We start from the raw sequence: 115343 nt of genomic DNA, 5'->3' as shown, positions 1-115343 counted from the left end.
TGGGTTTGGGCGTCCAGCCAGGGCTCCAGCGGCTGGCTGGCGTCCAGTGTCGCGTCCAGCGCCTGGCACAGCGCATTCCAGTCGGCATTCAGCGCCTGCGCTTTCTGGGTAATGCCTGCCGCTTCGGCGTCCAGTTCCATCAACTGCTTTTGCAGCGAGTTTTGCTGGCCGCGCAACGTCGCACCCTGTTCGCCCAGCGCCGATTTTTCCTTCTCGAGCTGTTGGTAGCGCGCCTCGCTGTCGTTCGGCTGGATAGCGTTATACGCTTCGATGGCCGGATGATGGGTAGAGCCGCATAGCGGGCAGGGCGCTTCAGGCTGGAGCCGAGCCCGCTCCGCCATCAGACCCGCGATGGTTTTTTCCAGTTCCCACACCTGGAAAGCCTTCGCCGCTTCTTCCTGTTTCACTTTATACGCCGCGCGCTTCTCAACGAGCTGACGTTCCAGATCGGCTAACTGACGGGTAATGCCCTGGCGCTGCTGGTCGAGCTGCCCGGCGCGCTGGCGTTGGGCGGCAATATCCCGGTGCAGCACAGCCAGTTTCTGGCGCTGCCCGCGCTGGGCGGCGGCGCGTTGTAGCTGGCTGTTCAGTTCTTCAGGCGTCAGCGTCAGCGTGACGGGGGCTAACAGCGCCTGTTTTTTCTTTACCTGATCCAACGCGGCACGCAGTTCGCCGAGCCGGCTGTCGTCGCGGCGGCGCTCAGCGAAGGCGGATTTCCAGCCAGCCAGTTCGTTTTGCCACTGGCCCCAGCGGTGGTGGGTTTGCATCAGCGCGGTTATCAGCTCCAGTTCCGACCGTGAATCAGCGGCGCGTTGGGCGATGGCGGCGCGGATCTGCTGGCGGCGCTGCTTTTCGCTGAGTAAGTGAGCATTAACTTCTTCGCGCTGGGTTTGCGTCCGTTGCAGCGTCTGGCGCTGGTCGCGGCGCTGCTGCCACAGCGGGCGCAGTTTCTCGGCGGGCAGGGCTTGTTCCAGCCTGGCGATATCGGCCTGTGCCGCGAGTTGTGCCTGTTGCGCCTGCGCCAGATCGGTTTGCGCCTGCTGGCAATGGCGTTCGTGCTGCGCTTTGTGGCTTAACCACTGGTGATGCTGCTGGTTGCGCTGGTACTGCGCCTGCAACGCGTGCTCTTCTGAAGTAAGCGCCTGCAAACTTTCCGCAAGCTGCTGGCGCTGCTCATCATTGAGCAACATCACGCCCTGCGCCTGGGATTGCAGTTTTTCCAGATCGATACGCGCCTGCTTATGCTGCTCAAAGACCCGCGCGGAAATCACGCCGTAAATTTCGGTGCCGGTCAGTTCTTCGAGAAGCTCTGCGCGCTCCTGGGCTTTCGCGTTCAGGAATGCGGCAAACTGCCCCTGCGAGAGCATCATCGAGCGGGTAAATCGGTCATAATCCAGCCCGGTTAATGTGGCAACGGCATCGAGCTTGTCATTCACTTTATCCGCCAGAATTTTCCCGTCGGCGCTACGGGCCAGTTCCACGCGGGGCGGCTGGAGTTTGCCGTCCGGCAGATAGCGGGCGCGATACTGGCTCCAGAACGCGCGATAGGCCACGCCTTTCACTTCAAATTCCACTTCCGCCAGACACTCGGCGGTGTCGCGGGTCATCAAATCATTCTGCGACTGGGAGATGGTGTTGAGGCGCGGCGTCTTGTGATACAGCGCCAGGCAAACGGCATCAAGCAGGGTGGTTTTCCCCGCGCCGGTTGGCCCGGTTATAGCAAACAGTCCATTGCTGGAAAACGGCTCCTGGGTAAAGTCGATTTTCCATTCACCCTTCAGGGAGTTGAGGTTCTTAAGACGCAGGCTCAAAATCTTCATGCGTTTTCCTCCTGCTGCATCGTCTCCAGGGTTTGGGCGAACAGCGTCCTCAACCTGGCGGCTTCATCCTCTTCCAGCGCTTCGCTTTGCAGGCGGCGCTCAAACACTTCCTCTACGCTGAGTTCGCTCAGGGTTTCGGTTTCCAGCCGGGCGATAGCCTGTTCTCGCTGCTCGCGGTTACGGCGCAGTAAGATCACTTCCACCGGCAGATTTTCGGTCATGGCAACGATATGGCGCTGCATATCGTGCAGGAAATCATCGCTGACAATTTCGATATCCAGCCAGGTTTTCGGCTCGGCGGGCGCGTCGCGCCACTGCTCAAGCTGCTGCTCGATTTGGGCCAGCGTGCCTTTGATCATCGCCAGCGGCTGGGTAACCGGTACTGCCAGTGGGGTGATTTTCGCCAGCGATGCGCCGGAAAACTCCACCAGATTCACCACTTTTTCACTGCCGGTTTCATCAAAACTTAATGGGATCGGCGAGCCGCAATAGCGGATATGTTCGCTCTTTGCCACCGTCTGGGCGCGATGAATATGGCCCAGGGCGATGTAATCCGCCGCCGGGAAATGGCTGGCGGGGAACGCGTCGAGGGTGCCGATGTAAATATCGCGCACCGCATCGGTTTTGGTGACGCCCAGCGCGGTTAAATGGCCGGTTGCGATAACCGGCAGCGCGCGTTCGCCACGCAGCTGGCAGGCGGCTTCAAAGCACTCCTGGTAATGACGGGTAATGGCGTCCAGCAGTTGCAGTTGTTTATCGCTGCCCGATTCGCCGGCGCGGCTTTTAGTGATGTCGCGCGGGCGTAAAAACGGGACAGGGCACAGTACCGCGCCCGGCTCGCCATTCCGTTTATTGATAATCAATGCCTGGCCTTCAGGATCACGCTGCGCGCTGGCGACCACCCGGGTATTCAGGCAGGCCAGCAGTTCGCGGGATTCGTTGAGCGTCGCAACCGAATCATGATTGCCCGCCAGGACGATTAACTCACAGCCGGTCGGCTGGAGATCCACCACGAAGCGGTTATACAGTTCACGGGCGTAGCTCGGCGGCGAACCGGTATCAAAGATATCCCCGGCGACGATAATGGCATCCACCTGCTGCTCCGCCGCCGTCTGGCGCAGCCACGTCAGGAAGGCCTGGTGCTCCGCCGCGCGGCTTTTGGTATAAAAATTTTGACCGAGATGCCAGTCTGAGGTGTGGAGGATGCGCATCGTCATTCCCTGTGGCGTAAAAGCGAAAGGGGGATTATAACCCTCCTTATACTTCACTGTCCTGACGCCAGATTTATACAGCAAACTGATGGGTCATAAGACCGTCATCTTTTTCATAAATCTGTCATAAAACTGACGCATAATGGCGCCGCATTCAGAAAATTCGACTTAATTTGACAGGGCTAATCATGGCGAGACGTATCCTGGTCGTTGAAGATGAAGCGCCAATCCGTGAGATGGTGTGCTTCGTACTCGAACAAAATGGCTTCCAGCCGGTTGAAGCGGAAGATTATGACACCGCGGTGAATCAGCTTAACGAACCCTGGCCCGACCTTATCCTGCTGGACTGGATGTTGCCGGGCGGTTCCGGGCTTCAGTTTATTAAACATCTCAAACGTGAAGCGCTGACCCGCGATATCCCGGTCATGATGCTGACCGCGCGCGGTGAAGAAGAAGACCGGGTGCGCGGGCTGGAAACCGGCGCGGACGATTACATCACCAAGCCGTTCTCCCCGAAAGAGCTGGTGGCGCGGATCAAAGCCGTGATGCGCCGCATCTCCCCGATGGCGGTGGAGGAGGTGATCGAAATGCAGGGGCTGAGCCTCGACCCCAGCTCCCACCGCGTGATGACCGGCGAAAACCCTCTCGATATGGGCCCTACCGAATTCAAACTGTTACACTTCTTTATGACCCACCCGGAGCGGGTTTACAGCCGCGAGCAGTTGCTTAATCACGTCTGGGGCACCAACGTATATGTAGAAGACCGAACCGTGGACGTGCATATCCGCCGCCTGCGTAAAGCGCTGGAGCTGAGCGGGCACGATCGTATGGTGCAAACGGTTCGCGGAACCGGCTACCGCTTCTCAAGTCGTTTTTAATCACGATAACCGGAGAGTGACGCGTGCTGGAACGGCTGTCATGGAAAAGGCTGGCCCTTGAGCTGGTGCTGTGTTGTATCCCGGCCCTGATTTTGGGGGCCATTTTTGGTTACTGGGCGTGGTTTCTGCTGCTGGCGGTCACCAGCCTGCTGGTCTGGCATTTCTGGAATTTAATGCGCCTTTCCTGGTGGATTTGGGTCGATCGCAGTATGACGCCGCCGCCGGGGCGGGGGAGTTGGGACCCGCTGCTGTACGGCCTTCATCAAATGCAGTTGCGTAACAAAAAGCGCCGCCGCGAGCTGGGCAGCCTGATCAAACGCTTTCGCAGCGGCGCGGAATCCTTGCCGGATGCGGTGATCCTCACCACCGAAGAGGGCAATATCTTCTGGTGTAACGGCCTGGCTCAGCAACTGCTGGGGCTGCGCTGGCCGGACGATAACGGTCAAAACATCCTTAACCTGCTGCGCTACCCCGAATTCACCAACTGGCTAAAGGGGCGGCAGTTTACCCGCCCGCTGAATCTTGTGCTGAATAATGGCCGCCACCTGGAATTCCGCGTTATGCCTTACAGCGAAGAACAGCTATTAATGGTGGCGCGCGACGTGACGCAAATGCACCAGTTGGAAGGCGCACGGCGTAATTTCTTCGCTAACGTCAGTCACGAATTGCGTACACCGCTGACGGTGCTCCAGGGCTATCTGGAGATGATGGACGATAAACCGCTCGAAGGCCCGCTGCGCGAGAAAGCCATCCATACCATGCGCGAGCAAACCCACCGGATGGAAGGCCTGGTCAAGCAACTGCTGACCCTGTCGAAAATCGAGGCCGCGCCCGCGCTGGTGCTGAATGAGCAAATTGACGTGCCGATGATGTTGCGGGTGGTGGAGCGCGAGGCGCAAACCTTAAGCCATAAAAGACATACGCTTACATTTGACGTCGACAGTCATTTAAAAGTGCTGGGCAATGATGAACAACTGCGCAGTGCGATATCCAACCTGGTGTATAACGCGGTCAACCATACTCCGGAAGGCACGGCGATTACCGTAACCTGGCAACGCACACCGCAGGGAGCAAAGTTTTCGGTACAGGATAACGGACCGGGAATTTCAGCGGAGCATATTCCGCGTCTTACCGAGCGTTTTTACCGGGTGGATAAAGCCCGTTCCCGCCAGACTGGCGGCAGCGGACTGGGGCTGGCGATTGTTAAGCACGCCCTCAGCCACCACGATGCGCGGCTTGAAATCGAGAGCCAGCCAGGTAAAGGCACCACCTTTAGTTTTGTGCTGCCGGAACGGCTTATCGCAAATCCTGCCCCGGTGCGGCAAATCAGCTAAACCCGCTGTAAAACTTAGTTTCCATGGGCCAGTAAACTGGCCCTTTTGCCGTTTGGTTTCCTGAACAACTGTCTTATTTTTGACGGTTGTTTGTTTTTTGTTCGCATTAAAAGCCATAACATTTTTAAGATTCTGGTATGAATATCTAACTCATTTCGCGATTGTGGAATAATCTACTGGTTTTTAGATCCCTTATTGCCTTCAAACGTTATAAGCGTTTAAATTGCGCACCTGATGTTGCCAGACTCACTGTAATTTCGTGGTAATCCAAAAAACTATTCTCCGCCACGGCATCAGGTAAGTGTTTTTCGCTGATTTATAACGAAACGACGCTATTTCGCTCAGCGCTGGCAACCTAAACGTCATTCTTTTCAACACCACATCCACAGGCAGTTAGACTTTATGACCCATCAACTGAAATCGCGTGACATCATCGCACTGGGCTTTATGACCTTTGCGCTGTTTGTAGGCGCAGGCAATATCATCTTCCCCCCTATGGTTGGCCTGCAGGCAGGCGAACACGTCTGGACGGCGGCGATTGGTTTTCTGATCACGGCGGTCGGCCTGCCTGTACTGACCGTGGTCGCGCTGGCGAAAGTCGGCGGCGGCGTGGACAGCCTGAGCACGCCGATTGGCCGTGGCGCGGGCATCCTGCTGGCGACCGTGTGCTATCTGGCCGTGGGGCCGCTGTTCGCCACCCCGCGTACCGCCACCGTTTCGTTTGAAATGGGGATTGCGCCGCTGACGGGCGCAGGCCCGATGCCGCTGTTTATCTACAGCCTGATCTATTTCGCACTGGTGATCCTGGTTTCTCTGTATCCGGGCAAACTGCTCGACACCGTGGGCAACTTCCTTGCGCCGCTGAAAATTATTGCGCTGACCATCCTGGCGGTTGCCGCTCTGCTGTGGCCAGCAGGCGATATCAGCGTAGCCACTGACGCTTACCAGCATGCGGCGTTCTCGAACGGTTTCGTTAACGGCTATCTGACCATGGATACCCTGGGCGCAATGGTATTCGGTATTGTTATCGTCAATGCCGCGCGTTCACGCGGCGTCACCGAAGCACGTCTGTTGACCCGTTATACCGTCTGGGCTGGCCTGATGGCGGGCGTGGGCTTGACCCTGCTGTACCTGGCTCTGTTCCGCCTGGGTTCAGACAGCGCAACCCTGGTCGATCAGACGGCTAACGGCGCGGCAATCCTTCACGCTTACGTGCAGCACACCTTTGGCGGCGCAGGCAGCTTCCTGCTGGCCGCGTTGATTTTCATCGCCTGTATGGTGACGGCGGTTGGCCTGACCTGTGCCTGTGCCGAATTCTTCGCGCAGTATCTACCGCTCTCGTACCGTGCGCTGGTGTTTATCCTCGGCGGCTTCTCGATGGTGGTCTCGAATCTGGGCCTGAGCCACCTGATCCAGATTTCTATTCCGGTGCTGACGGCGATTTATCCGCCGTGCATCGTGCTGGTAGTGTTGAGCTTTACCCGCGGTTGGTGGCACAATTCCACCCGCGTTATCGCACCGGCAATGTTAATCAGCCTGCTGTTGGGCCTGATTGACGGCGTGAAGGCTTCAGCGTTGGGCGACATGTTGCCTGCCTGGACGCAGAAAATGCCGCTGGCCGATCAAGGGCTGGCCTGGCTGATGCCGACGGTAGCGATGGTGGTGATTGCCGCTATTTGGGATCGCGCTACGGGGCGTCAAGTGACCTCCACCGCGCACTAAATAAAGCCGGACAGATTTTAACCACGGAGCCCCCTCCGTGGTTTTTTTATTGTGTAACCAGGTACTTAACAACATGGATAACGGGACTACGCTCAAACGCGGTTTGAGTACACGACATATTCGCTTTATGGCGCTCGGCTCGGCGATTGGCACCGGGCTTTTTTACGGCTCAGCCGACGCCATTAAAATGGCCGGTCCGAGCGTGCTGCTGGCGTATATCATTGGCGGCGTGGCGGCATACATTATTATGCGCGCGCTGGGTGAAATGTCGGTACATAACCCTGCGGCCAGCTCATTCTCCCGTTATGCCCAGGAAAACTTAGGCCCGCTGGCGGGCTACATCACTGGCTGGACCTACTGCTTCGAAATCCTGATTGTCGCCATCGCCGACGTCACCGCCTTCGGCATTTACATGGGCGTCTGGTTCCCCACCGTGCCGCACTGGGTGTGGGTGCTGAGCGTGGTGCTGATTATCTGCGCCATCAACCTGATGAGCGTCAAAGTGTTCGGCGAGATGGAGTTCTGGTTCTCATTCTTTAAAGTCGCCACCATTATCATCATGATTGCCGCCGGTATCGGCATCATTATCTGGGGCATCGGCAACGGCGGCCAGCCTACCGGCATCAATAATCTGTGGAGCCACGGCGGTTTCTTCGCCAATGGCTGGATTGGCACCGTGATGGCGTTGCAGATGGTGATGTTCGCCTACGGCGGCATCGAAATTATTGGTATCACCGCAGGCGAAGCCAAAGATCCGGAGAAGTCGATTCCGCGCGCCATCAACTCGGTTCCGCTGCGTATTCTGGTGTTCTACGTGGGTACGCTGTTTGTGATTATGTCTATTTATCCGTGGAACCAGGTCGGCACCAACGGCAGCCCGTTCGTTCTGACCTTCCAGCATATGGGCATCACCTTTGCTGCCGGTATTCTTAACTTTGTGGTGATCACCGCTTCGCTGTCAGCGATTAACAGCGACGTGTTTGGCGTTGGCCGTATGCTGCACGGCATGGCGGATCAGGGCAGCGCGCCGAAAGTCTTCGCCAAAACCTCGCGCAACGGCGTGCCGTGGGTGACCGTGATGGTGATGACCGCCGCGCTGCTGCTGGCGGTGTATCTCAACTACATCATGCCGGAAAACGTGTTCCTGGTGATTGCCTCGCTGGCGACCTTCGCCACCGTGTGGGTGTGGATCATGATTCTGCTGTCGCAGATCGGGTTCCGCCGCCGCTTATCCCCGGAAGAGATCAAGGCGCTGAAATTTAAAGTGCCGGGCGGTGTCGCCACCACGATTGTTGGCCTGATTTTCCTGGTGTTTATTATCGGCCTGATTGGTTATCACCCGGATACCCGCATCTCGCTCTATGTCGGTTTCGCGTGGATTGTCCTGCTGCTGGTGGGTTGGGTGTTTAAACGCCGCCACGACGCGCGCACCCGTATTACCGCATAATGCCTTCCATCCCCGCCGCCTGGCGGGGATGCTGTTTTCGCTCTACGCTCAGTGTCTCCACCTGTTAACTCCTCCCCCAAATAAAAGCAAAATGAGGAAGGCGGCTTGCCGCTGATATGGCATGGTGGCGTCAAAAATTGACCGAGGGGAAATACGATGTTGCAAGCCTGGCACCTTCCGGTGGCACCTTTTATCAAGCAGAACGCGCAGCGGCTGACCATCACGCTGTGGCTTTCCGGGGACGATTTGCCGCAGCGGGTGACGCTGCGCGCGGAGCGCGATAACGAAGAGACTTCCATTCCCATGACGCGCGTGCGCAAAGCGCCGCAGGAAGGCGTGACCGCCTGGCGGGCGACTATTGCGCTGGATGAAGGGCAGCCGCGCCGCCGCTACAGTTTTAAACTGCTGTGGCCCAGCCGCCAGCGCTGGTTTACGCCGCAGGGGTTTAACGATTTTCCGCCCGCGCGCCTTGAGCAGTTCGCGGTGGATGCACCGGATCATGGGCCCAACTGGGTGGCGGACCAGATATTTTATCAAATCTTCCCTGACCGTTTCGCCCGTAGCCTGCCGCGTGAGGCCGGGCAGGATAATGTTTACTATCATCACGCCGCTCACCGCGACATCATTCTGCGCGACTGGGACGAACCGGTGACTGCCGAGGCGGGCGGCTCGACGTTTTACGGCGGGGATCTGGACGGCATCAGCGAAAAACTGCCGTGGTTGCAAAAGCTTGGCGTCACGGCACTGTATCTCAACCCGGTGTTTACCGCGCCCAGCGTCCATAAATATGACACCCAGGACTACCGCCACGTCGACCCGCAGTTCGGCGGCGACCACGCGTTACTGCGCCTGCGCGATAACACCCGCCGTGCCGGGATGCGGTTGGTGCTGGACGGCGTGTTTAACCACAGCGGCGACTCCCATCCGTGGTTTGACCGGCATAACGCCGCCACTGGCGGGGCATGCCATAACCCGGAATCAGCATACCGCGACTGGTACAGTTTTTCTGAAGATGGACAGGCGCTGGACTGGCTGGGCTACCCGAGCCTGCCGAAACTGGATTATCAGTCATCAACGCTTATCGACGAGATCTACCAGGGTGAAGACAGCGTGGTGCGCCACTGGCTGCGCGAGCCCTGGGGCATGGACGGCTGGCGGCTGGACGTGGTGCATATGCTGGGCGAAGCGGGCGGGGCGCAGAATAACCTCCAGCACGTGCGCGGCATTACCCAGGCGGCGAAAGAGGTCAACCCCGAGGCCTACATCGTGGGCGAACATTTTGGCGATGCCCGCCAGTGGTTGCAGGCCGATGCGGAAGACGCGGCGATGAATTACCGTGGCTTTACGATACCGCTGTGGGGTTTTTTAGCGAATACCGATATCTCTTACGATCCACAGCACATTGACGCCGAAATCTGCATTCGCTGGATGGAGCAGTACCGCGCCGGGCTTTCCCATCAGCAGCAGTTGCGGATGTTTAACCAGCTCGACAGCCACGATACCGCGCGTTTCAAAACGCTACTGGGTAAGGACGTTGCCCGCCTGCCGCTGGGCGTGGTGTGGCTGTTTTGCTGGCCCGGCGTTCCCTGCATCTATTACGGCGATGAAGTGGGGCTGGACGGCAATAACGATCCGTTTTGCCGTAAACCCTATCCGTGGGACGCCGAAAAGCAGGATCGCGACCTATTCGCGCTGTATCAGCGCCTGGCGCGGCTGCGTAAACAGCTTCGCGCATTACGCTACGGCGGCTGCAATGTGCTATACGCTAAAGGGGATGTGGTGGTGTTTATGCGCTTGTGGCAGCAGCAAAAAGTGCTGGTTGCCATTAACCGGGGCGATGACACGTGTGTCGAGTTACCCTGGTCGCCGTTACTGGCACAGACCGGGTGGCGGCAGGATGAAGGGAAGGCGCAATTTACCGATCAATCATTAATCATGCCAGCGGTTTCCTTCGGGATCTGGCGAAACGGTTAACGGTAATTTAAGAAACGCCAGTCTATCTCCTGAGCGCGCTTTTTGAAAAAATAGGCGGCAATCGCGTATGCCGATAACAAGGGAACGGGCATGGATGGACTGGTGTTTTGGGCTGGGCTGATACTTTTTCTGGTGCTGGTGGTCGCTCCGATTATGTCGGTGATGGCCTGGCGCAGAAGTAACGCCGCGATGGATGAACTCACGCGGCTGCGCCAGCGCGTGAACGAGCTTGAATCGAGGTTGACTGCTGCGCCGCCGACCGTTGCTGTGGTGGAAACGCCGCAAACTGCGACGGAACCTGAGCCGCAACGTACCTTAGAGGACGAGATCGTCGCCCGCGTCCAGCGTTATGGGCAGAAATCCGCCGCCGGGAATGCGCAGGCTACGGATACTTCTTCGCCCTGGCAACGCTCTGCGGCGTCGGTTGCTGACGCGCGCGCGGAGCCTGAACCTGTTCCGGTGGCCTCCGCACCCGTTCAGGATATTCCTCCCTCACAGTTCAGCGGCATGCTCAGTTCACTGGTGCGCTGGTTTATGCAGGGCAATCCGCTGGCGAAACTGGGCGTGCTGCTGCTGTTTCTCGGTCTGGCCTACCTGTTCCGCTATACCGTCGAGCGCGACATGTTCCCGCTGGAGCTGCGCCTGATGGCAGCGGCGGCAGGCTCAATGGGGCTGCTTTTCTTCGGCTTTAAACTGCGCCATAAACAACCGCTGTACGGCCTGATATTGCAGGGTGGGGCGACTGGCGCACTGTATCTCACCGTCTTCGGTGCTTTCCGGCTGTGGCAAATGCTGCCAATGACCCTGGCATTTGGTCTGCTACTGTTGATTTGCGCAGCCAGCGTTGGGCTGGCGGTGCTGCAAAAGGCGCTCAGCCTGGCGATGCTCGCCAGCATCGGCGGTTACCTCGCGCCAATCCTGCTTTCTACCGGTTCCGGCAATCACATCGCGCTGTTTTCGTTTTATCTGCTGCTCTCGGTGGGCATTCTGGCGATTAGCTGGTGGCAGCACTGGCGGGTGCTCAATCTGCTGGGTATGGCGTTTACCTTTGGTGTCGCCGGGCTGTGGGGGATGAACGGCTATCGACCGGAAATTTATCTCAGCAGCCAGCTATTCCTGATTGCCAATATTCTGCTGTTTGGCGTGCTGTGCGTCGGGCTGTCGCTGCGCGCGCAGCAGAGTAAGGAAAAAATCATCGACGGCGTGTTGCTGTTCGCGCCGCCGCTGATCGGTTTTGGCATGCAGTACGCCATCGCCCGCCATTTCGAATACGGCCCGGCGCTGTCGGCGCTGGGCTTTGGGCTGGTCTATCTGGTGCTGGGTTGGTTGGTGCTACGCCGTTATCCGGGGCAGGGGAAAATCCTGGTGCTGGCCGCGCTGGCGCTGGGCGGCGCGTTCACTACCCTGGCGATCCCGCTGGCGCTGTCGGCGCGCTGGACGGCAATGGCCTGGGCGCTGGAAGGGCTGGGTATTGTGTGGCTTGGCCTCCAGCAGCGCCAGTTGCGGATGAGCTATAGCGGCACGGGATTACTGGTGTTGGCGCTGGGTAGCGCGATTTACGCGCTTTCGCAGCACCTGACGCCGTTGTCGATAATAGTGATTTTCGGCGTACTCAGCGCCGCCTGGCTGATGGCGGCGTGGCTATGGCGCGCCCACCAGCGGTTTATCAGCCACGCCTTACTGGCGGGCGGGATTGCTTTCTGGATCGTAGCGCTGATCGGTCTGGCGGATGCCGTCAACCGTTCACTGGATCTCGCGGTTATGGTACTGGCGCTGCTCTGCGCGTCGGTATGGGCGTGGCGAGCCGCTAGCCAGCGTCTTAACTGGCGTGAAATGGGCTATGCCCAGTGGCTGCTGTGGCCGGGTATCCTGCTGGCGATCCTGTTCAGCCTCATGCACGGCGACCATTTGCTGAGTGCCGGATGGACGGGGATTATCTGGGTACTGGCGTTCGCCTGCGCGGGCTTGCTGCTGTACAAGGACGGCGAGCCGCTCATAGCGCGGCTGTCTCAGGCCGCGCATATTGCGCTGTTCTGGCTTCTGTTGCTGGTCGCCGGGCTGGAAATTTTCTGGTTTATTGATGGCTTGCCCTGGGGCTCTGACGAATGGCAGGCGGGCATCGTGATGGCGAGCGCGGGGATCGTTATCCTGCTGGTACACGGCGCGATCCGCCGCGATCTGTGGCCGGTGCGCGTCTGGTCTCAGTTATACGCCAGCATCGGCATCGCACCGCTGATCGCGCTGGAATTCGGCATGTTGGTTTTCAGTAACCTGCTGGATGGCGTGATGTTCAACTGGCAATGGCTGCCGCTGGTTAACCCGCTGGAAATCGGCGCGGGTTATGGGCTGCTGGCGCTGTACGTCGCTGCTCGCTACCTTGAGACGCATCATCTGCCCGGCTGGGACAAGGTTTCGCAGGGCGTACCGCGGGTTATCGCCGGGCTGGCATTCTGGTGGGCGAATGGCCTGTTGCTGCGCATTCTGGCCGCCTGGGGTGACGTAGCCTGGCAACCTGATGCGCTGTGGTCATCACGCCTGATCCAGACGACCTTCGCGCTATTCTGGATGCTGATCGCCCTGGTGGTGATGGTTAAAGCAACCCGTTCCGCCAGCCGCAACACCTGGATGGCGGGCGCGGCACTGCTTGGCGTGGTGATTATCAAACTGATGTTAGTCGACAGCGCAGGCGGCGGCGGGCTGGCGCGCGCCATCGCGTTTATTGGCGTGGCGGTGCTGGTATTGATTGTCGGATATTTTTCACCGCTGCCCCCGAAAGCAGCGGTTAACAAGGCGGAACCGGAATGAAGGGATTACTAAACGTTATCGTCATGGCTGCCCTGTGGCTGCCAATGGCGGGATTCGCAGAAGAAACGGCCGCCGATGCGCCGCAGGATTACGCATGGGGGATGCATCTGGAGAACGAAGGGGCGTCACCGTTCTGGCAAATCGCGCTACCGACCCAGGTCTATGAGCAAACTGTCTGGCCTGATTTGCGCGACGTGCGGGTGTTTAACAGTAAAGGCGAGGCCGTACCGTTCGCGCTGACGCCGCAACGCCAGCCGCAGAGTGCGCCGAAGCCGGTCGCGTTGAAAGTCTTCCCGCTGGATATCAAACACGTTAAACAGGAAGGGCAGAACAGCCTGACGGTAAAAATGCCCGGCGGTGCTGAAGTGCATCTGGCGGGCGACGATGTGACCCGCATTAGCCAAAGCTTCCTGATGACCCTGCCCGACGGGCTTAAAACGCCGTTGCCGGTGGCGCAACTGCGGCTCAACTGGCCGAAACCGGCGCAAAACTGGCAGGCAAAGGTCGATCTGTATTACAGCGAAGATTTGAAAAGCTGGTACAGGCTGGCCGAAGATTCGCCCTTAATGGATCTGACTTCCGGGAACGACCAGTTGAAACTCAACACGCTTTCGTCCAGCGTCACGCTCTCTGAAGAAAACTATCGTTATCTGCTGATGACTGTCTCGGATGCACCACAACCGCTGACGCTGCAAAGCGTGGAAGCTCTCGCGCCAGCGGATGATTTCAGTAATGCTTACGTTTATCTAACGGCCCATAAAGAAAGCGGTACGGCCAGCGAGGCGGTATTTAGCTGGGCCAACCCACAGCCGCTGGCGGGCCTGGTAATCACTGCCGGGAATGAAAGCCCGGTACTGCCGGTGGAAATTGACTATCGCCAGCGTGCAGATGGCGACTGGCAACCCCTGGCGAAAACTGTGCTGTACCGGATCAACGAGGCGCAGTCGGACCCCACTATGCTGAACGGCGAGCAGGTTCAGGCTATCCGGGTAAAAGGCATTAATGCCAGCTGGGGAGATACGCCGCCGGAAGTTCAGGGCCTACGCGCCAGCCAGGCGCTGGTGTTTATTCCGCAAGGAACGGGGCCGTTTATACTGGCGTGGGGCAACAAGGCCGCTAAACCGCGGGCGATGGCGCTGGATATGGTGATCCCTGAAAAACTGCGCGGGCAATACACGCTGGATACTCTGCCGGTTGCCACTGAAGCCGACACCGTCACGCTGGGCGGCGAGGCGCGGTTAACGGCAGTTGATCCGGCGGAGCGCCGTAGCCAGTGGATGACGCTACTGATCTGGGGTGTGCTGGTGATTGGCGTGTTAGCGCTGCTGGGCGTCGCGTACCGGCTATGGCGGGAAGTGAAAAACAAACCCTGATGCCATAAAAAAAGGCCCGCAAGCGGGCCTTTTCTTTGAAGTCGTTATTACAGCTTAGCGACGTTCTCGCTCAGGTATTTCGCCACGCCGTCCGGAGACGCGTTCATACCTTCTTTGCCTTTTTCCCACTGAGCCGGGCACACATCGCCGTGCTCTTCGTGGAACTGCAGCGCATCAACCATACGCAGCATTTCATCAATGTTACGGCCCAGTGGCAGATCGTTAACCACCTGGTGGCGAACCACGCCGTTTTTGTCGATCAGGAAGGAGCCACGCAGCGCAACGCCTGCATCCGGGTGCTCAATGCCGTAAGCCTGCTGGATTTCACGTTTGATATCGGCAACCATCGCGTACTGAACCGGGCCAATACCGCCTTTATCAACCGGCGTGTTACGCCATGCGTTGTGAACGAATTCAGAGTCGAAAGAAACGCCAACCACTTCTACGCCGCGCTTCTGGAATTCTGCGTAACGTTTGTCGAATGCGATCAGTTCAGACGGGCATACGAAGGTGAAGTCCATCGGCCAGAAGAACAGTACGGTTGCTTTACCGTCGATGTGTTTTTTAAAGTTGAAGTTTTCAACGATTTCGCCACTTCCCAGAACGGCTGCAGCGGTAAAATCCGGTGCCTGACGAGTTACCAGTACCATGAGGACTCCTTGGTGTTATTTAAGGTGAGTAGAACGCAACGCGGGCCAGTATAGAGAGTTCACGCAGGTTCACAAAGATGAATAAACCGATTATTCAGATAGGTTTTACCTATCAATAATTAAATTTACTGTGTGCAGCCCACAAGAATAGCCCTTTTTTGAAAAAGGGCAATATTTACCTTAAGAGGTTGTGAGGACTATAAGGTTTTCTGTTGCGCCATGCTCATCATGCGCGGATAGAACTGCCAGAACCGCTGTTCCAGTTCATCATAATTGGCGTCCAGGTCGACCCAGCTCAGTTGCAGCGCGGAAAGTTTTGGTCTACGGCTGGCCATGCCGTTCAGCACGTTGCCAATAAACGCCATATCGCTGTAGCGCTCAAGCCAGCGTTCAGACCACAGGTACTGGTTAAGGTTGATAAAACGCGGCGGCGTAAGCGGCAGATGCTGGCCGATTTCGCGCTGGGCCTGGGCGACAAAGCGCGGGAGTTCGAGCTCGGGGGAGAGCCTGTCCCAATGGCGTGAGACAAAATGATCCCACATCACATCCAGCGCAATGGGCGCGACGCGGCGGGTTTCCGGACGAAACCATGTTTTTGCTTCCAGCACTTCCGGCAGGCTATCCGTCAACACATCTACCCGGCGGTGCATATAAATCCCGGCCACCACGTCGGTGGCGTAGTCGCCCGAGGGATCGCCGCGCACAAAGTCGGCCAGCAAATTGCCCAGCAGCGAGCTATCAGAGAGCCGGGCGAGATGAAGATGGGCGAGAAAATTCATGTATTGTCCCAATAGAAGCGTTAACAAGGTGAACGGGTTGCAGCTAAAGCGCCCCGGCACTAGACTATAGCGCCTGTTTTTTCGAGCTGGATTAACAGACCATTTTACTTGCTGGTGAGCGAAAGCGCCTGTTAACGCGCAAAACTCGCCGAGCTTTGACAAAAACTCCTGTTAAGCAGGCTCTACGTTTTAGTGTGAATTGCCATGCGCGTTGCCGATTTTTCCTTTGAATTACCTGAATCCCTGATTGCTCATTATCCGCTGCCAGGCCGGAGTTCCTGCCGTTTGCTGTCGCTCGACGGTCCAAGCGGTGCGCTGACGCATGGCACTTTCACCGATCTGCTGGAAAAGCTCAACCCGGGCGACCTGCTGGTATTCAACAATACCCGGGTGATCCCGGCGCGGATGTTTGGCCGTAAAGCCAGTGGCGGCAAGATTGAAGTGCTGGTGGAGCGCATGCTGGATGACAAGCGCGTGCTGGCCCACGTGCGCGCCTCGAAAGCGCCGAAGCCGGGCGCGGAACTGCTGCTGGGCGAAGACGAAAACGTTAAAGCCACCATGACGGCGCGCCACGATGCGCTGTTCGAAATTGAATTTGATGATTCACGCGCTGTGCTGGATATCCTCAACGACATCGGCCATATGCCGCTGCCGCCGTATATCGACCGCCCGGATGAAGAATCCGACCGTGAACTGTACCAGACGGTCTACAGCGCCAAACCGGGCGCGGTGGCGGCACCTACCGCCGGGCTACATTTTGATGAGCCGTTACTGGAAAAACTGCGCCAGAAGGGCGTGGAGATGGCGTTTGTCACGCTGCACGTCGGCGCAGGGACGTTCCAGCCGGTGCGGGTCGACAGCATTGAAGACCACATCATGCACTCTGAATATGCCGAAGTGCCGGAGGATGTGGTAGACGCGGTACTGGCCTGTAAAGCGCGCGGCAACCGGGTGATCGCGGTAGGCACCACCTCGGTGCGTTCGCTGGAAAGCGCAGCCCAGGCAGCGAAAAACGATCTGATCGAACCGTTCTTTGATGATACCCAAATCTTTATCTATCCGGGCTACCAGTACAAAGTCATCGACGCGCTGGTGACCAATTTCCACCTGCCAGAATCGACGCTGATTATGCTGGTGTCGGCCTTTGCCGGGTATCGCCACACCATGAATGCCTACCAGCAGGCGGTAAATGCGCAATATCGCTTTTTTAGTTACGGGGATGCGATGTTTATCACGTACAATCCGTCGGCTATCACCGAGCAAATCGGGCAAGACCAATAATCTATTACCAAATAACGCCTTAACCGGGCGTTATTGATTTTCAGCGTGGGGCGAACTCCGCGCTGTTAGCACAATCATCAGACTGTCTCTCTGATGCAGGAGAAAACATGAACTTTGAATTACAGACCACCGATGGTCGCGCCCGTCGCGGTCGGCTGGTGTTTGAACGCGGCGTGGTTGAAACGCCCGCGTTTATGCCCGTCGGCACCTACGGCACCGTAAAAGGCATGACGCCGGAAGAAGTTGAAGCCACCGGCGCGCAGATTATCTTAGGCAACACCTTCCACCTGTGGCTGCGTCCCGGCCAGGAAATCATGAAGCTGCACGGCGATCTGCATGATTTTATGCAATGGAAAGGCCCCATCCTTACCGATTCCGGCGGATTCCAGGTCTTTAGCCTTGGCGATATTCGCAAAATTACCGAACAGGGCGTTCACTTCCGTAACCCGATTAACGGCGATCCGATTTTCCTCGACCCGGAAAAATCCATGGAAATTCAGTACGATCTCGGTTCCGACATCGTAATGATTTTCGATGAGTGCACGCCGTATCCTGCCGACTGGGATTACGCCAAACGCTCGATGGAAATGTCGCTGCGCTGGGCGAAGCGCAGCCGCGATCGCTTTGATTCTCTGGGCAATAAAAACGCGCTGTTCGGGATTATCCAGGGCAGCGTTTACGAAGATTTACGTGATATCTCCGTCAAAGGGCTAGTCGAGATTGGCTTTGATGGCTACGCTGTCGGCGGTTTGGCTGTGGGCGAACCGAAAGAGGACATGCATCGCATCCTCGAACACGTTTGCCCGCAGATCCCGGCAGATAAACCACGATACCTGATGGGCGTAGGTAAACCGGAAGATTTGGTGGAAGGGGTGCGTCGCGGTATCGATATGTTCGATTGCGTTATGCCAACGCGTAACGCCCGTAACGGTCACCTTTTCGTCACCAATGGCGTGGTGAAGATCCGTAATGCGAAGTACAAAAGCGACACATCGTCGCTGGATGAAGAGTGCGATTGCTACACCTGTCGCAATTATTCACGTGCTTACTTGCATCATCTCGATCGTTGCAACGAAATACTGGGTGCGCGTCTCAATACCATTCATAATCTTCGCTACTATCAGCGCTTAATGGCTGGTTTACGCAAGGCTATCGAAGAGGGTAAATTAGAGCACTTCGTTGCAGATTTTTACCAACGCCAGGATAGACCGGTTCCACCTTTGAATATTGATTAATTAAATAATGAGGGAATTTTAATGAGCTTTTTCATTTCTGATGCGGTAGCGGCAACAGGTGCTCCGGCGCAGGGCAGCCCGATGTCACTGATTCTGATGCTGGTGGTGTTTGGTCTGATTTTCTATTTCATGATCCTGCGCCCGCAGCAAAAGCGCACCAAAGAACATAAAAACCTGATGAACTCCATCGCAAAAGGCGATGAAGTGCTGACTAACGGCGGTCTGGTTGGTCGTGTGACCAAAGTAGCGGAAAGCGGCTATATCGCTATCGCTCTGAACGACACCACTGAAGTAGTTATTAAGCGTGACTTCGTCGCAGCCGTCCTGCCGAAAGGCACCATGAAGGCGCTGTAATCTTTCGTTTTCCCAAAGGGAACTGCCGTGTTAAACCGTTATCCTTTGTGGAAGTACATCATGCTGGTCGTCGTTATTGTCGTCGGCCTGCTTTATGCCCTTCCCAACCTGTATGGTGAGGATCCGGCTGTTCAGATCACTGGCGCGCGCGGCGTCGCCGCCAGTGAGCAAACGCTGAATCAGGTCCAGAACACCTTAAATCAACAAAAAATCACCGCGAAGTCTGTGGCGCTGGAGCAAGGCAGTATTCTTGCCCGCTTTGATTCCACCGATACCCAATTACGCGCGCGCGAAGCGCTGATGGACGTATTGGGCGATAACTACGTGGTGGCCCTTAACCTCGCGCCGGCAACGCCGCGCTGGTTAACGTCTATTAATGCTGAGCCGATGAAGCTGGGTCTCGACCTGCGCGGCGGCGTTCACTTCCTGATGGAAGTGGATATGGATACTGCGCTGGGCAAGCTCCAGGAGCAGAACATGGACAGCCTGCGTAGCGATCTGCGCGAAAAAGGCATCGCGTACACCAACGTACGTAAAGCCGATAACTACGGTTTGAATATCGTCTTTCGCGACAGCAATGCGCGTAACGAAGCGATTTCTTATCTCTCGCCGCGCCATCGCGATCTGGTGATTTCCAGCCAGGGTGATAATACGCTGCGTGCGGTGATGACCGACGAACGTCTGAAAGAAGCGCGTGAATATGCGGTACAGCAGAACATCAACATTCTGCGTAACCGTGTAAACCAACTGGGTGTGGCGGAACCGCTGGTTCAACGCCAGGGCGCTGACCGTATCGTGGTCGAGCTGCCGGGTATCCAGGACACCGCGCGCGCCAAAGAAATTCTGGGTGCGACGGCAACGCTGGAATTCCGTCTGGTTAATACCAACGTCGATCCCGCCGCTGTGTCGGCAGGCCGCGTTCCGGGTGATTCCGAAGTCAAACAGACCCGTGAAGGGCAGCCGGTTGTGCTGTTCAAACGCGTGATCTTAACCGGCGACCATATCACCGACTCGACGTCCAGTACCGATGAATACAACCAGCCTCAGGTGAATATTTCACTGGATAGCGCGGGCGGTAACATCATGTCGAATTTCACCAAGGACAACATCGGCAAGCCGATGGCGACCCTGTTTGTGGAATACAAAGACAGCGGTAAAAAAGACGCGAATGGCCGTGCGATTCTGGCTAAGCAGGAAGAAGTGATCAACGTGGCGAACATTCAGTCGCGTCTGGGCAATAGCTTCCGCATCACCGGTATCAACAACCCGAACGAAGCGCGCCAGCTTTCGCTGCTGCTGCGTGCCGGTGCGTTGATTGCGCCGATTCAGATTGTTGAAGAGCGCACCATCGGCCCGACGCTGGGTATGCAGAACATCACCCAGGGTCTGGAAGCGTGTCTGGCGGGCCTGGCGGTCTCCATCCTGTTCATGATCGTCTTCTATAAGAAGTTTGGCCTGATTGCCACCACGGCGCTGATTGCCAACCTGGTGCTGATCGTCGGGATTATGTCCCTGCTGCCAGGGGCGACGCTCACCATGCCGGGTATTGCGGGTATCGTGTTAACCCTTGCGGTCGCGGTGGACGCCAACGTACTGATCAACGAACGTATCAAGGAAGAGTTGAGCAACGGGCGTTCAGTCCAGCAGGCGATCGACGAAGGTTACAAAGGCGCGTTCAGTTCCATCTTCGATGCGAACGTGACCACGCTGATTAAAGTGTTGATCCTGTACGCAGTGGGTACCGGGGCGATTAAAGGCTTTGCAATTACCACCGGCATTGGCGTGGCGACTTCGATGTTTACCGCAATCGTCGGTACTCGTGCCATCGTGAACCTGCTGTACGGCGGCAAACGCATCAAGAAGCTGTCTATTTGAGGAGTGCGTTGTGGCACAGGATTATACTGTTGAACAATTGAACCACGGCCGTAGAGTCTATGACTTTATGCGCTGGGATTACTGGGCCTTCGGCATCTCTGGTCTGCTGCTTATCGCGTCGATTATTATCATTGGCGTGAAGGGCTTTAACTGGGGTCTCGATTTCACCGGCGGTACGGTCATTGAAATTTCGCTGGAAAAACCGGCGGATATGGATCTGATGCGTGAATCGCTGGTGAAAGCGGGCTTTGAGGATCCGCTGCTGCAAAACTTCGGCAGCAGCCGTGACATCATGGTGCGTATGCCGCCTGCGGAAGGCGCAACCGGCGGCCAGGTTCTGGGTAGCAAAGTGGTCAGCGTGATTAACGACGCTACCAGCCAGAACGCCGTGGTGAAGCGTATTGAGTTCGTCGGCCCGAGCGTGGGCGCGGAACTGGCGCAAACCGGCGCGATGGCGCTGCTGGTCGCGCTGCTCTCCATTCTCGTTTACGTCGGGTTCCGCTTTGAGTGGCGTCTCGCGGCGGGTGTGGTTATCGCGCTGGCGCACGACGTGGTAATCACCATGGGCGTGCTGTCGCTGTTCCATATTGAAGTGGACCTGACGATTGTTGCGTCGCTGATGTCGGTTATCGGCTACTCGCTGAACGACAGCATCGTGGTATCTGACCGTATTCGTGAAAACTTCCGCAAGATCCGTCGCGGTACGCCTTACGAAATCTTTAACGTGTCATTGACCCAGACGCTGCACCGTACCTTGATCACCTCCGGTACCACCCTGGTGGTGATCCTGATGCTGTACCTGTTTGGCGGCACCATGCTGCAGGGCTTCTCCCTGACCATGCTGATCGGTGTGTCTATCGGTACTGCGTCGTCTATCTACGTGGCGTCCGCGCTGGCGTTGAAACTGGGTATGAAGCGCGAGCATCTGATCCAGCAGAAAGTGGAGAAAGAGGGCGCTGACCAGCCTTCGATTCTGCCTTAATGTGTAAAGCGTGAATCAAATCCCGGCCAGCTGGCCGGGATTTTTTTTGCCTGTTTGCAGCGCTTTGTTTACTGTGGATCGGCCAGGATCATAAGACCTGATTACACGGAGCGCTTTGCAATGACCGAACCACGCCGCATCGTTGTCAAAAATATCCCCCAGCCGGACTGCTGGCAGGCCGTACCGTCCGTTACCCTGACGGATGCCACGCTGAAATTACGTAAAGCCAGGGTGCTTGAACGCATGGCGCAACTTTCGCTGGACACGCTAATCGTCTATGCCGATAAAGAGCACGGCGCGAATTTCGAATACCTGACCGGGTTTATCCCGCGCTTTGAAGAGGCGCTGCTGGTGTTGCATCAGGATGGCGAAGCGGTACTGGTTCTGGGCAATGAAAACCTCAAGCTGGCCGCCCACGCCAGGCTGGCAAACCGCGTGGTGCCTGCACCGTGGTTCTCGTTGCCCAACCAGCCGATGACCAACACGACGCCGCTGCCGGAAACCCTGCGTTTAACGGGCCTGGCAGAGAAAAAACGCATCGGCGTGGCGGGCTGGAAGCTGTTTACCAGCGATCACGATGACAATACTCAACTCTTTGATTTACCGTCGTTTATTGTTGATTCGCTGCGCGCAGCGGTAACGCCCGATTGCATTCTGACCAACGCCACCGGCGTGTTTATCTCCCCGGCCAACGGGGCGCGCATCGTGAACAACGCCAATGAACTCGCGCACTATGAATACGGCACAAACCTCGCCTCAACGGCAATTCTTAGCGCGCTTAATGCCATCGAGCCGGGTAAGACCGAAAAGCAGATCGGCGCGCTACTGGCGGCGGAAGGGCAGGCCAACAACGTAATTATGATTGCCGCTACCGGGGACCGCTTTGACAGCGCCAACCTTTACCCCAGTGACAAAGTGATTCAGCGTGGTGATAAATTTTCCCTAACCACCAGCTACAAAGGGGGGCTAAGCAGCCGCGCCGCCTATGTGGTCGCGAATCAAACCGAGCTGACACCTGCGGTTGCAGACTATCTCGACGTGGTGGCAATCCCTTATTATCGCGCGGTAGTAGGCTGGCTTGAGCGGATGCGCGTCGGGGTTACCGGTGGGGAAATCTACCAGCTGATCGAAACGCTACTGCCAAAAAACGAGTACCACTGGCACCTGAATCCCGGGCATTTAGTGGCGGATGAAGAGTGGATGTGTTCACCGATTACGCCTGATTCAACCATCGCGTTAGCCAGCGGTATGCTGTTGCAGATTGACATTATCCCGTCGCGGGCAGGGTACGCGGGAGCCAGCATTGAAGATACCGTGGCGCTTGCCGATGCGGCGCTGCGTGAAGAGTTAGCAAGGGATTACCCGGCGGTGTGGGCGCGCATTATCGCACGGCGCGATTACATTCAACGTTATCTGGGGATTCAGCTTTCTGAGGATGTTTTGCCGTTATCCAATACCGTCGGGTATTTGCGCCCGTGGCTGCTGGATAAAACCTTAGCGTTAAGCTGCGCAGAGTGAAGGAACGCCGGTCATCGTATGACCGGCGTAACAATTTAGAAGTTGTAACCCACAACCAGATAGCCACCCCAACCGGTGGATTTCACGTTGAACGGGCCGTTGCCGAAGTTCAGCTCCGCGTCATCCGCCCACTGGCCGCCGTTGTGCCAGTAACGCGCTACAACCGCATAGTGGAAGTGATCGTAGTTCAGCGACAGGATGTGGCTGGACGCAATCGAGTTGTTGGTACGGGCTTTGTTGCCGTTCAGGTCGCGGAAATCTTTGTCACCCAGTTCGGAACCCCAGTCAAAGTTGGTGAAGCCGATATAGTTCAGGTTGCCGCCCCACAGCGGGGTGATCGGCACAAAGTATTTCACTTTGAAACGGTAGCCGTCCCATTCGTTTTCGTTCGCTGCGCCGTAGTTCTGCCACTGGTATTTGGCATACACGTTCATGGACAGGCTCATCGGCAGGCCGGTTTCGATATCGGTGCCTAAACCCATATACCAGGTGCTCTGGCGACCAGACGCGTTGCGGCCCATGTCGTAGATATAGTTGTTAGCGAAATACCACTCTTTAAACGGACCAAACGCCAGGCTGGTGTCGGTCAGTTTGTCGATAGAGAAACGCGGTTCGATTTCCATAAACAGCGGAGAACCGTGGTTCCAGATACCACGTGCATTGCTGTCGCCACCGAAGAAACGCGGCGCATCCACATAGCCGTAGAAATCGAACCAGTCTTTTTTGGCGAACGCTTCGTATTCCAGATAGGTGTCGTTACGCAACTGCGGTCCGAAACGGGTGTGATAACTGCCCACCACGTTGACGCTCTGATGCCACCAGTCAGAGAGGTATTCAGGTTTATTGGTTTCTTCCGCGCTGGAAGAGAAAGAAGCGGAAAGCGCCAGTGCCGCACCGGCAGCTAAAACAATTTTTTTCATGGTTATTGCCACTTTTAGATGAAATCCCCAACGGGAGATAAGGTATGTCGAGCTCTCCCAACGGCCTGAAGGGGAGATGTTATTCTGGTCACTATTATAGAAATCATTGCTCACAAAAATATGTGTTGTTTCACATTCCTGTCTTATGCGTAAACGATTGCGTTCACGTTTATACACATTCAGCAATAGGATTCTATCCGAACATAGAAGCGGTGAATAATAAAAAGCGGTTTTAGATGTGAAAAAAGTAACAAGGCCGGGGCGATCCGGCCTGAGGGTTATTACATGGCGGGCGCTTGCAGCGGCTGGATGTCGTGAATACGGACAAAACCTAACTGGTCAGGTGTAATGCCGTTAAGTTTGACGGGAACGGAGACATCGCTGGGGGCCAGGATGCTGGCCGGCGCGCTGAACTGCTGATTCTGCACGTTCACTTCCTGGTAGCTTTCGGTGGTGCCCTGCAACTGGCCCCATTCGATAGTGCCGGTAAACGCCGGGAACGGGGTGCTGGATTCGCCCTGGATACGCAGCGTGGCAACCGTGCCGCTGGCATCCGCCGCGACATTCGCCAGCGACATTTTCATCATCCCCAACTGGCTGTTTAACCGTGCCGGGGTATTTGCGCCAGGCAGTAAGTAAACGCCGCTTTGCGAACGGGCGTTAAGGGCGTTTTGCTGGGTGATCTTAATGGTTTCCTGCTGCAGCTTGCCCATCTCTTTATTAAGCGTGCTGACGCTATTGTGCATCTGACGGACTTCACTTTGCGGTGCGCAGGCGGCGAGGAATAACGGCGTAACGAGGAACAAAGATTTGTAAGCGGTTCTCATAGTGACGATCCTGTGTGTTTTTAATGCATTAATGCTAGCGCGCACGCATAAAAATTCCTTCATCCCTTGTCTCAAAAGCGCTTCATCTTTGTTGTGGTGCCAGTTCAGGTTACACTAACCCTCAGTTAAATTATCTGTCAGGACGCGCTATGCATTGCCCATTCTGTTTCGCCGTGGATACCAAAGTCATTGACTCTCGCCTGGTTGGAGAAGGTTCGTCGGTGCGCCGTCGCCGTCAGTGCCTGGTGTGCCATGAACGCTTCACGACCTTTGAAGTGGCGGAACTGGTGATGCCCCGCGTGATCAAAAGCAATGACGTCCGCGAGCCGTTTAACGAAGACAAACTGAGAAGCGGCTTTCAAAAGGCGCTGGAGAAGCGTCCGGTTAGCGCCGATGACGTCGAAATGGCGGTTAACCATATCAAATCACAGTTGCGCGCCACCGGGGAGCGTGAAATCCCCAGCAAAATGATTGGCAACCTGGTAATGGAACAGCTGAAAAAGCTTGATAAGGTCGCCTACATTCGCTTCGCCTCTGTATACCGCAGTTTCGAAGATATCCGTGAATTCGGCGAAGAGATCGCCCGCTTGCAGGATTAAGCCCAATGCAGGATGAGATTTTCATGGCGCGGGCGCTGAAACTGGCGCAGCGCGGTCGTTTTACCACTTCTCCTAATCCCAACGTCGGCTGCGTGATTGTGCGCGACGGCGAAATCGTGGGTGAAGGTTTTCACTATCGCGCCGGAGAGCCGCACGCCGAAGTGCATGCGCTGCGGATGGCGGGCGAAAAAGCCCGTGGCGCGACCGCCTATGTCACCCTTGAGCCCTGTAGCCACCATGGTCGCACGCCGCCGTGCTGTGACGCGTTGATCGCCGCAGGCGTGGCCCGCGTGGTTGCCGCAATGCAGGACCCGAATCCGCAGGTTGCCGGGCGCGGGCTGTATCGCCTGCAGCAAGAGGGCATCGAGGTTAGCCACGGCCTGATGATGAACGAAGCCGAAGCCCTGAATAAAGGCTTCCTGAAGCGGATGCGCACCGGCTTCCCGTTTGTACAACTGAAGCTGGGCGCGTCGTTAGACGGACGCACCGCGATGGCGAGCGGCGAAAGCCAGTGGATCACCTCCGCCGAATCGCGGCGCGATGTGCAACGCTTCCGGGCGCAAAGTAGCGCTATCCTGACCAGTAGCGCCACGGTGCTGGCGGATAACCCGTCGCTGACCGTGCGCTGGAATGAGTTAGACGCGGATACCCAGGCGCTGTACCCCGAAGACCAACTGCGGATGCCGACCCGCATTGTCATCGACTCGCATAACCGGGTGACGCCTGAGCATAAAATTATTCACCAGCCGGGGGAAACCTGGCTGGCGCGTACTCAGCCCGATGATGTCCGGTGGCCGGGAGGCGTCACTCAACTGCCGGTGCCGGAGCACAACGGGCACCTCGATTTAGTGGTGCTGATGATGCTGTTGGGCAAACGGCAGGTAAATACGATTTGGGTGGAGGCGGGGGCCGAACTGTCTGGCGCGCTGCTACAGGCGGGCGTGGTGGACGAGATTGTGCTGTATATCGCGCCGAAGCTGTTAGGCAGCGATGCGCGCGGTTTATTCGCCCTTCCTGGCCTTGAAAAGCTGGCGGATGCGCCCGCATTGACATTCAGCGAGATACGTCCGGTTGGTCCGGATTTGTGTCTCCGGCTTACGCTGCAATAACGCCGAGTTTTAAAACGTAAGCAGCCCATAAAAAAACATGATAGAATCCGCCCCCCTGCGGGGCCACAAATGAACCCGTTAAGGAAGAGTATGAACGTTATCGAAGCTACTGTTGCTACCCCGGACGCTCGCGTCGCCATCACCATCGCGCGTTTTAACAACTTCATCAACGACAGCCTGCTGGATGGCGCTATCGACGCGCTTAAACGTATCGGCCAGGTTAAAGATGAAAACATCACCGTGGTTTGGGTTCCTGGCGCATATGAACTGCCGCTGGCAGCCGGCGCTCTGGCGAAAACCGGTAAATACGACGCGGTGATCGCGCTGGGTACCGTGATCCGTGGCGGCACTGCACACTTCGAATACGTTGCCGGCGGTGCCAGCAACGGCCTGGCGCATGTTGCCCAGGAGAGCGAAATCCCGGTAGCGTTCGGCGTACTCACCACTGAAAGTATTGAACAAGCCATCGAACGCGCTGGTACAAAAGCCGGTAACAAAGGTGCTGAAGCAGCCCTTACCGCGCTTGAAATGATTAATGTATTGAAAGCCATCAAGGCCTGATTTTAAGGGGAATTCCGTGAAACCTGCTGCTCGTCGCCGCGCCCGTGAATGTGCCGTCCAGGCACTTTACTCCTGGCAGTTGTCCAAAAACGACATCGCTGATGTTGAATACCAGTTCCTGGCGGAACAGGACGTTAAAGACGTGGACGTTCTGTACTTTCGTGAACTGCTGTCCGGAGTGGCGACCAACAGCGCGTATCTCGATGGCCTGATGCAACCTTACCTGTCCCGTCTGCTCGACGAGCTGGGCCAGGTAGAAAGAGCGGTTCTGCGCATCGCGCTGTACGAACTCGCTAAGCGTCAGGATGTGCCTTATAAAGTTGCCATCAACGAAGCGATTGAGCTGGCGAAAACCTTCGGTGCTGAAGACAGTCACAAGTTCGTCAACGGCGTGCTGGACAAAGCCGCTCCGCAAATCCGCCCCAATCGCAAGTAAGTCAATCCTCTGGCCGGACATGTCTCCGGCCATTCTCTTTTTCTGCGAGGCATAACGCATGGCATGCGGCGAGTTTTCCCTTATTGCCCGTTATTTTGATCGCGTGAGAAGCTCTCGACGTGATGTGGAAACCGGAATCGGTGACGATTGCGCACTGCTGACGGTTCCGGAAAAACAAACTCTGGCAATAAGCACCGACACGCTGGTTAGCGGCATCCATTTTCTGCCGGATATCGATCCGCGCGATTTGGGCTACAAAGCGCTGGCGGTTAACCTCAGTGATTTAGCCGCGATGGGCGCTGACCCCGCGTGGTTGACGCTGGCATTAACCCTGCCGGACGTCGACGAAGCGTGGCTGGAAGCCTTTAGCGATAGTCTGTTCGAGCTTTTGAATTATTACGATATGCAACTGGTTGGCGGCGACACCACCCGTGGTCCGCTCTCCATGACGCTGGGTATTCACGGCTTCGTGCCGAATGGCCGCGCGCTGAAGCGCTCTGGCGCGAAACCGGGCGACTGGATCTACGTTACCGGCACGCCAGGCGACAGCGCCGCAGGGCTGGCGATATTGCAAAACCGCTTAATGGTGGGCAACACCACCCAGGCGGATTATCTGTTACAGCGCCATTTACGCCCCACGCCGCGGATATTGCAGGGCCAGGCGCTGCGCGATATCGCCAGCAGCGCTATCGATCTCTCTGATGGGCTAATCTCCGATCTGGCGCATATCCTGAAGGCCAGCGACTGCGGCGCGAAAGTGGCGCTGGACGCTTTGCCGTTCTCGGATGCGCTGCGTGAAAATGTCAGCCCTGAACAGGCCGAGCTTTTCGCGCTGACCGGCGGCGAGGATTACGAACTGTGCTTTACCGTGCCGGAACTCAATCGCGGCGTGATTGACGTGGCGCTGGGCAGGCTGGGCGTACCTTTTACCTGCATTGGGCAGATCACCGCCGACGTTGAAGGGTTACACTTTATGCGTGACGGCGAGCCGGTAAACATCACCGGCAAAGGGCACGACCACTTTATTACCGGTTAAGCCGTTGATTCCCTCTCCTTAATGCAAGGAGAGGGGGTTTGTTACTTAAATCCCACCACCGGATGCGGCTTATAAGGCGTTTCCAGCTCGGCGATTTCCACATCGCTCAGCGTTAAATCCACTGCGCCCAGCAGATCATCCAGTTGTTCTTCACGGGATGCGCCAATAATCGGCGCGGCAATGGCGGGTTTACTCAGCACCCATGCCAGCGCCACCTGCGCCCGCGACACGCCTTTATCTTCGGCGATGGCGGCGACGCGCTCGGCGATTCTGGCGTCGTTCTCTTCGGTTTGCTGATACAGCGTTTTGCCGAATTCATCGGAAACCAGCCGCGCGGTAGTTTCGCCCCACGGACGCGTCAAACGGCCACGCGCCAGCGGGCTCCACGGGATCACCGCCACGCCTTCCTGCAGGCACAGCGGCAGCATGCCTTGCTCTTCTTCGCGGTTAATCAGGTTGTAGTGATCCTGCATGGTGACGAAACGCGCCCAGCCGTGTTGATCCTGGAGCGCCAGCGCCTGAGCGAACTGCTCGCTGTGCATTGAGGACGCGCCGATATAACGCGCTTTGCCGGATTTCACCACGTCATTTAGCGCGTCGAGGGTTTCTTCAATGGGCGTGTTGTAGTCCCAGCGGTGGATTTGCAGCAGGTCGACATACTCCATGCCCAGACGATGCAGGCTATCGTCAATAGAGCGCAGGATCTGCGCCCGCGACAGGCCCTCTGGCAAATCGCCGACCTGATGGAATACTTTGGTGGCGACGACCACCTCGTCACGACGGGCGAAGTCTTTCAGCGCGCGGCCGAGGATCTCTTCACTGCTGCCGTCGGAATAGCTATTGGCGGTGTCAAAAAAGTTGATGCCTTTCTCTACGGCGTGCTTGATGATCAGGCGGCTGCTCTCTTCCGGTAGCGTCCAGGCATGATTGCCCCGGTCCGGTTCGCCAAACGTCATACAGCCCAGGCAAAGACGGGATACCCTGAGATCGGTTTTTCCTAAATTATTGTATTGCATGCTTCCTCTCCTGCTTGCGGGTAACAAAGGTGATCCTTTAAGCATAGCAGGAGAGGAAAGGGGAGGATGTGGCGCTTATCCCAGCCAGGCGCGGATTTTCGCTTCCATGCCAGCGGCGTTGAGGCCGATTTCGCCACGGGCTTCATCCTGGGTGCCCTGAGGGATAAAGAAGTCCGGCAGGCCGAGATTAAGTACCGGCACCACGTTACGGTGCGCCATCAGCACTTCATTCACGCCGCTGCCTGCGCCGCCCATAATGGCGTTCTCTTCAACGGTGACCAGCGAGTCGTGGCCGGCGGCCAGTTCCAGGATTAGCGCTTCATCCAGCGGTTTCACAAAACGCATATCCACCAGCGTGGCGTTAAGGGATTCCGCCACGGCGGCGGCATCCGGCATGAGGGTGCCGAAGTTCAGAATAGCGATTTTTTCGCCCTGGCGTTTTACCATGCCTTTGCCAATCGGCAGCATCTCCAGCGGGGTTAATTCTACGCCCACCGCGTTGCCGCGCGGGTAACGCACTGCCGTCGGGCCATCATTGTAGTGATAGCCGGTGTACAGCATCTGGCGGCATTCGTTTTCATCGCTCGGCGTCATAATCACCATATCCGGGATGCAGCGCAGGAACGACAGATCGAACGCGCCCTGGTGAGTCTGCCCGTCTGCGCCCACAATGCCGGCACGGTCGATGGCGAACATCACCGGCAGTTTCTGGATGGCGACGTCGTGGATCACCTGGTCGTAAGCGCGTTGCAGGAAGGTCGAGTAAATCGCCACAATTGGCTTATAGCCGCCAATCGCCAGCCCCGCCGCCAGCGTCACCGCGTGCTGCTCGGCGATCGCCACGTCGAAATAGCGGTCCGGGAATTTACGCGAGAACTCCACCATGCCGGAGCCTTCGCGCATCGCCGGGGTGATCGCCATTAGTTTGCTGTCTTTGGCGGCGGTTTCGCACAGCCAGTCGCCAAAGATTTTGGAATAGCTCGGCAAACCGCCGCTGCTTTTCGGCAGGCAGCCGCTTTGCGGATCGAATTTCGGCACCGCGTGGAAGGTGATCGGATCTTTTTCCGCCGGTTCGTAACCCCTGCCTTTCTTAGTCATGATGTGCAGGAACTGCGGGCCTTTCAGGTCGCGCATGTTTTTCAGGGTGTGCACCAGGCCCAGCACATCGTGACCGTCCACCGGCCCGATATAGTTAAAGCCCAGCTCTTCAAACAGCGTTCCCGGCACCACCATGCCTTTAATGTGTTCTTCGGTGCGCTTGATCAGTTCTTTAATCGGCGGCACGCCGGACAGCACTTTTTTGCCGCCTTCGCGCAGCGTTGAATAGAGCTTCCCGGAAAGCAATTGCGCCAGATGGTTATTCAGCGCGCCGACGTTTTCCGAGATCGACATTTCGTTGTCGTTAAGGATCACCAGCATATCGGGTTTGATATCGCCCGCGTGGTTCATGGCTTCGAAAGACATCCCGGCGGTGATCGCGCCGTCGCCAATCACGCACACGGTGCGGCGGCCTTTGTTCTCTTTCGCCGCAGCCACGGCAACGCCGATCCCGGCGCTGATGGAGGTTGACGAGTGGCCAACGCTTAACACGTCATACTCGCTCTCGCCGCGCCACGGGAACGGGTGCAGCCCGCCTTTCTGGCGAATAGTGCCGATTTTGTCGCGCCGTCCGGTAAGGATCTTATGCGGATAAGCCTGATGGCCCACGTCCCAGATCAGTCTGTCGAATGGCGTGTTATAGACGTAATGCAGCGCGACCGTTAACTCAACGGCTCCCAGCCCCGAGGCAAAATGCCCGCTGGAGCGGCTCACGCTATCAAGCAGATAACGACGCAGTTCGTCGCACAGCTTCGGCAGATTCTCTTTCGGCAACAGGCGCAACTCTTGGGTCGAGTCCACCAGCGCCAGGGTTGGGTACTTTGAGATATCAAAACTCATCAGAGGCTCGTGGTAATTATGTTATTTGTCACGTTGGATGATGTAAGTCGCTAACGCTTCCAGTGTGCGGGTATCCATCTGTTTTGACGGCAGTTCCCGAAGTGCGGCAAGGGCATCGTCGCACAGCGCCTGCGCTTTTTCACGGGCTTGCTCAAGGCCCAGCAACGCAGGATAGGTGCTTTTCCCCAGGTGCTGATCGGCGCCCTGGCGTTTACCCAGCGTGGCAGTATCCCCCACCACATCCAGAATGTCATCCTGAACCTGGAACGCCAGGCCGATACTTTCTGCGTAGCGGTCGAGGATCGGCAGCACATCGCGCCCCGGTTCGCCGGCACACAGCGCGCCCATACGTACGGCGGCACGAATCAATGCGCCGGTTTTGTGGCGGTGAATGCGCTCCAGCGCCTCCAGCGATATCTGTTTACCTTCAGCTTCCAGATCCAGCGCTTGGCCACCGCACATCCCCGCTACGCCGCTGGCCATCGCCAGTTCAGACATCAGGCTGAGCCGGTCGGCTAAAGCCACGCCGGGCATGGGGGCATCACTCAGTATAGAGAACGCCAGCGTTTGCAGGGCGTCTCCGGCCAAAATAGCGCTCGCTTCGCCATATTTAATGTGGCAGGTCGGATGGCCGCGACGTAAATCGTCGTCATCCATCGCCGGGAGATCGTCATGCATCAGCGAATAGGCATGAATACATTCGATGGCCGCAGCGGGCGCGTCCAGGGCCTGCGAGGCGACGCCAAACATCTCGCCGGTGGCGTACACCAGAAACGGGCGTAACCGCTTACCGCCTAATAGTGTGCCGTAGTGCATGGTCTCAACCAGCGGAGTGTTCTGAAACGGCAGCGCGCTGATAAACTGGCGCAGCGCGTCGGTGGCCCGTTCCGCCTGGGCCTTCATGGTGGCGTGAAAATCCATTTATTCCGCATCCGGTTTGAAAGGAGAGAGCGGGGCGTCTTCGCTTTCAGACAGCAGGATCTGCACGCGCTGCTCTGCCTGTTGCAGCTTGACCTGCCCCTGGCGCGCCAGCTGCACGCCCCGTTCGAATTCGTTAAGCGCCTCTTCAAGCGGCAATGCGCCACTTTCCAGACGGCTGACAATCTGCTCAAGCTCCTGCAACGCCGTCTCAAAGCTGGCGGGGAGTTCGTTTTTCTTTGGCATAGTGAATGTCTGACTCTATCGTTATGGAATCATTTCCATGGTAGCGGACTCAAAATGATTAGCAAATAACGCTGAATGGGTTGGTTATGTGCGCAGTCTCACAGCGATGGTGATATACTCTCGCGCTCACGATGCAAGCGCGATTGTTGCCTTGCGGTACTTCTCTCAATGCCCTCGGGGCTTGCCAACGAACCATTGCCGCCATGAAGTTTATCATTAAATTGTTCCCGGAAATCACAATTAAAAGCCAATCTGTGCGTTTGCGCTTTATTAAAATCCTGACCGGAAACATCCGTAACGTACTCAAACATTACGACGAAAACCTCGCCGTTGTCCGCCACTGGGACCATATTGTGGTCCGCGCCAAAGATGAAAACCAGCGTATTGAAATCCGCGATGCGTTAACCCGCATCCCCGGTATCCACCATATTCTGGAAGTCGAAGACGTGCCGTTCACCAGTCTGCACGATATTTTCGAGCAAACTCTGGCGGCATGGCGCGACCAACTGGAAGGCAAAACGTTTTGCGTGCGCGTAAAACGTCGCGGCAAGCACGAGTTTAGCTCCATTGAAGTCGAGCGCTACGTCGGCGGCGGGCTGAACCAGCATGTCGAATCCGCGAAAGTGAAGCTCACCCACCCGGACATTACGGTGAACCTTGAAATCGAAGATGACCGTCTGCTGCTGGTCAAAGGCCGCTACGAAGGCCAGGGCGGTTTCCCGATTGGCACCCAGGAAGATGTGTTATCACTGATTTCCGGTGGCTTCGACTCCGGCGTCTCCAGCTATATGCTGATGCGTCGCGGCTGCCGCGTGCACTACTGCTTCTTTAACCTCGGCGGCGCGGCCCATGAAATCGGCGTCCGCCAGGTCGCGCATTACCTGTGGAACCGCTTCGGCAGCTCGCACCGCGTGCGTTTTGTGGCGATCAACTTCGAACCGGTCGTCGGCGAAATCCTTGAGAAAGTCGATGACGGGCAGATGGGTGTGGTGCTGAAGCGCATGATGATCCGCGCGGCCTCCCGCGTTGCAGAGCGTTACGGCGTTCAGGCGCTGGTGACCGGCGAAGCGCTGGGCCAGGTGTCCAGCCAGACCCTGACCAACCTGCGTTTGATCGACAACGTTTCCGATACCCTGGTGCTGCGCCCCCTGATTGCCCATGACAAAGAGCACATCATCGATCTGGCGCGTAAAATCGGCACCGAAGACTTCGCCCGCACCATGCCGGAATACTGCGGCGTGATCTCGAAAAGCCCGACTGTGAAAGCGGTGAAAGCAAAGATCGAAGCGGAAGAAGCTAACTTTGACTTTGCAATCCTCGACCAGGTAGTGGAAGCGGCGACCAACGTGGATATCCGAGATATTGCCACCCAAACCCAGCAGGAGGTGGTGGAAGTAGAAACCGTCACCGGGTTTGGCCCGAATGATGTGATTCTGGATATCCGTTCGGTTGATGAGCAGGACGACAAGCCGCTGAAGGTAGAAGGTGTTGATGTGGTGTCACTGCCGTTCTACAAACTGAGCACCAAATTCGGCGATTTAGACCAGAATAAAACCTGGCTGCTGTGGTGCGAACGCGGCGTGATGAGCCGCCTGCAGGCGCTGTATCTGCGCGAGCAGGGCTTCAACAACGTGAAAGTGTATCGCCCGTAATCCCGCCTCAATAAAAAATGCCGGTCATCAGGACCGGCATTTTTTTTATCTCTCGCGAAACGCCTCAGCGCGGGCGCGCAGAATCGGCTTCATCAGGTATTCAAGAATGGTTTTTTTGCCGGTGATGATATCCACTGACGCCACCATGCCCGGAATAATCAGCAGCGGTTTTTCATTGCTGCCCAGATGATTTTTGTCGGTGCGCAGGCGGATCACGTAGAAGCTGTTTCCCTCTTTATCGGTCACCGTATCCGGGCTGATTTGCTCCAGCTTGCCCTTCAGCCCGCCATAAATGGTGTAGTCATAGGCGGAAAACTTCACCACCGCTTCCTGGCCCGGATGTAAAAACGCAATGTCTTTGGGACGGATCTTCGCTTCTACCAGCAGGCTGTCATCCAGCGGGACGATTTCCACCAGGTCGTTGCCCGGTTGGATCACGCCGCCGATAGTGTTTACCAGCATCTGCTGCACGATGCCGCGCACCGGCGACGTCACCAGGGTACGGTTGACCCGGTCTTCAATCGCCTTGCCCGACGCTTCCAGTTTGCTGAGGTCGGTACGCGCTTCGTTTAGCTGTGCCAGCGCTTCGCTGCGGTAGCGCCCACGGGTTTCCGCGATCTTGCTTTCAATCTCGTTGATTGCCGCCTGGGCGCGCGGAATGGCTAACGCCACCGAATCCAGTTGACCACGGGTTTCGACTTCTGAACGCCGCAGCCGCAGCACTTCGACTTTAGAAATCGCCCCTTTGGCCACCAGCGGTTCGGACATATTGATTTCCTGCTGGAGCAGGCCAAGGCTGTTACGGTACTGCACTTTCTTGGCTTCGAAATCCAACAGCTCTTGTTTCTTCTGAATCAATTGCTCATCCAGACCGGCGATTTCGCTCTGGATGCGCTTTTTCATGCTGGCGAACAGTTCCAGTTCGCCCTGGGCGATATCCGGTGCGCCTTTCAGGATCTCGTCGGAAATCGTCAGGCTTTCAGCATCGTTAAGCTGGGCGGTCAGCCGCTGGATGCGGGCTTCCAGCGCCATGCGGTCGGCTTCAGTTTCGCCGGCGTTGGATTTAAAGCGCGTATCGTCCAGACGCAGCAGCGGCGCGCCCGCCTGCACCACTTCGCCTTCGCGGGCATACACTTCCGCCACAATCCCGCCTTCCAGGTTCTGGATTTTTTGCAGGCGGGACGAGGGAATGGCTTTGCCTTCGCCGCGCGTGACTTCATCGATATCCGCCAGCGACGCCCAGGTAATGGCGGCGATAAAAAACGCCAGGATCGCCCACAGCGTCAGGCGCACCACGCGCGGCGTGTCGTCCAGCAGCGCTTTGTTGACTTCACTGGTGGTGAACTGATTGCTGTTTTTATCGCCCAGCAGCCAGCGGTTCAGGCGGCGCAATCCCTCAGCGATTCGCATGGATCTGCCCCTTTTTCAACGCATTCATCACGGTCTCTTTCGGGCCATCGGCAATGATTTTGCCGTTATCGAGAATAATTAATCGGTCCACCAGCGTGAGCATCGAGGCGCGGTGGGTCACCAGCAGCACGGTTTTATCGCTGACGATGGGGGCAAGCGCCTTCTTAATCAGATCTTCGCTGGTGTTATCCATCGAGCTGGTGGGTTCGTCCAGCAGCAACACGGGCGGATCGAGCAGCAGCGAGCGGGCAAGGGTGATCGCCTGGCGCTGGCCACCGGAAAGATTCATCCCGCGTTCGCCCACCTGCATGTTGTAGCCGGAAGGGTGGCGGCGGGCGAACTCATGAACGCCGGTTGCTTCAGCAACCCGCAGCATGGTTTCATCATCCACATAGCTGGCGCCGCACAGCAGGTTGTCGCGCAGCGTCCCGTTGAACAAGTGGATGTCCTGCGGGGCATAGCCGATGTTATGGCGTAAATCGTGTACATCAATTTGGCGCGCGTCGATACCGTCGATCAACACGCTGCCTTCGTCCGGCTGATAAAAACCCACCAGCAGCTTCGCCAGTGAACTTTTGCCGGAGCCGCTGCGCCCGATAATGCCGATTTTTTCCCCTGGCGTGACGGTCAGTGAAATAGTGTTCAGCGACGTCTGTTGGCTGCCGGGGTAGCGGAACGTCACGTTGCGGAACTCAATCGCGCCGGTCAGGGTTTCGCGCTTGAGCGGCACGTCGTCCTGCTGCACTTCTTGTTCAAGATCCATCATGCCGTCGATGGTGTGTTTGGTCATTTTAGCGCGCTGGTAGCGGGTGATCAGGCTGCACAGCTGGCCAATAGGCAGCATCGCGCGGCGGTTAAGCAGGTAGCAGGCGATCAGCCCGCCCATGCTCAGATGGCCGTCAATAATCAGGTACACGCCGCCGACGATCATCATCACGCCGCAGGCCTGTTGCAGCCAGTGGGTGAAATTCACCGCCACATAGGAGAGGGATTTTACCCGCAACTCCAGCTTGCTGAGGCTGCCGATGATCTGTTCCCACTGGTACTGGCGCTCGCTCTGGGCATTGTTCAGCTTGATGGCGTCCAGCCCGCTCAGGGTTTCTACCAGCATCGCCTGGCGCTCGCTGGATAACTTAAACGTTTTCTGGATGGTGGCGATCAGCGGGCGCTGGATCAGCCAGTTCACCAGCATCGCGACCGGGTAAGCCAGCAGCGGGATAAACACCAGCGGCCCGCCGATAACCCCCACCACCGCCAGGATCAGCAGAGTGAACGGGAAGTCGATCAGCGCGGTCAGCGTCAGCGATGACAGAAAATCGCGCAGCGACTGGTAGTCCTGGAAATTCTGCGCGAAGCTGCCGACGCGCGGCGGACGCAGTTTCATCTTCATGCCCAGCAGCCGCTCAAACAGCGCCGCCGAGACAATCAGATCGGTTTTCTTGCCGGCGATATCCAGGCAGATGCTGCGCAATATTTTCAGGATCAGATCGAACACGTAGGCGATGGTGATGCCAATCGCCAGCACCCACAGCGTGGCGGTGGCCTGATTGGGCACCACGCGATCATAGACATTCATGACGAACAGCGGCGAGCACAGGGCGATCAGGTTGATCAGAAAACTCGCCACCACCGCGTCGAGATACAGGAATTTCGACAGCTTCAGCGTATCCTGGAACCAGGCTTTAGTGCGCGGGATCAGCGCCGTCGGCTGGCTGTCGTATTTGTGTATCGGCTGAATAAAAATGGCTTTGCCGACGTAGAGTTTTTCCAGCTCGGCAACGTCCAGTGTCATCGCGCCGCCTTCGGTTTCGCCGGGCATCAGCCGGGCCTTTTCACCGTCCAGCGCGGTCAGCACGGCCGCCTGGCCGTTATGCATCACCAGGATGGCGGGCAGCGACAGCGCCGTTATTTTCGTCACTGGTCGCTGGATCACCCGCGCTTTTAACCCGGCACGCTGTGCGGCGCGCGGCACAGTGCTGAGCGTCAGGCGGTTGGACTGCAACGGCAGACCGGCGGTCAGCACATTGCGGCTGGTGATAATACCGTGCAATTTGCAAACCACCATCAGGCAATCCAGCAGCGGATCGTCATGATTAAGTCTTGGGTCGTGGCGGATCGTCTCGTTGTACGAGAGATCCTGAATATCAGTGATGTCGTTGATCAGTGCCATAATCTGCCGTACCTGATGCCAGGCAAAGTAAGAAGCGTTATTTCACCCATAACAGATAAAATAACGCCTGGTTCAATGGGTTACCGGTTCGTCTTACTGAAGATCGGGTAAGTCCGTCTGGGTGGTTTGTTGGACGTCCAGCGGTTGTGCGGCAGTCGGCGGTTGAATCGACATGGCTTTCAACAGTTCGCCCATCCGCGCGTTGATGCGGTAGGTCGAAAACATTTCAACAAACTGCAATTCTACATATCGGCGCTGGGCGCTGAAAACTTCATTTTCACTGTCGAGCATATCCAGCAGCGAGCGATCGCCGAGGCTGAACTGTTCCTGGTAAGCGGTGCGCACCGTCATACTGCGATCGGCATACTCTTTGGCGATCGGCACCTGCTGTTCCGCATTGCGCAGGGCGTTCCACGACAGGCGCAGCTCTTCATTCAACTGGCGCAGCGCATTGCGCTTCACGTCCTGGGCTTCTTTGGTGCGGTAAGCATAAGAGGAGAGGGTGGCTTTATCGCTGCCGCCGTTGAACAGGTTGTAGCGCATCCGCATCATCGCCTGCCACTCCTGGTTATGGCCGCGCGTTCCGTCGATGTTGTTGTCCATGGTGCGGCCCACTTCCACATTCACTTCCGGATAGAAACGGGATTTGGCCGCTTCGTACTGCGCCCGGGTGGCTTCGATATCCGAATCAGCCAGTTTCAGCAGCGGGCTGTTTTCCAGCGCGATTTTACGGGCTTCTTCCAGCGACGCGGGCACCGCGAATTTCGCGGGCAGGGTTAGGTTTTCCGCTTCCATTCCGGTTACGCTCTGGTAATTGGCGCGGGCGTCCTCCAGATTGGTCTGTTCAGTCAGCAGGTTATTACGTGCCTGGGCCAGGCGCGCTTCCGCCTGTTCGTGGTCCGCCAGGCGGCCTACGCCCTGTTCGGTACGCAGCGTGATCTGATCGAAAATGCGTTCATGGTTGGTCAGGTTTTCCTGGGCCAGCGCCACCATTCTTTCACGCATCAGCACGTCGAGATAACTTTGCACCACCTGCAACGCGGTGGTTTCGCTGGTATCCATGACGTTATACGCCCGGGAGTTCACGGTGGCCTTTTGGCGCGCCACTTCGCTGGTGGTGGCGAACCCGTTAAAAATATTCTGGCGCAGATTAATGCTCGACTCGCTGCGATTAAGGTCGCGTTTGTGATCGCCTAACGCGCGGGTACTGGCGTTATCGGTTTGCTCCCAGCCGGTGCCCGCTTCGAGATTCAGCGTGGGCAGATAGCCGCCTTTTGCCGCCTGCAAATCGTGTTCGGCAGAATAACGGCTGTTGGCGGAAGCGCTAATTTCAGGATGGGAAGCCAGCGTTTGTTTAATCGCGTTTTCAAGCGTGGTGGCGTGAGCCAGGCTTAATGTCATCAGAGGCAGCGCGAGCCCTAACATTAAGTTCTTGCGGTAATTCATGTTTCTTCCTTTGTGGTACTTATTCCCTGTTGTTGGATAAGCAATAACAGAGCGTTTTTATCTAAAAAGCCCTCGGGCTAATTTGCCGATTAATCAACAAACCAGAGAGGACGTTTTAAATAACGTTAATTTCTTCTTTTACGGGGAAATATCCCTCGCAGCGTGCCGCGAGGGATGTCCATATTTACCTTTACGACACCGTATCCGGTTTGGCGATCAGACTGTCCATCAGCGACTCATCGCCGCCGTGGTAGCTATCCGCCGCCGGATCGGCCGGGGCGGTTTCGGCAACCGGCGTGGCATGGCCCTGCGCCGCATTATCCACGGTCTGGGTGCCATTACCCTGCTCGACGACCTTGATCAGCGAACTCACATCCTGGCTGTTATCGGTATCGCCCAGCACTTCGCTTAGCACGATAGGTTCCGCGCCGCTGCTGGTTTCAGGGGCGGTAGCAGTGCCTGCTTGCGCCGGGGCGGTATCCGCCGTCTCCACATGCGTTCCTTCCATCTCGCCCAGCAGATTGCTGAGCGACGTTTCAGATTGCGGTGCCAGCGTTGACGCGGTAGCCAGCGTACCGGCCTGGTCGCTGTCGAGGTGGTTGAGGCTGATGTCGTCTTCCGCGACCAGCAGTGTGGATGCGCCATGATCGTCGGCAGACGTTGGGGCATCCGGCTGCGCGTCATGTTCTGTTGTGCTATCGTGAGAGCCGTCGTGCGTATCGGTATCTGAACCGTCGTGATCCACCAGCATCATCCGGCTGGACATCATTTCAGGCTCTGGCGCGTTGGTCTGTTCGCCGGTTTCGCCATCAAAGGTGAAATGGGTGTCGTGGTGTTCACTGGCGGTAGAGGCCACTTCCATCTGGATCTCGCCCAGATGATCGACACCTTTTTCCAGTTCAACCGTAATGGTCCCTTTAAAGGTCGGGCTGTGCAGGTCGATGGTATAAGTGCCATCTTTATAGCTCACCGTACTGCCATCGGAGACCACGACTTTCGCGCCTTCCGGTATACCGGTGAGCTTGATTTGCGTCAGCTGTTCGGCGTTATGGTCGCTGGACAGGTTAAGGTCCACATCCAGTGAAACCTGCTGAACTTTGGTCTCCACAACGGTAGTGGTGGTGCCGGGATTGGTTTTGGAACCGCCATCACCGAAGATTACGCCTTCAATCTGGTTTGAGTTGCCGTACAGCCCTTTGCCGTGGCTGTCGGTGACCTTTAACCCATCGTAGGTGTTGTCCTGGCTATTGGCATTATTATTCGAAGACGACGTGACTTTATAGTCAGTGCTGTCGCCTTTAACGAAGATATAATCTTTGCCGACCTTACCCGCATCACCCCGATTACCGGTGATGCCGTTTAACGGTCTGAAATCCTCTTTCCCGCCGGTCCAGTCGCTTTGCTTGTAGAAGCCGCCGGTCTTATCGCCGACCACGAAGATATCCGAGTATTTACTCGAATCGGAGTTCGCGTTGCCGGACTGGTCATAATACTTAATCTGGTTGGCCGGATCGGCGCAGGTCGGCGGGGTATCGCCCACAATGCCGTTATACGGGCTGTTGGGCGTTAACCACACGCGAACGTTAGAACCGATAGCGACGATCTTGCCGTCCTGAATATCGAAGCCATCCGGATTACCGCTGCCACCGTTGACCTGAATAATTTTGCTGCCGGTAGTGACTTCGGTCTGGGATACCGTGACGGAGACGTCGAGTTTGATATTAGCGTCGGCATCGGCGTCTGAATCGGCATCGGCGTCTGAATCGGCATCTGCGTCGGCGTCTGCATCAGCGTCTGCATCAGCATCAGCATCCGCATCTGCGTCGGCATCCGCATCTGCGTCTGAATCGGCGTCGGCATCAGCGTCGGCATCCGCATCAGCATCTGCATCGGCGTCTGCGTCGGCATCAGCGTCTGAATCGGCGTCGGCATCAGAATCTGCATCTGCATCGGCATCTGCGTCTGCGTCGGCATCCGCGTCAGCGTCTGAATCGGCGTCCGCATCTGCATCCGCATCGGCGTCTGCATCAGCGTCCGCATCTGCGTCTGCATCGGCATCCGCATCAGCATCGGCATCTGAATCGGCGTCCGCGTCGGCATCCGCGTCAGCGTCTGAATCGGCATCCGCATCGGCGTCTGCATCAGCGTCCGCATCGGCGTCCGCATCGGCATCGGCGTCTGCATCAGCATCTGCATCAGCGTCCGCATCGGCATCGGCGTCTGCATCCGCATCCGCATCTGCATCTGCATCGGCATCGGCATCCGCATCTGCATCCGCATCTGCGTCGGCATCCGCATCCGCATCCGCATCCGCATCCGCATCGGCGTCGGCATCAGCATCTGAATCGGCGTCGGCGTCGGCGTCGGCGTCGGCATCAGCGTCTGAATCGGCGTCGGCATCAGAATCTGCATCGGCGTCGGCATCAGAATCTGCATCTGCATCGGCATCGGCATCTGAATCGGCGTCCGCATCTGCATCAGCATCTGCGTCGGCATCCGCATCGGCATCCGCATCGGCATCGGCGTCCGCATCGGCGTCCGCATCGGCGTCTGCATCAGCATCCGCATCGGCATCGGCATCCGCATCAGCATCCGCATCAGCATCAGCATCAGCATCTGCGTCGGCATCCGCGTCAGCGTCTGAATCGGCGTCGGCATCAGCGTCTGAATCGGCGTCCGCATCTGCATCCGCATCGGCGTCTGCATCAGCGTCCGCATCGGCGTCTGCATCAGCATCCGCATCGGCGTCCGCATCTGCATCCGCGTCTGCATCAGCATCCGCATCTGCGTCTGCATCGGCATCCGCATCAGCATCCGCATCTGCGTCTGCATCGGCATCCGCATCCGCATCGGCATCGGCATCTGAATCGGCGTCCGCATCTGCGTCGGCGTCCGCATCGGCATCGGCGTCTGCATCAGCATCCGCATCCGCATCTGCGTCTGCATCCGCATCGGCATCGGCATCTGAATCGGCGTCCGCATCTGCGTCGGCATCCGCATCGGCGTCTGCATCAGCATCGGCGTCTGAATCGGCGTCGGAATCGGCATCCGCATCAGCATCTGCGTCGGCATCCGCATCGGCGTCTGCATCTGCGTCGGCGTCTGAATCGGCGTCGGAATCGGCATCCGCATCAGCATCTGCGTCGGCGTCTGAATCGGCATCGGCATCCGCATCAGCGTCTGCGTCTGCGTCGGCATCCGCATCAGCGTCTGCGTCTGCGTCGGCATCCGCATCAGCGTCTGAATCGGCGTCCGCATCTGCATCCGCATCTGCGTCGGCGTCTGAATCGGTATCCGCATCCGAGTCGGCATCAGCATCAGCATCAGCATCCGCGTCCGCATCGGCATCGGCGTCTGCATCCGAATCGGCGTCGGCATCCGCATCGGCGTCTGCGTCGGCATCCGCGTCGGCATCTGAATCAGCATCAGCGTCCGCATCCGCATCAGCGTCTGCGTCTGCGTCGGCATCCGCATCAGCGTCGGCATCTGAATCCGCATCGGCATCGGCATCAGCATCTGCATCCGCATCCCCATCATCAACATCCAACAACGTGAGTTCTTCTACTGGGGTGTCGTCGGGAAAGTCGAGGCCGATAGTGGGATAACCCGCGTTGGGATCAACAATTTCGCCTGTAAGATCAAGCACAACATGCGTATGCGCGCCACCAGCGCCTGGCGTGCCGCCGCCGCTCGCGCCAGCTTGCGGGCCTGCTGCGGTCGGGTCGAGAGTTTGTGTTGGGTCCATACCGTCGGCAATCGCTTGTTGCAGCGCGGCGACATCGGATTGTTCACTGGCCGCAGGAAGGGTGATGCCATGTGCATCCCATACGGTATCGCGGCCAAGATCGAGGGTTTTACCATCAGCGAGAGACAGAGTTACCGCGCCTGCTGCGCCGGTTAGAACTTGCTCGCCTTCTAATATTCTGTCGCCTTCAATTAACAGGCGTTGGCTTCCATCGGGGGAAACAACAAAAACTTGTCCTATGACTGCCTTAACCAGGCCAACTACTCCACTCATATGAACTTCCTTCGCTATTTTTATTTTTGTTAGAGGGTCCCTTTATGCTGCGCACGTGATTGCTCTGAAGGGACATCAGTAAGCATTTCTAATGAAAATGACAATAATGATAAAAGATGAAATTACGCTGTTTTAACCGGGGTATTAAACCGCTTTTTGGGCGATATATTCAAGGGATAAATGATTTAGGAAAGGGAACAGGCTCTGGAAGAGCCCGGTGAATAAGGGCCTGATGTGAATATATTTTAACCACCCACCATAATTAGTAGCCGTGTGATGAATTATAAAAATTAATTAACAAATTTCCTACAAATACCTAAGTTAAATTAACTGTTCGTCATCATCATTAATTAAACCTTCCAGCCCGCTTAATTGACGACGCGCCTGGGCGCGGCTCATTAATTTTGTCTGCGCGGCGTGAGGCAGGTCGGTAATACTAATAACGCCTTTGCTCATTAACACCTCAATTAAGTCTTCCAGCACGCGAACCATTTCCAGGTCGCTGCGCTGGAGTTGCAGCAGCGTCGCGGTGCGCGCGTCCTGTTTTTTAAGCCATTCGCCGATCTCCGGCGTGGTGTGCTGCTGCTCTTCCGTCATCCCGGTGAAAGGCGCTGCCGCCACCCGGATGATCCGTCCCGTGGCATCCCGTTCGATGTAGTGCATATTCGCTCCTTTCTCGACTGTGTCGGGCAACGTTCGCTGCCCGTTATCGTGGTGGGTTACTGGCGTAGCGTGCTCGCATCGCCGAAGAAACGTCCCATCGCGCCGTAAAGCCCGATTTTTTCCAGTTCCGCCAGCTCGCCCATGGTTTCGACGCGCTCGGCAATCAGCGGCAGGTTGATTTGCCGCGTGGCCCAATATATAGCCTGGATGAATAGTTTCTTATCTTCTTCTTTATTCAGGTTGCGGATGTAACTACCGTCGACTTTGATCCACGCCAGCCCCCATTGCGGCAGGTTGCCGATTAGGTGGAAGCGGCCGCCAAAATGCTGGATCCCCAGATTACAGCCCGCGTCTTTCAGCCGGGTCATAATCGCGCTGACGCGCTCTGGATCGGGCAGTTCATTTTCATCCAGTTCCAACGTCAGGCGCGAAGCCAGCTGCGGCGCGCTTTTTAACGGGGCCAATAGCGCATCAAGGCTGGCGTCATCGGCCACGCTTTCTCCGCTGATGCTCAGGGCCACGTTGTCCTGCGACGTCGCCATTTCCCGCAGCGTCTGTTTCAGCATCACCTGGTCCATGCGTTTGCCGAGGCCGAGGCGGTGGATCCACGGCATAAAGCGTCCCGCCGGAATGATGTCGCCATTTTCCGCTTTGATGCGCGCCAGGATCTTATGATGCAGGACGACCTGCTGAGAATTGCACTGGTACACCGGCTGCGAGTACAGCTCGAATGATTCCGACTGCAATACCGCTGCCAGACGGTTATACCAGGTGTGATGATCGTCGCCGCTGATCACCGCCAGCGCCCGGGACTGGCTGGCGAAATAGCTCATCTCGGTTTCCGCCATCGCCAGCAAATTATCGGCGCGGATCAGGACGGTCTGCGGCGTGTCGCCATAGTAAAAATCCGCCTGGGCGAAATGCGCCACCGGGGTCACGTCGCTCAGGCCGGTCTCGTGCAGCGTTTTAAACTGCGACGCCAGGGTGCCCATCAGCGTTTCCATCTCCTGAGGGAGAATAGACGGTGCAACGAGCGCGAATTCGCCGCCGCGTACCCGGGCCAGCAGTCCGTCACCGTGGAAAAATCGCTGCTGGACGTTAAGTAAAATTTTAGCCACCGCCTTTAACAGCTCGTCGGTTTTAGCGCCGCCCATACGCTGGTTGAGGCCCATCAGATCCTGCAAGCGGATCAGGATCAAATGCCCGGAAGCGTTTTCTTCATCACTCAGGCGCGATTGCAGATGGATATCAAAAGCGCGGCGGTTGCTCAGGCCGGTCAGGCTGTCGTGATAGGCTTCCTGGCGCAGAGCTTCGGTGCGCTGAGCCTGTTCGTTAAACAGGGCTTTTAGCTGGGTAACCATCATATTGATGGTTTCAATGACCCGGCGGAACTCCGGCGTTTTCGGCAGGGCAGGGAGATTAAGAAACTCGCGACGGCTGATGGCGGTAGCTTGCTCAACGATATAGTTCAGCGGGCGCAACTGGCGGCGCAGTAGCAACATCGCGCCCAGCAGGCCAAGCACGCTACAGCTCATCAGCCAGATCAGGCTGCCGATCATGTTGTCCCACAATCGGGTCAGCGCGAACATCGGATGGCTGACCACTTCCACGCGCGCTACCTGCTCCCAGCCGCGTGAGACGATGGCGTCGCCCTGGCCGGGGTTGATACGTACCAGGTCGGCGAACCAGCCCGGCACATCGGCGCTTTGCGGCGCGTCGCTGCGCGCCTGAATCACCTTACCGGTTTTAATATCGATGACACGGATCCGGGAAAAATAGCCGCTGTCGAAAATCGAACTCACCATTAGTTCTACCATGGTGGGGTCGTCGATATTCGCCGTTAACGAGACGCCAAGCGCGGTGGCGGCATCCTGGGCATGGGCGCTTAACTGGTTTCGGTATTGTTCACGCGAGCTTTCCAGCGAGACAAAAAAATTCCCGCAAAAAATCACCAGCGTAAACACACAAATGCCGATCAGTAGCTGTTTATACAGGGACATGGCTACTTCCTATTCATTAATCACAAATCCTTCTGCACGCATTCGGGTCAGAAGATCTTGCCAACGGGAAAGACGCTTGCTGTCACCCACGCGTTTATTGCTGCCGGCCTGCGGTAGCCACATTCCCTCACCATTGAAGGAATAAACGGGCAGCAGATCGGGGCGCTGGGTGGCGGGTAAAATCGCGTCTTTTAAATTATCAAGCACTAACGGAATGGCATTCGGGGTCGGATACCAGGTCAGTACCATGTGCGCCTGATTTAATTGCAACGCTTTAACGTAGGTGATCCGCAGTTGGCTCGCCGGGACCCCCATTTCGCGCAGAGTGAGATATTTGGCGATGGCGTAATCTTCGCAATCGCCGGCTCCTTTACGCAAAAATTCAATCGGCGTCGCCCAGTAATCCTGCTGACGCCACACCACAATATCGTCCTTAAATTCCAGACGTTTATTAAAAAATTGATTTACCCGGCTGAGCTTTTCCCGCACGTCGCCTTCCGGCTGGTTTTTCAGCAGTGCTGCCCAGTCGTCGATGCGCCGCTGCGCCTGCGGCGTGGCGACGCCGTACAGCCGTTTGGTGCTGTTATCTATCGCGACAAAATTCCAGTCGGCTTCCAGCCCCGGCGACAGCATCAGCAGCAGGGCCAGCCAGCATGGCCAGCCGTTTCGCCGCCAGAGATCTACCTGAAGCGCTGAGAAAATAGCGGTCATCGCGTGGTTAGCCGTTAACTGGCGTCATGGGCTTATGGCGGTATTTGTAATACGCGACATAGCCGGAAAGATAATGCTCGACGTCGTCGATCCGCACCCGGTAGCTGTGATGGCGGATAAAAAAGCTGCCGACGATGCGCGCCGGGTTTTTAAAGAACATCGCCAGTTCAGGCCAGAAAAAACCGTTCGCCAGGTAGCGGGCGCGGGTTTCCAGCGCCAGATTAAATTTGTCGAGATCGAAACCCTCCAGCAGGTGGCGATGCTCTGATTCAGCGAGCCGGGCGATCATATGCGAGGCCGCCATCATCAGTTCCAGCAGCGTCGGGTAGGTGGTTACCCGGTTAATCACAAAATCGAGATGATCGCGCACGTTATCCAGCCCGAACTGGTAATAACGTTCCAGCGGGCGGTAGCGCGTAAGTTCATTAATGCAGTAGCTCAGCCAGTGATCGTGCGCCTGCCAGTGCTTTTGCCCGATAAAATAATCCACCGCCTTTTCGACGATGTTGAGCCACTGCGGGTCCAGAGTCAGTTCATAGAGCCGCATCAGGGCAAACGCGGCTTCGCCGTCGTAATAGATAATCCGCTGTTCAGCTTTAAGGGATAAATCCCCCGCATGCAGGACGTGAACAAACCCGCCGGGTTCCGGGCGCTGCATAAAGGCGATGCCGTGCGCCAGCCGGATCATTTGCTCAACGTAGCGTTTGTCGCCGGTCAGCTCGGTGTATTTCGCCATCGCCAGGATCGCCACCGCATTGCCGCCGAGTTTGATTTCTTCACCGGTATCCACCAGAAAGTCGGCCTCGCCGCCGTCCGGCAGGGACCGGGTTTTTATTAGCTCGCCCGAGAGATCTTCAAGCGCCCGTGTGATGGCATCGAAGTGCGCGGCGTCGCGGGTAATTTCCCAGCCTTCCAGCAGGGCGTAAGTCGAGCTGGCGTGGCGCAGGGTGTTGTAGGTGGGGATCGCGCGGTCGAAACAGGGAAACCAGCCGTAATAGTAGCGGCCCGATTTTTTCACCTGGCGGGCCAGATAATCGGTGGCGCTGTGGATCATCGGCGCCAGCGACTGTTGCCAGCGCAGCAATTGGCGATAGCCGGAGTGGCGGCCCTGAGGCGTCAGCGAATAGCAGTTATCGCCTTCGCAAAATACGCCCTGGGTAGTAAAACGCCACAGTATCTGTTCATCGCGTTGCGGCCAGTCGAGTTTGACGCCGTAACGGTAGCGGGAATAGTGTGCCAGATTGGCGGCGTTAGGCGTGGCGACGCCTTCGGTTCCCTGATACAGCAACGCATTGGCGTTAATTTCCTGTTCGAGAATGGCGTGGGTAAATTCAGCATCAAAACTCAGGCCGAAGCGGAAATAATTACGCTTGGTTTTGCTGAGCTTTTCTTTTAAATCCCCCCAGCGCAACGCGTCGGTTTTATTTACGGCATCAATACGTAGCCAGATAAACTGGGTATCGTTTTTTTGGCGCAGACGCTGTAAAGCCGTAGCACCGTCCAGCCAGGCATCAGCAAAGGTTGCGCCGCGCGCGATAATAATGTCCGCGCGTTCTTTCCCCGTAGAGGCGCTGAAAAACAGGACATAAGCGGGAAACGGCGCAGGCAGCGCGTTGGCGCAAGACTCAATCGCCGGACGAGCCTGTTCCAGTAAATCACTTAATGACACGGTTACTCCTTGTCGCGCCGAAGAAAGGGGGAAGCGCCGCTGCGTGGCGGCCTCTTTTTAATTATTGATGGAGGTTATAACACAACGGGGTTTCTGCAAATACATCGCTGCTATAAACGAAGCTGGCTTAACGCGCTTTTTAATTCCTGGGCGACCCGGCCAATCTCATCGTCATTATCGAAAAAACCCATGGTGACGCCAATAGCGACCAGATTTCCCTGGCTATCGCATATCGGGCAGGCAATAGACTGCGCGCCGGGAATGCCGTGGGTGGGTTTGTAGCGCACCGCATAGCCCTGCTGGCGCACCCGTTCAATCTGCGCGCGCTCTTCCGGGCTGGGCGAGGGATAAACGCCGTAGCTCATAAAGATAAGCCCTGCGGCGCTGGCGTCTAACGGGACCGGGGTGTTGTCGAGAAAGTCGATATCGACATTTTTAAAACTGCGGTGATAGTGGCGCAGCACCAGGCCTTCCGGAGTGGGGACCGCGACGCCGGTAGAGTAATTCATCCGATCGCGAAAATCGCACAGCACCGGGTTCACCAGCGTGATGACATCCTGATTACCGGGCACCGCATCGGCAAGCTTAATTAATGTTTCACCCAGGCAGTATTGGCCGTTTTCATCCTGGTTAAGCATGCCGGTACGTGACAGCGAAACCAGATATTTATGCAGGCGGCTCTTTGATAAACCGCATCCGCTGGCGATGGCGCTGGCGCGGGCGCGTCCTCGCTGGCTGGCGATGTAATTAAGAATGGCGACGGCGATATCAACGGAGTTCACACCCTGTACATTTTCTGTCATATAACGGCCTCTTAATTTTCGCACGGCAGTTTATCACCTTTCGTTTCCTTTCAGGCGATCACGATGAAACAGAGTGTACACCTACCCTAAAATGAGTATTCGTTGATAATCCTCAAGTACACTAATGGTGTACCGTGATTCACTAATGGTGAACCACTGGAGGATCCATCATGGAAGCATTGAGTCAATATCGTTTAAAACGAAGAACCCTTTTAAAAGGGCTTGGTGTGGTTGGGCTTGCCTCGCTCAGCCCCTGTTTCTTTACCTCAGGCACCGCGCAGGCAGAACCGCTGCGCCGCGTCCCCCTGAAGCTTTCTGACTACAAAACCTACCGCTCTACCTGCGCGATGGAGTGTTTGCACTGCAACCTGACGGCGTATGTCTGGCAAGATCGGCTGGTGAAGATCGAGGCAAGCAAAGACTTCAACGTAAAATGCTGCCTGCGCGGCATCAGCCGTACTAAATGGGTTTATCACCCGCAACGCCTGACCCAGCCGCTGCTGCGCACTGGCGAAAAGGGCGAAGGCAAATTCAAACCCATTAGCTGGGATGAAGCGCTGGACCGCATCCAAAAGGAAATTCGCACCGTGATTGCCGAGCAGGGCAATGAAGGCCTGCTGATCACCACCCATGCCGGGAATATGGACTCCATCAAGAACGACATGGGCAAAGCGTTTTTCGACTATCTCGGCGGCTCAACCAAACAGATAGGCTCGCTGTGCTGCGCGGCGGTCACCGCGTCGATGACGCCGATGCTCGGGCTGCGCTACGCCGATACCCGCGACACGATCCCCGACAGCCGCTTTATTCTCTGCTGGGGTAACAACCCGGCAGTCACCATGCACGCTTACTGGAAAAACTACGCCCAGGCGCAGAAGAACGGCGCGCGTATTGTGGTGATTGACCCGCGTTTTAACGAAACCGCCGCCAAAGCGGATGAGTGGATCCCGATTGTGCCGGGCACCGATATCGCGCTGGCGCTGGGGATGATCAAGATCATCGTTGAAGAGCAGCGCTACGACGCGCCGTTCTTACGGGCTCATACCGGCGCGGTGTATCTGGTCGACCAGGACCAGAAGCTGATGCGCCAGTCCCCGGAGGATGTCGACAGCTACCTGGTGTTCGATACCCTCAGCAAAACCCTGGTACGCCATGACGCCGCAGGTATTGTTCCGGCGCTGTTCAGCGAGGAACTGCCGCCGGACAGCCCGTTCACCACGGTGATGAGCGAGATTTACCAGCAGGCGAAGCCCTGGACGGTGGCGAAGGTCAGCGCGGAGACCGAGATCCCCGAGCACACCATTATTCGCCTGACCCGCGACTATGCCAGCACCACGCCATCGATGATTGTGCAGAACATGTCCGGCGCACAGCGTACCGAGTTTGGCACTTATGTCGCCGCCAGCCAGTTCTACCTGGCGCTGATCACCGGCAACATCGGCAAGCGCGGGGCAGGGGTATGCGATGCCGGCGGCGCACGCCAGATGGCGAAGTTCTCGCCGATTATTCCGCCCGCGCCGAACGCCAAAAAAATCCCGCCCATCCCGGTGTCGAAGATTGGCGAATGGATTGTCCAGGGCAAACCGAACCCCATCAAATTCTGGTGGAACATGACCATGGGGGCGATGACGCAACTGCCCAACACCAACATGGTGCGCGAAGCCTTTAAGAAAGTGCCGTTTGTGGTGGTGGCCGATAACCTGATGACCTCATCGGCGCTGTATGCCGATCTGGTCCTGCCGGTGACGACGATCTTTGAAGACGTCAGCCTGATGGCCGGGGTACGCAGCCACTACGTGCAGCTCATGGAAAAAGCCGTCGAACCGCCCGGAGAAGCCAAACCGGACTACTGGATCTTTGCCCGTCTGGCGGAGCGCTTCGGCTTTGGCGAGGTGTTCAACCAGCCGATTGAGCACTACATCGACGCCTGCCTGAAAGGCTCCGGCATCACCCGTGAAATGCTGGCGAAAGGCCCGGTGCGCCCGGTAGAAGGGGACTGGATACCGTTCAAGGATGGCGTGTTCCGCACCACCACTAAAAAAGCCAACCTGTTTATTGAGGAGTGGCAGCAGAAGAAATTCTCCCCGGTGGTGACGTGGATGCAGGTCAGCGAATCGGTTAAGGGCTCGCCGGAGCTGGCGGAAAAATATCCGCTGTTTGCCGTGCAGCGCAAGCTGGCGCGCAGCGTGCACTCCAGCCACGGCATGAACCCGTGGATACTCGAAGTCCAGCGCGATAAACCGAACGTAATGATCCACCCGGAAGACGCGCGACTCCGGGGTATTCAGCATGGCGAATGGGTAACGGTGTTTAACCATCGCGGCGAGCACCGCGCCATTGCCGACGTGACCACACATATCAAAAAAGGCGTGGTGTCGCTGGAGAATGGCTGGTGGGAGCAGCAGGGCGGCAGCAGCAGCCATGTAACCAACGATCAGGTGGATTTGCTCAGTAACGGGCACTGCTGTAACAGCACGCTGGTCGATGTGAAAAGGGAGGCCTAATCATGGCGAAGCAATACGGATTTCTCATCGATATTAAAAATTGCTACGGCTGCAAGACTTGCAGCATGGCGTGTAAGTCGGAACACGATAACCCGCCTGGCGTGCTGTGGCGGCGGGTGCGCGAGTTCACCAGCGACAATCCCAATACCCAGGGATTTATCACCATGTCCTGCAACCATTGTGACGATCCGCAGTGCATGAAAGTGTGCCCGGCAGGGACATACACCAAACGCCCGGATGGCATTGTGGTACAGGATCACGACCGCTGCATCGGCTGCCGCATGTGCATTATGGCCTGCCCGTACAACGCGCCGGTGTACGATCCGGCAGAGGGCAAAACCAGCAAATGCAACATGTGCGCCGAGTGTATCGATCAGGGAATGAAGCCGCGCTGCGTCGAATCCTGCCCTGCTGGCGTGCTGCGCTTTGGTGAGATCGAGCAGTTGCGCGCCGAGCATCAGACCGACTGGGCGCTGGTGGAGAAGCGTTATTACATGCCGGACCACAACATCAGCCACCCTAACGTGGTGATTATTCCGGCGGACGAGTAAGGAGGAATTATGGAACATTTCGAACTGCCGCTGGTGTTCTTTACGGTATTGACCCAGTGGGGTATTGGGGCTCTGCTTGCCGTGGTCATTGGGCAACAGCGCGCCGCGCCGGTGTTTGCGCCACCGGTGTTAAAGCGGGTGGCGCTGTTTGTCTGGCTGGTAACGGTCATCGGCTCGCTGGCATCCATCGCGCACCTCGGTGCGCCGATAGGGGCGCCGCGCGCGCTGTATGGCCTGGGGCACTCCTGGCTGAGCCGCGAAGTGGTGGCGTTTTTCCTGCTCAACGTGCTGGTGACGCTGTGGCTGTTAATGGTGTGGATTAATGTTAACGCCAGGGCCGTCACGCTGGTGGGGATAATTGCCGTGCTGGCCGGGATTGCCGCGATACTGGTGAGCTCGCAGGTGTATTACCAGATGGTGCTGCATCCGCTGTGGCATAGCCCGGCGACGCAACTGGCATTTATCGGCTGCGCGCTGCTGTTGGGGTTTGTCTCGATTGCGGTCTTCGCCAACCTGTGGGGCAGCGAAGTGGCGCGTCGGCTGCGGGCGGGCGTGATTGTCGGCGTGGCGGTAGTGGCCTGCGCGCTGGTGTGGCGCTATCGCATCGCTGGTGCAGATGCGGCAAGCCTGCTGCTGTGGTGGCAACTGCTGGCGAGCCTCGCCATCGGCGTGGCGGTGTTCGCTATGCTGCGCAACGGTAAGTTTGCCGCGTGGGCTGGCGTATTGGCGATTGCCCTGGTATTTACCGGCGAGATCGCGGGCAGAATGCTGTTTTATAGCAATGTGATGAGCGGTGCGCCCTGGTTTTAGGGCGCACGGTATTCAGTCGCGGTAGTTATAGATACCCGACGCCAGCACTAACTGAGCCGCCACGTCGGCGGCTTTTTCTTTGCCCACCAGCAGGTCGATAATCTTCAGGGCGAAATCCATTGAGGTGCCCGGTCCCTGGCTGGTCAGCAGTTTGACGCGGTCATCGTAATAGGCGCGTTTCTCCATCCATTTCTCTTCCGGGATGGTCTGCTTAAGGCCTGGAAAACCGGTCATATTGCCGAGCGGGAACAGATCGTGCGGGATCAGCACCGTGCCCGGCGAGGCGCACATCGCCGCTACCAGCCGCCCGGACTGATGGAACTGGCGCACGGTTTCTACCAACAGCGGGCTGTCGCGAAAGCACTCCGCGCCTTTCAGGCCGCCAGGCAGCACAATCACGTCATAATCGCCGTCGGCCACTTCCACCAGCGGTGCGTCTGCCAGCAGCTTCACGCCGCGCGAGCAGACAATCTTTAAATCGCCATCGCTGGCGACGCTGGCGGTCGTCACGGCAATACCGCCGCGCACCAGTAAATCGATGGTGGTGACCGCTTCGGTCTCTTCAGTGCCAGGGGCGAGGCAAATCAGTGCCGATGCGCTCATATTCACTCTCCTTTCGCTTAACGCGTTCATAAAGACGGCTATTAACGGGAAGTGCCAGCCCGTGCGAACGTGCGCGGCGCAGCAGGTATCCCGTGATGTAATCAATTTCAGTATGGCGCTGCATGCGGATGTCCTGCAGCATTGAGGAAATATTTTCAGCCGTGCTGTTGATCACCTGATCGGCGAAGTAGCGCAGGCTCTCCGGTGAGGTGTGGTAGCCCTCGCGCACCATCACTTGCGCCACTTCCTGGCAGATTTCGTCGATATCATCCGGGTGATGGCGCAGTTCGCCGTTCGGGCAGTCGAGCAGTGCGGTTAACGGGTTGATGACGCAGTTCACCGCCAGCTTCTTCCAGCATGAGGCGTTGATATCGTCATGCCACGCCACGTCCGGCAGCGCCTGGTGCAACTGCTCCGCCAGGTCGCTGTAATCGTTGCCCTGCGGATTGGCCGGCCCGATATGAGTAATGCCGTTGGCAACATGGGTGATGACGCTGCCGTCGCGCCGGGCGGCGTGTGTAGTGGCGCCCATTAATAGCGGTTGGGTAACCCGGGCGAGTTCTTCACGCGTTCCCATGCCGTTGTGCAGCAGCAAAATAGGGCTGGTAGCCGGGAGCATCTTCGCCAGCGGCAGCACTGCGTCTGATACCTGCCACGCTTTCAGCGTTACCAGCAGCAGATCGCTCTGCGCCAGGAAGTCGGGATCGTTGGCGATAATCGACTCGTTATAGATGGTTCCGTCAGTATCCTGGAGGTCTATACTGCAAAAAGGCTGGGGAATGCGCAGCCAGCCCTGAAGCTCATGGCCCTGCCGTAATAGCGCAATCAGCCAGAGTTGACCCAATGCACCACATCCCAGTACGGTAATTTTCATGATTTCTCCTCACCTGCCAGTAAGCCAGGTGGTTGTAGTATAGCGTCGTCGGCTATGCTTCTGTCCTGGGGGTTTGATACGAGTTGTTTTATGTAACGTTGCGGGTATTATGCAACGCACACAAAGAGAGGGAGAACAAAACATGCCATCTTTTGACATCGTATCTGAAGTCGATCTTCAGGAAGTTCGCAACGCAGTGGACAACGCGAGCCGCGAAGTTGAGTCACGTTTCGATTTTCGCGGCGTGACGGCGGAATTCGAACTGAACGATAAAAACCAGACCATCAAGGTGCTGAGCGAATCCGATTTCCAGGTCAACCAGTTGATTGATATTCTGCGTGCCAAACTGCTGAAGCGCGGCATTGAAGGCAGTTCTATCGAGGTGCCGGAAGAGTTTGTGCACAGCGGTAAAAACTGGAGCGTGGATGCCAAACTGAAACAGGGCATCGAAGCCACCATCGCTAAGAAAATCGTTAAGCTGATCAAAGACAGCAAGCTGAAGGTCCAGGCGCAGATCCAGGGTGAAGAGATTCGCATCACCGGGAAATCGCGCGACGACTTACAGTCCGTGATGGCGCTGGTGCGCGGCGGCGATTTAGGCCAGCCGTTCCAGTTTAAAAACTTTCGTGATTGATCAAAGGCCGGGTAACCGGCCTTTTTTTATGCCAGCTCTTTTACCACCTGTTCGATCTCAAACCGGTTGGTCACTTTGCTGTCGATTTTGACGTAAGCGCTGTGCTCCTGCGGCACAACCACCGCTTCGCTGACGCCCGCTTTGGCTAACAGTCGCGCCTTCAGCGCGTCATCGGCCTGCACATCTTCTGGCAGTTCAACGCGAATACTGCTGACGTAGGGCGGTTCGTCCATGGTAAAACCCACCATCAGCCACAGCGCGGCAAGCAGTGCGCCCGCTAAAAATACCGTTTGGGTATCGAAATACTGCGCCAGCCAGCCGCCGAGGGAGCCGCCAATCGCCACGCCGAGAAACTGGCTGGTGGAGTAAACGCCCATCGCCGTGCCTTTATAGCCCGCCGGGGATTCTTTGCTGATCAGCGACGGCAGCAGCGCTTCCATTAAGTTAAACGCCACAAAAAACAGTTGAATGCCGAGGATTTGCTGCCACAGCAGCGGGCCTGCGCCCCACAGCACCACCTCGGCGATGGCGATCACCATAATGCAGAACACGAATACCCGCTTCATGCGGCGTTTTACTTCGGCGTAAATAATGAATGGCACGACCGACACAAACGCCATCAACATGGTGACCAGATAGATTTTCCAGTGCTCCGCCGCCGGATAGCCTGCCGCTTCAAGCTGGTGGGGGAGGGCGACAAAGGTCGACATCAGCAGAATATGCAGGCACATGATGCCGATATTCAGCTTGAGCAATTTTTTGTTGGCCAGCACTTTGCTGAAGCAGCCTTTCACCATGCCCGATTCACGGTTAAGCACATGGTTCTCACTGTTGGGCACCACCCACAGGGTCAGCAAAATACCCAGCGTCGCGAGGATGGCGATCATCCAGAACAGCGCGTGCAGACCCAGCGCATGGGTGACGATGGGGCCTATCACCATAGCGATAGCAAAGGTCACGCCGAAACTCACACCAATAAACGCCATCGCTTTGGTGCGGTTTTGCTCGCGGGTTAAATCTGACAGCAGCGCCATCACCGCAGCGGCAATCGCGCCGGAACCCTGCAACGCACGGCCTAAAATCACGCCCCAGATGGAGTCGGTCATCGCCGCAATCACGCTGCCCAGCACAAAAATCGCCAGCCCACCGATGATTAACGGTTTACGGCCAATGCGGTCGGAAAGCAGGCCGAAAGGGATTTGAAATACCGCCTGCGCCAGGCCATAGATGCCAATCGCCAGGCCGATTAAGGCTTCGCTGGCACCCTGAAGTGCCATGCCGTACGTGGTGAGAACCGGTAACACCATAAACATGCCCAACATTCTGAGCGAAAAAACGGTTCCCAGGCCCCACGTTGCGCGTCGCTCAAGCGGGGTCATTTTATTGTCGTTCATTACCACCTCAAAAGAAAAACCGCCACCAAGTATATACGTGAGAGGGGAAGGGTAAATTACCGGTTGGTGAGCGAATATTACAGGGATTAAGCGAGGAAGGCGTTATTAAAAAAGGGTGCCGTAGCACCCTTTTTGGAGATTACCAGACGTAAGTCAAAAGATTTTGCGAGTCGGGCACCATAAAGTCGATGGACATCATAAAGCTCAAAGAGGTAATCGCGACGATGGAGAACACGAACAGCTTACGCGCCCACACTCTATCGTCTTCCACTTTGTAGCCCTTCAGCGCCATACCCAACCACCAGACGCTCACCGCCGCAGCCACCACCAGATATTTATATCCGGCATAGCCGCCCAGAGAGAGCATCAGCGTCGCGACGGCGAAAGCGATGATGTACAGCGTAATGTGGTTTTTCGCGACCGAAATCCCTTTTACTACCGGCAGAACCGGAATGTTCGCTGCCTGGTAATCTTTGAAACGGAAGATGGCAATCGCATACGAGTGCGGCATCTGCCAGAGACTAAAGATAGCCAGCAGGATAGCCGCGCCGGTATCAAACTCGTTGGTGACCGCGCAGTAGCCAATCACCGGCGGCGCAGCGCCGGAGAGGCTACCAATCAGCGTGCCGTAAACGGAGTTGCGCTTCATGTACAGGCTATAAACGCCGACATAAACCACAAAGCCCATTACGGCCAGCCACATGGCGAGCGGATTCGCGCCAAACCACAGCAGCATGAAGCCAGCAATACCCAACAAGGTGGCGTAAACCAGCGTTACGTTCGGCGAAATCAGGCCCTTAACCAGCACCCGGTTTTTCGTCCTTTCCATCTTGCGGTCGATATCACGGTCAATGACGTTGTTGTAAACACAACCTGAAGCCACTACCAGCGATACGCCTGACAGCGTGTAAATGAACAGGGGATAATCAATACTGCCCTTCGAGGCCAGCAAAAATCCCCCAATGACAGAAATTAAATTGCCGAAAATAATTCCTGGTTTCGTGACTTGCAGGTATTGCTTAATCATACGTGCCGCTCTTAGTGAACCATCATGTTCTCGTTAAGGCTCCACATGATCCAGATAGAACCTACCACTACGATTGCGATAATCAGCAAAGTAAAGACAAAGGCCACCAGGTTCCAGCGCTCCTCGGAGGAGGCGTTCATGTGCAGGAAGCACACCAGGTGAACCAGAATCTGTACCACAGCTGTTGCCACAACCACACCGAGAAGCGTGCCCTGTGAGGCGGTGCCGTTCATCACCATCCAGAACGGGATCACGGTCAGAATCACTGACAGGATGAACCCGATAAGGTAGGTTTTGACGCCGCCGTGATGAGCGCCAGCGTGATCGGTAGAATGACTCATTACATCGCCCCCATCAGATAGACTACAGAGAATACGCAAATCCAGACCACGTCCAGGAAGTGCCAGAACATGCTCAGGCACATCAGACGGGCGCGGTTGTTATGGGTCAGACCGCGGCGGGAAACATGAATCATCATGATTGCCATCCAGATCAGACCAGACGTCACGTGCAGACCGTGGGTGCCTACCAGCGCAAAGAAGCCTGACAGGAAGCCGCTGCGATCCGGCCCGAAGCCTTCCGCGATCAGGTGATGGAATTCATAGATTTCCATCCCCACAAAGCCCGCACCAAACAGGAAGGTCAGGGCAAGCCAGGACATTACCTGGCCCTGGTTGTTTTTATTCATGGCGATCATCGCCATGCCATACGTGATGGAGGAGAACAGCAGCAGGAAAGTTTCAACCAGCACAAACGGCAGTTCGAAAATGTCCTTACCGGTCGGTCCCCCGGCAGTGCCGTTCACCAGAACGGCATAGGTGGCAAAAAGACATGCAAAGAGAATGCAGTCGCTCATCAGGTAGATCCAGAAGCCAAATACCTTGTTGGCTCCTGCATCGTGGTGGTGCCCATGTTCATGGTTGCCATGGGCCAGCGCGTCATTAATCGTCTCAGTTGACATTTTTCAGCCCTGCTTTGGTAATTTCATCGAAGTGCTGGTTTTCCAGTTTTTCAACAGTGGCAACGGGTACGTAGTAATCCACGTCTTCATCAAAGCTCTTCGCAATCCAGGTGATCACGATACCGGCGAAGCCGACAATGGCCAGCCACCAGATATGCCAGATCATGGCGAAACCGAAGATGGTGCTGAACAGACCGATGTAGATACCCGCAGCGCTGTTTTTCGGCATATGAATTTCTTCATAGTGCGCAGGCTGTTTGTAGGCTTCACCTTTCTCTTTCATTTCCCAGAACGCGTCGCGCTCGTGAACTTCCGGCAGTACCGCGAAGTTATAGAACGGCGGCGGAGAAGAAATTGCCCACTCCAGGGTACGCGCGCCCCACGGGTCACCGGTCAGATCGCGGTTTTTGTTGCGGTCGCGGACGCTGACAAAAATCTGAATCACGATGCACAGAATACCGCAGGCAATCAGCAGCGCGCCGATTTCAGCCACAACCATCAGCGGCATAAACATCGGGTCGATATCCTGGCTGACGCGACGGGTCATACCCATGAAGCCCATAGCGTACAGCGGCATAAAGGTCACGAAGAAGCCGATGATCCAGAACCAGAAAGCGCGTTTACCCCAGGTTTCGTTCATGGTGTAGCCAAAGGCTTTCGGCCACCAGTAGGTCATACCGGCAAAGCAACCGAACACCACGCCGCCGATGATGACGTTATGGAAGTGCGCAATCAGGAACAGGCTATTGTGCAGAACGAAGTCCGCGCCCGGTACCGCCAGCAGTACCCCGGTCATCCCACCGATAGAGAAGGTGATGATAAAACCGATGGTCCACAGCATGGCTGAGTGGAACTGAATACGGCCCTGGTACATAGTGAACAACCAGTTGAAGATCTTCACCCCGGTCGGGATGGCGATAATCATCGTGGTGATACCAAAGAAGGCGTTAACGTTCGCGCCGCTGCCCATGGTGAAGAAGTGGTGCAGCCAAACGATGAACGACAGAACCGTAATCGCGATGGTTGCCCATACCAGCGAGGTGTAACCGAACAGACGTTTTCTGGAGAAAGTCGAGGTGACTTCAGAGAACACGCCGAACACCGGCAGCACCAGGATGTACACTTCCGGGTGGCCCCAGGCCCAAATCAGGTTCACGTACATCATCATGTTGCCGCCCATATCATTGGTAAAGAAATGGGTGCCCAGATAGCGATCCAGGGTTAGCAACGCAATGGTGACGGTTAAAATCGGGAACGAGACGATAATCAGTACGTTAGTACACAGTGCCGCCCAGGTGAAAACCGGCATTTTGAACATCGTCATACCCGGGGTACGCATCTTCAGAATGGTCACGAAGAAGTTAATACCGGTCAGCGTCGTACCAATACCGGATAGCTGGAGACTCCAGATCCAGTAGTCGACCCCTACGCCGGGACTGTATTCAATGCCCGATAGCGGCGGATACGCCACCCAGCCGGTCTGGGCGAATTCGCCGACCCCCAGGGAAACGTTCACCAGGATGACCCCAACCACCGTGAACCAGAAGCTCAGGTTGTTCAGGAACGGGTAGGCCACGTCGCGCGCGCCGATCTGCAAGGGAACAACAATGTTCATCAGACCGATAACGAACGGCATCGCCACGAAAAAGATCATGATAACGCCGTGGGCGGTAAAGATCTGATCGTAGTGATGCGGCGGCAGGAAGCCCGTTTCGCCCGCAGAAACCAGCAACTGCTGGGTACGCATCATGATGGCGTCCGCGAAACCACGGACCAGCATGACAATCGCCACCAGGATATACATGATACCCAGGCGTTTGTGGTCTACTGACGTAAGCCACTCATTCCATAAATATGACCACTTACCGAAGTAAGTGAGAGCTGCCAGTAACGCCGCGCCTCCGACGATAATCGCAGCCACCGTAACCATGATAATTGGCTCATGGTACGGAATTGCATCCAGTGTAAGTTTTCCGAACATCGTATTATTCCTCGGCCCCTTAGTGAGAGGTTTCCGCGTGATTCATGTCCATGCCTTCGTGAGCGTTGTGCTCCCCTTCCGACTGAGTCACGGCCAGGCTTTTCCCGTGTCCCATGAATTTGTTAATCACATCGACAAACAGATTCGGTTTAACACTGGAGAAGTATTCGACTTTGTTGAACTCGCTCGGGGCTGCCAGCTTCTCGTAAGTCGCCATATCGTTCATCACGGTCGGCGATTGCTTCGCTTTAGCCACCCACTGGTTGAAGGTTTCGTTGTCCGGCGTCGCGATAGCTTTGAACTTCATGCCGGAGAAACCTGCACCACTGTAGTTAGCGGAAATGCCGTCGTAGGTACCCGCTTCGTTGGCAATAAGATGCAGTTTGGTCTGCATGCCTGCCATCGCGTAAATCTGGCTGCCCAGGCGCGGAATAAAGAAGGAGTTCATCACCGAGTTAGAGGTGATTTTGAATTCCACCGGGGTATTGGCCGGGAAGGCGATTTCATTCACCGTTGCGATGCCTTGCTCCGGGTAAATGAAGAACCATTTCCAGTCCATCGCGATCACTTCAATGGTCACCGGCTTCGCGTCGTGCACCAGCGGTTTGCTGGGCTCAAGCGAGTGCGTGGTTTTCCAGGTCAGTACGGCGAGGAAGATAATGATAAGGATAGGGATGGTCCAGACTACAGCTTCCACCTTGTTAGAGTGTGACCAGTTGGGGCTGTATTTAGCATCCTTGTTGGTCGCCCGATATTTCCAGGCAAAGCCGATCGCCATCAAAATGGCGGGGATAACGACGATCAACATCAGCCCGAGGGCGGTCAGTATCAACGAACGTTGCTCGAGTCCAATCTGTCCTTTTGGGTTGAGAAGCGCAGAATCACAGCCACTGAGTAATACAGTACCCGCGATTAATGACAACAATCCCAAACTTTTATTGTATTTCCTGAGTCTCATTTAACGACCTCAATTCAGGGGGGATTCTGGTGGCGGTTAAAGTGTGCCGGCATTTTACGGGAAGGTTACAACACTGTAAACATTAATGGCATTGTGTCAGCGCGGTGTTACCGGGTTCTGCCATACCTATCACAGATGTTGCAACTTATTTCAAATATACAGCAAAAATGCGGCTTGCAGACCGTTATAACAAATCAGGATTGTTAAATTTTTTATGCCGGATAATTGGTATAACCAATTCAAATGATATACAAAAACTTAACAAAAATATATCAAATATAGGACAATTGATTCACGCAAAATTAATCTTGCCACGGCTGAATCGATAAAGGGAAATTATTGCGCTTTTTTTGGGTTATAAATTCCAGAACGTTAAGGGCACAAAAAAACAATTTTTTGGCGGAAATTTGCCGTCAGCCAACGTTATTTTCATTACTCCCCGTGATTACCACGGAAAATAATGAAAAATAGCGTTCATTATTTAAGCGGAATTAGCGCTGCGCTGTTTTTTTCAGCGCCAGAAAATCTAATGCTGCGCCCGCTAAAATCCCGCCCAGCGCCAGCGCGATCCCCAGCGCTAACAGTGGCGTCTCAACAGGCAACCGGGTGATATCTAACGCATTGGCAATCACAACCCCAAGCCATGCCAGCAGGATAACGCCACTGAACATCAACACCTTTAATGCCAGCCGGTACGCGCCGGTATAAACGGTGCGCGGCATAAAGGTTTCGGTTTGCTGGGTGAACTCCAGCGTCCTGCGGCAAACCAGCAGCAGCAGAATGCCCGGTACAGCGGCGAACACCGAGAACAGGTAAAACGTTGGCCAGCCGTGGGCTTCTACAAACCAACCGGCAACCGGGCCGACATAAACGCGTCCTACCGCCGACAGGGCAGACAGCAGCGCGAATTGGGTGGCTGAAAACGACTTATTGCACAGCGTCATCAACAGGGCGACAAACGCCGCCGTTCCCATGCCGCCGCACAGATTCTCGAAAAACACCGCGCTCGCCATAGTGACCATGTGCTTGTCGGTAATCGACAGCAGCCAGTAACCAGCGTTGGATGCGCCCTGGAGAATGCCGAAGATCAGCAGCGCCCGGAACAGCGTCAGGCGCTGCATTAAAACCCCGCCGTATAGCGCGCCGATAATCGTGGCGAAAAGCCCCAGCGATTTATTCACCACACCGACTTCACCGGCATCAAACCCGACGCCACGAATCAAAAATGTGGTGGTCAGGCTCATGGCGAAGGCGTCGCCCAGCTTATACAGCACGATCAGCAATAAAATTAGCCAGGCGTTATTGCGGCCAAAAAAGTCGTGCAGCGGTTCAATCACCGCTTGCTGGAGCGTTTTGGGAACCGGGATCGCATCGCTGGGTTCTGGAGCCAGCAGCGTCGCGATAATGCACGGGATCAGTAACGCGGCCATCAGCCAGTAGGTAGCTTGCCAGCCAAGCCAGCGGTCGGCCAGCCACAGCGCCAGCCCGCCTGACACCAGCATCGCCAGGCGATAGCCCAGCACGCTGATCGCCGCGCCCGTGCCACGCTCTTCCGCCGACAGGACGTCAGTTTTCCAGGCGTCGAATACGATATCCTGCGACGCGGAGCAAAATGCGATGATCACCGCCAGCGCCGCCATCCAGCGCAGCTGTGTGGACGGTTCGAGAAAGCCCATCGCGGCGATGGCGATCAGTAAAAGGATTTGGGTAATGACCAGCCAGCCGCGACGACGGCCCAGCAGCGGTGGGGTATAGCGATCCATCGCCGGCGACCACAGGAACTTGAAAACATACGCCTGGCCGACAAGGGAAAAGAAACCAATGGTTTTGAGATCGATATTTTCGACCGTCATCCACGCCTGAAGCGTACCGGAGGTTAAGGCAAGAGGCAGACCGGAAGCAAAGCCCAGCATCAGCAAGACGGCTGATTTAGGCTGCTGAAAAATTCGTAAATAATGATTGGGCATCGGGAAAATACAAAGGCCCGGCAAGCCGGGCCTCTCAGTCAATTAGCGGGCGTTCTGCTTGATAAAGTCATGGACGCTGGTGTCCTGCGCCATATCGGCGATGGTATCGGTCAGGACGGAGTTAACGGCGTTGGCGATGTTTTTGTTGGTCGCCTGGAATGCGCCTTCAACGTTATAGTTTGCGCGATAGTTTTTGGTCATCTTGTTGCCGTTATTGGCAACCGCGACGATAGAGATATCGGCTTTGGTGGCGATGTTGTAACGCACGTTGCCCTGAGACACGTCCGCGTACAGCTGGTTAACAATGATCTGCAGTTGCACCGCGCCGCTTGGACCAATCATATAACCGCGCGCGGTCATTTGTTTCTCCAGCACTTCCTGGAGCAGGAAACGCAGATCGCGGGAGGCGGTCAGGGTAACCACCTGGTTATCGCGGGTCACTTTTGACAGCGCCTGGTCCTGACGCTGGTCGGCGCCGTTGATGCTGATGGTCACGCCCATCAGGCTCGGGTCCTGCTGCGGCAGCGCGATATTCGGAGAGACGTCAATAGTCGTCGGCGGTGTAGCGCATCCAGCTAACATAAAAAGAGCCATCAGCGGGAGGAAGAGTTTTTTTAACATTTCAGGGTCTCAACGTACATATAGGCAAATAGAAGAAAATTCTCGCCATCATAGCATCGCCATCGGCAAGGGGAAGTGGCAACGCATGTAAATTCATCGCGTTGTGCTTTTTATGACCTTTCACCAGGTTTTGTTGGCGATACAACCTTCGTATGGCACTTGTGGCAGGCTAATTCACCCATTACGATGAGAAAATGAGATAAAAGCTAAATATTTGTTGGTAATCTGTTATGAAGCCAATAAAGGCGACTAACATTTAAAGTGATGGATAGCATCGCAGCGTTGTCGGAGGAGTGAAATCATGATGATACGTGAGCAAATAGAAACAAAACTCAGGGCAGCGTTTGATCCCTTATTCCTCGAAGTTGTGGATGAAAGCTATCGCCATAATGTTCCGGCCGGCTCGGAAAGTCATTTCAAAGTCGTTCTGGTCAGCGATCGTTTTGTAGGGGAACGTTTTCTGAATCGCCACCGCCTGATCTACGGCACGTTGACGGAGGAATTGTCGACCACTGTGCATGCTTTGGCCCTGCATACTTACAGCGCTAAAGAGTGGGAAAGCCTACAGGATACCATTTTCGCATCACCGCCGTGTCGAGGTGCGGGAACGATTGCCTGAACATTGATTTGCAACAGCAGGACTTTTTCCAGTATGTTGCGCCAGACAGAGTTTCTAAGAAACGGCCTGCGGGCCGTTTTGTTTTGCCTGAAAACCAGGCGAAACGGCAGGTTTCAGGCGAAGCTCCGCCGGGAATTGTGAAAAAAGCCACAGAGTCGTGTGGTTGCTTTTCTCGACTCACCATAGTGATGCCGCTATAATGCTGCGTCTAATTTTTCGGAATGTCTTCGGGATGATTCTGACGACAGGGAATGTGATTCTGATTCAGAAAGCATCCTGGTTCTGCGAAGCGAATAATCAACGGCTTCCAGAGTTGACCGAGCACTGTGATTTTTTGAGGTAACAAGATGCAAGCTTCAGTTGAAACCACCCAGGGCCTTGGGCGCCGTGTAACGATTACTATCGCTGCTGACAGCATCGAAAACGCTGTGAAAAGCGAGCTGGTCAACGTGGCGAAGAAAGTCCGCATTGACGGTTTTCGTAAGGGCAAAGTACCGATGAACGTTGTTGCTCAGCGTTATGGCGCTTCCGTGCGTCAGGATGTGCTGGGCGATCTGATGAGCCGTCATTTCGTTGACGCTATCATTAAAGAAAAAATCAACCCGGCTGGCGCACCGAACTATGTTCCGGGCGAATACAAACTGGGTGAAGACTTCACCTACGCGGTTGAATTTGAAGTTTACCCGGAAGTTGAACTGAAAGATCTGGAATCCATCGAAGTTGTTAAGCCGGTTGTTGAAGTCACCGACGAAGACGTAGACGGCATGCTGGACACCCTGCGCAAGCAGCAGGCGACCTGGACTGAAACCACTGAAGCCGCTGGCGAAGAAGATCGCGTGACCATCGATTTCACCGGTTCTGTTGACGGTGAAGAGTTCGAAGGCGGTAAAGCCTCTGACTTCGTACTGGCAATGGGCCAGGGCCGTATGATCCCGGGATTCGAAGAAGGTGTTAAAGGCCATAAAGCCGGTGACGAGTTCACCATCGACGTGACTTTCCCGGAAGAGTACCACGCTGAAAACCTGAAAGGTAAAGCGGCTAAGTTCGTAATCAACCTGAAAAAAGTTGAGCAGCGTGAACTGCCGGAACTGACCGAAGATTTCATCAAGCGTTTTGGCGTTGAAGACGGTTCCGTAGCCGGTCTGCGTACCGAAGTGCGTAAAAACATGGACCGCGAGCTGAAAGGCGCTGTGCGTAACCGCATTAAGTCTCAGGCGATCGAAGGCCTGGTGAAAGCGAACGACATCGACGTTCCTGCTGCGCTGATCGACGGCGAAATCGACGTACTGCGCCGCCAGGCTGCACAGCGTTTCGGTGGCAACGAGAAACAAGCCCTGGAACTGCCACGTGAACTGTTCGAAGAGCAGGCGAAACGCCGCGTTGTGGTTGGCCTGCTACTGGGCGAAGTGATTCGTACCAACGAGCTGAAAGCCGACGAAGATCGCGTTAAAGCGCTGATCGAAGAAATGGCTTCTGCCTATGAAGATCCGAGCGAAGTTATCGAGTTCTACAGCAAAAACAAAGAGCTGATGGACAACATGCGTAACGTGGCTCTGGAAGAGCAGGCGGTTGAAGCGGTGCTGGCGAAAGCTAAAGTGACCGACCAAGCAACCACCTTTAACGAGCTGATGAACCAGCAGGCGTAAACCGCGCCCGGCGTTGTTAAAGCCCGTCCTGTTGCGACGGGCTTTTTTTCGCCTGCAATTAAGGCAAGGACGGATAAACCGCAGTTTCAATATTCGCGTAACATGAAAAGGTTGTTATGCTTGAAACTGAGGGTGATAAACCCCATAAACAAAGATATATCCGCATCAACAAACAGAAAATTTGATCTATTGTGGGTAGGGACTCTGGCTGATAATCCGTCCTGAAGGGTGACAAGACCTGCTAGCGTGGTCATTCGTCACGGTCTCAAGTAAAATCAGTGCAACAGGTTACTTAATTTTTTCCAGGAGACGGAAATGTCATACAGCGGCGAACGAGAAGTAATGGCACCCCATATGGCCCTGGTGCCAATGGTTGTGGAGCAAACCTCACGTGGTGAGCGTTCTTACGATATTTTTTCCCGTCTGCTTAAGGAACGCGTTATCTTTTTGACCGGCCAGGTTGAAGATCACATGGCTAACCTGATTGTGGCGCAGATGCTGTTTCTGGAAGCAGAGAACCCGGAAAAAGATATTTACCTGTACATCAACTCGCCGGGCGGCGTGATTACTGCGGGGATGTCGATCTATGACACCATGCAGTTCATCAAACCAGACGTCAGCACCATTTGTATGGGCCAGGCGGCCTCAATGGGTGCCTTCCTGTTGACTGCCGGGGCGAAAGGCAAGCGTTTCTGCCTGCCGAATTCACGCGTGATGATCCACCAACCGCTGGGCGGCTACCAGGGTCAGGCAACGGACATTGAAATCCATGCGCGTGAAATTTTGAAAGTAAAAGCGCGTATGAATGAACTTATGGCGCAGCACACGGGTCAACCGCTGGAGCAGATTGAAAGAGATACCGAGCGCGACCGTTTCCTCTCAGCAGAACAGGCTGTAGAGTATGGATTGGTTGACTCCATTTTAACTCACCGCCAGTGATACCTGCGGCAATGGGCCGCTATACTATAGGGTGTCAGTAGGCGGCTCATTGTGCGCAAACTCCGGTTTGCGCCTGAGAATGGCATTGCGTCGTCGTGTGCGGCACAAAGAACAGAAAAGAGGTTTTGACTCATGACAGATAAGCGCAAAGACGGCTCAGGCAAACTGCTGTACTGCTCTTTTTGCGGCAAGAGCCAGCACGAAGTGCGTAAACTGATTGCTGGCCCGTCAGTGTATATCTGCGACGAGTGTGTCGATTTATGCAACGACATTATTCGCGAAGAGATTAAAGAAGTGGCGCCGCACCGCGAACGTAGCGCGCTGCCGACGCCACATGAAATTCGTAACCATCTGGACGATTATGTTATCGGCCAGGAACAGGCGAAAAAAGTCCTGGCGGTTGCGGTATACAACCACTACAAACGTCTGCGTAACGGCGACAGCTCTAACGGCATCGAGCTGGGTAAAAGTAACATTCTGCTGATCGGCCCGACCGGTAGCGGTAAAACCCTGTTGGCCGAAACGCTGGCGCGCCTGCTGGACGTTCCGTTCACCATGGCGGATGCCACCACCCTGACCGAAGCGGGTTACGTGGGTGAAGACGTAGAAAACATCATTCAGAAACTGCTGCAGAAATGCGATTATGACGTGCAGAAAGCCCAGCGCGGCATTGTGTATATCGATGAAATCGACAAGATTTCGCGCAAATCTGATAACCCGTCCATCACCCGCGATGTATCCGGTGAAGGCGTACAGCAGGCATTGCTGAAACTGATTGAAGGCACCGTGGCCGCCGTTCCGCCACAGGGTGGACGCAAGCATCCGCAGCAGGAATTCTTGCAGGTCGATACCTCAAAAATCCTGTTTATCTGCGGCGGCGCATTCGCGGGTCTGGATAAAGTGATCGCTAACCGTGTAGAAACAGGCTCCGGCATTGGTTTTGGCGCGACGGTGAAAGGTAAATCCCAGAAAGCGACGGAAGGCGAACTGCTGACTCAGGTTGAACCGGAAGATTTGATCAAATTCGGTCTGATCCCTGAATTCATCGGCCGTCTGCCGGTTGTGGCGACCCTGAGCGAACTGAGCGAAGAAGCGCTGATCCAGATCCTCAAAGAGCCGAAAAACGCCCTGACCAAACAGTATCAGGCGCTGTTTAATCTGGAAGGCGTTGAGCTGGAATTCCGTGACGAAGCGCTGGAAGCCATCGCGAAAAAAGCCATGTCCCGTAAAACCGGTGCGCGTGGCCTGCGTTCCATCGTGGAAGGCGCGTTGCTCGATACCATGTACGATCTCCCGTCCATGGAAGACGTCGAAAAAGTGGTGATTGACGAGTCGGTGATCGGCGGCCAGTCAGAACCGCTGTTAATTTACGGTAAGCCAGAAGCACAGCAGGCATCAGGCGAATAATTCGCCTGTCCTGACAATCAGTTATAAAATAAAAGGGGGATTTGGTCCCCCTTTTATTTTTCCTGCATTCCTGACATTGAATGTCCGGGAAACATCCCCATATACTGTTCTACTTGTTGGTGATGCCGTGAATTTCACGTGCGCCCCATCGCCTGGCGGAAACTAAACTAAGAGAGAGCTCTATGAATCCTGAGCGTTCTGAACGCATTGAAATCCCCGTGTTGCCGTTGCGCGACGTGGTGGTTTATCCGCACATGGTTATCCCTTTGTTCGTGGGACGGGAGAAATCTATCCGCTGCCTGGAAGCCGCAATGGATCATGACAAAAAAGTCATGCTGGTTGCACAGAAAGAAGCGTCGACGGATGAGCCGGGTGTGAATGATTTGTTTACCGTGGGAACCGTAGCGTCGATTTTACAGATGCTGAAACTGCCGGACGGCACGGTAAAAGTACTGGTTGAAGGTTTACAGCGCGCGCGCATTACCGCGCTCTCTGACGATGGCGAACACTTCTCTGCACGGGCTGAATATCTTGAATCGCCAGCCATCGACGAACGCGAGCAGGAAGTGCTGGTCCGTACGGCCATCAGCCAGTTTGAAGGCTACATCAAACTCAACAAAAAAATCCCGCCTGAAGTGCTGACGTCGCTGAACAGCATCGACGATCCTGCACGTCTGGCTGACACCATCGGCGCGCATATGCCGCTGAAACTGGCCGATAAACAATCGGTGCTGGAGATGTCCGACATCAACGAACGCCTCGAATATCTGATGGCGATGATGGAGTCGGAAATCGATCTGCTGCAGGTTGAGAAACGCATTCGCAACCGCGTTAAAAAGCAGATGGAAAAGAGCCAGCGTGAGTACTATCTGAATGAGCAAATGAAAGCCATCCAGAAAGAACTGGGCGAAATGGACGATGCGCCGGATGAAAACGAAGCGTTAAAACGCAAAATCGACGCGGCCAAAATGCCGAAAGAGGCGAAAGAGAAAGCTGACGCCGAATTGATGAAGCTGAAAATGATGTCACCGATGTCGGCAGAAGCCACCGTGGTGCGCAGCTACATCGAGTGGATGGTGCAGGTTCCGTGGAACGCGCGCAGTAAAGTGAAAAAAGACCTGCGCCAGGCCCAGGAAATCCTTGATACCGATCACTATGGCTTAGGCCGAGTGAAAGATCGCATCCTTGAATACCTTGCGGTGCAGAGCCGCGTTAACAAAATCAAAGGCCCGATCCTGTGCCTGGTGGGACCGCCGGGGGTGGGTAAAACCTCGCTGGGGCAGTCCATTGCGCGCGCGACCGGTCGTAAATACGTGCGTATGGCGCTGGGCGGGGTGCGCGATGAAGCGGAAATCCGCGGTCACCGCCGTACCTACATCGGTTCTATGCCGGGCAAACTGATCCAGAAGATGGCAAAAGTGGGCGTCAGAAACCCGCTGTTCCTGCTGGATGAGATCGACAAAATGTCGTCGGATATGCGTGGCGATCCGGCATCAGCGCTACTTGAGGTGTTGGATCCTGAACAGAACGTGGCGTTTAACGATCACTATCTGGAAGTGGACTACGATCTCAGCGACGTGATGTTCGTGGCGACCTCGAACTCCATGAATATTCCTGCGCCGCTGCTGGACCGTATGGAAGTGATTCGCCTGTCGGGTTATACCGAAGATGAAAAACTGAACATCGCCAAACGTCACCTGTTGCCGAAGCAGATTGAACGCAACGCCCTGAAAAAAGGCGAAATCACGGTGGATGACAGCGCGATTATCGGCATCATTCGTTACTACACCCGTGAGGCTGGCGTACGTGGACTGGAGCGTGAAATTTCGAAACTGTGCCGTAAAGCGGTTAAACAGTTACTGCTTGAGAAAGCGCTGAAGCACATCGAAATTAACGGCGATAATCTGAAAGATTTCCTCGGCGTTCAGCGCTTTGACTACGGCCGTGCGGACAACGAAAACCGCGTTGGTCAGGTGACCGGCCTGGCCTGGACCGAAGTGGGTGGCGATCTGCTGACCATCGAAACCGCCTGCGTACCGGGTAAAGGCAAACTGACCTATACCGGCTCGCTGGGTGAAGTGATGCAGGAATCCATTCAGGCAGCGCTGACCGTGGTGCGCGCGCGCGCGGAAAAATTGGGTATTAATTCTGATTTTTACGAAAAACGCGACATCCACGTTCACGTACCGGAAGGGGCGACCCCAAAAGACGGTCCGAGCGCAGGTATCGCAATGTGCACCGCGCTGGTTTCCTGCCTGACGGGCAACCCGGTGCGTGCCGATGTCGCCATGACCGGCGAAATCACGCTGCGCGGACAAGTTCTGCCGATCGGCGGCCTGAAGGAAAAATTGCTGGCCGCACACCGTGGCGGTATTAAAACGGTGTTAATTCCTTACGAAAATAAACGTGACCTGGAAGAGATCCCAGACAACGTTATCGCCGATCTGGATATCCACCCGGTGAAGCGTATCGAAGAGGTATTGACCCTGGCATTGCAGAATGAACCCTCAGGAATGCAGGTTGTCACGGCAAAATAGTGACCTAACGCATACTGCATAGATAAAATCAGAGCTGGTAAGCCATTTGGTGCTTGCCAGCTTTTTTTTGTATCGCTAATTTAGATGGCTGACTGATTGTGTCATCAACTAATGCTGTTGTAAGGGCATGACAGGCCTGATATAACTGCTGCGCGGTCGCCCCATGAAGGATTCAGGGGCGATATAAATAATAATGAGAGGAAGAGAAGCGTGAATAAATCTCAACTGATAGACAAAATTGCCGCCGGTGCTGATATTTCTAAAGCCGCGGCTGGACGTGCGTTAGATGCTCTGATTGGCTCTGTTACCGAATCTCTGCAATCCGGGGATGACGTGGCGTTAGTTGGCTTTGGTACTTTCTCTGTCCGCGAGCGCGCTGCCCGTACTGGCCGCAACCCGCAAACTGGCAAAGAGATCACCATTGCGGCAGCAAAAGTACCGGGTTTCCGTGCAGGCAAGGCACTGAAAGACGCGGTAAACTGATTTTTCCCTCTACGGTTTCGATGGTAAAGGGCAAAGGGCGCATCGCGAGATGTGCCTTTTTTATTATCTGGGGGGACTTTTTAGTCCTGTGGGCTGACAACCGCCCCGGTTTCTTGTCACAATACGCCTTTGCGCGAAGCGGCACCTTTGGGTGAGCGCCAGCGGCATTTACTGTCATCTACAGCGGAGCGTTGTTACACCATGATGGACAACTTACGTACGGCTGCTAACAGCGTCGTACTCAAGATTATTTTCGGTATCATTATCGTGTCGTTCATTTTGACCGGCGTGAGTGGTTACCTGATTGGCGGTAACAATAATTACGCCGCGAAAGTGAATGGCCAGGAAATTGGCCGCGCCCAGTTTGAAAATGCCGTTGCCAGCGAGCGTAATCGTCAGCAACAGCAGCTTGGCGAGCAGTTTTCAGAACTGGCTGCCAATGAAAACTATATGAAAGCTATGCGCCAGCAGGTGCTGTCGCGCATGATTGATGAAGCGTTGCTCGATCAATACGCTAAAAAGCTGGGCCTTGGCATCAGCGACGAACAAATCAAACAGGCGATCTTTAAAGAGCCGGCTTTCCAGAGCAACGGAAAGTTTGATAACGCCCGCTATACCGCGGTTATCAACAATATTGGCATGACGCCGGACCAGTATGCCCAGTCGTTGCGTAACCAGTTGATGACCCAGCAGCTGATCAATGCCATCGTCGGCACCGATTTTATGCTGGCGAATGAGACGGATGAGCTGGCAGCGCTGGTTGCCCAGCAGCGTGTAGTACGTGAAGCCACGATTGACGTCGCCGCGCTGGCCGCCAAACAAACGGTCACTGACGATGAAGTCACCGGCTTCTACGAGCAGAATAAAAACCGTTTTATCGCCCCGGAACAATTCCGCGTCAGCTACATCAAGCTGGATGCCGCCGCCATGAACGAAAGCGTCAGCGATGCGGAAATTCAGGCCTGGTATGACGAGCATCAGGATCAGTACGGTCAGCCGCAGCGTAACCGTTACAGCATCATTCAGACCAAAACGGAAGATGAAGCAAAAGCCGTTCTGGATGCCCTGAATGCCGATTCTGATTTTGCTACCCTCGCGAAAGAAAAGTCCTCCGACATTATTTCTGCCCGTAACGGCGGTGATATGGGCTGGCTGGAAGACGCGACGACGCCGGAAGAGCTGAAAAACGCAGCGCTGAAAGAGAAAGGCCAGACTTCTGGCGTAATTAAATCTTCGGTAGGTTTCCTGGTTGCGCGTCTGACTGATGTTCAACCGGCGCAGGTGAAGCCGCTGGCAGAAGTGCGTGATGCTATTGCTGAAAAAGTGAAACAGGAAAAAGGCGTCACGGCGTTCTTCGCCCTGCAGCAAAAAGTGAGCGACGCGGCAAGTAACGATAACGAATCCCTGGCGGGCGCAGAGCAGGTTGCTGGCGTGAAAGCGGTGGAAACCGGCTGGTTTAGCCGCGATTCCCTGCCGGAAGATCTCAACTTCAAACCGGTTGCTGACGCGATCTTCAACGGTGGACTGGTCGGCGAAAACGGCACGCCGGGCAGTAACTCCGACATCATCACCGTGGAAGGCGATCGTGCGTTTGTACTGCGTGTTACCGAGCACAAAGCGGAAGCGGTTAAACCGCTGGCAGACGTACGTAACCAGGTGGTTGCCGATATCAAAAATCAGAAAGCGGAACAGCAGGCGAAACTGGATGCCGATAAGCTGATTAACGAACTGAAAGCAGGTAAAGGCGACGAAGCGCTGAAAGCCGCGGGTTTGAGCTTTGGTGCGGAAAAAACCTTAAGCCGTACCGGCCAGGATCCAATTTCGCAAGCTGCGTTCGCGCTGCCGCTGCCGTCTAAGGACAAACCGTCTTATGGCGTCGCTAACGATATGCAGGGCAACGTCGTGCTGGTGTCCCTTGACGAAGTGCGTAGCGGCACCCTGCCGGAAGAGCAGAAGAAAGCGATGACCCAGGGCATTACCCAAAACAATGCACAAATTGCTTTCGACGCGCTGATGACTAATCTGCGCAAAGAAGCCAAAATCAAAATGGGCGATATCGTCGAGCAGCAGCAATAATCGAGACGTCTCGCACAAAATTGCAATTTTCTGCAAACATCAAAGGCCGCTTTCGCGGCCTTTTCCATTTCTGATATTCGCTGTTTGTGGTGTTTCTCCCGGCCCGATAAGGTGGCGTGGCTGTCAACAAACAAGGAGAAAACAGCATGAAACAAGGTGTTAAAGCATTCTGTCTGGCAATGGTTATCGCGTGCGGTATCACCAGCTATCCAGCACTGGCGGCGCAGTCAACGACGAAGGCTGAAGCAACGGCGGCAAAGACGGAGAACGCAACGTCAGCGCAGGTCAAAGAGAAAGCCGTCAAAACGGATGAAAGTGAAGAACGCACCGTGAGCATTAACAATGCCAGCGCGGACGAACTGGCCTCAGCGCTCAATGGCGTAGGAATGAAAAAAGCGCAGGCCATCGTTAATTACCGGGATGAGAATGGTCCTTTTAAAAGCGTCGAGGATCTTAAACAGGTGCCCGGCATGGGAAATGCGCTGGTGGAGCGTAACCTGGCGCGCATAAAGCTGTAATCGTCAGGGCAGGGACCTTGCAGAGTTGAAAATCTTTGCCAGGATAAGGAGGTCATACCAGTAGTGTGACCTCTTACTCTCATAAAATGAACCGCGGTATTTTTCGCTTCCGAATCGGAATGAACGCGGTGATAACAAGGGCCCTTGCGCTATGCAGACACACATTAAAGTTCGCGGTTACCACCTGGATGTCTATCAACACGTTAATAATGCGCGTTATCTTGAATTTCTTGAGGAAGCGCGCTGGGACGGGTTGGAGCAGGAGGAAGGCTTTCAGTGGATGACGGCTAACCGTATCGCTTTTGTGGTGGTGAATATCAACATCAACTATCGGCGACCGGCAGTACTGGGGGATTTACTTAACGTCACCAGTCAGGTGCAGCAGTTAAATGGCAAAAGCGGCATTTTGAGCCAGGTGATCACCCTTGAGCCGGAAGGGCAGGTGGTAGCGGACGCGCAAATCACCTTTGTCTGTATCGATTTGAATACCCAGAAGGCCTTGCCGCTGGAAGGGGAACTCCGGGCTCGCCTGGAGGCGATGGTTGGTAAAGCATAATCATAAAGGGCGGGGTCCCGCCCTTATTATCAGTTAAGACCGGTTTTACGTTTCATCTGGGCCATTACGCCCACCTTATCCGCAAAATACTGGTTCAGCCCATTAGCGCGTAAATGACAGGCCGCACACTCGCCGCACCCGTTACCTTTAATGCCGTTATAGCAGGTCAGGGTTTCGTGGCGCACCAGATCCAGCTTGCCCCAATGGTCCGCCAGCGCCCAGGTCTCGGCTTTATTCAGCCACATCAGCGGTGTTTCAAAACGGATATTGCTCGCCATACCTAAATTTACCGCCTGGTGAAGCGCTTTAACGAATTCATCGCGGCAATCGGGGTAGCCAGAAAAATCGGTTTCGCAGACGCCGATAATAATCGCTTCCGCCTGAACCTGATAGGCATAAATTGCCGTAAGGGTCAGAAACAGAATATTGCGACCGGGCACAAAGGTGCTGGGAATGCCGCTGGCTTGAGGATCGTAATCCGGCACCGGAATGCTGTCGCGGGTCAGGCTGCTTACCGCCAGTTCATTGAGCAGGCCGACGTCAAGGGTTTTATGCGCACGGGCACCCAGTTTAACGGCCAGTTGCTGCGCGATCTCGATTTCAGCGCGGTGGCGTTGTCCGTAGTCGAATGTGACGCAATGCACCTCATCATAGTGATGCAGCGCCTGAATCAGGCAGGTGGTGGAGTCTTGTCCACCGCTAAAAACCACAACGGCACGTTTCATCGTCAACCTTTTGTTCGCTTGTAAAGATGGCGCATAGGGTAGCGCCGTTGGCTCAGCACCACCAGCTTCTTCACAACGAGCCCGGCGGCGGTAGCCAGGCGCGGGTAAAATCGAACCAGCCCCGTGTATTAAGGTGAATGCCGTTGACGCCCGGCGGCGCGCTGACCTGATAGCGATAATTGAAAAGCGGCGTGATAACGGCATCCTCCATCAGCGTGGTATAAACCTCGCGCATCCCTTCCCGGCGCTGGGTTTCATCCGGTTGACGTTGCACCGCGTCAAGCGTCCCCTGCAAATGGGCAAACTGGCGCGCGGTAAGCACATGCGGCCAGAGTTTATCGCAGCGTAACCACTGCTCCAGCGTAAAGGCCGGAGATTCGCCAATTAACCGGTCGCCCATAATTAAATCGGCTTCACCCAGTAGCGGGCAGCCGTGCCAGGTTTTTGCCGGATGAAAATGCACCGTTAGCTCGCAGCCTTTGTCCGCCAGATAACGCTTAAGTTGTTCCGCCATGGCGTGTAGTTCTACCGGCAGGTGATACACCATGGTTAGCGAAGCGGGCAGCGCCATTTCATCAGAAGGCCATTCGGGAAGCCGCCAGCCGGGCAGCATCTCGCTGCTGGGGGTAATTAGCCCTTCATCCAGCGGCAGCGTATCCAGCATGCCGCTGCGATGGATAAGGTCAATGAGGTAACGGGACTGCGCCAGCGATAATTTCCCTTCCTGGCGCAACGCCAGATAGCAAAACCCGAGGCTGATGCTGTTGCTGACTGGCCTCAAATGTACCAGCTCATCCTGCTGGCCAATGGCGATCTGCACCGGGTGGCGGCAGCTATTGCCCATCTCCTGATCGAACAACTGCGGCGTGATCCAAAATTCTACCGCTTTCAGTAAAGGATGGCTGAGATGCCAGAATTCGTGGCTTTCCAGCCGAACCAGGTCCGCTTCAAAACGCACAAGGCGAAAAGGCCCGCAGCCGATATCCGGTTCATCGGGGTGGGCCAGACGGCTGCAATACAGCGCCAGGCGGTGTGCCAGCCAGTAATCCGGGCGATGTAGCGTAATGCGCAGGCACTGGGCATGAACCCGCTCGATTTGCGCTACGCTGGCGAACAGCCGGGCGATTTCACTATCTGCCAGCAACGATTGAAAAGCACGCTGCAACTGCTGCGTTTCCACTGGCTTGCCGCTGTGCCAGTGCAGCGTGGAACGCAGGTAGAAATCCCAGCACAACCCGTCCGGCGAAATGCGCCAGTGGTGCGCTAAGTCGCCAACCGGAAATTCACCGTCATCATCGAAACGCGTCAGGCCAGAATAGATTTGCCCCGCCAGATGTTGTTCGGCGCGGCCCGGTAAAAAACCGGGCGTTAACGGCTCCAGAGAGCGGTAGTAGGGAATACGCAGCGTTGGGGTGTCGTTTTGCCACTGGCCGCCCAGAAAAGGCTGCAGTAAATGACGTAACTGATCGGGGGCAAGTTGTGCCAGTTCGAGCGCATTTTTATGCTGGCCGCGATTGAGCACCTGTTCCATCATCCCGGCGCGCACCTGCTCAGGCGTTACCAGAAAGGTTAAATCACCGCGCTTTCCGCGTCCGGCCTGAGCCTGCCAGCGCAGCCAGCCTGCGGATGCCAACTGGCGTAGCAGGGTGCGAATATGCCGTTCGCTGCAAAAACAGCGTTCAGCCAGCTCCGCCACAGTCGCCTGTTGGGGTTCTCCCGCCGAAGGCTGCCAGAGACGTTGAAACTGATTCAGTCGATTAACGAGTCGCATAATAAACCCGGAACAAATTTTGGAAAGTATTCACTATTTGTTCCGCATATGCCAGGCGATACTTCAGGCTGTACTGGATTCTGTGAGAGCGAACAACCATGGCGCGACTGGCTGCATTTGATATGGACGGCACTCTGCTGATGCCGGACCATTTGCTGGGCGAACAAACCCTGCATACCCTGAATCGCCTGCGTGAGCGCAACATTACCCTGGCTTTTGCCACCGGGCGCCATGCCCTGGAAATGCGCCACCTGCTCACCGATCTTTCCCTCGATGCGTTTTTGATCACCGGCAATGGCACCCGAATTCACACCTATGAAGGGGAGTTATTGCATCACGCCGATCTCGCACCGGAAGTGGCGGAAATCGTGATCCATAGCCACTGGGATACTGAATCCTCAATGCACGTGTTTAACGATGACGGCTGGTTTACGCAAAACGATTTACCCGAGTTACTCAATGCCCACCTGTTTACCGGTTTTCGCTATCAGGTGTGCGATGTAAAACGCATCCCGGCGCATCGGGTCACCAAGATTTGTTTTTGCGGTGAGCATGACGATTTATGCCGTCTGCGTATTCAGCTCAATGAAGCTCTGGGCGACAAGGCGCATCTCTGTTTTTCAGCACATCACTGCCTGGAAGTTCTGCCGGTGGGGTGCAACAAAGGCGCGGCGCTGGCGGTGTTAAGCCAGCACCTCGGCTACGGTTTACAGGATTGCATGGCATTTGGCGATGCCATGAACGATCGCGAAATGCTCGAAGCCGTGGGTTACGGCTTTATCATGGGTAACGCCATGGCGCAGTTAAAAGCCGCGCTGCCGCATTTGCCGGTTATCGGCCATTGCAACAGCCAGGCTGTTTCACACTATTTGACTCATTGGCTGGACTTTCCAAACCTGACTTATTCCCCCGAATGACGAAGCCTTTCCAGCAAGCCGGGTATCCCCCGGCTTTTTTTATGCCATCAGACGGTTAATCTCCGCCTGCCAGGGCGATAAATCGCCAATATTCTGCTCGACCCACTGCGGGTTATAGTAAGTCTCCAGATAGCGCTCGCCGCTGTCGCACAGCAGAGTGACAATTGACCCTTTACGCCCTTCATCACGCATTCTGGCCGCCAGCCGCAGCGCGCCCCAGACGTTAGTACCCGTGGATGCGCCGACTTTGCGGCCCAGAATGGTTTCCAGCCAGTGGATGGTCGCCACGCTTGCCGCGTCAGGAACCCGCAGCATCTCGTCAATCACCGCCGGAATAAAAGAAGGCTCGACGCGCGGGCGGCCAATCCCCTCAATTTTGCTGCCAACGTGGCTTTTCAGCGTGGCGTCGCGGCTCTGCCAGTAATCAAAAAACACCGAGTTTTGCGGATCGACCACCATCAGTTGCGTGGCATGGCCCTGATAACGCAGGTAGCGGCCAATGGTCGCGGAGGTGCCGCCGGTCCCGGCGCTCATCACAACGTAATCGGGCACTGGATAAGGCTCGCTCGCCATCTGGCGGAAAATACTGTCGGCGATGTTGTTGTTGCCGCGCCAGTCGGTGGCGCGCTCAGCATAGGTAAACTGATCCATATAATGGCCGTTTAACTCTTTTGCCAGCGTCTCCGAGACATCATAAATCTCGCAGGCGCTGTCGACAAAATGGCAGCGACCGCCGTAAAAGGCGATTTGCTCCACTTTACGCTTCGCGGTGCAGCCGGGCATGACGGCGATAAAGGGCAATCCCAGTAGCCGGGCGAAGTACGCTTCCGAAACCGCGGTTGAACCGGAGGACGCCTCGATAATCGGCGTGCCTTCTTTTATCCAGCCATTACACAATCCATACAGAAACAGCGAACGCGCCAGACGATGCTTCAGGCTGCCGGTCGGGTGGGTGCTTTCGTCTTTCAGATAGAGGTGAATGCCCGGAAACGCGGGCAGGGAAAGGCGAATTAAATGGGTATCGGCTGAACGCTGATAGTCGGCGTTAATTTCGCTGATAGCGTGGTTTACCCAGGTACTGGTCATGAGGTGTTTCCATTTAGCAATTTGTGCCTAGCGTAAAACAAAGCTCGGGAAAAAGAGTTGCTATTTTGCCCCTGGTTTGGCGCAATAGGAGAAATTCTTTCTATGTATCTCGCAAATGATAGATAAAATTGACCGCAAACTCCTTTCACTGTTGCAGAATGACTGCACACTCTCTTTGCAGGCACTGGCGGATGCCGTTAATCTGACAACCACGCCCTGTTGGAAACGCCTCAAGCGCCTGGAAGATGACGGCATCATTCAGGGACGGGTGGCGTTACTTGACCCGGAAAAGCTCAATCTGGGGCTTACCGCGTTTGTGCTGATTAAAACCCAGCACCACAGCAGCGAATGGTATAGCCAGTTTGTCGCTGTCGTTTCACAGATGCCCGAAGTGCTCGGCTTCTGGCGGATGGCGGGAGAATACGATTATTTGATGCGCGTTCAGGTCGCGGATATGAAGCGTTTCGATGATTTTTACAAACGTCTGGTGAACCGGGTTCCCGGCTTATCGGATGTCACCTCCAGTTTTGCCATGGAACAGATAAAGTATACTACTGCCTTGCCGTTAGACGGTTAACGCCACCATCACGTCAAACACCTGCAATCGACCGAACAGCAAGCCAATCAGGAAATTATTACGTGCGATTATTTGCTCAATTACGCTGGTATTTCACCCGGGAGTGGCGACGCTATCTCGGCGCGGTGTGCCTGCTGATTATCATCGCGATCCTGCAACTGATCCCGCCGCGCGTGGTGGGCATCATCGTGGATGGCGTCACCCAAAACCACTTCACCGCCGGCCAGATATTTCAGTGGCTGGGGCTGATGGTGGCCGTGGCGGTGATTGTCTATCTGCTGCGCTATGTGTGGCGCGTACTGTTGTTTGGCGCGTCCTATCAACTGGCCGTTGAGCTGCGCGAAGATTTTTATCGCCAGTTGAGCCGCCAGCATCCGGAATTCTATCTGCGCCACCGCACCGGGGACTTAATGGCGCGCGCCACTAACGACGTTGACCGGGTGGTATTCGCCGCCGGGGAAGGGGTGTTGACCCTGGTGGATTCTCTGGTAATGGGTTGCGTGGTGCTGGTCGTGATGAGTACGCAAATCAGTTGGCAACTGACGCTGATGGCGCTGTTGCCGATGCCGGTTATGGCGCTGGTGATCAAGCGTTACGGCGACCAGCTCCATAGCCGCTTTAAAGCGGCGCAGGCGGCGTTCTCTTCACTCAATGACCGCACGCAGGAAAGCTTAACCAGTATCCGAATGATCAAAGCCTTCGGGCTTGAAGATCGCCAGTCGGGGCTGTTTGCCGAAGATGCCCGCGACACCGGGCAAAAAAACTTGCGCGTCGCAAGGGTAGACGCGCGCTTCGATCCGACCATTTATATCGCGATTGGCATGGCGAACCTGCTGGCCATCGGGGGCGGCAGTTGGATGGTGATCAACGGTTCGCTGACCCTGGGGCAGCTCACCAGCTTTATGATGTATCTCGGCCTGATGATTTGGCCGATGCTGGCGCTAGCCTGGATGTTTAACATCGTCGAGCGCGGCAGCGCGGCGTACAGCCGTATTCGCGCCATGCTGTCGGAAGCGCCCGTGGTGGATGACGGTGATAGCGAAGTACCGGCAGGCCGGGGCGTGTTGAATGTGGCGATCCGCGAATTTAGTTATCCGCAGGCGTCAAAACCAACGCTTAACCATATCAACCTGACGCTCCAGCCTGGCCAGATGCTGGGGATTTGCGGCCCGACCGGCGCGGGGAAAAGCACCGTTCTGTCTCTGATCCAACGCCATTTTGATGTTAGCCAGGGCGAAATCCGCTTTCACGATCTCCCCCTGACCGCGCTGCAACTCGACTCCTGGCGCAGCCGTCTGGCGGTGGTTAATCAGACACCGTTTTTATTCTCCGACAGCGTGGCAAGCAATATCGCTCTGGGCCATCCTGGCGCGACTCAGCAGGAAATTGAGCATGTGGCGAAGCTCGCCTGCGTGCATGACGATATTCTGCGTCTACCCCAGGGCTATGACACCGAAGTAGGCGAACGGGGCGTGATGCTGTCCGGCGGGCAGAAACAGCGAATCTCTATTGCCCGGGCGCTGCTGCTGAATGCCGAAATTCTGATCCTGGATGATGCACTCTCGGCGGTCGACGGACGCACCGAGCATCAAATCCTTCATAATCTGCATCACTGGGGAGAGGGCCGAACGGTGATTATCAGCGCTCACCGCCTGTCGGCACTCACCGAGGCGGATGAAATTGTGGTGCTGCAACAGGGCCATATTGCTCAGCGCGGCGAGCACGATGCGCTGGCGGCGCAGCCTGGATGGTATCGCGATATGTATCGCTATCAGCAAATTGAAGCTGCGCTGGACGATGAGCCAGAACAAGAGGAGGCCGTGAATGGATAAGCCTGCTCAACTGTGGCCGACCTTAAAACGCCTGCTGGCCTACGGCAGCCCGTGGCGTAAACCGCTCTCTATGGCTGTGGTCATGCTGTGGATTGCCGCTGCGGCGGAAGTGAGCGGCCCGGCATTAATCAGCTATTTCATCGACAACATGGTGGCGAAAAACAGTCTGCCGCTGGGGCTGGTGGCCGGGCTTGCCGCTGCCTATATCCTGCTGCAATTGCTGGCGGCGGGGCTGCACTACTGGCAGTCGTTACTGTTTAACCAGGCCGCCGTCGGGGTGGTGCAGCAACTTCGCTCCGATGTTATGGATGCCGCGCTGCGCCAGCCGCTCAGCGAGTTTGATATTCAGCCGGTCGGTCAGCTTATTTCGCGGGTGACAAACGATACCGAAGTGATCCGCGATTTATACGTCACCGTGGTCGCGACGGTGCTGCGCAGCGCAGCGCTGATTGGCGCGATGCTGGTGGCGATGTTTAGCCTCGACTGGCGTATGGCGCTGGTCGCAATGGCGATCTTCCCGGCGGTGCTGATTGTCATGGTGATTTACCAGCGCTTCAGCACGCCGATTGTGCGCCGGGTGCGTACTTACCTGGCAGATATCAACGATGGCTTTAACGAAGTGATCATGGGCATGAGCGTGATCCAACAGTTCCGCCAGCAGGCGCGCTTCGGCGAGCGAATGGGTGAAGCCAGCCGTTCACACTATATGGCGCGTATGCAAACGCTGCGCCTTGATGGATTCCTGTTGCGCCCGCTGCTGAGTCTGTTTTCAGCGCTGGTACTGTGCGGGCTACTGATGCTGTTCGGCTTTAGTTCGGTGGGCACGATCGAGGTCGGGGTACTGTACGCGTTTATCAGCTATCTGGGCCGCTTAAATGAACCGTTGATTGAACTGACCACCCAACAATCCATGCTTCAGCAGGCCGTGGTAGCGGGAGAGCGCGTATTCGAACTGATGGACAGGCCACGTCAGACCTACGGCAGCGATGTGCGTCCGCTGCAAAGCGGGGCCATTGCCATTGATGATGTCTCGTTTGCCTATCGCGGCGACAGGCTGGTATTGCAGGACATCTTGCTGGATATCCCTCCGCGCAGTTTTGTCGCGCTGGTGGGCCATACCGGCAGCGGTAAAAGCACCCTGGCGAACCTGCTGATGGGCTATTACCCGCTGACGCGCGGCGAAATTCGCCTCGATGGCCGTCCTCTGTCTACGCTCAGCCATAGCGTATTACGCAAAGGCGTGGCGATGGTTCAGCAGGATCCGGTTGTGCTGGCCGACTCGTTTTTCGCCAACGTCACCCTGGGGCGTGATATCAGCGAAGCCCAAGTATGGCAGGCGCTGGAAACGGTACAACTGGCTGACCTGGCACGCGCTATGCCCGAGGGGATATATACCCGGCTTGGCGAACAGGGTAATAACCTGTCGGTAGGGCAAAAGCAGCTACTGGCGCTGGCGCGCGTGCTCGTCGAAACGCCACAAATCCTGATCCTTGACGAAGCGACGGCCAATATCGACTCCGGGACCGAGCAGGCTATCCAGCAGGCATTGGCGGCCATCCGCGAGCACACCACGCTGGTGGTTATCGCGCATCGCCTTTCCACCATTGTGGATGCCGATACTATTCTGGTGCTGCATCGCGGCCAGGCGGTCGAGCGCGGCACTCATCAGCAACTGCTGGCGGAACAGGGGCGTTACTGGCAAATGTATCAACTGCAACTGGCTGGTGAAGAGCTGGCCGCCGCTGAGCAGGAAGAGACGTTAAGCGCCTGACGCACCAAAATAACGCACCTGGGTTTCCGCTTACGACCCTGGTGCAAACCTGTAATGCACCGTGCACTGACATGGTGCGTTTTTTTTGATTACAGAACATTCTGAATCCCGGTCACACTTTTATTGTTGCTCATCTCCCGCTAAAACCCCCGTTATCTGTCGCTCTCCCTCGCTTGGATAAATCTGGCACGCCCCTTGCTTTAGTGGATATGTGCTCACTCAGGCTGTTACCCAATTCGACAGGAGGGGATTTATGAAACTGGTTACCGTGGTAATCAAACCATTCAAACTTGAAGACGTGCGTGAAGCGCTCTCTTCCATTGGTATTCAGGGGCTTACTGTCACTGAGGTAAAAGGCTTTGGGCGTCAGAAAGGGCATGCCGAGCTGTACCGTGGCGCGGAATACAGTGTCAATTTTCTGCCGAAAGTGAAAATTGATGTCGCCATTGCGGATGACCAGCTCGAAGAGGTGATCGAGGTGATCAGCAAGTCTGCGTGGACGGGAAAAATCGGCGACGGGAAAATCTTTGTTGCAGAACTGCAACGCGTCATTCGTATTCGTACCGGCGAAGCCGACGAAGCGGCACTGTAATCTGGCGAACCTGACAGGGTTGAAAATGATGAAAAAACTCACAATGAAATCGGCTCTTGCAGCTTTCGCGCTGTTGCCTGGCCTGGTGATGGCCGCACCGGCGGTTGCCGATAAAGCCGATAACGCCTTTATGATGATTTGCACCGCCCTGGTGCTTTTTATGACCATTCCGGGTCTGGCGCTGTTTTACGGCGGCCTGATCCGCTCTAAGAACGTATTGTCGATGCTCACACAGGTCTCGGTTTCTTTCGCGCTGGTTTGCGTCTTATGGGTGGTTTACGGCTACTCCCTGGCGTTCGGCACCGGCGGCTCTTTCTTCGGCAACTTCGACTGGATCATGCTGAAAAGCATCGCTATCACCGACGTGATGGGATCGTTTTATCAGTACATCCACGTAGCGTTCCAGGGCTCTTTCGCCTGCATCACCGTGGGGCTGATCGTCGGCGCTATCGCTGAACGTATCCGATTCTCCGCTGTGGTTATTTTCGTGGTGGTGTGGCTGACGCTCTCTTACATCCCGATTGCCCATATGGTATGGGGCGGTGGTTTACTGGGTACGCATGGCGCGCTGGACTTCGCGGGCGGTACGGTGGTGCATATCAACGCCGCAGTGGCGGGCCTGGTGGGTGCCTATCTGGTGGGTAAACGCGTTGGCTTCGGCAAAGAAGCGTTCAAACCGCATAACCTGCCGATGGTATTTACCGGTACGGCGATCCTGTACTTCGGCTGGTTCGGTTTTAACGCCGGTTCCGCCAGCGCCGCCAACGAAATCGCGGGCCTGGCGTTTGTAAACACTGTGGTGGCTACCGCTGCGGCCATTCTGGCCTGGGTGTTTGGCGAGTGGGCAGTACGCGGCAAACCTTCGCTGCTGGGCGCGTGTTCAGGGGCGATTGCCGGACTGGTCGGAGTGACGCCAGCCTGTGGTTTCATCGGCGTCGGTGGTGCGTTAATCGTCGGTATCGCGGCGGGTCTGGCAGGGTTGTGGGGCGTGACCATGCTCAAACGCTGGCTGCGTGTGGATGACCCTTGCGATGTGTTCGGCGTGCACGGCGTATGCGGCATCGTAGGTTGCATACTGACCGGTATCTTTGCCTCAACCTCTCTTGGCGGCGTGGGTTATGCAGAAGGTGTGACCATGGGCCACCAGGTGCTGGTGCAGCTCGAAAGCATCGCGGTCACGGTGGTGTGGTCCGGCGTTGTGGCCTTCGTGGCCTATAAACTGGCCGATCTGACCGTTGGCCTGCGCGTACCGGAAGATCAGGAACGCGAAGGTCTGGACGTGAACAGCCACGGCGAGAACGCCTACAACTCGTAATTTCCTGGCAAACAAAAAGGGCAGGTCTCCGTGAGGAACCTGCCCCTTTTTTTAGGCGCGATTAGCTACGCTTACGCATTACCCCTTCCTGCACCGTCGAGGCCACAAGAACGCCGTCCTGATTGTAAAACTCGCCGCGCACAAAGCCGCGCGCGCTGGACGCCGAGGTGCTCTCCACGCTGTAAAGCAACCAGTCGTTAAGATCGAACGGGCGATGGAACCACATGGAATGGTCGATGGTCGCCACCTGCATACCCGGCTCCAGGAAGCCGACCCCATGCGGCTGGAGTGCGACCGGCAGGAAATTAAAATCAGAAGCGTATCCCAGCAGATACTGATGCACACGCAAATCTGCGGGCAGGGTGCCGTTAGCCCGGAACCATACCAGACGCGACGGCTCAGCCACATGGCCTCTCAGCGGGTTATGAAACTCAACCGGTCGGATCTCCAGCGGTTTGTCGCAGAGGAATTTTTCCCGCACCTGCGGCGGCAGGAAGTTTTCAAACTCCCGGGCGATGTCGGTTTCCGATTTTAAACTCTCCGGCCCCGGTGCGGCGGGCATGGTTTTTTGATGCTCAAAGCCCGTTTCCGGTGCCTGGAACGAGGCCGTCATATAAAAAATCGGTTTGCCATTCTGAATGGCGGCAACGCGGCGGGCGCTAAAGCTGTTGCCGTCGCGCAGCACTTCGACATCGTAAATTATCGGTTTTTGGCTGTCGCCGGGGCGGAGAAAATAGCTGTGAAAAGAGTGAACCAGCCGCTCGGAAGGCACCGTTTCTTTTGCCGCATACAGAGCCTGACCGACTACCTGGCCGCCAAACACCTGGCGCAGCCCGAGATCTTCGCTCTGTCCGCGAAACAGCCCCTCTTCAATTTTTTCCAGATTCAATAGTGCCAGTAAGTTGCTAAGCGCCTGACTCATAAAGGGTCCTCAACGGGGAATAAATATTCAGTGATGCTTTATGGGTGATGTACCGTATCAGGCCTGAAACGCTGATAACACGCGGAATACGCAACCCTAAACGCTGAGTATAACGCAGTTTGGCAACTGGTCAGAGGGGTTCAATTATCTGAATACTGGCCCGTTTTCAGGCGATTCCCGGCATAGTGTGCCAGGCTTAGCACGATAGATGAGTTTTAACCACTCACTCTGGTGGAGCGTCAGGCCCGACCACCGGGTCTTTCATTTCGCTGGTGCATAGAAGATAAGGAGAACTTTAATGAAACTCGTGCACATGTTAAGTGGTTTAGCGGTTGCGGTTGCTCTTGCAGGTTGCGCACAGCAAAAGAGCGCGGATATTGCCGTCCCGGCGCCAAGCCCCAATACCTCCGCTGTTAACGCTCAACCTGTAATTCAGCAACCTAATGTTTCCGGTACGGTGTGGATCCGCCAGAAAGTGGCGTTACCGCCGCATTCGGTGCTGACCGTTACGCTGGCTGACGCCTCTGTGGCCGACTCGCCATCTAAAGTCATCGCCCAGAAAGCGGTGCGTACTGAAGGTAAACAGCCGCCGTTCAGCTTCGTGTTGCCGTTTGACCCGGCTCAAATCCAGCCAAACGCGCGTATTCTGCTGAGCGCCGCCATCACCGTGGATGATAAACTGATGTTTGTTACTGATACGGTGAAACCAGCTGTTAACCAGGGCGGGACCAAAATCGACCTGACGCTGGTACCGGTTGAAGGAACCGCGATCCCGCTGTCTGAGCATGGCGGCGCGGCGACGACAGTGCCCTCGACCTCGCCGACTCAGGTAACGCCATCGTCTGCGGTCCCCGCACCGACTACCTACTAAGCCTGCGATAACGCCTCTTCGGAGGCGTTTTTTATGGCCTGTCGTAATTCCAGCGGTAGCGCGCCATATCAATATGCCCATCCCCCGAAACCATAATACCTTCGCTGAGCAAAGCCTGCCGTTGACGCTGTAAGTCTGGTCCGGTCAGTGAAATCGCGCCGTGGCGGTTTACCACCCGATGCCAGGGAATGCGGCTGCCTTCCGGTAAGCGTTTTAAAACGCCGCCCACCTGACGGGCCGCACGCGGCGAGCCCGCCAGCATCGCCACATCGCCATAAGTCGTGACGTGCCCCTCGGGAATTGAAGCGACGATAAGATAAACGCGTTGGGGGAAACTGTCGTGGTTGTCCATGTTGGCTCCGCAGGTCTTTGCCCTAAGCATAATCAACCCTCGGCCCCTGGAAAAGGCGTGATTGCGCAAGAAACCGGCATCCGGTCGCGGCTTGCTTGCATTTAACCAGGACAACAATGATAATGCCCTGCGCGTTGAAAAACGCTCTCAATGGGGGCTCTGTTGGTTCTCCCGCAACACTACTTTGTTTACCTGGTCAGATCCGGAAGGAAGCAGCCAAAGCAGATGACGTGTGTGCCGGGATGTAGCTGGCAGGGCCCCCACCCATTTGTGCTACCGAACTTTTTCTCCGCAACTCCCCGGTCCCTTTGTTCCTCATTACGGCCCTATCCGTTTCGCTTCACGTTTTTTAAGTTCGTGATTCAAATGTCACAAATATGTCATTTTTTTGTCACATTAATTCTGCATTATTCTGCTACCTAATAAGAAGAATGCTTCCCCCTGCCGCTTTATCATTAAACGACGTCACTCAGTTTCGAGTAAGGGATTTCCTATGAGCACCGCAGTTCTTAATGTCAAAATTAATAGCGAATTAAAAGAACGTATTCGTCACTATGCCGAAGATAATAGCGAGACCTTATCTTCCGTCACCGAAAAACTGCTGCTTAACGCGCTGGATGCACAAGATAATCTTGACGTTGATGAGCAGGATATCGACAGTCAGCATACCCAGGAAGACGTTACGCCTGCGCTGACAGACAAAGAAATCAAAGCGTTACGCAAACTGCTGAAGAAAAGAAAATGATCAAAGAACCTATCTGTAATGCAGAAAATTATTCTCAGGCCTGCGAACTCTTACGCTCGGGATTAGTTAAACATGTGCGTTTAGGTTGGCAAATCGGGGGTGATGAATTCTTTAAAATCGCCTCAGACTGGTGCGATGCAGGTGCAAAAATAAAAAAACACGATGATTGTTTTGTTATTTCCGTTAAGGGTTTTCCAATCCCGCGCCAGGCTTAATGATTAACGAATACCCATAATAATAACCCCGCAAGCGAACATCGGTTTGCCGTGTGGGTGCGTCTCTCCACCTCCCGTATCATGGACGGTACGTTACGACGAGCTGCCTGCTCGTCTTTTTGTTTTTCTCCCTGATAAGCGGCCAACCGCTACACTTATCTACGCACTCTCAGCGCAGGCAATGTGTCTGGTCACGTGGAGGTAGGCGTTATGAACTATGTTGATGGTTTTGTGGTGGCAGTCCCTCGCGATAAAAAAGCGGCTTATCAGGCGTTGGCTGCAAAAGCGGCACCGCTGTTTAAGGAATTTGGCGCGTTACGCATCGTTGAATGCTGGGCGGATGACGTCCCGGACGGACAGCTCACCGATTTTCGGATGGCGGTAAAAGCCACGGATGACGAAGAGGTGGTTTTTAGCTGGATTGAATACCCGTCAAAAGACGCTCGCGATGCCGCTAATAAAAAAATGATGGAAGATCCACGAATGAAGGAATTTGGCAATGAAATGCCTTTTGACGGTAAGCGGATGATTTACGGCGGCTTCTCGCCGATTCTGGATCAATAATCGTCCGCAGTCAGGCAGCGCGGACTGCCGTGCTGCCTTCGTTACCCTGCGTTCAGCCGTTTTTATGGCACCACGCCCACAACTCTTTCACGCTAAGCGCTTTACTGAATAACCATCCCTGACCGTACTGTACGCCGTGCGCGTTCAGCCACTCGGCCTGTTTTTCAGTTTCAATCCCTTCAGCGACCAGTTCAAGGTACAGATGCTTCGCCATATCGATGATATGCGGCGCAACGGTGTTGTACTCCAGCGAATCCACGAACGCTTTGTCGATTTTCAGCACATCAATGTCCAGATTTTGTAAATAGCTCAGGCTGGAGTAGCCGGTGCCAAAATCGTCGATATAAACCTGATGCCCGGCGGCGCGGAACTGTTTCACAACTGGCGCAGTGATTTTCGGGTCGGCGAAACCGCGTTCGGTGATTTCTATGGCGATCTGTTGCGGGCGAACCTGCTCGCGTTGGCAGTAGTCAGCCAGCAGCAACAGGATCCGGTCATTGGTGAGATCGGCGGGGGCCAGGTTGATCGAAACATGAAAGTCAGGCCGTTGACGCAACCCGTCGCTCAGTTCGCTAAAGACTTTTTCGATAACCAACTGAGTGATATCGCTTATGAGACCATTTTGTTCAGCCAGCGGGATGAAAATATCGGGCGTGAGGGCACTGCCATCCGCCTGCGGCCAGCGAACCAGCGCTTCCACGCCAACCAGCTTCCTGTTGTCCAGCCGCACGATGGGCTGATAACACACCGTTAATTGCCGTGAATGGATTGCCTCATGCAACCGGTAGCGGGGAGATTGCAGATTTTTCATGATGCGCAACATCAGCACGGCCAAAAAAAGACTAACCAGAATACCGACGGGCAACCACAGCATTAATAACTGACGGCTCGCCGCCTGCACGGGATGGCTTGAAGCCCAAACCACTACGGCGAAGTTAGCCTGGGTGTTGCGATAAATGGAATAGACGTTACTGGCATCTTCATACTGGGTTAATCCCTGCGCGTGGATGGTTTGCCAAACGGCTGAAGGGAAGGGGGCGCTGGAGACGATCACGCGATTGCGTGTTAAACCGATGACTGCTGCTTCAATAGGCCACGGGCCGAAAGGGATAACATCGATAAACGATCGCGGGTCGATAACCACCATATGATCCCCATAGCGCATGGCGATGGTGTAATGATTGATGCCCAGATCGTTACTGGGCGTAAACCAGGCGCTATATCCTTCTGCATTGGTTTTTTCAGGGGCCGGAAAAGGCGAGGTGCGGCTCTGTTGTTCCAGAGAGGAGCAGAGCGGCTGAAAACCTTTCAGAAATACCACTTCCTGAATATAGCGGTACGTAAACGCCACGCGGCGCATCGCCTGCAAATGGGGCAGGTCGCAGCGCTGGCTTTCAACGCGGTTAATCTCCTGGAGCGCCGTTTTCGCTTCATCAACCACGACGGTCGCCAGCTTATTGATACGTTGCGTATAGGAAGAGAGCTCCTGGTGGAAGCGTTGTTCAGCCTGATGGCGGGCAATCCAGATGCTCATCAGGATCGGTAACAAGACCGCCACAACCAGAATGCCCATCACCAGGCTGACCATGTGCTTTGTTGCCACCGTGGATTCCTTCATGTTGCTGCGAAAGATGCTGATTTCATGTGCCTGGCGAGCTTAACCGGAGGCAGGCATTTTTGCGAGAGTGCCTTCTCAGATATTCCTGACGCTGCCGGAAATTCAGAAACCGGCTCGTTAAATCATAATCTCCTGCTGGCCCGCTTTATTGTGAGGCAAATCGTGATGATGAGAATTGCTTGCAACCACAAGGATAACGCCGTAGGATTAAATTATGTTATAACATAACAATTGAGGTGGTTATGAAAGCGAATATTCATCCTCACTACCGCCCGGTAGTGTTCCACGATACCAGCGCCAACGAATACTTTATGGTGGGGTCGACCATTAAAACCGATCGCGAAATTGAGCGCGATGGCGTGGTTTACCCGTATGTCACCATTGATGTCTCCTCGGCCTCCCACGCGTTTTATACCGGCAAACAAAAAACCTTTACCAGTGAAGGAAGCGCAGCCCGCTTTCAGCAACGCTTTGGCCGGTTTTTTAAAGATAAAAAGGAGTGATCATGCAGGTAGTAAATTCGCTGAGAAGCGCGAAACAACGGCATCCCGATTGCCAGATCGTGAAGCGCAAAGGCCGGTTATATGTGATTTGTAAATCGAATCCGCGTTTCAAAGCCGTTCAGGGCCGAAAAAAGAAACGTTAACTCAGGAGCCTGCATTGCAGGCTCTTTTTTATCGCGCCGTGTTTGCGCCTTTATCGAGTGAGAAAATATCGTAAAAGGAGAGGTCACCTTTGCGGTTGACCATAGCGTTAAGCAGCGTTTTTTTCTCAGGCTCGACGCGCGGAGAATGCAGGATGTCGTTAATCAACGAATCCGGGACGTGGCGGGTATTATACCATTCGCCGTTATAGCAAACGCGTAAATCCAGCACATCGATATCTTCGTATTTATAGCGCGGATTAACATCAAAGAAGAAAAAGCCGTTCATTAAAACAAACAGGACGACCAGCAACCACACTGAATCCACTAAGGTTTCCGATTGCAGCATCACGATAAGCGTAGCGAACCAGCCCACGTACATGGCGATAAACAGGCCGGGATAGTTGCGGATAAAACTGATGCTGAAGCGTGGGCGGTTATCACGCTTTTCTTCGCGGTTTAATCGGTCAATAGTTTCATGAAGCAGATGCTGTATTTCCGTCATTCTGGGCCTACAAAAAAAGTAACGGGAAGGAAGACGAATGTATTGTAATCAGCTGTAATAACCATAAACAGTAACAGAAACCCTTAAAAAAGGTATAACAGTTTACCTTTTATTCACATTATTAGGGAGTTGATGTGGTTCACTGGCCCCGAACGCCGTATGGCTTCTGTCAGCCAGGTAAGCAGTTTACGAGGGCGCAAGACAATAGCCAGCGTGACAAGTTACATTAAGGCGGATAACGATCTTGTGCGATCCCGGCGCGATTTTGTTCACTCATGACGCGTTCCCTTCGAGGCCAGGAGTGAACACAACGCATTGTAGTAGCATCTCGGGATTCATTCCCTTATGTCTTGCAGGTGTACTGTAGAAGTGGGGCTTTAATCGCCCCTGGTAATACAGGGTTTAGGTCAGCACGACTATAATTGCCAGGAAATATCCGGGTAATTAACGGATAAATTTCCACACAGAAGACGGTATTTTATCGTATAGCTTATTCATCGTCAGTTCGGCAAGACGGTGGTCGGCTGCTGAATAAAATACCGCCAGTTCGTTATCCGATAATTCGTATTTATTCTTTTCAATAACTCTTTCAAGTGTATCAATAGTCTGGCAGCGTCGTAGACGCATTAAATAATCAATTTTTGTTAAGGGCTTTTCTGACATAATTTCACCGTAAGTGATTGTAATAATTTTAAAAAGAAAGGCTCACTGGGTTGGCCTTACTGACGTTAACAAAGCACCTGAACAGGCGATTACCTGATTTGCGCCACTTTTGTAAATCCTGGGCGCTTATGCCGTAGTTGCTGAACAACATGAAGGTATCATCAAGGTATTCATCTATCTGTTCAATCAACGCATTGTCTTCGTCATACTTAATTTTGTAATTAAGCGCAAAACTCGCAATATGCTCAATCAATTCATTTAACTGTAGGTTGATGGCCGAGGTTGGATCGTTGACCCAGCCGTGATTGCTATCACCCAGCGTAGTCAGGCAGTCATGATACAGATTTTCGCAAAGGAATTTTAGCTGCGCTATATCATGCCGTTTTGGTGAGTATTCGTCCATAACGCATCCCCCATTTTAACGAAAAAATTTTATGAACTTAACATCACAGGGGTAACTCTCTGAGATAAATGGGGGTTCGACATACGGGTTTCAAACTAATTTAACTATAAATCACCCCCACGCCTTTTACCTTCTTCTATTACGAAAAATTACAATTAATGCAGTTTGTTACAGGCAGAGCAAAAAGGTAATACTTTCAGGTGAGATTAAAAGCAGCTTTTTTGATTATAGCGCATAAAAAGAGACATCATTATACCTGCCTTGCGTTTTCAAAATTTACGTTAATTCCAGGAATATTCCTTAGTAAATGGCTAATGCCAGGACTTATCTTAATAAAAGCCGCCAATAAGCACCTTTGTTTACTATTGCTGTTTGTTCTCGATAGTGATAGCGCAATCTTAATACCTGTTTTATCCCTGCTTTTAAGCGTAGATAAGATATATAAAAAAGGCCGCTTGCGCGGCCTTTTTATCAGGAGTGTTTCATGGTGTGGGTATGTTCAATATCTTCGTTTTTACGATTAAAACGACGACGAACCACCACAAAGAATACTGGTACGAAGAAGATTGCCAGTACTGTCGCGGTAATCATCCCGCCCATTACGCCGGTACCCACCGCGTTCTGTGCGCCGGAGCCCGCGCCGGAACTGATAACCAGTGGCATTACCCCGAGGATAAACGCCAGCGAGGTCATCAGAATTGGGCGCAGACGCATACGAACCGCTTCCAGCGTCGCTTCGATCAGCCCTTTGCCTTCTTTGTCCATCAGATCTTTGGCGAATTCCACAATCAATATTGCGTTCTTCGCCGACAAGCCAATGGTTGTCAGCAGGCCCACCTGGAAGTACACGTCGTTATTCAGGCCGCGGAACGTGGCCGCCAACAGTGCGCCGATAACCCCCAGCGGTACTACCAGCATAACCGAGAACGGGATTGACCAGCTTTCATACAGCGCCGCCAGACACAGGAATACTACGATTAACGAAATGGCATATAGCGCAGGTGCCTGGTTGCCCGACAACCGTTCCTGATAGGACATCCCCGTCCAGTCATAACCGATACCGGTCGGCAACTTGCTGGCCAGCTCTTCCATCATGTTCATCGCTTCACCGGTACTCTTGCCCGGAACCGCCTGACCGAGAATCTCCATGGAAGGAAGGCCGTTATAGCGCTCCAGCCGCGGCGAACCGTATTCCCAGTGGGCGGTAGAGAACGCCGAGAACGGCACCATCTGCCCATCGGTATTACGCACGTACCAGTTATTGATATCTTCCGGCAGCATGCGGTATTCCGCCTCCGACATCACGTACACTTTCTTGACGCGCCCACGGTCGATAAAGTCGTTCACATAGCTACCGCCCCAGGCCGAGCCCAGCGTGGTATTGATGTCGGAGATAGAGACGCCCAGCGCCTGCGCTTTCTCCTGATCGATATCGATTTTGTACTGCGGCGTATCTTCGAGTCCGTTAGGACGCACGCCCGCCAGCAGATCCGGATGCTTCGCCACTTCACCCAGCAGCTGGTTACGCGCCTGGGTGAGTTTTTCGTGGCCCAGGTTAGCCTGGTCGATCAGCTGGAAGTCAAAGCCGGTCGCTGTACCCAGTTCAACAATCGCCGGGAGGTTAAATGCGAACACCATCGCATCTTTAATCTGCGCGAAACGGCCCATGGCGCGACCGGTAATCGCCTCCACTTTGTTCTCATCGCCCGGACGCTCATCCCAGTTTTTCAGGGAGACGAACGCCAGACCGGTGTTCTGGCCGCGACCGGAGAAGCCGAAGCCGTTTACGGTAAACACCGAGTTAACGTTGGCTTTTTCTTTGGTCAGGTAGTAATCGGTCACCTCATCCAGCACTTTCTGGGTACGTTCCTGGGTGGCACCCGCCGGCAGCTGGGCCATAGTCAGGAACACGCCCTGGTCTTCGTCCGGCAGGAACGAGCTGGGTAGCTTGATGAACAGGAACGCCATGCCGCCAACAATCAGCAGATACAGCAGCAGATAGCGGCCAGTGCTGCGCAGGATGTTGCCTACGCTGTCGGTGTAGTGGTGGGTGCTCTTATCGAACATCCGGTTAAACCAACCGAAGAAGCCTTTTTTCCCTTCGCCGTGATCGCCTTTGGCGATTGGTTTCAGCATGGTGGCGCACAGGGCAGGGGTCAGGATCAGCGCGACTAACACTGACAGCACCATTGCGGAAACGATCGTGATCGAGAACTGACGATAAATCGCACCGGTTGAACCACCGAAGAACGCCATCGGAATAAATACCGCCGACAGCACCATAGCGATGCCCACCAGCGCGCCCTGGATCTGGCCCATGGATTTACGCGTCGCTTCTTTCGGCGGCAATCCTTCTTCCGCCATCACACGCTCAACGTTTTCCACCACCACGATGGCGTCATCCACCAGCAGGCCTATCGCCAGTACCATACCGAACATTGTCAGGGTGTTTATCGAGTACCCAAACACGGCGAGGATGGCGAAAGTCCCCAGCAATACCACCGGTACCGCAATGGTCGGGATCAGCGTGGCCCGGAAGTTCTGCAGGAACAGGTACATGACCAGGAATACCAGCACGATCGCCTCAATCAGCGTTTTTACCACTTCGTTAATGGAGATTTTAACGAACGGAGTGGTGTCGTACGGGTAAACCACTTCAAGACCGTGCGGGAAGAACGGCTTCATCTTCTCGATGGATTCACGCACCGCCGCAGCGGTATCCAGGGCGTTAGCGCCAGTTGCCAGTTTAATACCCAGACCGGATGCAGGCTGGCCGTTATAACGGGCAATAACGTCGTAGCTTTCGCCGCCCAGCTCTACTTTCGCCACATCACTCAGGCGAACCTGGGAACCATCCTGATTCACTTTCAACAGGATTTTGCTGAACTCTTCCGCAGAAGTCAGACGGGTCTGGGCGATGATAGAGGCGTTCAACTGTTGGCCTTTCACCGGCGGTGTACCGCCGAGCTGGCCTGCTGCAACCTGGGCGTTCTGCGCTTTGATTGCGTTGATCACATCAACCGGGGTCAACTGGAAGTTATTGAGTTTGTTCGGGTCCATCCAGATACGCATCGCATACTGCGCACCGAACAGCTGCACGTCGCCAACACCCGTGGTACGGCTGATCGGATCTTTCACCGTTGCGCCCACGTAGTCAGCAATATCTTCCTGGGTCATTGAGCCATCGGTAGAGATCATCCCGACAACCATCAGGAAGCTGCTCGACGATTTCTCAACGCTCACGCCTTGCTGTTGCACTTCCTGCGGCAGCAAAGGCATCGCCAGTTGCAGTTTGTTCTGCACCTGTACCTGGGCGATATCGGCGTCTGTACCGGAATCGAAGGTAATGGTGATTTGCACCGAACCCGACGAGTCACTGGTTGAGGACATATAAAGCAGGTTATCGATACCGTTCATGTTCTGTTCGATAACCTGCGTCACCGTATCCTGTACGGTTTTCGCATCGGCGCCCGGGTACATGGCGGAGATCTGAATAGCTGGCGGCGCGATCGTCGGATATTGCGCCACCGGCAGTTTCATGATCGCAAGACCCCCCGCCAGCATGATAATGATGGCGATTACCCACGCGAAGATTGGGCGATCGATAAAAAACTTAGCCATGTCTTAACGGCTCCTGTTTAAGTTAAGACTTCGGTTGTTCTGGCGCGGCATTGGCTGCGGTGGATTGTTTATCCGCATCAGCCGTAACTTCTTGTGCTTTGACCTGAGCGCCAGGACGAACTTTTTGCAACCCGGTAATAATCACGCGATCGCCTGTTTTGAGACCGTCAGTCACCAGCCATTTATCGCCGATAGCCTGAGTGGCCGTGATTTGACGCACTTCAACTTTGTCGCCTTCGCCCACCACCATCGCGGATGCATCGCCGCGCGGCGTACGGGTTACGCCTTGTTGCGGCACCAGAATCGCGTTGGGGTTAACCCCTTCTTCGAGACGCGCGCGCACAAACATGCCCGGCAATAACGTGTGGTTTGGGTTAGGGAACAGTGCGCGCAGCGTAATCGAGCCGGTGGTTTGGTCGACGGTCACGTCAGAAAACTCCAGCGTGCCTTCCTGATCGAACTTAATCCCGTCAGAGGTCACCAGCTGTACTTTCGCTTTTCCGTTCTCTTGTTTCAGCGCGCCGCTGGCCAGTTCCTGTTTCAGACGCAGGAAGTCGTTGCTGGACTGGGTCACATCCACATAGATAGGGTCAAGTTGCTGTACGGTCGCCAGCGCCGTGGCCTGTCCGTTCTGTACCAGCGCGCCTTCGGTAACGTTGGATTTACCGATGCGGCCACTGATTGGCGACGTCACTTTGGTATAGGCGAGATTAATGCGCGCGGTTTCAACCGCAGCCTTCGCAGCAACCACAGCGGCGTTGGCCTGCTGAGCCGTGGCCTGAGCGTCATCATAGTCCTGTTGGCTGATGTAGTTCGTGCCAATCAGTTTTTGGTAACGCCGCAGGGTCACCTGAGCGATATTGGCGCTGGCCTGGGCGCGCGCCAGATCGCCTTTTGCGCTCTCGTAAGAGGCCTGGTAGGTTGCTGGATCAATCTGATAAAGGGAGACACCCGCCTCGATATCACTGCCTTCCACGAAATTACGCTTCAGGATAATACCGCTCACCTGAGGACGAACTTCCGCCACGCGATACGCGCTGGTGCGGCCGGGAAGCTCGGTTGTGATCGGTAGAGGTTCGCTTTTCAGCGTCACCACGCCGACTTCCGGCGTATGCTGCGCCTGCTGTTGCTGCTGTTTGTCGTCACATCCTGTAAGCGCTAAGCTGCCTGAGAGCATCAGAACGACCGCCAGAGGCGTTAACCCTCTGTTTTTGTTCATAGGTAAACCTCGAGTGTCCGATTTCAAAATTGATTGATGGATCAAACGTCCACAAACCCATTGCTGCGTTTAAATTATGGTCGTGATATGGTACATACATTCATAAATGTATGTAAATCTGACCCCTGTAAATTCACAAACATATGGCACGAAAAACCAAACAACAGGCACTGGAAACGCGAAATCACATCCTTGATGTGGCGATTCGCTTGTTTTCCCGGCAGGGTGTTTCGGCTACATCACTGGCAGATATTGCCCAGGCTGCTGGAGTTACGCGCGGTGCCATCTATTGGCACTTCAGAAACAAGTCCGATTTGTTTAGTGAAATCTGGGAGTTGTCAGAGTCCAGTCTTGGGGATCTTGAAACTGAGTATCAGGCAAAATATCCCGGCGATCCACTGTCAGTTTTAAGAGAAATTCTAATTTATATTCTTGAAGCTACCGTTTCAGAGGAGCGCCGCCGGTTGATGATGGAAATTATCTTTCACAAATGTGAGTTTGTTGGCGAAATGGCACGGGTGCAACAGCTTCATCGCGAATATTGCCTGGCCAGCCATGAACGCATCGAACTGGCACTAAACAACTGTATAGCTGCCAGAATGATCCCCGAGACCCTGAATGTCCGCCGCGCCACAATCCTGATGCGCAGTTATATCACTGGCTTAATGGAAAACTGGCTATTTGCCCCGCAAACCTTCGATTTAAAATCCGAAGCGCGCGTCTTCGTTGAAATCCTGCTTGAAATGTATCAGTTTTGCCCGACGCTTCAAAAACCCGCCGCCTCATAAAAAACCGGCACCGTTGTCGGATTTCTCTCTATCCCCACCGCCTTGCTATTCTGCGCCTCAGTCCCGTGGTATTCTGCGCCTCACAAACTATCTCCGATATATTCTCGGCCCGTTAATCACTCATTCAAAAACTATGCAGCACGATCTTCAATTTCGCAAAATAACCTGCGTCATGGCGCTGGTGTGGCTTCTTCTGGCTGGATTTCTGCTTTCCGCAGGCGTTGCGAACGCCGCTTCTAACGGCGAATTGCCGGCGCGTGCTGATATTCAAAGCCAGCTGGATGCGCTGAGTAAACAAAAAACGCTTTCTGCTCAGGATAAGCTGGTTCAGCAGGATCTCACCCAAACCCTCGAAGCGCTTGAGAAAATCGAGCGGGTAAAACAAGAAACCACTCAGTTGCGTCAGCGTGTGGCCCAGGCGCCGGAAAAAATGCGCCAGGCGACGGAGGCGCTGAACGCGTTAAGTACTCCGGAGAGCGACGACAGTCTACGCCAGACGTTCAAGGCGATGTCATTACGCCAGCTCGAAGCGCGCACCAGCAGCATGGTGGATGAACTCCAGAGCGCGCAAAACGATCTCTCCACATTTAATAGCCAACTGGTGTCGTTGCAGACTCAGCCGGAGCGGGTGCAAAACGCCATGTACACCGCCTCGCAGGAATTGCAGCAGCTCAGAAACCGCCTGAACGGCACCACGCCGGGCGAGGCGGCGCTGCGTCCCTCGCAACAAACGTTAATGCTGGTTCAGCAGGCATTGTTGAATGCGCAAATCGATCAGCAGCGTAAGAGCCTGGAAGGGAATACCGCGTTACAGGACAGTCTGCAAAAACAGCGTGATTACACCACTGCCCATATCAATCAGCTTGAGCATCAGCTCCAGCTATTACAGGAAGCGGCAAATACCAAACGCCTGTCACTGACGGAGAAAACGGCCCAGGAAGCGGTCACGCCGGATGATTCGTCCAGTCTGCAAAACAACCCGCTGGTTAAACAGGAACTGGAGGTTAACCACCAGCTCAGCCAGCGTCTGATCACCGCTACGGAAAACGGCAACGCCCTGGTGCAGCAAAACATCAAAGTTAAAAACTGGCTGGATCGCGCGCTGCAATCTGAACGGACCCTGAAAGAACAGATCTCGGTTTTAAAAGGCAGCTTGCTCCTGTCGCGTATCCTTTATCAACAACAGCAGACGCTGCCTTCCGCTGACGAACTCGAGGATATGACCAACCGCATCGCCGACTTGCGTCTTGAACAGTTTGACCTGAACCAGCAGCGTGACGCGCTGTTCCAGAACGACGCCTTTGTGGCGAAGCTGGAAGAAGGGCATCAGGGCGAAGTGAATGCAGAGGTGCACGATACCCTGTTGCAGCTGGTGGATATGCGCCGCGAACTGCTCGATCAGTTGAACAAGCAGCTCGGCACCCAATTGATGATGGCGATCAACCTGCAAATCAACCAGCAGCAGTTAATGAGCGTCAGTAAAAACCTCGAGCAGATGCTGACCCAGCAAATCTTCTGGGTAAACAGTAACCGTCCGATGGACTGGGACTGGATTAAAGCCTTCCCGGGCGCGATCCACGATCAGATTAAAGCCATGAAAATCACGGTGAACTGGAAAAAAGCCTGGCCGTCTGTGGCCGTGGCGTTTCTTGCCGGTTTGCCGTTGCTGCTGATCGCCGGGCTGATCCGCTGGCGATTCGGCTGGTTAAGGCAGTATCTGGCAAAACTGGCTTCTGAAGTGGGGCAATTACGTAACGACAGCCAGTTACACACGCCAAAAGCGATTCTGATTAACTTTATCCGCGCCTTACCGGTCTGCCTGGTAATACTGGCATGCGGGTTAATCCTGCTATTTATGCAGATCAACATCAGCGATTTGCTGTGGGAATTCAGTAAAAAGCTTGCCATGTTCTGGCTGGTGTTTGGGGTTTGCTGGCGGGTGCTGGAAAAAGACGGCATGGCGGTCAGCCACTTCAATATGCCTGCGCAGCTCACCAGCCACTGGCGTCGCCAGATTGTGCGCGTAAGCCTGGCGCTGTTGCCGCTGCTGTTCTGGTCGGTGGTTGCGGAGCTATCACCGCTTAATCTGATGGACGATGTACTGGGTCAGGCGATGATTTTCATCAACCTGCTGGTGATCGCCGCGCTGATTTGGCCGATGTGCCGGGAAAGCTGGCGCGATAAAGAATCGCACACCATGCGTTTAGTCACGATCACCGTGCTGGCGATTGTGCCGGTTATGCTGTTAGTGCTGACGGTGACAGGTTACTTCTACACCACACTGCGCCTGGCTGGACGCTGGATTGATACCGTTTATCTGGTGATCGTCTGGAACCTGCTGTACCAGACCGTGCTGCGCGGGTTAAGCGTCGCGGCGCGCCGTATCGCCTATCGCCGCGCTATCGCCCGTCGCCAGAATCTGGTCAAAGAGGGTGCAGAGGGTGCCGAGCCGGTAGAAGAGCCGCCGCTGGGCCTTGACCAGATCAACCAGCAAACGCTGCGTCTGGCAATGCTGACGATGTTTGCGCTATTCGGCGTGGTGTTCTGGGCAATTTGGTCAGATTTAATCACCGTCTTCGCCTATCTCGACAGTGTGGTGCTGTGGAATTACAACGGTACTGAAGCGGGGGCAGCGGTGATGAAGCATGTCACCATGGGAAGCCTGCTGTTTGCTCTGGCCGCGTTTGCGGTTGCCTGGGCGCTGATCCGCAACTTGCCCGGCCTGCTGGAAGTGCTGGTGCTGTCGCGCCTCAATATGCGGCAGGGCACGTCATACGCCATTACCACCATACTCAACTACGTGATTATCGGCGCGGGGGCGATGGTTATCTTCGGTTCGCTCGGGGTGTCGTGGGACAAACTGCAATGGCTGGCAGCGGCGCTGTCGGTCGGCCTGGGCTTCGGGTTGCAGGAGATTTTCGGTAACTTCGTCTCCGGTATCATTATCCTGTTCGAGCGTCCGGTGCGTATTGGCGATACCGTCACAATCGGCACCTTTTCGGGAACGGTGAGCAAAATCCGTATCCGCGCCACCACCATCACCGACTTCGATCGTAAAGAGGTGATTATCCCGAACAAGGCGTTTGTGACCGAGCGGCTGATCAACTGGTCGTTGACCGATACCATCACCCGCGTGGTGATCCGCATCGGCGTGGCTTACGGATCGGATCTGGACAAGGTGAAAGCGATCCTGTTAAAGGCCGCGATGGAACATCCGAAAGTCATGCATGATCCCGAGCCGTCGGTGTTCTTTACTACTTTCGGACCGAGCACGCTGGATCACGAGTTGCGTCTCTACGTGCGTGAACTGCGCGATCGCAGCTACACTGTGGATGAACTGAACCGTACTATCGATCGTCTGTGCCGTGAAAACGACATTAATATCGCGTTCAACCAACTTGAAGTGCACCTGCATAACAAGAACGGCGAGCAGTTCACCGAAGTGAAGCGCGATTTGAATAATGGCCCGGCCCCGTCTGCGGCATAAAAAAGGTGGGGGCGCATAACGCCCTCACCTGAGAAGAATTATCAGGGGGATAGTATCCCCCTTTTTTATTACAGTACTTTATGCGGGCCGAAGCATTCGTAATGAATGTTTGCCGGGTCAATGCCCAGGCTGACCAGTTGTTTCGCCGCAAACTGCATAAACGCCACCGGGCCGCACAGGAAAAACGTCATACCCGGAACCTTCAGCGCACCTTCCTGCTTCAGCAGATCCATCAACCCTTCGCTGTGGAAACGCCCGCTTTCACGGTCAAGCTGCGACGGTACGCGATACCAGATATGGTAATCAAAATGCTTCAGCAATTTACCGTGTAAAGCAATTTCATCCGCAAAGGCATGCACATCGCCGTTTTCAGCGGCGTGCAGCCAGTTTACCTGCGCTTCATGGTGATTGGCGGCCAGATTATCCAGCATTGCCAGCATCGGCGTTTGGCCCACGCCTGCGGAAATCAGTGTCACAGGCGTCGTCGGCGGCACGTCCATAAAGAAATCACCCGCCGGGGCTACCAGATTAATCACATCGCCCACTTTGGCATGGCCGTGCAGCCAGTTTGACACCAACCCTTCACCTTCGCGTTTCACCGCAATACGGTAGCTCTTGCCGTTTGGTTTGCGGGTCAGGGAATACTGGCGAATTTCCTGGTGCTCAAAGTTTTCAGGTTTAATCCACACGCCCAGATACTGGCCGGGCTTGTAATCCGCCACCGGGCCGCCGTCTACCGGGGTAAATTCAAAACTGGTGATCAGCGCGCTTTGCTGTTTGATTTCAGTGATGCGGAACGGACGAGTGCCTTCCCAGCCGCCAGATTTGCCGGCGTTTTCCTGGTAGATTTCTGCTTCACGGTTAATAAACACCTGCGCCAGCACGCCGTAGGCTTTGCCCCAGGCATCCAGCACTTCCTGTCCTGGGCTGAACATCTCATCCAGCGTTGCTAACAGATGGCTGCCGACGATGTTGTATTGTTCAGGCTTGATATGAAAACTGGTGTGCTTCTGGGCAATCTTCTCCACTGCAGGCAACAGCGCCGCCAGGTTTTCGATGTTGGTAGCATAAGCGCAAATGGCGTTGAACAACGCTTCACGTTGATCGCCGTTGCGTTGGTTGCTCATATTAAAAATATCTTTGAGTTCGGGATTATGAGCAAACATCCGGTCATAAAAGTGGGCGGTCAGTTTTGGGCCCGTTGCTGCCAGTAGAGGAATAGTGGACTTTACAGTCGCGATAGTTTGAGCGTCTAACATCAGGGGGTTCCTTTGCAGGTGTCTATAATATGTATTTTGAATGCATCTTATAAATTTATCCCTGCGCTGTAAAGGGTCTCTGTTGAGATTTTGTTATTGAGTGTTAATGAAAAACCTGCATCACGATCCTGAAAAGAATTCCGTTACAAGTGGCGATTGTGAGGGGCGCTGAAGCCTTGCGTAGCCTGAAGCCAATCGTTTGCGTAAAAACCTTTGTCAAGACCTATCTTCGCACTGTTAATCGGTTTACACTGTTGCCCGTTGCCCAAAAAGGGCCCCTTATTGCCGTAAAAGTTTACCGTTAGCTGAGTCAGGAGATGCGGATGTTAAAGCGTGAAATGAACATTGCCGATTATGATGCCGAACTGTGGCAGGCTATGGAGCAGGAGAAGGTTCGCCAGGAAGAGCATATTGAACTTATCGCCTCCGAAAACTACACCAGCCCGCGTGTTATGCAGGCTCAGGGTTCTCAGCTGACCAACAAATATGCTGAAGGTTATCCGGGCAAACGCTATTACGGCGGTTGCGAATACGTGGATATCGTTGAGCAACTGGCGATTGACCGTGCAAAAGAGCTGTTTGGCGCGGACTACGCTAACGTGCAGCCGCATTCCGGCTCTCAGGCTAACTTCGCGGTTTATACCGCGCTGCTGCAACCGGGCGATACCGTTCTGGGTATGAACCTGGCGCAAGGCGGTCACCTGACTCACGGTTCGCCGGTTAACTTCTCGGGCAAACTGTACAACATCATCCCTTACGGCATTGATGAGTCCGGTAAAATTGACTACGAAGACATGGCGAAGCAGGCCCAGACCCACAAGCCGAAAATGATCATCGGAGGCTTCTCTGCTTATTCTGGCGTGGTTGACTGGGCAAGAATGCGTGAAATCGCAGACAGCATCGGCGCATATCTTTTTGTTGATATGGCGCACGTGGCAGGTCTGATTGCCGCAGACGTTTACCCGAACCCGGTTCCCCATGCTCACGTTGTGACCACAACCACCCACAAAACCCTGGCGGGTCCACGCGGTGGTCTGATCCTCGCCAAAGGTGGCGACGAAGAGCTGTACAAAAAACTGAACTCTGCCGTATTCCCGAGCGCGCAGGGCGGCCCGCTGATGCACGTTATCGCAGCGAAAGCCGTGGCGCTGAAAGAAGCGATGGAGCCAGAGTTCAAAGTTTACCAGCAGCAGGTTGCGAAAAACGCCAAAGCGATGGTGGAAGTGTTCCTGAACCGTGGCTACAAAGTGGTGTCTGGCGGCACTGAAAACCACCTGTTCTTGCTGGATCTGGTTGATAAAAACCTGACCGGTAAAGAAGCCGACGCAGCCCTGGGTCGCGCAAACATCACCGTTAACAAAAACAGCGTACCGAACGATCCGAAGAGCCCGTTCGTGACGTCCGGTATTCGTATCGGTTCCCCGGCTATCACTCGTCGCGGCTTTAAAGAAGCGGAAGCGAAAGAGCTGGCTGGCTGGATGTGCGATGTGCTGGATAATATCAATGACGAAGCGACCATCGAACGCGTGAAGCAGAAGGTGCTGGCTATCTGCGCCCGCTACCCGGTTTATGCATAATCGGTAAGCGTTAAGCGGTGAAAACCCTCGACCTGGTCGGGGGTTTTTTTATGGGTTGGATTTTCAGGATGCTGGCTGCGAGGCCCCTGAATCGGTGGACCTTCATACCGATAAGGTCTTGACTAAACTACTTTTTCATAAAATGTTATCGTCCCAGGACACTTCCTGATCAAAGTCAACGAGGTACTATGCGCATTCGACACTTTTCCAGAATAACAGGGCTGACGGCGCATACGCTTCGTTATTACGAAAAACGGGGTTTACTGGTCCCTGACAGGAATAGCAGCGGTCATCGTGATTACCGGGAGGCCGATATCGAATGGGTGGCTTTTATTGTTCGTCTGAAAGCAACAGATATGCCGCTTTCGGAAATCCAGCATTATGCCGCGTTAAGAAGCCAGGGCAATACAACGGTTAATGAACGGCGTGCATTATTAGCCCATCACGCTGAACGGCTTGAACAGCGCCTGGCAGAGCAGCATCAACACCTGGATCGCCTGAAAGCGAAGATGGCGCATTACGATAGCGAACTCATCAAAAACAGCGCTTGACCTGGAGTTAACTCGAAGGATTAACGTGCCTCTTATCACATCAAAGAGGATAACGTTATGACAACGACACGCTACGAAACAGGGCTTGCGAGACTGACAGAAATTGACGGCGCAGCAGGCGAAAAAGTGATTACCGCGCTGGCTGATGTCGCGCCTGACTTAGGGCGCTATGTGATTGAGTTTGGATTTGGCGATATCTATAGCCGTCCGGGGTTAGATCTAAAAACTCGCGAACTGATTACCGTCGGTGCGCTCGCCGCATTGGGGCATGCGCAGCCGCAGTTGGCCGTGCATATTCACGCCGCACTGAATGTAGGCTGCACGAAAGGGGAGATTGTGGAAGCCATTATCCAGATGTCGCTCTATGCGGGCTTTCCGGCAGCGCTGAATGCCATGTTCACTGCGAAAACGGTTTTTCAGGAACTTAACCTATAACAATAAGGCGGCATCAGGGAGGCCTAATGGTAACGATACAGCGTATGACCCGCGATCAATTCCCGGCATATCGGACATTTTTTATCGAAGAGTATGCCCAGGATTTAGCGTCAACACGCCACATGGCTATTGATGAGGCTCGCCATGATGCCGCCCGGAGTATCGATAATTATCTTCCCGACGGCCCGGACACAGAAGGCAGCCGGCTGTGGTGTATTACTCCCGCTCATTCAGAGCAAACCATCGGTTATTTTTGGGTAAGCCTGAATGGGCGCGTCGCGTGGATTTATGATTTTTACCTGTTACCGCAATGGCGCGGTAAAGGACTTGGGCGCGATGCGATGGCGCAACTTAAACAGACGCTCAGCACCCTGGATATTCATGAAATCGGCTTGCGGGTGGCGTCGAATAATCCTGCCGCGAAAGCGTTGTATGAAAAATGCGGCTTTGCGGTTACGGGCTATAACATGTCGCTGCGTCTTATCTAGCGCTTTCTTGTTGTTAACCCGATGTTACGCCTTGCACCTGCTGCAATAACCCGCCAGACTATCGCCTCCAAAACGGGAGGGATTCATGGTTTTGCACTCTACGCGCTGGCTGGCGCTCAGTTACTTCACCTACTTCTTTAGCTACGGCATTTTCTTACCTTTCTGGAGCGTCTGGCTCAAAGGCATCGGGTTAGCGCCGGAGACCATCGGCCTGCTGCTTGGCGCAGGATTAATCGCCCGCTTCCTTGGCAGCCTGTTGCTGGCACCGCGCGTAACCGATCCCTCCCGGCTGGTATTCGCGCTGCGCGTGTTGGCGCTGCTGACGCTCCTTTTCGCCGTTGCGTTCTGGCTCGGCACCACCACCGCCTGGCTGTTGATCGTGATGGTTGGCTTCAACCTGTTCTTCTCGCCGCTGGTGCCGTTAACCGATGCGCTGGCGGGAACCTGGCAAAAGCAAATCACCCTTGATTACGGCAAAGTGCGGGTTTGGGGATCGCTGGCATTTGTGATTGGATCGGCGCTCACCGGTAAACTGATCAGCATTTTCGATTACCACGCGATCCTGGTGATGCTGAGCATTGGCGTGGCCTCTATGCTGCTCGGCATGATGTTACGCCCCTCGGTTATGCCGGCAGGGCAGGCGCGCCAGAACGAAAGCGCCGGTTGGCCAGCCTGGCGAAAACTGGTGCTCGAAAGCTGGCGGTTCCTCGCCTGCGTCTCGCTATTACAGGGGGCGCACGCGGCTTACTACGGCTTCAGCGCCATTTACTGGCAGGAAGCCGGGTATTCCGCTTCGGTGGTGGGTTATTTATGGTCGCTGGGCGTGGTTGCCGAAATCGTGGTATTCACCCTCAGCAACAAGCTGTTCCGCCGCTGGAGTGCCCGGGACTTGCTGCTGCTCTCGGCGTTTAGCGGGATTGTGCGCTGGTCGCTGATGGCCTGGACCACCGATCTACCGTGGCTTATCGTGGCGCAAATCCTGCACTGCGGCAGCTTCACCGTCTGCCACCTCGCCGCCATGCGCTATATCTCGGCGCGCCAGGGCAGTGAAGTGATTCGCCTGCAGGCCGTCTATTCCGCTGTGGCCATGGGTGGCAGCATCGCCATCATGACCATGTTCGCAGGCTTCCTGTTCCAGCACCTGCAAGGCGGGATGTTCTGGGTCATGGCGCTACTGGCGGTGCCGGCTATCGCGTTGCGCCCCGCCGTGGTAGCGCGCTAGCTTTCCAGAATCTCCCGAATACGCTGCTGCTGGTGTTCCCCCAGCGGTAGCGTGGCGTGGATAAGCGGCGCGGAAAACAGCGGCAGCGAGGTATGGTAAGGCGTAATAATCAGCGTCACCTCCTTCGAGGCGCCTTCTTTCTGGAAGGTATGCACCGACAGATATTTGATAGTGAGCGGCAGCAGCGTTAATTCCCGCAATTGGTGCTCAATCTGTTCCTCAAGCTGCCGGTCATTGCCGGTGAGCAGCAATACCTGCTTCTCCTGAATATCACTTTCCTGCATCAGCCATGCGCCAAAAATAATGGCGATCAGGCCGAGCTCTTCATCGGAAAAATGAATGCCGTAGTGCGTTTCAAGCTGGGCGCAGGCCTCGCGGGTGGTGCGCATCAAACGCGGGTATAGCCGGGTGATCTCTTCCGGCAGCGCATTATCAATGCCGATACCGAACAGACAGCGGTCCAGCGCCTGGGCAAGGTGAACATAGAGTTGCGTCGCCAGCCCCGTTTCATCGCTGAAGGCCATGCCGGAAAGAGTACGAAACGCACTAATCAGCTCCGCCACTGCCAGCCGCAGCTGGATATCCTGCGGCTGATTGTCCTTCAGCGGGTCCGGCACCCGCAGCATCATAAACATCAGCGCCAGAAACAACTGTTCATCCTGATGTGGCGCCACCGGCACCCGGCGTTGCCAGTGGCGCATAATCTCCTGCGCCGCCAGATACTCCGCCCGCTGCGCGGTCCAGAGATTTTGCACCTCATTAAAGCCCGGCGACTGGCCGTTGTGTTGTTCCATCAGGCAATATTGCAGGAACAGTCTCAGAAACTGGGTATCGCGCGATTCGAACTGCCGGTTAAGCCGACGTCCACAAAGGTTGACCAGCGCGTGTAAATTCGTATCGTCATAGCATGCGATGGGGATGCCGCGCTGCCGGAGTTCGGTTTTCAGCGAGGGCGTAAAATGCTGCTGCACAAAATGAGGGCACAGGCGCATAGCGCGACGCAGCCAGTGGAGCAGGCAAAGCCTGCGATCGAGTGGCGCGCCTTCAATCCGGTAGCTGCCGTCGGGGTGGGTCATAATTGAAAGCCGGTGGTAGCGCTGGATCTCAGAACTGGTTTCAACAATATCCTGACGGGCGATGCCACCATCGACGCCGTTGATTTGCCCGATTAATTCCGGCGTTACGGTACCGGGTAAATAGAGCATCAACAGCATCTGGCAGCGGCGCTGCGGACTGGAAAGCACGGATGGCGGCGAACAAAGCTGTGTCATCATCCAAAAGTTCCAGTTAGGTTAATCAAAGCTAAGCGTAGTTAAAGTATGAGCTATCGTTAGAACGGGTCTGGACTTTCATTTGGTAATCCTGTCTGGCTCACAGATTTTTTTGTATGGAAGAGATAATGCGCCCAACGATGTTAAGGATATTGCCCGCTTTGCCGCTGCTGACGCTCGTTTGCGCGACGCTAGGCCTTGCGCATCCACACAGTTTTATTACCCTGCAAACGCAAATCATCGAAAAGGACGGTCAGTTTACCGGCCTGCAAATGCGCTGGCTGATGGACGAAATTACATCAGCAGACCTGTTGTATGACGCGGGCGATGCCAAACCGGGATCGGAAATCTGGAAGAAGCTGGCGGCGGAGGTCATGGCGAACGTTATTGGGCAGCACTATTTCACCGAAGTGTGGCACAACGGCAAAAAGGTGACTTTTTTACCGGTTCCTCCCGAATACGGTATGGCGCGGGAAGATCATCAGGCGGTGCTGACCTTTATCCTGCCGCTGGCAAAGCCGCAGCCGCTGGCCGGGCAGCGCTACAGCATCTCGACCTTTGACCCGACCTATTATGTCGATATGAGCTACGAGGCGACCAATGACATCACGCTGCCCGCCGCACTCGCTGGTCAGTGCAAGCTGACGATGACGACCCCGACGCCCACGGCGGATACCCAGGCCTTTGCGATGTCGCTCGATAAAGAAGACGCGCCGCCGGAGGACATGGAGTTAGGGAAACAATTTGCCCAGAAGGTTGAGTTGCAATGTCAGTAGTGTTTTCAACGCCGAAACCCGCGCGACGCTGGATACAGCTATGGCCGCTGGGTCTGTTTTTGCTGCTGGCGGTCGTCGCCGGTTTGCTGCTCTGGCAACACTGGCCCAGGCTGATGATGCAAAGCATCGTCTGGCAGCGCAGCGTCAATCTGGAACTGAGCACACTGCTCAAGCGCGTGGCGGAAAACCCCAGCCAGGCGGGCGGGGCGCTGCTGTTGTTCAGCTTTGTCTATGGCGTACTCCACGCGCTGGGGCCGGGCCACGGTAAAGTGGTGATCACCACCTGGCTGGCGACCCACCCATCAAAACTCAAATCCAGCTTAGGGCTGACGTTCGCCTCTTCGTTATTGCAGGGGCTGGTGGCGATTGGTCTGGTTGTGGTGGTGCTGTCGCTGCTGGCCTTACCCGCGCGGCAGTTGCATATGAGCAGTTTCTGGCTGGAGAAGGGCAGTTTCCTGCTGGTGGGCATTCTGGGCGTGATGCTGTGCTGGCGGGCGATTAACCGACTGCGCGGGTTACTGCGCCGTCCCAAATTTAGCGTCTTCACTCCGCATCATGTCCATAGCGAGCACTGCGGCTGCGGGCACCAGCATCTGCCCACTCAGCAACAGCTGGAGCAGGGCGACGACTGGCGCGCGCGCCTGATGATAATTTTATCGATGGGTATGCGCCCTTGTTCCGGCGCGATTATGGTGCTGCTGTTCAGTAAGGTGATTGGCGTGTTCGGCTGGGGAATCGCTGCGGCGCTGGCGATGGCTGCGGGAACCTCGCTAACGATTTCATCGCTGGCGCTGCTGGTTCACAGCTTCCGAACGCTGGCGATCCGGTTAAGCGGCAATAAAACGCCAGCGCTCTGGCGGCAGGTGGGCTGGACGACGCTCGCGCTGGCAGGCGGGGCGATCCTGATCCTGGCGGCGGTCATCATGTGGCTCAGCGCTCAACCGCCGGGCGGCGGCTTGCGGCCTTTCTAAACAAAAATGCCCTGTCGAAACAGGGCATTTTGCAGTCTAAAAGACAGATTAACGCTTCAGGGCGTCGCTCAGCTCTTCACGCATGTTGGCGAGCATCGCTTTCACCACGCGCGGGTTACCCGCAACCAGGTTGCCGGTCATGATGTAGTTGTGGCCGCCGGTGAAATCGCACACCAGACCGCCCGCTTCACGTACCAGCAGTTCGCCACCGGCAAAGTCCCACGGCTTCAGGTTGATTTCGAAGAAACCATCAACGCGGCCCGCGGCCACATAGGCCAGGTCCAGCGCAGCGGAACCGGTGCGGCGGAAGTCAGCGCACTGTGTGAACAGTTTGCTCACGATATTGATATAGGTAGCGGAGTGCTGTTTGGCTTTGAACGGAAAACCGGTCGCCAGAATAGTGCCATCCAGATCGCGCGCATTGCTGCCGCGCAGACGATACCCGTTGAGCTGTGCGCCCTGGCCGCGTGTTGCGGTGAACAGTTCATTGCGCATCGGATCGTAAACCACAGCCACTTCAGTACGGCCTTTCACGCGTACGGCGATGGAGACGGAAAAATGGGGGAGGCGTTTAACAAAGTTGGTGGTGCCATCCAGCGGATCGATAATCCATTGCACATCCTGGTCGGTGCCTTCGTGTTCGCCGCTTTCTTCGGTAATGATGGTGTGTTGCGGGTAGGACTGGCGGATGGTGTCGATGATAATGCGCTCTGCGCCTTTATCCACGTTAGTCACAAAATCGTTGCTGCCTTTCTGGCTGGTCTCTACGGCGTCCGGCGTTTCGTAGTTTTTGGCGATAAAGTTTCCGGCCTTGCGCGCAGCACGCACGGCGATGTTGAGCATCGGATGCATCAGGTATCTCTCACTGGATGTTAAAGAACGAGGAAATCGGCGCGCAGTATAGCAGGGAGATCGGATTATGTCTCCGGTTTATGATAGGATGCCAACATATTATTAAATTGTGTCGGTTCGCTATGCTGCAAAACATTCGTATCGTGCTGGTTGAGACCTCTCACACCGGCAACATGGGCTCCGTTGCCCGCGCCATGAAAACCATGGGCCTTACCAATCTCTGGCTGGTTAACCCGCTGGTTAAACCCGACTCCCAGGCTATCGCCCTGGCGGCAGGCGCCAGCGACGTCATCGGCAACGCCACTATTGTCGATACGCTCGATGAAGCGTTATCCGGCTGTAGCCTGGTCGTCGGCACCAGCGCGCGTTCGCGCACCCTGCCGTGGCCAATGCTCGATCCGCGTGAATGCGGTTTGAAGAGTATTTCGGAAGCCGCTCACGCCCCGGTGGCGCTGGTGTTTGGCCGCGAGCGCGTCGGTTTAACCAACGACGAGTTGCAAAAGTGCCATTATCACGTGGCGATTGCCGCCAACCCGGAGTACAGCTCGTTGAACCTGGCGATGGCGGTACAGGTGATCGCCTATGAAGTGCGTATGGCCTGGCTGGCAGCCGAAGAGCAGCAAACGACCCCAGCGGAAAACGAAGATGCGCCGTATCCGCTGGTGGATGACTTAGAGCGTTTTTACGGTCATCTGGAGCAGGTGTTGCTCAATACCGGCTTTATTCGCGCCAACCACCCCGGCCAGGTAATGAACAAATTACGCCGTCTGTTTACCCGCGCACGCCCGGAAAGTCAGGAGCTTAACATCCTGCGCGGCATGCTGGCGTCCATTGACAGTACGCATAAAAATGACCCGAATACTTGAGTAAATTACTCAGGTAAATAGTTGACCAATTTACTCAGGAATGTCAGACTTGCGCCTGCTATGCAACACCCCACTTTAAAATAAACACCCCCGCTTCGAGGGGCGACGTTGAGGTTAAGTAAGACATGAGACTGACATCAAAAGGGCGTTATGCCGTAACCGCAATGCTGGACGTTGCACTTAACTCCGAAGCGGGTCCGGTACCGTTGGCTGATATCTCAGAACGACAGGGTATTTCACTCTCCTATCTGGAGCAACTCTTCTCCCGTCTGCGCAAAAATGGACTGGTGTCGAGCGTGCGTGGTCCAGGCGGCGGCTACCTGTTAGGCAAAGATCCCAGCGCCATCGCAGTAGGTGAAGTTATCAGCGCTGTTGACGAGTCGGTTGACGCGACCCGTTGTCAGGGCAAAGGCGGCTGCCAGGGCGGCGACAAGTGCTTAACACACGCACTGTGGCGCGACCTGAGCGATCGTCTGACCGATTTTCTGAACAACATTACTTTGGGTGAACTGGTTAACAACCAGGAAGTACTCGACGTGTCTGGCCGGCAACAAACTGAAGCGCATCGCCCGGCCCGCGCACAGGACGCAATCAACGTAAAACTGCGCGCATAACTAAAAAAGTTTTGTACCCACAATAATTCGCATTGCAGGAAGGCGACAAGCGAGTGAATCCCCAGGAGCTTACATCAGTAAGTGACTGGGGTGAGCGAGAGCAGGCAACGCGCCTGCGGTGCGAAGTATGAAGGGTATATCGGAATCAGGCCAGGGTGCTCGCACCCTGCCGCCTTCGGCATACATCCCGCCGGTTGCCTGATTCAGAGCATTTGAGATGTACGGAGCTTAAGAGCAATGAAATTACCGATTTACCTCGACTACTCTGCGACTACGCCGGTAGACCCGCGCGTCGCCGAGAAAATGCTGCAACATATGACTATGGATGGGATCTTTGGTAACCCCGCATCCCGTTCTCACCGTTTCGGCTGGCAGGCAGAAGAGGCGGTAGACGTCGCCCGCAATCACATTGCAGACCTGCTGGGCGCGGACCCGCGTGAAATTGTTTTCACCTCCGGCGCGACCGAATCCGACAACCTGGCGATTAAAGGTGCGGCCAACTTCTATCAGAAAAAAGGCAAGCACATCATCACCTGTAAAACCGAACACAAAGCGGTGCTGGATACCTGCCGTCAGTTGGAGCGCGAAGGCTTCGAGGTGACTTATCTGTCACCGCAGAGCAACGGCATCATCGACCTGAAAGCGCTGGAAGCCGCAATGCGTGACGACACCATCCTGGTTTCTATCATGCACGTGAACAACGAAATCGGCGTGGTGCAGGATATCGACACCATCGGCGAACTGTGCCGTGCGCGCGGTATCATTTTCCACGTGGATGCCACCCAGAGCGTGGGCAAACTGCCTATCGACCTGAGCAAGATGAAAGTCGATCTGATGTCCTTCTCCGGTCATAAAATCTACGGTCCGAAAGGCATTGGCGGCCTGTACGTGCGTCGTAAACCGCGTATCCGTATCGAAGCGCAGATGCACGGCGGCGGTCACGAGCGCGGTATGCGTTCCGGTACGCTGCCGGTTCACCAGATCGTCGGTATGGGCGAAGCCTACCGCATCGCCAAAGAAGAGATGGCGAGCGAAATGGAACGCCTGCGCGGCCTGCGCCTGCGCCTGTGGAACGGCATCAAAGATATCGAAGAAGTGTATCTGAATGGTGACCTGGAGCAGGGCGTTCCGACCATTCTGAACGTGAGCTTTAACTATGTTGAAGGCGAGTCGCTGATTATGGCGCTCAAGGATCTGGCCGTATCTTCCGGTTCAGCCTGTACCTCTGCAAGCCTTGAACCGTCTTATGTGCTGCGCGCGCTGGGGATGAACGACGAACTGGCGCACAGCTCGATCCGTTTCTCTCTGGGACGTTTCACCACGGTCGAAGAGATCGACTACACCATCGAGCTGGTACGTAAATCGATTGGCCGTCTGCGTGACCTTTCTCCGCTGTGGGAAATGTTTAAGCAGGGCGTGGATCTGAACAGCATCGAGTGGGCGCACCACTAATTCGACAAGATTTCTGGAGAACATCAACATGGCATACAGCGAAAAAGTTATCGATCATTACGAAAATCCGCGCAACGTCGGCTCCTTCGACAACAGCGACGACTCGGTAGGCAGCGGCATGGTTGGCGCGCCAGCCTGTGGCGACGTGATGAAGTTGCAGATTAAAGTCAACAATGACGGTATCATCGAAGACGCGCGTTTCAAGACTTACGGCTGCGGTTCCGCCATCGCGTCCAGCTCCCTGATCACCGAGTGGGTGAAAGGCAAGAGCCTGGACGAAGCACAGGCGATTAAGAACACCGATATTGCCGAGGAACTGGAACTGCCGCCGGTTAAAATTCACTGCTCAATCCTTGCAGAAGACGCTATCAAAGCGGCGATTGCGGATTACAAAAGCAAACGTGAAGCTAAATAATCATTGATGAATTGAGGTTGTTGTATGTCGATCACCCTTAGCGAAAGCGCTGCTGCGCGTGTGAACACTTTTCTGGCCAACCGGGGTAAAGGCTTTGGCCTGCGTCTCGGCGTGCGGACATCCGGCTGCTCTGGTATGGCGTATGTGCTGGAATTCGTGGATGCGCCCCAGGCAGAAGACACCGTGTTTGAAGACAAAGGCGTAAAAGTGGTGATCGACGGCAAGAGCCTGCAATTCCTGGATGGTACGCAGTTAGATTTCGTCAAAGAAGGCCTTAACGAAGGGTTCAAATTCACTAACCCGAACGTTAAAGACGAGTGTGGCTGCGGCGAAAGCTTCA

101 protein-coding genes and 1 other RNA gene (2 of these 102 running past the window's edge) are annotated in these 115343 nt (G+C 55.3%); 59 read left to right on the top strand and 43 right to left on the bottom strand.

Annotation, left to right across the window (positions count from 1 at the left end; genetic code table 11):
* Nucleotides 1-1820: the 5' portion of an exonuclease subunit SbcC gene (sbcC, locus tag ACVV26_RS16650; RefSeq protein WP_474798324.1), read on the bottom strand. The gene continues 1324 nt to the left of window position 1, outside the view; only the first 1820 of its 3144 coding nucleotides appear in the window; the start codon lies at nucleotides 1818-1820; the stop codon falls past the left edge of the window.
* On the bottom strand, nucleotides 1817-3031 hold the full coding sequence (gene sbcD, locus ACVV26_RS16645) for an exonuclease subunit SbcD (RefSeq protein WP_474798323.1): 1215 nt from the start codon (nucleotides 3029-3031) through the stop codon (nucleotides 1817-1819). Before sbcD ends, sbcC begins: the two co-directional genes overlap by 4 nt.
* Before the next feature lie 188 nt (nucleotides 3032-3219).
* Between sbcD and phoB the strand changes: the two genes are divergently transcribed.
* The 7 genes from phoB to ACVV26_RS16610 all read left to right on the top strand — a co-directional run bounded on the left by phoB (nucleotide 3220) and on the right by ACVV26_RS16610 (nucleotide 14564).
* Nucleotides 3220-3909 carry a phosphate response regulator transcription factor PhoB gene (gene phoB, locus ACVV26_RS16640; RefSeq protein WP_002437058.1) on the top strand — a complete coding sequence of 230 codons (690 nt, stop codon included), beginning with the start codon at nucleotides 3220-3222 and terminating at the stop codon, nucleotides 3907-3909.
* A gap of 23 nt (nucleotides 3910-3932) precedes the next feature.
* Nucleotides 3933-5243 (top strand): phosphate regulon sensor histidine kinase PhoR, encoded by a 1311-nt coding sequence (phoR, locus tag ACVV26_RS16635; RefSeq protein ID WP_474798321.1) that lies wholly within the window; start codon nucleotides 3933-3935, stop codon nucleotides 5241-5243.
* Nucleotides 5244-5645: 402 nt separating this feature from the next.
* Nucleotides 5646-6965 (top strand): branched-chain amino acid transporter carrier protein BrnQ, encoded by a 1320-nt coding sequence (brnQ, locus tag ACVV26_RS16630; protein ID WP_474798320.1) that lies wholly within the window; start codon nucleotides 5646-5648, stop codon nucleotides 6963-6965.
* Between the two features lie 73 nt (nucleotides 6966-7038).
* Complete coding sequence (gene proY, locus ACVV26_RS16625; RefSeq protein WP_474798319.1) at nucleotides 7039-8412, top strand: proline-specific permease ProY; 1374 nt, start codon at nucleotides 7039-7041, stop codon at nucleotides 8410-8412.
* A 156-nt stretch (nucleotides 8413-8568) separates the two neighbouring features.
* Nucleotides 8569-10386: a maltodextrin glucosidase gene (gene malZ, locus ACVV26_RS16620; protein WP_474798318.1), complete on the top strand. Its 1818-nt coding sequence runs from the start codon at nucleotides 8569-8571 to the stop codon at nucleotides 10384-10386.
* A gap of 90 nt (nucleotides 10387-10476) precedes the next feature.
* Entirely contained in the window at nucleotides 10477-13191 is a 2715-nt protein-coding gene (locus ACVV26_RS16615) for a DUF2339 domain-containing protein (protein WP_474798317.1), read from the top strand.
* Nucleotides 13188-14564, top strand: coding sequence for a DUF3999 domain-containing protein (locus ACVV26_RS16610; RefSeq protein ID WP_474798316.1), 1377 nt, complete (start codon nucleotides 13188-13190; stop codon nucleotides 14562-14564). Before ACVV26_RS16615 ends, ACVV26_RS16610 begins: the two co-directional genes overlap by 4 nt.
* A gap of 47 nt (nucleotides 14565-14611) precedes the next feature.
* On the opposite strand, the gene ACVV26_RS16605 is transcribed toward ACVV26_RS16610, so the two are convergent.
* Together ACVV26_RS16605 and acpH are read right to left on the bottom strand one after the other, a co-directional pair.
* Nucleotides 14612-15214 carry a peroxiredoxin C gene (locus tag ACVV26_RS16605; protein ID WP_312985585.1) on the bottom strand — a complete coding sequence of 201 codons (603 nt, stop codon included), beginning with the start codon at nucleotides 15212-15214 and terminating at the stop codon, nucleotides 14612-14614.
* A gap of 197 nt (nucleotides 15215-15411) precedes the next feature.
* A complete protein-coding gene (gene acpH / locus ACVV26_RS16600; protein ID WP_474798314.1) occupies nucleotides 15412-15993 on the bottom strand; it encodes an ACP phosphodiesterase in 582 nt (193 codons plus the stop codon).
* A 204-nt stretch (nucleotides 15994-16197) separates the two neighbouring features.
* Here acpH and queA point away from each other — a divergent pair, with 204 nt between their 5' ends.
* From queA to ACVV26_RS16570, 6 genes are all read left to right on the top strand, one after another.
* Nucleotides 16198-17274: a tRNA preQ1(34) S-adenosylmethionine ribosyltransferase-isomerase QueA gene (queA, locus tag ACVV26_RS16595; RefSeq protein ID WP_474798313.1), complete on the top strand. Its 1077-nt coding sequence runs from the start codon at nucleotides 16198-16200 to the stop codon at nucleotides 17272-17274.
* Nucleotides 17275-17381: 107 nt separating this feature from the next.
* On the top strand, nucleotides 17382-18509 hold the full coding sequence (gene tgt / locus ACVV26_RS16590; protein ID WP_474798312.1) for a tRNA guanosine(34) transglycosylase Tgt: 1128 nt from the start codon (nucleotides 17382-17384) through the stop codon (nucleotides 18507-18509).
* Between the two features lie 21 nt (nucleotides 18510-18530).
* Entirely contained in the window at nucleotides 18531-18863 is a 333-nt protein-coding gene (gene yajC / locus ACVV26_RS16585; protein ID WP_003021544.1) for a preprotein translocase subunit YajC, read from the top strand.
* Nucleotides 18864-18890: 27 nt separating this feature from the next.
* A complete protein-coding gene (secD, locus tag ACVV26_RS16580) occupies nucleotides 18891-20738 on the top strand; it encodes a protein translocase subunit SecD (protein WP_474798311.1) in 1848 nt (615 codons plus the stop codon).
* 10 nt (nucleotides 20739-20748) lie between these two features.
* Complete coding sequence (gene secF / locus ACVV26_RS16575; RefSeq protein ID WP_183171429.1) at nucleotides 20749-21720, top strand: protein translocase subunit SecF; 972 nt, start codon at nucleotides 20749-20751, stop codon at nucleotides 21718-21720.
* A 120-nt stretch (nucleotides 21721-21840) separates the two neighbouring features.
* The gene (locus ACVV26_RS16570; RefSeq protein ID WP_474798310.1) at nucleotides 21841-23238 is read left to right on the top strand and encodes a M24 family metallopeptidase; all 1398 of its coding nucleotides are present in this window, start codon (nucleotides 21841-21843) and stop codon (nucleotides 23236-23238) included.
* Between the two features lie 35 nt (nucleotides 23239-23273).
* Here ACVV26_RS16570 and ACVV26_RS16565 read toward each other — a convergent pair whose 3' ends face one another.
* Nucleotides 23274-24158, bottom strand: a complete 885-nt coding sequence (locus ACVV26_RS16565) for a nucleoside-specific channel-forming protein Tsx (protein ID WP_312985592.1) — start codon at nucleotides 24156-24158, stop codon at nucleotides 23274-23276.
* A gap of 281 nt (nucleotides 24159-24439) precedes the next feature.
* Nucleotides 24440-24985: a SadB/YajI family lipoprotein gene (locus tag ACVV26_RS16560; protein ID WP_474798309.1), complete on the bottom strand. Its 546-nt coding sequence runs from the start codon at nucleotides 24983-24985 to the stop codon at nucleotides 24440-24442.
* 149 nt (nucleotides 24986-25134) lie between these two features.
* Here ACVV26_RS16560 and nrdR point away from each other — a divergent pair, with 149 nt between their 5' ends.
* The 5 genes from nrdR to thiL all read left to right on the top strand — a co-directional run bounded on the left by nrdR (nucleotide 25135) and on the right by thiL (nucleotide 28726).
* Nucleotides 25135-25584: a transcriptional regulator NrdR gene (nrdR, locus tag ACVV26_RS16555; RefSeq protein ID WP_125294040.1), complete on the top strand. Its 450-nt coding sequence runs from the start codon at nucleotides 25135-25137 to the stop codon at nucleotides 25582-25584.
* A 5-nt stretch (nucleotides 25585-25589) separates the two neighbouring features.
* Nucleotides 25590-26693, top strand: a complete 1104-nt coding sequence (gene ribD, locus ACVV26_RS16550; protein WP_474798308.1) for a bifunctional diaminohydroxyphosphoribosylaminopyrimidine deaminase/5-amino-6-(5-phosphoribosylamino)uracil reductase RibD — start codon at nucleotides 25590-25592, stop codon at nucleotides 26691-26693.
* Nucleotides 26694-26783: 90 nt separating this feature from the next.
* Complete coding sequence (gene ribH, locus ACVV26_RS16545) at nucleotides 26784-27254, top strand: 6,7-dimethyl-8-ribityllumazine synthase (RefSeq protein ID WP_125294042.1); 471 nt, start codon at nucleotides 26784-26786, stop codon at nucleotides 27252-27254.
* Between the two features lie 16 nt (nucleotides 27255-27270).
* Nucleotides 27271-27690, top strand: coding sequence for a transcription antitermination factor NusB (gene nusB / locus ACVV26_RS16540; protein ID WP_312985597.1), 420 nt, complete (start codon nucleotides 27271-27273; stop codon nucleotides 27688-27690).
* 58 nt (nucleotides 27691-27748) lie between these two features.
* Complete coding sequence (gene thiL, locus ACVV26_RS16535) at nucleotides 27749-28726, top strand: thiamine-phosphate kinase (RefSeq protein WP_474798307.1); 978 nt, start codon at nucleotides 27749-27751, stop codon at nucleotides 28724-28726.
* Between the two features lie 41 nt (nucleotides 28727-28767).
* Here the strand turns inward: thiL and ACVV26_RS16530 are convergent, their stop codons facing one another.
* The 4 genes from ACVV26_RS16530 to xseB form a co-directional block, all read right to left on the bottom strand.
* Nucleotides 28768-29742: an aldo/keto reductase gene (locus ACVV26_RS16530; protein ID WP_474798306.1), complete on the bottom strand. Its 975-nt coding sequence runs from the start codon at nucleotides 29740-29742 to the stop codon at nucleotides 28768-28770.
* 75 nt (nucleotides 29743-29817) lie between these two features.
* Nucleotides 29818-31680, bottom strand: a complete 1863-nt coding sequence (gene dxs / locus ACVV26_RS16525) for a 1-deoxy-D-xylulose-5-phosphate synthase (protein WP_474798304.1) — start codon at nucleotides 31678-31680, stop codon at nucleotides 29818-29820.
* A 21-nt stretch (nucleotides 31681-31701) separates the two neighbouring features.
* Nucleotides 31702-32601, bottom strand: a complete 900-nt coding sequence (gene ispA, locus ACVV26_RS16520) for a (2E,6E)-farnesyl diphosphate synthase (protein WP_474798303.1) — start codon at nucleotides 32599-32601, stop codon at nucleotides 31702-31704.
* Nucleotides 32602-32844, bottom strand: a complete 243-nt coding sequence (gene xseB / locus ACVV26_RS16515) for an exodeoxyribonuclease VII small subunit (protein ID WP_165460213.1) — start codon at nucleotides 32842-32844, stop codon at nucleotides 32602-32604.
* A gap of 203 nt (nucleotides 32845-33047) precedes the next feature.
* Here xseB and thiI point away from each other — a divergent pair, with 203 nt between their 5' ends.
* Nucleotides 33048-34496, top strand: coding sequence for a tRNA uracil 4-sulfurtransferase ThiI (gene thiI / locus ACVV26_RS16510; protein ID WP_474798302.1), 1449 nt, complete (start codon nucleotides 33048-33050; stop codon nucleotides 34494-34496).
* A 45-nt stretch (nucleotides 34497-34541) separates the two neighbouring features.
* Here thiI and ACVV26_RS16505 read toward each other — a convergent pair whose 3' ends face one another.
* The 9 genes from ACVV26_RS16505 to ACVV26_RS16465 all read right to left on the bottom strand — a co-directional run bounded on the left by ACVV26_RS16505 (nucleotide 34542) and on the right by ACVV26_RS16465 (nucleotide 49386).
* Entirely contained in the window at nucleotides 34542-35906 is a 1365-nt protein-coding gene (locus tag ACVV26_RS16505) for an HlyD family type I secretion periplasmic adaptor subunit (RefSeq protein WP_312985606.1), read from the bottom strand.
* Entirely contained in the window at nucleotides 35893-38076 is a 2184-nt protein-coding gene (locus tag ACVV26_RS16500) for a type I secretion system permease/ATPase (RefSeq protein WP_474798300.1), read from the bottom strand. Before ACVV26_RS16500 ends, ACVV26_RS16505 begins: the two co-directional genes overlap by 14 nt.
* A gap of 93 nt (nucleotides 38077-38169) precedes the next feature.
* Complete coding sequence (locus tag ACVV26_RS16495; RefSeq protein ID WP_474798299.1) at nucleotides 38170-39522, bottom strand: TolC family outer membrane protein; 1353 nt, start codon at nucleotides 39520-39522, stop codon at nucleotides 38170-38172.
* A gap of 190 nt (nucleotides 39523-39712) precedes the next feature.
* Nucleotides 39713-43540, bottom strand: coding sequence for a retention module-containing protein (locus ACVV26_RS16490; RefSeq protein WP_474798298.1), 3828 nt, complete (start codon nucleotides 43538-43540; stop codon nucleotides 39713-39715).
* A gap of 321 nt (nucleotides 43541-43861) precedes the next feature.
* Nucleotides 43862-44203, bottom strand: coding sequence for a tryptophan synthase subunit beta (locus ACVV26_RS16485; RefSeq protein ID WP_474798297.1), 342 nt, complete (start codon nucleotides 44201-44203; stop codon nucleotides 43862-43864).
* Nucleotides 44204-44259: 56 nt separating this feature from the next.
* Nucleotides 44260-46203 carry a bifunctional diguanylate cyclase/phosphodiesterase gene (locus ACVV26_RS16480; RefSeq protein WP_474798296.1) on the bottom strand — a complete coding sequence of 648 codons (1944 nt, stop codon included), beginning with the start codon at nucleotides 46201-46203 and terminating at the stop codon, nucleotides 44260-44262.
* A gap of 9 nt (nucleotides 46204-46212) precedes the next feature.
* Complete coding sequence (gene lapG / locus ACVV26_RS16475; protein WP_474798294.1) at nucleotides 46213-46914, bottom strand: cysteine protease LapG; 702 nt, start codon at nucleotides 46912-46914, stop codon at nucleotides 46213-46215.
* Nucleotides 46915-46921: 7 nt separating this feature from the next.
* Nucleotides 46922-48583, bottom strand: a complete 1662-nt coding sequence (locus ACVV26_RS16470) for a Mur ligase (RefSeq protein WP_474798293.1) — start codon at nucleotides 48581-48583, stop codon at nucleotides 46922-46924.
* Between the two features lie 110 nt (nucleotides 48584-48693).
* The gene (locus ACVV26_RS16465; protein WP_474798291.1) at nucleotides 48694-49386 is read right to left on the bottom strand and encodes an IclR family transcriptional regulator; all 693 of its coding nucleotides are present in this window, start codon (nucleotides 49384-49386) and stop codon (nucleotides 48694-48696) included.
* A 170-nt stretch (nucleotides 49387-49556) separates the two neighbouring features.
* On the opposite strand from ACVV26_RS16465, the gene ACVV26_RS16460 reads away from it, so the two are divergent.
* The 3 genes from ACVV26_RS16460 to ACVV26_RS16450 are packed head-to-tail and all read left to right on the top strand — an operon-like array spanning nucleotide 49557 to nucleotide 53251.
* Nucleotides 49557-51890, top strand: a complete 2334-nt coding sequence (locus ACVV26_RS16460; RefSeq protein ID WP_474798290.1) for a molybdopterin-containing oxidoreductase family protein — start codon at nucleotides 49557-49559, stop codon at nucleotides 51888-51890.
* A 2-nt stretch (nucleotides 51891-51892) separates the two neighbouring features.
* A complete protein-coding gene (locus tag ACVV26_RS16455) occupies nucleotides 51893-52441 on the top strand; it encodes a 4Fe-4S dicluster domain-containing protein (protein WP_474798288.1) in 549 nt (182 codons plus the stop codon).
* Between the two features lie 9 nt (nucleotides 52442-52450).
* Entirely contained in the window at nucleotides 52451-53251 is an 801-nt protein-coding gene (locus ACVV26_RS16450; protein WP_474798287.1) for a dimethyl sulfoxide reductase anchor subunit family protein, read from the top strand.
* A gap of 12 nt (nucleotides 53252-53263) precedes the next feature.
* Here ACVV26_RS16450 and yajL read toward each other — a convergent pair whose 3' ends face one another.
* Together yajL and panE are read right to left on the bottom strand one after the other, a co-directional pair.
* Nucleotides 53264-53854, bottom strand: a complete 591-nt coding sequence (gene yajL / locus ACVV26_RS16445) for a protein deglycase YajL (RefSeq protein ID WP_312985444.1) — start codon at nucleotides 53852-53854, stop codon at nucleotides 53264-53266.
* On the bottom strand, nucleotides 53814-54728 hold the full coding sequence (gene panE, locus ACVV26_RS16440) for a 2-dehydropantoate 2-reductase (RefSeq protein ID WP_474798285.1): 915 nt from the start codon (nucleotides 54726-54728) through the stop codon (nucleotides 53814-53816). Before panE ends, yajL begins: the two co-directional genes overlap by 41 nt.
* Nucleotides 54729-54870: 142 nt before the next feature.
* On the opposite strand from panE, the gene ACVV26_RS16435 reads away from it, so the two are divergent.
* Nucleotides 54871-55362, top strand: coding sequence for a YajQ family cyclic di-GMP-binding protein (locus tag ACVV26_RS16435; RefSeq protein WP_312985439.1), 492 nt, complete (start codon nucleotides 54871-54873; stop codon nucleotides 55360-55362).
* Nucleotides 55363-55388: 26 nt separating this feature from the next.
* On the opposite strand, the gene ACVV26_RS16430 is transcribed toward ACVV26_RS16435, so the two are convergent.
* The 8 genes from ACVV26_RS16430 to ACVV26_RS16395 form a co-directional block, all read right to left on the bottom strand.
* Nucleotides 55389-56756: an MFS transporter gene (locus ACVV26_RS16430; RefSeq protein WP_474798284.1), complete on the bottom strand. Its 1368-nt coding sequence runs from the start codon at nucleotides 56754-56756 to the stop codon at nucleotides 55389-55391.
* 139 nt (nucleotides 56757-56895) lie between these two features.
* Nucleotides 56896-57783, bottom strand: a complete 888-nt coding sequence (cyoE, locus tag ACVV26_RS16425; RefSeq protein ID WP_474798282.1) for a heme o synthase — start codon at nucleotides 57781-57783, stop codon at nucleotides 56896-56898.
* An 11-nt stretch (nucleotides 57784-57794) separates the two neighbouring features.
* Nucleotides 57795-58124: a cytochrome o ubiquinol oxidase subunit IV gene (locus ACVV26_RS16420; protein ID WP_312985433.1), complete on the bottom strand. Its 330-nt coding sequence runs from the start codon at nucleotides 58122-58124 to the stop codon at nucleotides 57795-57797.
* Entirely contained in the window at nucleotides 58124-58744 is a 621-nt protein-coding gene (locus ACVV26_RS16415) for a cytochrome o ubiquinol oxidase subunit III (protein WP_312985431.1), read from the bottom strand. Before ACVV26_RS16415 ends, ACVV26_RS16420 begins: the two co-directional genes overlap by 1 nt.
* On the bottom strand, nucleotides 58734-60725 hold the full coding sequence (gene cyoB, locus ACVV26_RS16410; RefSeq protein WP_312985429.1) for a cytochrome o ubiquinol oxidase subunit I: 1992 nt from the start codon (nucleotides 60723-60725) through the stop codon (nucleotides 58734-58736). Before cyoB ends, ACVV26_RS16415 begins: the two co-directional genes overlap by 11 nt.
* A gap of 19 nt (nucleotides 60726-60744) precedes the next feature.
* Nucleotides 60745-61683, bottom strand: a complete 939-nt coding sequence (cyoA, locus tag ACVV26_RS16405; protein ID WP_474798280.1) for a cytochrome o ubiquinol oxidase subunit II — start codon at nucleotides 61681-61683, stop codon at nucleotides 60745-60747.
* A gap of 491 nt (nucleotides 61684-62174) precedes the next feature.
* Complete coding sequence (gene ampG, locus ACVV26_RS16400; protein WP_474798278.1) at nucleotides 62175-63650, bottom strand: muropeptide MFS transporter AmpG; 1476 nt, start codon at nucleotides 63648-63650, stop codon at nucleotides 62175-62177.
* 42 nt (nucleotides 63651-63692) lie between these two features.
* A complete protein-coding gene (locus ACVV26_RS16395; protein ID WP_474798277.1) occupies nucleotides 63693-64271 on the bottom strand; it encodes a lipoprotein in 579 nt (192 codons plus the stop codon).
* Nucleotides 64272-64572: 301 nt separating this feature from the next.
* Here ACVV26_RS16395 and bolA point away from each other — a divergent pair, with 301 nt between their 5' ends.
* The 9 genes from bolA to ACVV26_RS16350 all read left to right on the top strand — a co-directional run bounded on the left by bolA (nucleotide 64573) and on the right by ACVV26_RS16350 (nucleotide 75052).
* Nucleotides 64573-64890 carry a transcriptional regulator BolA gene (gene bolA / locus ACVV26_RS16390; protein WP_474798275.1) on the top strand — a complete coding sequence of 106 codons (318 nt, stop codon included), beginning with the start codon at nucleotides 64573-64575 and terminating at the stop codon, nucleotides 64888-64890.
* Between the two features lie 347 nt (nucleotides 64891-65237).
* Complete coding sequence (tig, locus tag ACVV26_RS16385; RefSeq protein WP_474798273.1) at nucleotides 65238-66536, top strand: trigger factor; 1299 nt, start codon at nucleotides 65238-65240, stop codon at nucleotides 66534-66536.
* 315 nt (nucleotides 66537-66851) lie between these two features.
* On the top strand, nucleotides 66852-67475 hold the full coding sequence (gene clpP, locus ACVV26_RS16380; RefSeq protein WP_312985417.1) for an ATP-dependent Clp endopeptidase proteolytic subunit ClpP: 624 nt from the start codon (nucleotides 66852-66854) through the stop codon (nucleotides 67473-67475).
* A gap of 132 nt (nucleotides 67476-67607) precedes the next feature.
* Nucleotides 67608-68882, top strand: coding sequence for an ATP-dependent protease ATP-binding subunit ClpX (clpX, locus tag ACVV26_RS16375; RefSeq protein WP_125294075.1), 1275 nt, complete (start codon nucleotides 67608-67610; stop codon nucleotides 68880-68882).
* Nucleotides 68883-69064: 182 nt separating this feature from the next.
* A complete protein-coding gene (gene lon, locus ACVV26_RS16370; protein ID WP_474798272.1) occupies nucleotides 69065-71419 on the top strand; it encodes an endopeptidase La in 2355 nt (784 codons plus the stop codon).
* Nucleotides 71420-71629: 210 nt separating this feature from the next.
* Nucleotides 71630-71902 (top strand): nucleoid-associated protein HU-beta, encoded by a 273-nt coding sequence (gene hupB / locus ACVV26_RS16365; RefSeq protein ID WP_312985413.1) that lies wholly within the window; start codon nucleotides 71630-71632, stop codon nucleotides 71900-71902.
* Nucleotides 71903-72103: 201 nt separating this feature from the next.
* A complete protein-coding gene (gene ppiD / locus ACVV26_RS16360; protein ID WP_474798270.1) occupies nucleotides 72104-73978 on the top strand; it encodes a peptidylprolyl isomerase in 1875 nt (624 codons plus the stop codon).
* 146 nt (nucleotides 73979-74124) lie between these two features.
* Complete coding sequence (locus ACVV26_RS16355) at nucleotides 74125-74496, top strand: ComEA family DNA-binding protein (protein ID WP_474798268.1); 372 nt, start codon at nucleotides 74125-74127, stop codon at nucleotides 74494-74496.
* 151 nt (nucleotides 74497-74647) lie between these two features.
* Entirely contained in the window at nucleotides 74648-75052 is a 405-nt protein-coding gene (locus tag ACVV26_RS16350) for a YbgC/FadM family acyl-CoA thioesterase (protein WP_474798267.1), read from the top strand.
* A gap of 29 nt (nucleotides 75053-75081) precedes the next feature.
* On the opposite strand, the gene queC is transcribed toward ACVV26_RS16350, so the two are convergent.
* Together queC and ACVV26_RS16340 are read right to left on the bottom strand one after the other, a co-directional pair.
* Nucleotides 75082-75777 carry a 7-cyano-7-deazaguanine synthase QueC gene (gene queC, locus ACVV26_RS16345; RefSeq protein ID WP_474798265.1) on the bottom strand — a complete coding sequence of 232 codons (696 nt, stop codon included), beginning with the start codon at nucleotides 75775-75777 and terminating at the stop codon, nucleotides 75082-75084.
* Between the two features lie 70 nt (nucleotides 75778-75847).
* Nucleotides 75848-77548 (bottom strand): SgrR family transcriptional regulator, encoded by a 1701-nt coding sequence (locus tag ACVV26_RS16340; RefSeq protein WP_474798264.1) that lies wholly within the window; start codon nucleotides 77546-77548, stop codon nucleotides 75848-75850.
* Nucleotides 77549-77646: 98 nt separating this feature from the next.
* Between ACVV26_RS16340 and cof the strand changes: the two genes are divergently transcribed.
* A complete protein-coding gene (gene cof / locus ACVV26_RS16335) occupies nucleotides 77647-78465 on the top strand; it encodes an HMP-PP phosphatase (RefSeq protein ID WP_474798263.1) in 819 nt (272 codons plus the stop codon).
* 39 nt (nucleotides 78466-78504) lie between these two features.
* Here the strand turns inward: cof and ACVV26_RS16330 are convergent, their stop codons facing one another.
* A complete protein-coding gene (locus tag ACVV26_RS16330) occupies nucleotides 78505-79551 on the bottom strand; it encodes a PLP-dependent cysteine synthase family protein (RefSeq protein ID WP_474798261.1) in 1047 nt (348 codons plus the stop codon).
* 115 nt (nucleotides 79552-79666) lie between these two features.
* Here ACVV26_RS16330 and ACVV26_RS16325 point away from each other — a divergent pair, with 115 nt between their 5' ends.
* From ACVV26_RS16325 to amtB, 5 genes are all read left to right on the top strand, one after another.
* The gene (locus tag ACVV26_RS16325; protein WP_312985395.1) at nucleotides 79667-80128 is read left to right on the top strand and encodes an Lrp/AsnC family transcriptional regulator; all 462 of its coding nucleotides are present in this window, start codon (nucleotides 79667-79669) and stop codon (nucleotides 80126-80128) included.
* A 62-nt stretch (nucleotides 80129-80190) separates the two neighbouring features.
* A complete protein-coding gene (locus ACVV26_RS16320) occupies nucleotides 80191-81960 on the top strand; it encodes a SmdA family multidrug ABC transporter permease/ATP-binding protein (protein WP_474798260.1) in 1770 nt (589 codons plus the stop codon).
* Nucleotides 81953-83731 (top strand): SmdB family multidrug efflux ABC transporter permease/ATP-binding protein, encoded by a 1779-nt coding sequence (locus ACVV26_RS16315; protein WP_474798258.1) that lies wholly within the window; start codon nucleotides 81953-81955, stop codon nucleotides 83729-83731. The genes ACVV26_RS16320 and ACVV26_RS16315 overlap by 8 nt, the downstream gene beginning before the upstream one ends.
* Nucleotides 83732-83984: 253 nt before the next feature.
* Nucleotides 83985-84323, top strand: coding sequence for a P-II family nitrogen regulator (gene glnK, locus ACVV26_RS16310; protein ID WP_312985389.1), 339 nt, complete (start codon nucleotides 83985-83987; stop codon nucleotides 84321-84323).
* Between the two features lie 28 nt (nucleotides 84324-84351).
* On the top strand, nucleotides 84352-85638 hold the full coding sequence (gene amtB / locus ACVV26_RS16305; protein WP_474801887.1) for an ammonium transporter AmtB: 1287 nt from the start codon (nucleotides 84352-84354) through the stop codon (nucleotides 85636-85638).
* A 61-nt stretch (nucleotides 85639-85699) separates the two neighbouring features.
* On the opposite strand, the gene tesB is transcribed toward amtB, so the two are convergent.
* Nucleotides 85700-86560 carry an acyl-CoA thioesterase II gene (gene tesB / locus ACVV26_RS16300; protein WP_474798257.1) on the bottom strand — a complete coding sequence of 287 codons (861 nt, stop codon included), beginning with the start codon at nucleotides 86558-86560 and terminating at the stop codon, nucleotides 85700-85702.
* Nucleotides 86561-86858: 298 nt separating this feature from the next.
* Between tesB and ACVV26_RS16295 the strand changes: the two genes are divergently transcribed.
* On the top strand, nucleotides 86859-87431 hold the full coding sequence (locus ACVV26_RS16295; RefSeq protein ID WP_474798255.1) for a YbaY family lipoprotein: 573 nt from the start codon (nucleotides 86859-86861) through the stop codon (nucleotides 87429-87431).
* Between the two features lie 31 nt (nucleotides 87432-87462).
* Here the strand turns inward: ACVV26_RS16295 and ACVV26_RS16290 are convergent, their stop codons facing one another.
* Nucleotides 87463-87783: an MGMT family protein gene (locus ACVV26_RS16290; RefSeq protein WP_474798253.1), complete on the bottom strand. Its 321-nt coding sequence runs from the start codon at nucleotides 87781-87783 to the stop codon at nucleotides 87463-87465.
* A gap of 160 nt (nucleotides 87784-87943) precedes the next feature.
* Between ACVV26_RS16290 and ffs the strand changes: the two genes are divergently transcribed.
* The 4 genes from ffs to ACVV26_RS16270 all read left to right on the top strand — a co-directional run bounded on the left by ffs (nucleotide 87944) and on the right by ACVV26_RS16270 (nucleotide 89307).
* Nucleotides 87944-88040, top strand: an RNA gene (ffs, locus tag ACVV26_RS16285) — signal recognition particle sRNA small type.
* Nucleotides 88041-88276: 236 nt separating this feature from the next.
* Nucleotides 88277-88528: a hypothetical protein gene (locus ACVV26_RS16280; protein WP_312985381.1), complete on the top strand. Its 252-nt coding sequence runs from the start codon at nucleotides 88277-88279 to the stop codon at nucleotides 88526-88528.
* Nucleotides 88525-88743, top strand: a complete 219-nt coding sequence (locus ACVV26_RS16275; protein WP_312985379.1) for a hypothetical protein — start codon at nucleotides 88525-88527, stop codon at nucleotides 88741-88743. The genes ACVV26_RS16280 and ACVV26_RS16275 overlap by 4 nt, the downstream gene beginning before the upstream one ends.
* Before the next feature lie 210 nt (nucleotides 88744-88953).
* Nucleotides 88954-89307, top strand: a complete 354-nt coding sequence (locus ACVV26_RS16270; protein ID WP_474798252.1) for a DUF1428 domain-containing protein — start codon at nucleotides 88954-88956, stop codon at nucleotides 89305-89307.
* A 52-nt stretch (nucleotides 89308-89359) separates the two neighbouring features.
* Here the strand turns inward: ACVV26_RS16270 and ACVV26_RS16265 are convergent, their stop codons facing one another.
* Entirely contained in the window at nucleotides 89360-90910 is a 1551-nt protein-coding gene (locus ACVV26_RS16265) for an EAL domain-containing protein (protein ID WP_474798251.1), read from the bottom strand.
* Between the two features lie 257 nt (nucleotides 90911-91167).
* Here ACVV26_RS16265 and ACVV26_RS16260 point away from each other — a divergent pair, with 257 nt between their 5' ends.
* The gene (locus ACVV26_RS16260) at nucleotides 91168-91428 is read left to right on the top strand and encodes a type B 50S ribosomal protein L31 (RefSeq protein WP_474798250.1); all 261 of its coding nucleotides are present in this window, start codon (nucleotides 91168-91170) and stop codon (nucleotides 91426-91428) included.
* Nucleotides 91429-91430: 2 nt separating this feature from the next.
* Entirely contained in the window at nucleotides 91431-91571 is a 141-nt protein-coding gene (gene ykgO, locus ACVV26_RS16255) for a type B 50S ribosomal protein L36 (RefSeq protein WP_312985371.1), read from the top strand.
* Between the two features lie 28 nt (nucleotides 91572-91599).
* Here ykgO and ACVV26_RS16250 read toward each other — a convergent pair whose 3' ends face one another.
* The 5 genes from ACVV26_RS16250 to acrA all read right to left on the bottom strand — a co-directional run bounded on the left by ACVV26_RS16250 (nucleotide 91600) and on the right by acrA (nucleotide 97979).
* A complete protein-coding gene (locus ACVV26_RS16250) occupies nucleotides 91600-92073 on the bottom strand; it encodes a YlaC family protein (protein WP_474798248.1) in 474 nt (157 codons plus the stop codon).
* 444 nt (nucleotides 92074-92517) lie between these two features.
* On the bottom strand, nucleotides 92518-92736 hold the full coding sequence (gene hha / locus ACVV26_RS16245) for a hemolysin expression-modulating protein Hha (protein WP_059040068.1): 219 nt from the start codon (nucleotides 92734-92736) through the stop codon (nucleotides 92518-92520).
* A 28-nt stretch (nucleotides 92737-92764) separates the two neighbouring features.
* A complete protein-coding gene (tomB, locus tag ACVV26_RS16240) occupies nucleotides 92765-93139 on the bottom strand; it encodes an Hha toxicity modulator TomB (RefSeq protein ID WP_312982908.1) in 375 nt (124 codons plus the stop codon).
* Between the two features lie 471 nt (nucleotides 93140-93610).
* Entirely contained in the window at nucleotides 93611-96760 is a 3150-nt protein-coding gene (gene acrB, locus ACVV26_RS16235; protein WP_474798246.1) for a multidrug efflux RND transporter permease subunit AcrB, read from the bottom strand.
* A 22-nt stretch (nucleotides 96761-96782) separates the two neighbouring features.
* The gene (acrA, locus tag ACVV26_RS16230) at nucleotides 96783-97979 is read right to left on the bottom strand and encodes a multidrug efflux RND transporter periplasmic adaptor subunit AcrA (protein WP_474798244.1); all 1197 of its coding nucleotides are present in this window, start codon (nucleotides 97977-97979) and stop codon (nucleotides 96783-96785) included.
* 143 nt (nucleotides 97980-98122) lie between these two features.
* Here acrA and acrR point away from each other — a divergent pair, with 143 nt between their 5' ends.
* A complete protein-coding gene (gene acrR / locus ACVV26_RS16225) occupies nucleotides 98123-98767 on the top strand; it encodes a multidrug efflux transporter transcriptional repressor AcrR (protein ID WP_312982911.1) in 645 nt (214 codons plus the stop codon).
* A 172-nt stretch (nucleotides 98768-98939) separates the two neighbouring features.
* A complete protein-coding gene (gene mscK, locus ACVV26_RS16220; RefSeq protein WP_474801884.1) occupies nucleotides 98940-102254 on the top strand; it encodes a mechanosensitive channel MscK in 3315 nt (1104 codons plus the stop codon).
* A 68-nt stretch (nucleotides 102255-102322) separates the two neighbouring features.
* On the opposite strand, the gene hmpA is transcribed toward mscK, so the two are convergent.
* A complete protein-coding gene (gene hmpA / locus ACVV26_RS16215; protein ID WP_474798242.1) occupies nucleotides 102323-103513 on the bottom strand; it encodes an NO-inducible flavohemoprotein in 1191 nt (396 codons plus the stop codon).
* Nucleotides 103514-103836: 323 nt separating this feature from the next.
* Between hmpA and glyA the strand changes: the two genes are divergently transcribed.
* From glyA to ACVV26_RS16190, 5 genes are all read left to right on the top strand, one after another.
* On the top strand, nucleotides 103837-105090 hold the full coding sequence (gene glyA / locus ACVV26_RS16210) for a serine hydroxymethyltransferase (RefSeq protein ID WP_474798240.1): 1254 nt from the start codon (nucleotides 103837-103839) through the stop codon (nucleotides 105088-105090).
* A gap of 188 nt (nucleotides 105091-105278) precedes the next feature.
* Nucleotides 105279-105641, top strand: coding sequence for a MerR family transcriptional regulator (locus ACVV26_RS16205; RefSeq protein ID WP_474798238.1), 363 nt, complete (start codon nucleotides 105279-105281; stop codon nucleotides 105639-105641).
* A 57-nt stretch (nucleotides 105642-105698) separates the two neighbouring features.
* Nucleotides 105699-106076, top strand: a complete 378-nt coding sequence (locus tag ACVV26_RS16200; RefSeq protein WP_474798236.1) for a carboxymuconolactone decarboxylase family protein — start codon at nucleotides 105699-105701, stop codon at nucleotides 106074-106076.
* 26 nt (nucleotides 106077-106102) lie between these two features.
* On the top strand, nucleotides 106103-106564 hold the full coding sequence (locus ACVV26_RS16195) for a GNAT family N-acetyltransferase (RefSeq protein WP_474798235.1): 462 nt from the start codon (nucleotides 106103-106105) through the stop codon (nucleotides 106562-106564).
* Nucleotides 106565-106649: 85 nt separating this feature from the next.
* A complete protein-coding gene (locus ACVV26_RS16190) occupies nucleotides 106650-107786 on the top strand; it encodes a 3-phenylpropionate MFS transporter (protein ID WP_474798234.1) in 1137 nt (378 codons plus the stop codon).
* On the opposite strand, the gene csiE is transcribed toward ACVV26_RS16190, so the two are convergent.
* On the bottom strand, nucleotides 107783-109060 hold the full coding sequence (gene csiE, locus ACVV26_RS16185; RefSeq protein WP_474798232.1) for a stationary phase inducible protein CsiE: 1278 nt from the start codon (nucleotides 109058-109060) through the stop codon (nucleotides 107783-107785). The genes ACVV26_RS16190 and csiE overlap by 4 nt on opposite strands.
* Before the next feature lie 137 nt (nucleotides 109061-109197).
* Here csiE and ACVV26_RS16180 point away from each other — a divergent pair, with 137 nt between their 5' ends.
* Entirely contained in the window at nucleotides 109198-109833 is a 636-nt protein-coding gene (locus ACVV26_RS16180; RefSeq protein ID WP_474801881.1) for a DUF1007 family protein, read from the top strand.
* Nucleotides 109824-110804, top strand: a complete 981-nt coding sequence (locus tag ACVV26_RS16175) for a nickel/cobalt transporter (RefSeq protein ID WP_474798230.1) — start codon at nucleotides 109824-109826, stop codon at nucleotides 110802-110804. Before ACVV26_RS16180 ends, ACVV26_RS16175 begins: the two co-directional genes overlap by 10 nt.
* Before the next feature lie 48 nt (nucleotides 110805-110852).
* On the opposite strand, the gene suhB is transcribed toward ACVV26_RS16175, so the two are convergent.
* Nucleotides 110853-111656: an inositol-1-monophosphatase gene (gene suhB / locus ACVV26_RS16170; protein ID WP_474798228.1), complete on the bottom strand. Its 804-nt coding sequence runs from the start codon at nucleotides 111654-111656 to the stop codon at nucleotides 110853-110855.
* Nucleotides 111657-111778: 122 nt separating this feature from the next.
* Between suhB and trmJ the strand changes: the two genes are divergently transcribed.
* From trmJ to iscA, 5 genes are all read left to right on the top strand, one after another.
* Nucleotides 111779-112522 carry a tRNA (cytosine(32)/uridine(32)-2'-O)-methyltransferase TrmJ gene (trmJ, locus tag ACVV26_RS16165; RefSeq protein ID WP_474798226.1) on the top strand — a complete coding sequence of 248 codons (744 nt, stop codon included), beginning with the start codon at nucleotides 111779-111781 and terminating at the stop codon, nucleotides 112520-112522.
* 125 nt (nucleotides 112523-112647) lie between these two features.
* The gene (iscR, locus tag ACVV26_RS16160) at nucleotides 112648-113136 is read left to right on the top strand and encodes a Fe-S cluster assembly transcriptional regulator IscR (protein WP_312982924.1); all 489 of its coding nucleotides are present in this window, start codon (nucleotides 112648-112650) and stop codon (nucleotides 113134-113136) included.
* A gap of 237 nt (nucleotides 113137-113373) precedes the next feature.
* Nucleotides 113374-114588, top strand: coding sequence for an IscS subfamily cysteine desulfurase (locus ACVV26_RS16155; protein WP_312982925.1), 1215 nt, complete (start codon nucleotides 113374-113376; stop codon nucleotides 114586-114588).
* A gap of 28 nt (nucleotides 114589-114616) precedes the next feature.
* Entirely contained in the window at nucleotides 114617-115003 is a 387-nt protein-coding gene (gene iscU / locus ACVV26_RS16150; RefSeq protein ID WP_002463695.1) for a Fe-S cluster assembly scaffold IscU, read from the top strand.
* Nucleotides 115004-115027: 24 nt separating this feature from the next.
* Nucleotides 115028-115343 carry the 5' portion of an iron-sulfur cluster assembly protein IscA gene (gene iscA / locus ACVV26_RS16145; protein WP_125294111.1) on the top strand. It continues 8 nt past the right edge of the window, so 316 of the gene's 324 nt are visible here — the first part of the coding sequence; it begins with the start codon at nucleotides 115028-115030; the stop codon falls past the right edge of the window.

Source organism: Atlantibacter sp. MEI4A-1023, from assembly GCF_056155425.1.
Note: the sequence above shows the minus strand (reverse complement) of the source record. Positions and strands in the feature narration are given on the sequence as shown.

Bases quoted from the DNA above. Each gene is read 5' to 3' on its own strand.
- sbcD (WP_474798323.1), bottom strand. From the start codon at position 3,031: ATGCGCATCCTCCACACCTCAGACTGGCATCTCGGTCAAAATTTTTAT.
- phoB (WP_002437058.1), top strand. From the start codon at position 3,220: ATGGCGAGACGTATCCTGGTCGTTGAAGATGAAGCGCCAATCCGTGAG.
- brnQ (WP_474798320.1), top strand. From the start codon at position 5,646: ATGACCCATCAACTGAAATCGCGTGACATCATCGCACTGGGCTTTATG.
- proY (WP_474798319.1), top strand. From the start codon at position 7,039: ATGGATAACGGGACTACGCTCAAACGCGGTTTGAGTACACGACATATT.
- malZ (WP_474798318.1), top strand. From the start codon at position 8,569: ATGTTGCAAGCCTGGCACCTTCCGGTGGCACCTTTTATCAAGCAGAAC.
- ACVV26_RS16615 (WP_474798317.1), top strand. From the start codon at position 10,477: ATGGATGGACTGGTGTTTTGGGCTGGGCTGATACTTTTTCTGGTGCTG.
- ACVV26_RS16610 (WP_474798316.1), top strand. From the start codon at position 13,188: ATGAAGGGATTACTAAACGTTATCGTCATGGCTGCCCTGTGGCTGCCA.
- ACVV26_RS16605 (WP_312985585.1), bottom strand. From the start codon at position 15,214: ATGGTACTGGTAACTCGTCAGGCACCGGATTTTACCGCTGCAGCCGTT.
- acpH (WP_474798314.1), bottom strand. From the start codon at position 15,993: ATGAATTTTCTCGCCCATCTTCATCTCGCCCGGCTCTCTGATAGCTCG.
- queA (WP_474798313.1), top strand. From the start codon at position 16,198: ATGCGCGTTGCCGATTTTTCCTTTGAATTACCTGAATCCCTGATTGCT.
- tgt (WP_474798312.1), top strand. From the start codon at position 17,382: ATGAACTTTGAATTACAGACCACCGATGGTCGCGCCCGTCGCGGTCGG.
- yajC (WP_003021544.1), top strand. From the start codon at position 18,531: ATGAGCTTTTTCATTTCTGATGCGGTAGCGGCAACAGGTGCTCCGGCG.
- ACVV26_RS16570 (WP_474798310.1), top strand. From the start codon at position 21,841: ATGACCGAACCACGCCGCATCGTTGTCAAAAATATCCCCCAGCCGGAC.
- ACVV26_RS16565 (WP_312985592.1), bottom strand. From the start codon at position 24,158: ATGAAAAAAATTGTTTTAGCTGCCGGTGCGGCACTGGCGCTTTCCGCT.
- ACVV26_RS16560 (WP_474798309.1), bottom strand. From the start codon at position 24,985: ATGAGAACCGCTTACAAATCTTTGTTCCTCGTTACGCCGTTATTCCTC.
- nrdR (WP_125294040.1), top strand. From the start codon at position 25,135: ATGCATTGCCCATTCTGTTTCGCCGTGGATACCAAAGTCATTGACTCT.
- ribD (WP_474798308.1), top strand. From the start codon at position 25,590: ATGCAGGATGAGATTTTCATGGCGCGGGCGCTGAAACTGGCGCAGCGC.
- ribH (WP_125294042.1), top strand. From the start codon at position 26,784: ATGAACGTTATCGAAGCTACTGTTGCTACCCCGGACGCTCGCGTCGCC.
- thiL (WP_474798307.1), top strand. From the start codon at position 27,749: ATGGCATGCGGCGAGTTTTCCCTTATTGCCCGTTATTTTGATCGCGTG.
- ACVV26_RS16530 (WP_474798306.1), bottom strand. From the start codon at position 29,742: ATGCAATACAATAATTTAGGAAAAACCGATCTCAGGGTATCCCGTCTT.
- dxs (WP_474798304.1), bottom strand. From the start codon at position 31,680: ATGAGTTTTGATATCTCAAAGTACCCAACCCTGGCGCTGGTGGACTCG.
- ispA (WP_474798303.1), bottom strand. From the start codon at position 32,601: ATGGATTTTCACGCCACCATGAAGGCCCAGGCGGAACGGGCCACCGAC.
- xseB (WP_165460213.1), bottom strand. From the start codon at position 32,844: ATGCCAAAGAAAAACGAACTCCCCGCCAGCTTTGAGACGGCGTTGCAG.
- thiI (WP_474798302.1), top strand. From the start codon at position 33,048: ATGAAGTTTATCATTAAATTGTTCCCGGAAATCACAATTAAAAGCCAA.
- ACVV26_RS16505 (WP_312985606.1), bottom strand. From the start codon at position 35,906: ATGCGAATCGCTGAGGGATTGCGCCGCCTGAACCGCTGGCTGCTGGGC.
- ACVV26_RS16500 (WP_474798300.1), bottom strand. From the start codon at position 38,076: ATGGCACTGATCAACGACATCACTGATATTCAGGATCTCTCGTACAAC.
- ACVV26_RS16495 (WP_474798299.1), bottom strand. From the start codon at position 39,522: ATGAATTACCGCAAGAACTTAATGTTAGGGCTCGCGCTGCCTCTGATG.
- ACVV26_RS16490 (WP_474798298.1), bottom strand. From the start codon at position 43,540: ATGAGTGGAGTAGTTGGCCTGGTTAAGGCAGTCATAGGACAAGTTTTT.
- ACVV26_RS16485 (WP_474798297.1), bottom strand. From the start codon at position 44,203: ATGCACTACATCGAACGGGATGCCACGGGACGGATCATCCGGGTGGCG.
- ACVV26_RS16480 (WP_474798296.1), bottom strand. From the start codon at position 46,203: ATGTCCCTGTATAAACAGCTACTGATCGGCATTTGTGTGTTTACGCTG.
- lapG (WP_474798294.1), bottom strand. From the start codon at position 46,914: ATGACCGCTATTTTCTCAGCGCTTCAGGTAGATCTCTGGCGGCGAAAC.
- ACVV26_RS16465 (WP_474798291.1), bottom strand. From the start codon at position 49,386: ATGACAGAAAATGTACAGGGTGTGAACTCCGTTGATATCGCCGTCGCC.
- ACVV26_RS16460 (WP_474798290.1), top strand. From the start codon at position 49,557: ATGGAAGCATTGAGTCAATATCGTTTAAAACGAAGAACCCTTTTAAAA.
- ACVV26_RS16455 (WP_474798288.1), top strand. From the start codon at position 51,893: ATGGCGAAGCAATACGGATTTCTCATCGATATTAAAAATTGCTACGGC.
- ACVV26_RS16450 (WP_474798287.1), top strand. From the start codon at position 52,451: ATGGAACATTTCGAACTGCCGCTGGTGTTCTTTACGGTATTGACCCAG.
- yajL (WP_312985444.1), bottom strand. From the start codon at position 53,854: ATGAGCGCATCGGCACTGATTTGCCTCGCCCCTGGCACTGAAGAGACC.
- panE (WP_474798285.1), bottom strand. From the start codon at position 54,728: ATGAAAATTACCGTACTGGGATGTGGTGCATTGGGTCAACTCTGGCTG.
- ACVV26_RS16435 (WP_312985439.1), top strand. From the start codon at position 54,871: ATGCCATCTTTTGACATCGTATCTGAAGTCGATCTTCAGGAAGTTCGC.
- ACVV26_RS16430 (WP_474798284.1), bottom strand. From the start codon at position 56,756: ATGAACGACAATAAAATGACCCCGCTTGAGCGACGCGCAACGTGGGGC.
- cyoE (WP_474798282.1), bottom strand. From the start codon at position 57,783: ATGATTAAGCAATACCTGCAAGTCACGAAACCAGGAATTATTTTCGGC.
- ACVV26_RS16420 (WP_312985433.1), bottom strand. From the start codon at position 58,124: ATGAGTCATTCTACCGATCACGCTGGCGCTCATCACGGCGGCGTCAAA.
- ACVV26_RS16415 (WP_312985431.1), bottom strand. From the start codon at position 58,744: ATGTCAACTGAGACGATTAATGACGCGCTGGCCCATGGCAACCATGAA.
- cyoB (WP_312985429.1), bottom strand. From the start codon at position 60,725: ATGTTCGGAAAACTTACACTGGATGCAATTCCGTACCATGAGCCAATT.
- cyoA (WP_474798280.1), bottom strand. From the start codon at position 61,683: ATGAGACTCAGGAAATACAATAAAAGTTTGGGATTGTTGTCATTAATC.
- ampG (WP_474798278.1), bottom strand. From the start codon at position 63,650: ATGCCCAATCATTATTTACGAATTTTTCAGCAGCCTAAATCAGCCGTC.
- ACVV26_RS16395 (WP_474798277.1), bottom strand. From the start codon at position 64,271: ATGTTAAAAAAACTCTTCCTCCCGCTGATGGCTCTTTTTATGTTAGCT.
- bolA (WP_474798275.1), top strand. From the start codon at position 64,573: ATGATGATACGTGAGCAAATAGAAACAAAACTCAGGGCAGCGTTTGAT.
- tig (WP_474798273.1), top strand. From the start codon at position 65,238: ATGCAAGCTTCAGTTGAAACCACCCAGGGCCTTGGGCGCCGTGTAACG.
- clpP (WP_312985417.1), top strand. From the start codon at position 66,852: ATGTCATACAGCGGCGAACGAGAAGTAATGGCACCCCATATGGCCCTG.
- clpX (WP_125294075.1), top strand. From the start codon at position 67,608: ATGACAGATAAGCGCAAAGACGGCTCAGGCAAACTGCTGTACTGCTCT.
- lon (WP_474798272.1), top strand. From the start codon at position 69,065: ATGAATCCTGAGCGTTCTGAACGCATTGAAATCCCCGTGTTGCCGTTG.
- ppiD (WP_474798270.1), top strand. From the start codon at position 72,104: ATGATGGACAACTTACGTACGGCTGCTAACAGCGTCGTACTCAAGATT.
- ACVV26_RS16355 (WP_474798268.1), top strand. From the start codon at position 74,125: ATGAAACAAGGTGTTAAAGCATTCTGTCTGGCAATGGTTATCGCGTGC.
- ACVV26_RS16350 (WP_474798267.1), top strand. From the start codon at position 74,648: ATGCAGACACACATTAAAGTTCGCGGTTACCACCTGGATGTCTATCAA.
- queC (WP_474798265.1), bottom strand. From the start codon at position 75,777: ATGAAACGTGCCGTTGTGGTTTTTAGCGGTGGACAAGACTCCACCACC.
- ACVV26_RS16340 (WP_474798264.1), bottom strand. From the start codon at position 77,548: ATGCGACTCGTTAATCGACTGAATCAGTTTCAACGTCTCTGGCAGCCT.
- cof (WP_474798263.1), top strand. From the start codon at position 77,647: ATGGCGCGACTGGCTGCATTTGATATGGACGGCACTCTGCTGATGCCG.
- ACVV26_RS16330 (WP_474798261.1), bottom strand. From the start codon at position 79,551: ATGACCAGTACCTGGGTAAACCACGCTATCAGCGAAATTAACGCCGAC.
- ACVV26_RS16325 (WP_312985395.1), top strand. From the start codon at position 79,667: ATGATAGATAAAATTGACCGCAAACTCCTTTCACTGTTGCAGAATGAC.
- ACVV26_RS16315 (WP_474798258.1), top strand. From the start codon at position 81,953: ATGGATAAGCCTGCTCAACTGTGGCCGACCTTAAAACGCCTGCTGGCC.
- glnK (WP_312985389.1), top strand. From the start codon at position 83,985: ATGAAACTGGTTACCGTGGTAATCAAACCATTCAAACTTGAAGACGTG.
- amtB (WP_474801887.1), top strand. From the start codon at position 84,352: ATGAAAAAACTCACAATGAAATCGGCTCTTGCAGCTTTCGCGCTGTTG.
- tesB (WP_474798257.1), bottom strand. From the start codon at position 86,560: ATGAGTCAGGCGCTTAGCAACTTACTGGCACTATTGAATCTGGAAAAA.
- ACVV26_RS16295 (WP_474798255.1), top strand. From the start codon at position 86,859: ATGAAACTCGTGCACATGTTAAGTGGTTTAGCGGTTGCGGTTGCTCTT.
- ACVV26_RS16290 (WP_474798253.1), bottom strand. From the start codon at position 87,783: ATGGACAACCACGACAGTTTCCCCCAACGCGTTTATCTTATCGTCGCT.
- ACVV26_RS16280 (WP_312985381.1), top strand. From the start codon at position 88,277: ATGAGCACCGCAGTTCTTAATGTCAAAATTAATAGCGAATTAAAAGAA.
- ACVV26_RS16275 (WP_312985379.1), top strand. From the start codon at position 88,525: ATGATCAAAGAACCTATCTGTAATGCAGAAAATTATTCTCAGGCCTGC.
- ACVV26_RS16270 (WP_474798252.1), top strand. From the start codon at position 88,954: ATGAACTATGTTGATGGTTTTGTGGTGGCAGTCCCTCGCGATAAAAAA.
- ACVV26_RS16260 (WP_474798250.1), top strand. From the start codon at position 91,168: ATGAAAGCGAATATTCATCCTCACTACCGCCCGGTAGTGTTCCACGAT.
- ykgO (WP_312985371.1), top strand. From the start codon at position 91,431: ATGCAGGTAGTAAATTCGCTGAGAAGCGCGAAACAACGGCATCCCGAT.
- ACVV26_RS16250 (WP_474798248.1), bottom strand. From the start codon at position 92,073: ATGACGGAAATACAGCATCTGCTTCATGAAACTATTGACCGATTAAAC.
- hha (WP_059040068.1), bottom strand. From the start codon at position 92,736: ATGTCAGAAAAGCCCTTAACAAAAATTGATTATTTAATGCGTCTACGA.
- tomB (WP_312982908.1), bottom strand. From the start codon at position 93,139: ATGGACGAATACTCACCAAAACGGCATGATATAGCGCAGCTAAAATTC.
- acrB (WP_474798246.1), bottom strand. From the start codon at position 96,760: ATGGCTAAGTTTTTTATCGATCGCCCAATCTTCGCGTGGGTAATCGCC.
- acrA (WP_474798244.1), bottom strand. From the start codon at position 97,979: ATGAACAAAAACAGAGGGTTAACGCCTCTGGCGGTCGTTCTGATGCTC.
- acrR (WP_312982911.1), top strand. From the start codon at position 98,123: ATGGCACGAAAAACCAAACAACAGGCACTGGAAACGCGAAATCACATC.
- mscK (WP_474801884.1), top strand. From the start codon at position 98,940: ATGGCGCTGGTGTGGCTTCTTCTGGCTGGATTTCTGCTTTCCGCAGGC.
- hmpA (WP_474798242.1), bottom strand. From the start codon at position 103,513: ATGTTAGACGCTCAAACTATCGCGACTGTAAAGTCCACTATTCCTCTA.
- glyA (WP_474798240.1), top strand. From the start codon at position 103,837: ATGTTAAAGCGTGAAATGAACATTGCCGATTATGATGCCGAACTGTGG.
- ACVV26_RS16205 (WP_474798238.1), top strand. From the start codon at position 105,279: ATGCGCATTCGACACTTTTCCAGAATAACAGGGCTGACGGCGCATACG.
- ACVV26_RS16200 (WP_474798236.1), top strand. From the start codon at position 105,699: ATGACAACGACACGCTACGAAACAGGGCTTGCGAGACTGACAGAAATT.
- ACVV26_RS16195 (WP_474798235.1), top strand. From the start codon at position 106,103: ATGGTAACGATACAGCGTATGACCCGCGATCAATTCCCGGCATATCGG.
- ACVV26_RS16190 (WP_474798234.1), top strand. From the start codon at position 106,650: ATGGTTTTGCACTCTACGCGCTGGCTGGCGCTCAGTTACTTCACCTAC.
- csiE (WP_474798232.1), bottom strand. From the start codon at position 109,060: ATGATGACACAGCTTTGTTCGCCGCCATCCGTGCTTTCCAGTCCGCAG.
- ACVV26_RS16180 (WP_474801881.1), top strand. From the start codon at position 109,198: ATGTTAAGGATATTGCCCGCTTTGCCGCTGCTGACGCTCGTTTGCGCG.
- ACVV26_RS16175 (WP_474798230.1), top strand. From the start codon at position 109,824: ATGTCAGTAGTGTTTTCAACGCCGAAACCCGCGCGACGCTGGATACAG.
- suhB (WP_474798228.1), bottom strand. From the start codon at position 111,656: ATGCATCCGATGCTCAACATCGCCGTGCGTGCTGCGCGCAAGGCCGGA.
- trmJ (WP_474798226.1), top strand. From the start codon at position 111,779: ATGCTGCAAAACATTCGTATCGTGCTGGTTGAGACCTCTCACACCGGC.
- iscR (WP_312982924.1), top strand. From the start codon at position 112,648: ATGAGACTGACATCAAAAGGGCGTTATGCCGTAACCGCAATGCTGGAC.
- ACVV26_RS16155 (WP_312982925.1), top strand. From the start codon at position 113,374: ATGAAATTACCGATTTACCTCGACTACTCTGCGACTACGCCGGTAGAC.
- iscU (WP_002463695.1), top strand. From the start codon at position 114,617: ATGGCATACAGCGAAAAAGTTATCGATCATTACGAAAATCCGCGCAAC.